106 protein-coding genes and 6 pseudogenes are annotated in these 112,217 nt (G+C 70.7%); 61 read left to right on the plus strand and 51 right to left on the minus strand.

What is annotated here, in order from left to right:
- The 3 genes and pseudogenes from ACIHCM_RS16585 to ACIHCM_RS16595 form a co-directional block, all read left to right on the plus strand.
- The coding region (locus ACIHCM_RS16585; protein ID WP_399895590.1) for an IS3 family transposase at window positions 1-635 on the plus strand (635 nt) is incomplete at its 5' end.
- A gap of 444 nt (window positions 636-1,079) precedes the next feature.
- On the plus strand, window positions 1,080-1,379 hold the full coding sequence (locus ACIHCM_RS16590; protein WP_399895593.1) for a hypothetical protein: 300 nt from the start codon (window positions 1,080-1,082) through the stop codon (window positions 1,377-1,379).
- A gap of 114 nt (window positions 1,380-1,493) precedes the next feature.
- A pseudogene (locus ACIHCM_RS16595) lies at window positions 1,494-1,702 on the plus strand (IS256 family transposase); the annotation flags it as partial.
- 122 nt (window positions 1,703-1,824) lie between these two features.
- Here the strand turns inward: ACIHCM_RS16595 and ACIHCM_RS16600 are convergent.
- Complete coding sequence (locus tag ACIHCM_RS16600) at window positions 1,825-2,694, minus strand: alpha/beta fold hydrolase (RefSeq protein WP_399895596.1); 870 nt, start codon at window positions 2,692-2,694, stop codon at window positions 1,825-1,827.
- A gap of 144 nt (window positions 2,695-2,838) precedes the next feature.
- Here ACIHCM_RS16600 and ACIHCM_RS16605 point away from each other — a divergent pair, with 144 nt between their 5' ends.
- Window positions 2,839-3,351 carry a CGNR zinc finger domain-containing protein gene (locus tag ACIHCM_RS16605; protein ID WP_399895599.1) on the plus strand — a complete coding sequence of 171 codons (513 nt, stop codon included), beginning with the start codon at window positions 2,839-2,841 and terminating at the stop codon, window positions 3,349-3,351.
- Window positions 3,352-3,439: 88 nt separating this feature from the next.
- On the opposite strand, the gene ACIHCM_RS16610 is transcribed toward ACIHCM_RS16605, so the two are convergent.
- Window positions 3,440-3,991: a YciI family protein gene (locus ACIHCM_RS16610; protein ID WP_399895602.1), complete on the minus strand. Its 552-nt coding sequence runs from the start codon at window positions 3,989-3,991 to the stop codon at window positions 3,440-3,442.
- 117 nt (window positions 3,992-4,108) lie between these two features.
- Window positions 4,109-4,582 carry a lamin tail domain-containing protein gene (locus ACIHCM_RS16615; RefSeq protein ID WP_399895605.1) on the minus strand — a complete coding sequence of 158 codons (474 nt, stop codon included), beginning with the start codon at window positions 4,580-4,582 and terminating at the stop codon, window positions 4,109-4,111.
- A gap of 441 nt (window positions 4,583-5,023) precedes the next feature.
- Here ACIHCM_RS16615 and ACIHCM_RS16620 point away from each other — a divergent pair, with 441 nt between their 5' ends.
- On the plus strand, window positions 5,024-6,361 hold the full coding sequence (locus tag ACIHCM_RS16620) for an APC family permease (protein WP_399895608.1): 1,338 nt from the start codon (window positions 5,024-5,026) through the stop codon (window positions 6,359-6,361).
- A gap of 130 nt (window positions 6,362-6,491) precedes the next feature.
- Here ACIHCM_RS16620 and ACIHCM_RS16625 read toward each other — a convergent pair whose 3' ends face one another.
- The 6 genes from ACIHCM_RS16625 to ACIHCM_RS16650 all read right to left on the minus strand — a co-directional run bounded on the left by ACIHCM_RS16625 (window position 6,492) and on the right by ACIHCM_RS16650 (window position 10,672).
- Window positions 6,492-7,268: a DUF427 domain-containing protein gene (locus tag ACIHCM_RS16625; RefSeq protein ID WP_399895611.1), complete on the minus strand. Its 777-nt coding sequence runs from the start codon at window positions 7,266-7,268 to the stop codon at window positions 6,492-6,494.
- A 173-nt stretch (window positions 7,269-7,441) separates the two neighbouring features.
- Window positions 7,442-7,711 (minus strand): WhiB family transcriptional regulator, encoded by a 270-nt coding sequence (locus tag ACIHCM_RS16630; protein WP_399895614.1) that lies wholly within the window; start codon window positions 7,709-7,711, stop codon window positions 7,442-7,444.
- A gap of 333 nt (window positions 7,712-8,044) precedes the next feature.
- A complete protein-coding gene (locus ACIHCM_RS16635) occupies window positions 8,045-8,911 on the minus strand; it encodes an ABC transporter permease (RefSeq protein ID WP_399895618.1) in 867 nt (288 codons plus the stop codon).
- Window positions 8,908-9,819, minus strand: coding sequence for an ABC transporter ATP-binding protein (locus ACIHCM_RS16640; protein WP_399895621.1), 912 nt, complete (start codon window positions 9,817-9,819; stop codon window positions 8,908-8,910). Before ACIHCM_RS16640 ends, ACIHCM_RS16635 begins: the two co-directional genes overlap by 4 nt.
- Window positions 9,816-10,169 carry a transcriptional regulator gene (locus ACIHCM_RS16645; RefSeq protein ID WP_399895624.1) on the minus strand — a complete coding sequence of 118 codons (354 nt, stop codon included), beginning with the start codon at window positions 10,167-10,169 and terminating at the stop codon, window positions 9,816-9,818. The genes ACIHCM_RS16640 and ACIHCM_RS16645 overlap by 4 nt, the downstream gene beginning before the upstream one ends.
- On the minus strand, window positions 10,166-10,672 hold the full coding sequence (locus tag ACIHCM_RS16650; protein WP_399895627.1) for a hypothetical protein: 507 nt from the start codon (window positions 10,670-10,672) through the stop codon (window positions 10,166-10,168). The genes ACIHCM_RS16645 and ACIHCM_RS16650 overlap by 4 nt, the downstream gene beginning before the upstream one ends.
- A 225-nt stretch (window positions 10,673-10,897) precedes the next feature.
- Between ACIHCM_RS16650 and ACIHCM_RS16655 the strand changes: the two genes are divergently transcribed.
- The 7 genes and pseudogenes from ACIHCM_RS16655 to ACIHCM_RS16685 all read left to right on the plus strand — a co-directional run.
- Window positions 10,898-11,245 (plus strand): helix-turn-helix domain-containing protein, encoded by a 348-nt coding sequence (locus tag ACIHCM_RS16655; RefSeq protein WP_399895630.1) that lies wholly within the window; start codon window positions 10,898-10,900, stop codon window positions 11,243-11,245.
- A gap of 257 nt (window positions 11,246-11,502) precedes the next feature.
- Window positions 11,503-11,760, plus strand: coding sequence for a hypothetical protein (locus tag ACIHCM_RS16660; RefSeq protein WP_399895633.1), 258 nt, complete (start codon window positions 11,503-11,505; stop codon window positions 11,758-11,760).
- Window position 11,761: 1 nt separating this feature from the next.
- Window positions 11,762-13,492: a non-ribosomal peptide synthetase gene (locus tag ACIHCM_RS16665; protein ID WP_399895636.1), complete on the plus strand. Its 1,731-nt coding sequence runs from the start codon at window positions 11,762-11,764 to the stop codon at window positions 13,490-13,492.
- Window positions 13,493-13,502: 10 nt separating this feature from the next.
- On the plus strand, window positions 13,503-14,273 hold the full coding sequence (locus ACIHCM_RS16670) for a thioesterase II family protein (RefSeq protein WP_399895639.1): 771 nt from the start codon (window positions 13,503-13,505) through the stop codon (window positions 14,271-14,273).
- A gap of 35 nt (window positions 14,274-14,308) precedes the next feature.
- Window positions 14,309-15,544, plus strand: coding sequence for an MFS transporter (locus ACIHCM_RS16675; protein WP_399895642.1), 1,236 nt, complete (start codon window positions 14,309-14,311; stop codon window positions 15,542-15,544).
- Window positions 15,545-15,605: 61 nt separating this feature from the next.
- Entirely contained in the window at window positions 15,606-16,775 is a 1,170-nt protein-coding gene (gene alr / locus ACIHCM_RS16680; RefSeq protein ID WP_399895645.1) for an alanine racemase, read from the plus strand.
- Between the two features lie 366 nt (window positions 16,776-17,141).
- Window positions 17,142-17,369, plus strand: a pseudogene (locus tag ACIHCM_RS16685) (phosphotransferase); the annotation flags it as partial.
- 20 nt (window positions 17,370-17,389) lie between these two features.
- On the opposite strand, the gene ACIHCM_RS16690 reads toward ACIHCM_RS16685, so the two are convergent.
- Window positions 17,390-18,202, minus strand: coding sequence for a hypothetical protein (locus ACIHCM_RS16690; protein WP_399895648.1), 813 nt, complete (start codon window positions 18,200-18,202; stop codon window positions 17,390-17,392).
- On the opposite strand from ACIHCM_RS16690, the pseudogene ACIHCM_RS16695 reads away from it, so the two are divergent.
- Window positions 18,192-18,728 (plus strand): annotated as a pseudogene (locus ACIHCM_RS16695) (sensor histidine kinase); the annotation flags it as partial. The gene ACIHCM_RS16690 and the pseudogene ACIHCM_RS16695 overlap by 11 nt on opposite strands.
- 65 nt (window positions 18,729-18,793) lie before the next feature.
- Here ACIHCM_RS16695 and ACIHCM_RS16700 read toward each other — a convergent pair.
- Window positions 18,794-19,399 (minus strand): TetR/AcrR family transcriptional regulator, encoded by a 606-nt coding sequence (locus tag ACIHCM_RS16700; RefSeq protein WP_399895651.1) that lies wholly within the window; start codon window positions 19,397-19,399, stop codon window positions 18,794-18,796.
- 97 nt (window positions 19,400-19,496) lie between these two features.
- Between ACIHCM_RS16700 and ACIHCM_RS16705 the strand changes: the two genes are divergently transcribed.
- The 4 genes from ACIHCM_RS16705 (at window position 19,497) to ACIHCM_RS16720 (ending at window position 23,812) form a co-directional block, all read left to right on the plus strand.
- Window positions 19,497-20,360, plus strand: coding sequence for an oxidoreductase (locus tag ACIHCM_RS16705; protein ID WP_399895654.1), 864 nt, complete (start codon window positions 19,497-19,499; stop codon window positions 20,358-20,360).
- 331 nt (window positions 20,361-20,691) lie between these two features.
- Window positions 20,692-22,311, plus strand: coding sequence for a PP2C family protein-serine/threonine phosphatase (locus ACIHCM_RS16710; protein ID WP_399895657.1), 1,620 nt, complete (start codon window positions 20,692-20,694; stop codon window positions 22,309-22,311).
- A complete protein-coding gene (locus ACIHCM_RS16715) occupies window positions 22,308-23,417 on the plus strand; it encodes a B12-binding domain-containing protein (RefSeq protein WP_399895660.1) in 1,110 nt (369 codons plus the stop codon). Before ACIHCM_RS16710 ends, ACIHCM_RS16715 begins: the two co-directional genes overlap by 4 nt.
- A gap of 23 nt (window positions 23,418-23,440) precedes the next feature.
- A complete protein-coding gene (locus ACIHCM_RS16720; RefSeq protein WP_399895664.1) occupies window positions 23,441-23,812 on the plus strand; it encodes an STAS domain-containing protein in 372 nt (123 codons plus the stop codon).
- A 29-nt stretch (window positions 23,813-23,841) separates the two neighbouring features.
- Here the strand turns inward: ACIHCM_RS16720 and ACIHCM_RS16725 are convergent, their stop codons facing one another.
- Window positions 23,842-24,861, minus strand: a complete 1,020-nt coding sequence (locus ACIHCM_RS16725; RefSeq protein ID WP_399895666.1) for a helix-turn-helix transcriptional regulator — start codon at window positions 24,859-24,861, stop codon at window positions 23,842-23,844.
- Window positions 24,862-24,991: 130 nt separating this feature from the next.
- On the opposite strand from ACIHCM_RS16725, the gene ACIHCM_RS16730 reads away from it, so the two are divergent.
- Window positions 24,992-25,732 (plus strand): NIPSNAP family protein, encoded by a 741-nt coding sequence (locus ACIHCM_RS16730; protein WP_399895669.1) that lies wholly within the window; start codon window positions 24,992-24,994, stop codon window positions 25,730-25,732.
- Between the two features lie 190 nt (window positions 25,733-25,922).
- Here the strand turns inward: ACIHCM_RS16730 and ACIHCM_RS16735 are convergent.
- A pseudogene (locus tag ACIHCM_RS16735) lies at window positions 25,923-26,027 on the minus strand (SAM-dependent methyltransferase); the annotation flags it as partial.
- A 111-nt stretch (window positions 26,028-26,138) separates the two neighbouring features.
- Here ACIHCM_RS16735 and ACIHCM_RS16740 point away from each other — a divergent pair.
- Together ACIHCM_RS16740 and ACIHCM_RS16745 are read left to right on the plus strand one after the other, a co-directional pair.
- Window positions 26,139-28,259: a DUF4139 domain-containing protein gene (locus tag ACIHCM_RS16740; RefSeq protein WP_399895673.1), complete on the plus strand. Its 2,121-nt coding sequence runs from the start codon at window positions 26,139-26,141 to the stop codon at window positions 28,257-28,259.
- A 7-nt stretch (window positions 28,260-28,266) separates the two neighbouring features.
- The gene (locus ACIHCM_RS16745; RefSeq protein WP_399895676.1) at window positions 28,267-29,826 is read left to right on the plus strand and encodes a mucoidy inhibitor MuiA family protein; all 1,560 of its coding nucleotides are present in this window, start codon (window positions 28,267-28,269) and stop codon (window positions 29,824-29,826) included.
- A 93-nt stretch (window positions 29,827-29,919) separates the two neighbouring features.
- On the opposite strand, the gene ACIHCM_RS16750 is transcribed toward ACIHCM_RS16745, so the two are convergent.
- From ACIHCM_RS16750 to ACIHCM_RS16770, 5 genes are all read right to left on the minus strand, one after another.
- The gene (locus ACIHCM_RS16750; RefSeq protein ID WP_399895679.1) at window positions 29,920-30,714 is read right to left on the minus strand and encodes an SDR family NAD(P)-dependent oxidoreductase; all 795 of its coding nucleotides are present in this window, start codon (window positions 30,712-30,714) and stop codon (window positions 29,920-29,922) included.
- Window positions 30,715-31,418: 704 nt separating this feature from the next.
- Entirely contained in the window at window positions 31,419-32,009 is a 591-nt protein-coding gene (locus tag ACIHCM_RS16755; RefSeq protein WP_399895682.1) for a hypothetical protein, read from the minus strand.
- Window positions 32,010-32,149: 140 nt separating this feature from the next.
- Window positions 32,150-33,754, minus strand: a complete 1,605-nt coding sequence (locus ACIHCM_RS16760) for a hypothetical protein (protein WP_399895685.1) — start codon at window positions 33,752-33,754, stop codon at window positions 32,150-32,152.
- A 534-nt stretch (window positions 33,755-34,288) separates the two neighbouring features.
- Window positions 34,289-34,726 (minus strand): OsmC family protein, encoded by a 438-nt coding sequence (locus ACIHCM_RS16765; protein ID WP_399895688.1) that lies wholly within the window; start codon window positions 34,724-34,726, stop codon window positions 34,289-34,291.
- Between the two features lie 630 nt (window positions 34,727-35,356).
- On the minus strand, window positions 35,357-36,070 hold the full coding sequence (locus ACIHCM_RS16770) for a bleomycin resistance protein (RefSeq protein ID WP_399895691.1): 714 nt from the start codon (window positions 36,068-36,070) through the stop codon (window positions 35,357-35,359).
- Window positions 36,071-36,308: 238 nt separating this feature from the next.
- Here ACIHCM_RS16770 and ACIHCM_RS16775 point away from each other — a divergent pair, with 238 nt between their 5' ends.
- Window positions 36,309-38,387 carry a SpoIIE family protein phosphatase gene (locus tag ACIHCM_RS16775; RefSeq protein WP_399895695.1) on the plus strand — a complete coding sequence of 693 codons (2,079 nt, stop codon included), beginning with the start codon at window positions 36,309-36,311 and terminating at the stop codon, window positions 38,385-38,387.
- 153 nt (window positions 38,388-38,540) lie between these two features.
- Complete coding sequence (locus tag ACIHCM_RS16780; protein WP_399895698.1) at window positions 38,541-39,077, plus strand: isochorismatase family cysteine hydrolase; 537 nt, start codon at window positions 38,541-38,543, stop codon at window positions 39,075-39,077.
- Window positions 39,078-39,190: 113 nt separating this feature from the next.
- Here the strand turns inward: ACIHCM_RS16780 and ACIHCM_RS16785 are convergent, their stop codons facing one another.
- Window positions 39,191-39,463 carry a DUF3253 domain-containing protein gene (locus tag ACIHCM_RS16785; RefSeq protein ID WP_399895701.1) on the minus strand — a complete coding sequence of 91 codons (273 nt, stop codon included), beginning with the start codon at window positions 39,461-39,463 and terminating at the stop codon, window positions 39,191-39,193.
- Window positions 39,464-39,869: 406 nt separating this feature from the next.
- Between ACIHCM_RS16785 and ACIHCM_RS16790 the strand changes: the two genes are divergently transcribed.
- Complete coding sequence (locus ACIHCM_RS16790; RefSeq protein WP_399895705.1) at window positions 39,870-40,406, plus strand: hypothetical protein; 537 nt, start codon at window positions 39,870-39,872, stop codon at window positions 40,404-40,406.
- A gap of 75 nt (window positions 40,407-40,481) precedes the next feature.
- On the opposite strand, the gene ACIHCM_RS16795 is transcribed toward ACIHCM_RS16790, so the two are convergent.
- From ACIHCM_RS16795 to ACIHCM_RS16820, 6 genes are all read right to left on the minus strand, one after another.
- On the minus strand, window positions 40,482-41,384 hold the full coding sequence (locus ACIHCM_RS16795) for an aminoglycoside phosphotransferase family protein (RefSeq protein WP_399895708.1): 903 nt from the start codon (window positions 41,382-41,384) through the stop codon (window positions 40,482-40,484).
- Window positions 41,385-41,491: 107 nt separating this feature from the next.
- The gene (locus ACIHCM_RS16800; RefSeq protein WP_399895711.1) at window positions 41,492-41,797 is read right to left on the minus strand and encodes a hypothetical protein; all 306 of its coding nucleotides are present in this window, start codon (window positions 41,795-41,797) and stop codon (window positions 41,492-41,494) included.
- 402 nt (window positions 41,798-42,199) lie between these two features.
- Window positions 42,200-42,412, minus strand: a complete 213-nt coding sequence (locus ACIHCM_RS16805; RefSeq protein ID WP_399895713.1) for a hypothetical protein — start codon at window positions 42,410-42,412, stop codon at window positions 42,200-42,202.
- Window positions 42,413-42,706: 294 nt separating this feature from the next.
- The gene (locus tag ACIHCM_RS16810) at window positions 42,707-43,942 is read right to left on the minus strand and encodes a BtrH N-terminal domain-containing protein (protein ID WP_399895716.1); all 1,236 of its coding nucleotides are present in this window, start codon (window positions 43,940-43,942) and stop codon (window positions 42,707-42,709) included.
- A gap of 329 nt (window positions 43,943-44,271) precedes the next feature.
- Window positions 44,272-45,960 carry a DEAD/DEAH box helicase gene (locus ACIHCM_RS16815; protein WP_399895719.1) on the minus strand — a complete coding sequence of 563 codons (1,689 nt, stop codon included), beginning with the start codon at window positions 45,958-45,960 and terminating at the stop codon, window positions 44,272-44,274.
- Between the two features lie 89 nt (window positions 45,961-46,049).
- Window positions 46,050-46,253 (minus strand): cold-shock protein, encoded by a 204-nt coding sequence (locus tag ACIHCM_RS16820; protein ID WP_007502648.1) that lies wholly within the window; start codon window positions 46,251-46,253, stop codon window positions 46,050-46,052.
- A gap of 274 nt (window positions 46,254-46,527) precedes the next feature.
- On the opposite strand from ACIHCM_RS16820, the gene ACIHCM_RS16825 reads away from it, so the two are divergent.
- Entirely contained in the window at window positions 46,528-47,271 is a 744-nt protein-coding gene (locus ACIHCM_RS16825; RefSeq protein WP_399895723.1) for a class I SAM-dependent methyltransferase, read from the plus strand.
- Between the two features lie 37 nt (window positions 47,272-47,308).
- Here the strand turns inward: ACIHCM_RS16825 and ACIHCM_RS16830 are convergent, their stop codons facing one another.
- Window positions 47,309-47,650, minus strand: a complete 342-nt coding sequence (locus tag ACIHCM_RS16830; RefSeq protein ID WP_399895726.1) for a VOC family protein — start codon at window positions 47,648-47,650, stop codon at window positions 47,309-47,311.
- Window positions 47,651-48,323: 673 nt separating this feature from the next.
- Between ACIHCM_RS16830 and ACIHCM_RS16835 the strand changes: the two are divergent.
- Window positions 48,324-49,008, plus strand: a pseudogene (locus ACIHCM_RS16835) (MFS transporter); the annotation flags it as partial.
- An 88-nt stretch (window positions 49,009-49,096) separates the two neighbouring features.
- Here ACIHCM_RS16835 and ACIHCM_RS16840 read toward each other — a convergent pair.
- The 5 genes and pseudogenes from ACIHCM_RS16840 to ACIHCM_RS16860 form a co-directional block, all read right to left on the minus strand.
- A pseudogene (locus ACIHCM_RS16840) lies at window positions 49,097-49,966 on the minus strand (GNAT family N-acetyltransferase).
- Window positions 49,967-50,131: 165 nt separating this feature from the next.
- Window positions 50,132-51,259 (minus strand): PP2C family protein-serine/threonine phosphatase, encoded by a 1,128-nt coding sequence (locus tag ACIHCM_RS16845; RefSeq protein WP_399895729.1) that lies wholly within the window; start codon window positions 51,257-51,259, stop codon window positions 50,132-50,134.
- A gap of 94 nt (window positions 51,260-51,353) precedes the next feature.
- Entirely contained in the window at window positions 51,354-52,319 is a 966-nt protein-coding gene (locus ACIHCM_RS16850; RefSeq protein ID WP_399896395.1) for a TerC family protein, read from the minus strand.
- A 115-nt stretch (window positions 52,320-52,434) separates the two neighbouring features.
- Window positions 52,435-54,183: a caspase domain-containing protein gene (locus ACIHCM_RS16855; RefSeq protein WP_399895732.1), complete on the minus strand. Its 1,749-nt coding sequence runs from the start codon at window positions 54,181-54,183 to the stop codon at window positions 52,435-52,437.
- Window positions 54,180-54,572, minus strand: a complete 393-nt coding sequence (locus ACIHCM_RS16860; RefSeq protein WP_399895735.1) for a hypothetical protein — start codon at window positions 54,570-54,572, stop codon at window positions 54,180-54,182. The genes ACIHCM_RS16855 and ACIHCM_RS16860 overlap by 4 nt, the downstream gene beginning before the upstream one ends.
- Window positions 54,573-54,961: 389 nt before the next feature.
- On the opposite strand from ACIHCM_RS16860, the gene rpmG reads away from it, so the two are divergent.
- Window positions 54,962-55,126 (plus strand): 50S ribosomal protein L33, encoded by a 165-nt coding sequence (gene rpmG, locus ACIHCM_RS16865; RefSeq protein WP_399895739.1) that lies wholly within the window; start codon window positions 54,962-54,964, stop codon window positions 55,124-55,126.
- 108 nt (window positions 55,127-55,234) lie between these two features.
- Window positions 55,235-55,357, plus strand: a complete 123-nt coding sequence (gene ykgO / locus ACIHCM_RS16870) for a type B 50S ribosomal protein L36 (RefSeq protein ID WP_399895743.1) — start codon at window positions 55,235-55,237, stop codon at window positions 55,355-55,357.
- 55 nt (window positions 55,358-55,412) lie between these two features.
- On the opposite strand, the gene ACIHCM_RS16875 is transcribed toward ykgO, so the two are convergent.
- From ACIHCM_RS16875 to ACIHCM_RS16890, 4 genes are all read right to left on the minus strand, one after another.
- A complete protein-coding gene (locus ACIHCM_RS16875; protein ID WP_399895746.1) occupies window positions 55,413-56,012 on the minus strand; it encodes a TetR/AcrR family transcriptional regulator in 600 nt (199 codons plus the stop codon).
- A 128-nt stretch (window positions 56,013-56,140) separates the two neighbouring features.
- Window positions 56,141-56,524, minus strand: coding sequence for a VOC family protein (locus ACIHCM_RS16880; protein WP_399895748.1), 384 nt, complete (start codon window positions 56,522-56,524; stop codon window positions 56,141-56,143).
- 267 nt (window positions 56,525-56,791) lie between these two features.
- Window positions 56,792-57,112: a transcriptional regulator gene (locus tag ACIHCM_RS16885; RefSeq protein WP_399895751.1), complete on the minus strand. Its 321-nt coding sequence runs from the start codon at window positions 57,110-57,112 to the stop codon at window positions 56,792-56,794.
- Window positions 57,109-57,309: a hypothetical protein gene (locus ACIHCM_RS16890; protein WP_399895754.1), complete on the minus strand. Its 201-nt coding sequence runs from the start codon at window positions 57,307-57,309 to the stop codon at window positions 57,109-57,111. Before ACIHCM_RS16890 ends, ACIHCM_RS16885 begins: the two co-directional genes overlap by 4 nt.
- A gap of 228 nt (window positions 57,310-57,537) precedes the next feature.
- Here ACIHCM_RS16890 and ACIHCM_RS16895 point away from each other — a divergent pair.
- Window positions 57,538-58,376, plus strand: a protein-coding gene (locus ACIHCM_RS16895; protein WP_399896398.1) for an IS5 family transposase whose coding sequence is annotated in 2 segments (ribosomal slippage) — window positions 57,538-57,873 and window positions 57,876-58,376 — 837 coding nt in all. Because the reading frame shifts where the segments join, the coding sequence is not laid out codon by codon here.
- On the opposite strand, the gene ACIHCM_RS16900 is transcribed toward ACIHCM_RS16895, so the two are convergent.
- Entirely contained in the window at window positions 58,355-58,939 is a 585-nt protein-coding gene (locus tag ACIHCM_RS16900) for a hypothetical protein (protein WP_399895757.1), read from the minus strand. The two genes, ACIHCM_RS16895 and ACIHCM_RS16900, sit on opposite strands and share 22 nt — an antisense overlap.
- A gap of 274 nt (window positions 58,940-59,213) precedes the next feature.
- Between ACIHCM_RS16900 and ACIHCM_RS16905 the strand changes: the two genes are divergently transcribed.
- From ACIHCM_RS16905 to ACIHCM_RS16930, 6 genes are all read left to right on the plus strand, one after another.
- On the plus strand, window positions 59,214-59,804 hold the full coding sequence (locus ACIHCM_RS16905; protein WP_399895760.1) for a flavodoxin family protein: 591 nt from the start codon (window positions 59,214-59,216) through the stop codon (window positions 59,802-59,804).
- Between the two features lie 478 nt (window positions 59,805-60,282).
- On the plus strand, window positions 60,283-61,212 hold the full coding sequence (locus tag ACIHCM_RS16910; RefSeq protein ID WP_399895763.1) for a patatin-like phospholipase family protein: 930 nt from the start codon (window positions 60,283-60,285) through the stop codon (window positions 61,210-61,212).
- Window positions 61,209-62,438 (plus strand): macrolide family glycosyltransferase, encoded by a 1,230-nt coding sequence (locus tag ACIHCM_RS16915; RefSeq protein WP_399895766.1) that lies wholly within the window; start codon window positions 61,209-61,211, stop codon window positions 62,436-62,438. The genes ACIHCM_RS16910 and ACIHCM_RS16915 overlap by 4 nt, the downstream gene beginning before the upstream one ends.
- A 3-nt stretch (window positions 62,439-62,441) precedes the next feature.
- Window positions 62,442-62,930 carry a hypothetical protein gene (locus tag ACIHCM_RS16920; RefSeq protein ID WP_399895769.1) on the plus strand — a complete coding sequence of 163 codons (489 nt, stop codon included), beginning with the start codon at window positions 62,442-62,444 and terminating at the stop codon, window positions 62,928-62,930.
- Window positions 62,927-63,895 carry a hypothetical protein gene (locus ACIHCM_RS16925; RefSeq protein ID WP_399895772.1) on the plus strand — a complete coding sequence of 323 codons (969 nt, stop codon included), beginning with the start codon at window positions 62,927-62,929 and terminating at the stop codon, window positions 63,893-63,895. Before ACIHCM_RS16920 ends, ACIHCM_RS16925 begins: the two co-directional genes overlap by 4 nt.
- Before the next feature lie 113 nt (window positions 63,896-64,008).
- Entirely contained in the window at window positions 64,009-64,278 is a 270-nt protein-coding gene (locus tag ACIHCM_RS16930) for a hypothetical protein (RefSeq protein WP_399895776.1), read from the plus strand.
- A 64-nt stretch (window positions 64,279-64,342) separates the two neighbouring features.
- On the opposite strand, the gene ACIHCM_RS16935 is transcribed toward ACIHCM_RS16930, so the two are convergent.
- From ACIHCM_RS16935 to ACIHCM_RS16950, 4 genes are all read right to left on the minus strand, one after another.
- A complete protein-coding gene (locus ACIHCM_RS16935) occupies window positions 64,343-67,807 on the minus strand; it encodes a phosphodiester glycosidase family protein (RefSeq protein ID WP_399895779.1) in 3,465 nt (1,154 codons plus the stop codon).
- Between the two features lie 287 nt (window positions 67,808-68,094).
- Window positions 68,095-68,964 (minus strand): hypothetical protein, encoded by an 870-nt coding sequence (locus tag ACIHCM_RS16940; protein ID WP_399895782.1) that lies wholly within the window; start codon window positions 68,962-68,964, stop codon window positions 68,095-68,097.
- A 72-nt stretch (window positions 68,965-69,036) separates the two neighbouring features.
- A complete protein-coding gene (locus ACIHCM_RS16945) occupies window positions 69,037-69,768 on the minus strand; it encodes a ferritin-like domain-containing protein (protein WP_399895785.1) in 732 nt (243 codons plus the stop codon).
- A gap of 134 nt (window positions 69,769-69,902) precedes the next feature.
- Complete coding sequence (locus tag ACIHCM_RS16950; RefSeq protein ID WP_399896401.1) at window positions 69,903-71,027, minus strand: serine/threonine-protein kinase; 1,125 nt, start codon at window positions 71,025-71,027, stop codon at window positions 69,903-69,905.
- 206 nt (window positions 71,028-71,233) lie between these two features.
- Between ACIHCM_RS16950 and ACIHCM_RS16955 the strand changes: the two genes are divergently transcribed.
- The 4 genes from ACIHCM_RS16955 to ACIHCM_RS16970 all read left to right on the plus strand — a co-directional run bounded on the left by ACIHCM_RS16955 (window position 71,234) and on the right by ACIHCM_RS16970 (window position 74,650).
- Window positions 71,234-71,902, plus strand: a complete 669-nt coding sequence (locus ACIHCM_RS16955; RefSeq protein WP_399895788.1) for a HEAT repeat domain-containing protein — start codon at window positions 71,234-71,236, stop codon at window positions 71,900-71,902.
- A 6-nt stretch (window positions 71,903-71,908) separates the two neighbouring features.
- The gene (locus tag ACIHCM_RS16960; protein ID WP_399895791.1) at window positions 71,909-72,913 is read left to right on the plus strand and encodes a HEAT repeat domain-containing protein; all 1,005 of its coding nucleotides are present in this window, start codon (window positions 71,909-71,911) and stop codon (window positions 72,911-72,913) included.
- 89 nt (window positions 72,914-73,002) lie between these two features.
- Entirely contained in the window at window positions 73,003-73,992 is a 990-nt protein-coding gene (locus ACIHCM_RS16965) for an NAD-dependent protein deacetylase (protein ID WP_399895794.1), read from the plus strand.
- 232 nt (window positions 73,993-74,224) lie between these two features.
- Window positions 74,225-74,650, plus strand: coding sequence for a DUF6003 family protein (locus ACIHCM_RS16970; RefSeq protein ID WP_399895796.1), 426 nt, complete (start codon window positions 74,225-74,227; stop codon window positions 74,648-74,650).
- Window positions 74,651-75,074: 424 nt separating this feature from the next.
- Here the strand turns inward: ACIHCM_RS16970 and ACIHCM_RS16975 are convergent, their stop codons facing one another.
- Window positions 75,075-76,040: a YihY/virulence factor BrkB family protein gene (locus tag ACIHCM_RS16975; RefSeq protein ID WP_399895799.1), complete on the minus strand. Its 966-nt coding sequence runs from the start codon at window positions 76,038-76,040 to the stop codon at window positions 75,075-75,077.
- Between the two features lie 275 nt (window positions 76,041-76,315).
- On the opposite strand from ACIHCM_RS16975, the gene ACIHCM_RS16980 reads away from it, so the two are divergent.
- From ACIHCM_RS16980 to ACIHCM_RS17020, 9 genes are all read left to right on the plus strand, one after another.
- Window positions 76,316-77,017: a hypothetical protein gene (locus ACIHCM_RS16980; RefSeq protein ID WP_399895802.1), complete on the plus strand. Its 702-nt coding sequence runs from the start codon at window positions 76,316-76,318 to the stop codon at window positions 77,015-77,017.
- Between the two features lie 7 nt (window positions 77,018-77,024).
- Window positions 77,025-77,660: a MauE/DoxX family redox-associated membrane protein gene (locus tag ACIHCM_RS16985; protein ID WP_399895805.1), complete on the plus strand. Its 636-nt coding sequence runs from the start codon at window positions 77,025-77,027 to the stop codon at window positions 77,658-77,660.
- The gene (locus tag ACIHCM_RS16990; RefSeq protein ID WP_399895808.1) at window positions 77,636-78,169 is read left to right on the plus strand and encodes a hypothetical protein; all 534 of its coding nucleotides are present in this window, start codon (window positions 77,636-77,638) and stop codon (window positions 78,167-78,169) included. Before ACIHCM_RS16985 ends, ACIHCM_RS16990 begins: the two co-directional genes overlap by 25 nt.
- Window positions 78,166-79,080 (plus strand): peptidoglycan-binding protein, encoded by a 915-nt coding sequence (locus ACIHCM_RS16995; protein ID WP_399895811.1) that lies wholly within the window; start codon window positions 78,166-78,168, stop codon window positions 79,078-79,080. The genes ACIHCM_RS16990 and ACIHCM_RS16995 overlap by 4 nt, the downstream gene beginning before the upstream one ends.
- On the plus strand, window positions 79,081-79,269 hold the full coding sequence (locus tag ACIHCM_RS17000; protein ID WP_399895814.1) for a hypothetical protein: 189 nt from the start codon (window positions 79,081-79,083) through the stop codon (window positions 79,267-79,269).
- Window positions 79,270-79,341: 72 nt separating this feature from the next.
- Window positions 79,342-79,845 carry a hypothetical protein gene (locus ACIHCM_RS17005; RefSeq protein ID WP_399895817.1) on the plus strand — a complete coding sequence of 168 codons (504 nt, stop codon included), beginning with the start codon at window positions 79,342-79,344 and terminating at the stop codon, window positions 79,843-79,845.
- A gap of 216 nt (window positions 79,846-80,061) precedes the next feature.
- A complete protein-coding gene (locus ACIHCM_RS17010) occupies window positions 80,062-80,796 on the plus strand; it encodes a D-Ala-D-Ala carboxypeptidase family metallohydrolase (protein WP_399896404.1) in 735 nt (244 codons plus the stop codon).
- A 140-nt stretch (window positions 80,797-80,936) separates the two neighbouring features.
- Window positions 80,937-82,685: a glycoside hydrolase domain-containing protein gene (locus ACIHCM_RS17015; RefSeq protein ID WP_399895820.1), complete on the plus strand. Its 1,749-nt coding sequence runs from the start codon at window positions 80,937-80,939 to the stop codon at window positions 82,683-82,685.
- Window positions 82,686-82,691: 6 nt separating this feature from the next.
- Window positions 82,692-83,630, plus strand: a complete 939-nt coding sequence (locus ACIHCM_RS17020; protein ID WP_399895823.1) for a penicillin-insensitive murein endopeptidase — start codon at window positions 82,692-82,694, stop codon at window positions 83,628-83,630.
- A 113-nt stretch (window positions 83,631-83,743) separates the two neighbouring features.
- On the opposite strand, the gene ACIHCM_RS17025 is transcribed toward ACIHCM_RS17020, so the two are convergent.
- A complete protein-coding gene (locus ACIHCM_RS17025) occupies window positions 83,744-85,030 on the minus strand; it encodes a peptidase (protein ID WP_399895826.1) in 1,287 nt (428 codons plus the stop codon).
- 780 nt (window positions 85,031-85,810) lie between these two features.
- Between ACIHCM_RS17025 and ACIHCM_RS17030 the strand changes: the two genes are divergently transcribed.
- From ACIHCM_RS17030 to ACIHCM_RS17065, 8 genes are all read left to right on the plus strand, one after another.
- On the plus strand, window positions 85,811-86,944 hold the full coding sequence (locus ACIHCM_RS17030) for an ATP-binding protein (protein WP_399895829.1): 1,134 nt from the start codon (window positions 85,811-85,813) through the stop codon (window positions 86,942-86,944).
- Window positions 86,945-86,964: 20 nt separating this feature from the next.
- The gene (locus ACIHCM_RS17035) at window positions 86,965-87,792 is read left to right on the plus strand and encodes a roadblock/LC7 domain-containing protein (RefSeq protein ID WP_399896407.1); all 828 of its coding nucleotides are present in this window, start codon (window positions 86,965-86,967) and stop codon (window positions 87,790-87,792) included.
- Complete coding sequence (locus tag ACIHCM_RS17040; RefSeq protein ID WP_399895832.1) at window positions 87,785-88,168, plus strand: DUF742 domain-containing protein; 384 nt, start codon at window positions 87,785-87,787, stop codon at window positions 88,166-88,168. Before ACIHCM_RS17035 ends, ACIHCM_RS17040 begins: the two co-directional genes overlap by 8 nt.
- Window positions 88,169-88,171: 3 nt before the next feature.
- Entirely contained in the window at window positions 88,172-88,732 is a 561-nt protein-coding gene (locus ACIHCM_RS17045) for a GTP-binding protein (RefSeq protein WP_399895835.1), read from the plus strand.
- Window positions 88,733-88,742: 10 nt separating this feature from the next.
- Window positions 88,743-90,119: a cytochrome P450 gene (locus tag ACIHCM_RS17050; protein WP_399895838.1), complete on the plus strand. Its 1,377-nt coding sequence runs from the start codon at window positions 88,743-88,745 to the stop codon at window positions 90,117-90,119.
- Between the two features lie 60 nt (window positions 90,120-90,179).
- A complete protein-coding gene (locus ACIHCM_RS17055) occupies window positions 90,180-91,460 on the plus strand; it encodes a cytochrome P450 (RefSeq protein ID WP_399895841.1) in 1,281 nt (426 codons plus the stop codon).
- Window positions 91,457-92,254, plus strand: coding sequence for an enoyl-CoA hydratase/isomerase family protein (locus tag ACIHCM_RS17060; protein WP_399895844.1), 798 nt, complete (start codon window positions 91,457-91,459; stop codon window positions 92,252-92,254). The genes ACIHCM_RS17055 and ACIHCM_RS17060 overlap by 4 nt, the downstream gene beginning before the upstream one ends.
- A 165-nt stretch (window positions 92,255-92,419) precedes the next feature.
- Window positions 92,420-92,833: a cytidine deaminase family protein gene (locus ACIHCM_RS17065; RefSeq protein WP_399895847.1), complete on the plus strand. Its 414-nt coding sequence runs from the start codon at window positions 92,420-92,422 to the stop codon at window positions 92,831-92,833.
- Between the two features lie 58 nt (window positions 92,834-92,891).
- Here the strand turns inward: ACIHCM_RS17065 and ACIHCM_RS17070 are convergent, their stop codons facing one another.
- Entirely contained in the window at window positions 92,892-94,031 is a 1,140-nt protein-coding gene (locus tag ACIHCM_RS17070; protein ID WP_399895850.1) for an AI-2E family transporter, read from the minus strand.
- Between the two features lie 100 nt (window positions 94,032-94,131).
- On the minus strand, window positions 94,132-95,133 hold the full coding sequence (locus ACIHCM_RS17075) for a LacI family DNA-binding transcriptional regulator (RefSeq protein ID WP_399895853.1): 1,002 nt from the start codon (window positions 95,131-95,133) through the stop codon (window positions 94,132-94,134).
- 313 nt (window positions 95,134-95,446) lie between these two features.
- On the opposite strand from ACIHCM_RS17075, the gene ACIHCM_RS17080 reads away from it, so the two are divergent.
- The 5 genes from ACIHCM_RS17080 (at window position 95,447) to ACIHCM_RS17100 (ending at window position 104,450) form a co-directional block, all read left to right on the plus strand.
- Window positions 95,447-96,781, plus strand: coding sequence for an ABC transporter substrate-binding protein (locus ACIHCM_RS17080; RefSeq protein WP_399895856.1), 1,335 nt, complete (start codon window positions 95,447-95,449; stop codon window positions 96,779-96,781).
- 7 nt (window positions 96,782-96,788) lie between these two features.
- On the plus strand, window positions 96,789-97,739 hold the full coding sequence (locus tag ACIHCM_RS17085) for a carbohydrate ABC transporter permease (protein ID WP_399895859.1): 951 nt from the start codon (window positions 96,789-96,791) through the stop codon (window positions 97,737-97,739).
- Window positions 97,740-97,786: 47 nt separating this feature from the next.
- A complete protein-coding gene (locus ACIHCM_RS17090; protein WP_399896411.1) occupies window positions 97,787-98,593 on the plus strand; it encodes a carbohydrate ABC transporter permease in 807 nt (268 codons plus the stop codon).
- A 59-nt stretch (window positions 98,594-98,652) separates the two neighbouring features.
- Window positions 98,653-101,382 (plus strand): glycosyl hydrolase-related protein, encoded by a 2,730-nt coding sequence (locus ACIHCM_RS17095; RefSeq protein ID WP_399895862.1) that lies wholly within the window; start codon window positions 98,653-98,655, stop codon window positions 101,380-101,382.
- Window positions 101,383-101,465: 83 nt separating this feature from the next.
- The gene (locus ACIHCM_RS17100) at window positions 101,466-104,450 is read left to right on the plus strand and encodes a glycoside hydrolase family 2 TIM barrel-domain containing protein (protein WP_399895865.1); all 2,985 of its coding nucleotides are present in this window, start codon (window positions 101,466-101,468) and stop codon (window positions 104,448-104,450) included.
- Window positions 104,451-104,521: 71 nt separating this feature from the next.
- On the opposite strand, the gene ACIHCM_RS17105 is transcribed toward ACIHCM_RS17100, so the two are convergent.
- The 3 genes from ACIHCM_RS17105 to ACIHCM_RS17115 all read right to left on the minus strand — a co-directional run bounded on the left by ACIHCM_RS17105 (window position 104,522) and on the right by ACIHCM_RS17115 (window position 106,517).
- Entirely contained in the window at window positions 104,522-105,589 is a 1,068-nt protein-coding gene (locus tag ACIHCM_RS17105; protein ID WP_399895868.1) for a glycoside hydrolase family 5 protein, read from the minus strand.
- A 215-nt stretch (window positions 105,590-105,804) separates the two neighbouring features.
- Window positions 105,805-105,939: a hypothetical protein gene (locus ACIHCM_RS17110; RefSeq protein ID WP_399895871.1), complete on the minus strand. Its 135-nt coding sequence runs from the start codon at window positions 105,937-105,939 to the stop codon at window positions 105,805-105,807.
- A gap of 242 nt (window positions 105,940-106,181) precedes the next feature.
- Window positions 106,182-106,517 (minus strand): hypothetical protein, encoded by a 336-nt coding sequence (locus tag ACIHCM_RS17115; RefSeq protein WP_399895874.1) that lies wholly within the window; start codon window positions 106,515-106,517, stop codon window positions 106,182-106,184.
- A 452-nt stretch (window positions 106,518-106,969) separates the two neighbouring features.
- On the opposite strand from ACIHCM_RS17115, the gene mgrA reads away from it, so the two are divergent.
- Window positions 106,970-108,019, plus strand: coding sequence for an L-glyceraldehyde 3-phosphate reductase (gene mgrA / locus ACIHCM_RS17120; protein ID WP_399895877.1), 1,050 nt, complete (start codon window positions 106,970-106,972; stop codon window positions 108,017-108,019).
- A 96-nt stretch (window positions 108,020-108,115) separates the two neighbouring features.
- Here the strand turns inward: mgrA and ACIHCM_RS17125 are convergent, their stop codons facing one another.
- The 4 genes from ACIHCM_RS17125 to ACIHCM_RS17140 all read right to left on the minus strand — a co-directional run bounded on the left by ACIHCM_RS17125 (window position 108,116) and on the right by ACIHCM_RS17140 (window position 111,863).
- Complete coding sequence (locus tag ACIHCM_RS17125; protein WP_399895880.1) at window positions 108,116-108,820, minus strand: FAD binding domain-containing protein; 705 nt, start codon at window positions 108,818-108,820, stop codon at window positions 108,116-108,118.
- 243 nt (window positions 108,821-109,063) lie between these two features.
- The gene (locus tag ACIHCM_RS17130) at window positions 109,064-109,510 is read right to left on the minus strand and encodes a DoxX family protein (protein WP_399895883.1); all 447 of its coding nucleotides are present in this window, start codon (window positions 109,508-109,510) and stop codon (window positions 109,064-109,066) included.
- Between the two features lie 115 nt (window positions 109,511-109,625).
- On the minus strand, window positions 109,626-110,618 hold the full coding sequence (ppk2, locus tag ACIHCM_RS17135; RefSeq protein ID WP_399895886.1) for a polyphosphate kinase 2: 993 nt from the start codon (window positions 110,616-110,618) through the stop codon (window positions 109,626-109,628).
- 399 nt (window positions 110,619-111,017) lie between these two features.
- Window positions 111,018-111,863, minus strand: coding sequence for a GntR family transcriptional regulator (locus ACIHCM_RS17140; RefSeq protein ID WP_399895889.1), 846 nt, complete (start codon window positions 111,861-111,863; stop codon window positions 111,018-111,020).
- Between the last annotated feature and the right edge of the window lie 354 nt (window positions 111,864-112,217).

The following is a 112,217-nucleotide window of genomic DNA, read 5'->3' on the forward strand; positions in this document are numbered from 1 at the left end:
AGGGGGTGGTCCGCGGCAAGCGTGTGATCACCACGCTTCCCGGCGGGCAGGTCGAGCGAGCTCCCGACCGTCTCGACCGCGACTTCGTCGCCGCCGCCCCCAACCGCTGCTGGGTGGCTGACTTCACCCACGTGAAAACCTGGTCGGCGACCGTCTACGTCGCGTTCGTCGTGGACACTTTCTCCCGCCGGATCGTCGGCTGGTCGGCGGCCACCGTCAAGGAGACCGTCTTCGTCCTGGACGCCCTGGAGATGGCGATCTGGCAACGCGACCGCGAGCAACAACCCATCCGGCCAGGCGAGTTGATCCATCACTCGGACGCCGGGTCGCAGTACACGTCGTTCAGGCTCGCCGAGCATCTCGACGCCGCCGGCATAGCCGCGTCCATCGGCTCGGTCGGCGACGCCTACGACAACGCCCTGATGGAATCGGCGATCGGCCTGTACAAAACCGAGTTGATCAAACCCCAGCGGCCATGGAAGACGCTTTCCCAGGTCGAGCTGGCCACCGCCGAATGGGTCGACTGGTACAACCACCGCCGACTCCACGGTGAGATAGGCCATATCCCGCCCGTCGAGTACGAAGCCAACTACTACACGGAACTTACGAAACCCCAGGTCACAACCACAATCTGAGATCTCTACCGAACCCGGGGCGGTTCAAAGTCACTTCGTGCCCGCGCTGGAGCAGTTCCTCGGAAGCTCGGCCTGGCTGTCCCCTGCCCCGGTCAGCCGACCGACCCAGCAATGGCAGGCCGGCTACGCCGCCTTCATGCACCGCGGCCTCGCCGAGGTCGACTATGTCTATGTGTGGGCTGTCCTCACCTCGCCTGCCCGACCCGTCTTCCCAAACCCAGAGAAAGCGGCCCCGGACGGCCACCCGGCACCAAGAACAGACACCGGGCACCGCGCTACAACGTCGACATAACCGTCAAACGCCCGACATTCTCAAGGCCATCGGCAAACTTGGCAGGTCCTGGTAGGTAAAGAACAAGCTCAGAGCTTGTTTCTGAACCTCGGATGCATGACGATCGTCAGCCCTGGGATTCGTGGCAGTCAATGCGCCTGAAGGGTTGAGGAATGGCGACTCGTCGATGGCTCAAGGTCCTTGCCTGTGTTCTGTTCATTGTCGGCCCGGTCATGTTCTTCATCAACGCCGAGGCGGTCTTGAACGGCAACGCCGTCGAGTGCGACGGCAGCCCGATGAGACCAGGTCAGTGGTGCGCAAGCTTCAGCGGCGGCGGAAGCGTCAGCTACGACGAGGAGAAGAAGAACGAAGCCCGGGGCGAACTCGTCGGTTACGTCGGCGTGGGCCTCGGCACCCTTGGGATCGTTCTCCTCGTCAGCGACGGGATCACCACGCGACGAAGAAGCCGGTGACGCATCTTGTGTCAGCCGTTCGCGCATCGGTTACGGTGACCGCTTCGCGAACGACCCACCTTCGGTCCAATGGGCTGAAGTACGCTCCGATCCAGCGAACGAGGTTCGAAACGGGCACATTTGGATGGATTTCGTAAATCGGTCCAGTCCTGAGCGGATTTGCTGCGCGACTGCACCAGTCGGGGACTGCGTGCCCCCGTCCCGGCGGGGCGGCGATGGGGCTCTCGGCTCCTGGACGGCCTTGTCCGAGGTCTTCCCCCCGGCATCACAGGTGCTGGGTTCCCGAAACGGCCAACGTGCTCAACGCTCTGCCGAAGTCGGCCCCATTCCCGGCGCCCGCAAGGCGCTTCAGTCTTGCCCAGGCAGGCGTTCGCCTCACGGTATCGGCGATCGGCGGCACCGCCCTCGCTCAGCGGCGCACGCCGCTCCCACCGCCCACAGCGGGTCAGGCGGGACAGCGGCCGAGGAAGTCGCGGATGTGCCCGGCGATGGTGTGAAGGTGGCTTTCCAGGGCGAAGTGCCCGGATTCCAGCAGGTGGATCTCGGCGTCGGGTAGATCTTGCCGAAACGCCCGCGCGCCCTCGGGGCCGAAGATCTCGTCGTTGGCGCCCCAGACCGCCAGAAGCGGGACCCGCGAGTCGCGGAAGTACTGATGTACCTGTGGGTAGAGGTCCACGTTCGTGGGGTAGTCGCGGAAGAGTTTGAGCTGGATCTCGTCGTTGCCGGGGCGGTCGAGCAGCGCTTGGTCATGGACCCAGTTGTCGGGGCTGATCAGGCTGGGGTCGGATACTCCGTTCACGTACTGCCACCGGGTGGCCTCAAGGGAGAGAGCGTCTCGCATGGGGCCCTCGGTGTCCGGGCCCGGGTTCTTGGCGTAGGCGAAGGCGGCGTCCCAGAAGGGCCTGACGAACCCTTCTTCGTATGCGTTGCCGTTCTGGGTGATGATCGCGGTGACGCGGTCGGGGTCCTGGAGGGCGAGACGCCATCCGATGGGGGCACCGTAATCCTGCACGTACATCGCGAACCGGTCGACGCCCAGCCGCTGGAGCAGGCCGGCGGTGACCTCGGCCAGGGCGTCGAAGGTGTAGGGGAAGTCCTCCATGGGGGGCATCGCGCTCTGGCCGAACCCGATGTGGTCGGGGGCGATCACGTGGTAGCGGTCGGCCAGTGCCGGGATCAGGTGACGGAACATGTGCGAGCTGGTCGGGAAGCCGTGCAGCAGGACGACGACGGGTGCTGCGGGGTCGCCCGCCTCCCGGTAGAAGACGTCAAGGCCGTCGATGCGGGCGGTGCGGTGGTGGACTGCGGGACTCATCCTTCTAACCCTTCTTATTGCCGTCGCTGGTTATACATTCAGTCGACCACGTCGAGGCTAACCAGTCAAGTGGCGTTTAGTGGTTAGGTTGCGATCCCTTCATGTAACCTGTCAAGTGCAACAAAAGGGTTAGGAGACAGCGCGGTGGCCGATCGGGAACAGCAGGACGCCCTGCTGGAACTCCTCAACAGCACGCCGGTGATCAACGGCGTCGTGCACGATGAGCTGGAAGATCCGGAAGCGGCCCGGTCCTGGCAGCGCAGTCACGGCGGGAGCGGCACCGCCGCCGAGCGGAAGCAGTTGATGGAGGTTCGCGAGGCGTTGCAACAGGTGGTCCGTGGGGACCGGCCGGCCACCTCACTGTCCCCACTGCTCAAGGGCGTCACCTCTCATCCGCGCATCACCGCGGAAGGCGTGTCCTGGGAGCCGAATCCCCCCGCAGACCGCCGTATGGCGGTGCAAGCGGTGCTGACGTGGGGCGCGCTGCAGCAAGGCATGCCTGGCAGGCTGCGCCCCTGCGCCAATCCGGAGTGCCGGCTGTTCCTCTTGGACCGCAGCAAGACGAACAAGGCCCGCTGGTGCTCGATGGCACTGTGCGGCAACCGCATGAAGGCCAGGCGCCATTACCAGCGCAGCCGCAAAGGAGCCACTGACTAGCTGGAGGCACTGCAGAGGGGCGAGCGCTCCGCCGGTGGACCACGAACACCTGCCCGGCACCCGGCACTTCGGCCCGGAACTTCGTGGGTCACGAACGCCGTCCGCCGGGCTCCCAGGCGTGCACCTCGATGTCCGCGTACCGATCACGGCTCAGAACGGCTCGTGCCACGTCCGGGGACGGGGCCCGCAGCAGTACCGCGGCACCCAGCAACCTGGCGCCGTCGTCGGACAGCAGTGGCCCGTACGCGATCAGCTCATCCGGGTCGGGCGGCAAGGCCAGGTCGGGGGTCCGTGCCGAGCCTAGGCCGAGGACCAGGTACCGACTGCCGCCGCTCCGGCCACCCGGGAAGTCCCCCATGGAACGCCCCAGCATGTTGCGCCACCGGCGCAGCAGCACGTCCCGGTAGACGCCGGCCTGGTAGTTGGGCTCGTCGAAGGCGAAGGCACGTGCAGTGGCGGGATCAGGCACGTCGACGATGTGCACGCTGCCGGTGGGCGTCTCTCCGTCGTCGGCGAACGTCGGACCGCGGGCGATCATCTTCTCGGCGTACCGGTCCATGTAGGACCAGTGCTCCTCCAGAAGCTCGTCCCGTAACGGAAGCGAGCCGGGCCGATCGCGGTGGTAGCAGAAGAACTCCATACCCGAGACCCTCCCCTACCAGAGGGTCGGGTCTCAACCGACCATGGCGAGGTGGCCTGCCACGGCACCGTGGCAGGCCACCCGGCCACTCAGACTCTCACGGGGTGAGGTTGCCGGTCAGCGGCGGTGATACCCACGGCCCCACGATGCGCTGTCGACCTCGCGGCCGCGGTGGTTGGACAGGGTCGCCTCGCCGCGGTGGTTGTCCCATACGTGGTGACGGCGGTCCTGGAAGAGGTCGGTGCGGGTGTCGCGGCCGCTGCCGGTGTGCACGCGGACGGTGGAGCGGCCGTCCAGACGGAAGCGGTCGAAGGTGTACGTGTGGCCGTCCCGGCCGGACAGCGTCCAGCCGTCCAGGTTCACGCTGCGCCGACCGGTGTTGGTGACGTCGATCCACTCCCTGTTCAGGGAGCGGTTGGACCGGTCGTCACGTCCCGGCGCGTCGTACTGCACGTCACTGATGACGACGTCGTGACGGTCGTTGCGGCGCTCACCGTGGTCCGCGGAAGCCGGCAGCGCCGTCACCGCCGTGAGTGCACAGGCGGTGAGCGTGGCGGAGAGCAGACGACGGGCGGTGATGGAAGCAGACACGAGATCCCTCTCGGTTCAGGACCCCGTAGCCGTCTCCTCTGAAACCGGAGAGGCCGGGGTGCGGGCGTCCCGGCCGGTGTCGGCCGAGGACCCACACGTTGCCCCCCGCCACACACTCCAGCGGTGAACCACCGACCCATGTTTCCAAATACGGACATTTTGGTAACAGTCGGTTGTTTATCGCATGGACCTGTGCGAATACGGCGTGCATATCTGTGGCCCCTGCATCCAGCCTTGGGGTGCAGGGGCCACACCCCGCAGCCCAGTGCGCCGCACCGGCAAGCCACCGGCCCCCGCCAACAGCACTCACCCGAAAGTGAGCAACAGGCGACATACGACTCCAGGCCCCACAACTGGAGTTCGGGGCGGTACCCGTGGACCGTGCTCCGCCCACCGCGCGTCGTTCCGAGTGCTGCCGGGCCGCAAGGGTAGTCAGGTGCGGTGACTACCCCCTTCGCACCCACGCCTGGCGGCTCGCCCGAGGCCGGGGCTCCGGCGCTCAAGAAGGCGCTGACGACACCTCTGCTCTATTTCTTCATCCTGGGCGACGTGCTGGGCGCCGGCCTCTACGTCCTCGTGGGCCAGGTCGCCGCGGAGTCGGGCGGCGCCGTGTGGGTACCGCTCGTCCTCGCCCTGCTGCTGTCGCTCCTGACGGCGGCGTCGTACGCCGAACTCGCGACGAAGTACCCGAAGGCCGGCGGCGCCTCCCACTATGCGACCCTCGCCTACGGCCCGCTCACCGGGTTCCTGGCCGGATTCTGCATGCTCGCCGCGGGCATCGTGTCGGTCGCCGCACTGGCACGTGGTTTCGCCGGCGACTACCTGACCACCTTCGTCAGCCTTCCCGTCGTCCTGGTCGCGGCGATCTTCCTGTGCGCACTGGCGCTGCTCAATGCCCGGGGCATCAGGGAATCCACCGGCGCCAACGTGGCCGCGACACTCGTGGAGGTGAGCGGTCTCCTCCTCGTCGTCGGTCTCGGCGTCCGGGTGCTCGTGCGCGGCGATGGCGACGCGGGCAGGCTGGTGAACCTGGGCACCGCCGGCACAGGTGCAGCCGCGGGCGTCCTGAGCGCTACGGTGCTCGCGTACTACTCCTTCGTCGGCTTCGAGACCTCCGTCAACGTCGCCGAGGAGACCCGCGATCCGCGTCGCTCGTATCCGCTCGCCCTCTTCGGCGCACTGGGGACGGCCGGCGCCGTCTACGCCCTGGTCGGGATCGTCGCCTCGGCCGCCGTCCCCACCGAAACGCTGGCCCGCTCCAGCGGTCCCCTGCTCGAAGTGGTGAAGGAGGCGGGCGGAGTTCCGCCGAAGCTGTTCAGTGCCATCGCCCTCGTCGCCGTCGCCAACGGCGCGCTGCTCACCGGCATCATGAGTTCCCGTCTGGCCTACGGGATGGCCCGGGACGGTCTCCTCCCCCGCTTCCTGACCGCGCTGCTTCCCCGGCGCCGTACCCCGTGGGCCGCCATCGCGGCCACGACCTCGCTGTCCTTGCTGCTGGCGCTGACGGGCGACGTGGCGACCCTCGCTTCCACGCTCGTGCTGCTCCTCCTCGTGGTGTTCTTCATCGTCAACACCGCCGTCCTCGTCCAGCGGCGTGACCGCCCGGCCGCGCCGCATTTCCACGCGTACACGGCCGTGCCCGTCCTCGGCGCGCTCTCCTGCGTGGCGCTCGCGACGCAGATCGACAGCGAAGTCTGGATCCGCGGACTGATCGTCATCGCGATCGGCGTCGCCCTCGGCGCCGTCACCGCCCTGCGCCGCCGCAAGGCGTCCTCGTGACCGGCACTGCCCGGTCTGTCACCGGCTCCGACCCGACGCACGCTCAGGCCCTGCACCTCTCCGGCTGAGGGCTCAAGCACTCAGGCGCGCCAAAGCCTGCGTGGTGTTCCTCCCGGCCGCTACTTCGAGGTCATGCTCGTACGCCGCTGGGCCTCGGCAGCAGGGCTTCGTCGACGTACAGATCGACGTGCTCGTTGTAGAACGCGGTCATGCCCGCGATGCCGTGGGCAGGGACGGTCGGAAAGTCGTACACCCAGGCGATGTCCTCGTAGGAAGTGGTGCCGCTGTCGAACGACCAGTAGCTGCTCGTCGTCCCTTTGTACGGGCACTGCGTCACCGTGTCCGAGCGCCGCAGCTGTGTCCAGTCGATGTGCGTGCGGTCGAGGTAGTAGCGAGTCGGCAGACCGGTTTCGAACAGCTTCACGCAGTAGGGGGCATCCGCCAGCACGGTCCCGTCCAACTCCACTCGGACGCTGCTGGACGAGCGCAGAGCGTCGACACGGGAGTACGGGCTCCTGGGGTGCACGAAGACGGGCTCGTCCTCCTCGAACCAGGACTCGAGCGCCTCCCATGCGAAGCGCACCGTGCCGTGCAGGGGCCGCGGGGCACCCTCACCCCACACCCAGGCCGCGCCTTCACGGATCTCGGGGCCGACCTGCAGGGTGTGCCGGTGCGCCGGGCCCGGACCGAGTTGCTCGGTGCGGTCGTCGTCGACGAGCACGCCGTCGACCAAGTCCTTGATCGGGATGCAGAACTGAGGGTAGGCCTGCCGCTCCCAGACGTACAGGGCACGGCGTGTGTCGAACACGACGCGGCCGTCGATCATGCCCCGGACGCGCCGCGGCACAGGCTCGACGTGGCCGATCGGGACGATCAGGCTCGGATGGAGAACACTTTCCGCTGCCATGGGACACCTGCGTTCGAATCGCCGACTGTGCACTCGCTGAGCCCGGTGCCTGCGGGGCCCCGGATGACCACGCACCCTTCGGGCCCGATGCCCTCACCTGCCCCCGATGCTAGTCACTGTGCGGAACCGTGGCCCGCAGCCCGGTGTGCGCGGGCGCTCATGCGCCTGCCCGGTCAGGCTGCTCTCCCACCCGCCTTGCGGAGCTGGTGTACCAGGGGCTGCCGCATGGCTCGGCGTTCGTCCGCTGTTGTGCCGCCCCATACGCCGTCCAGCGGATCGGCTGCCAGCGCCCAGTCCAGGCACTCCCGTATGACCGGACAGCGATGACAGACGGACTTCGCCAGAGCTGTCTGTGCCTCGGTCGGACGGCTGCTCGTGTCGCCTATGGGGAAGAACAGGTCAGGATCGGCGCCCCCGCAGAGCGCCTGTTCACGCCAGTCCACGGCGCACCTCCTCGTGGCGGATTCATCAGGGCCGAAGTCCTTGAGGTCTCGAATCGAGAGCTCTCTGGCAGATATGACCGAATAGTCGGCGCTGCTGTGACAGGTCCTGAAGCCGCCGGCACTGGTCGACGTGGGCCGGCAAGAAAGATGCACTGCGCCTGCGGCAGCCGCGGGTGTTCCTGGCGATGCTTGTCGCATCGGGCCGTGCGCGTCACGGACGGACCACGCTGCCGGCCTGCCGGCGGTCAAGGTGGGCGCGGCGTGGCAGCCGGCCTCGGCGTCGCCGCACGGGGGCCGCGACGGGCCCCCGACAGCCTTGCGCTCACGGGCTCCCTACACGGGCGCCGCTCCGCTCTGTGCCGCCTTGCGGTGCCGTGCGGAGAGGCGGGAGCCGGACTCGCGGCGCGCGGCGCGGCGCAGGAGGGGCACTGCCAGGAGGAAGCCCAGGACCGCCCAGGCGGCCAACACCAGGGCGACCATGGGAAGTTCCCACGAGCCGGCCGCCTCTGCGGCCCGCGCCCCGTCCGGGAGCAGCGCCGAACGCAGGCCCTGCGCCATCCACTTGAGCGGGAAGACCGCCGCCACCTGCTGGACCGGCACGGGCAGCGAGGTGATCGGGAACACCGTCCCGGAGATGATCAGCAACCCCATCGTCGGCAGCATGATCAACGCCAGCGCCTCGCGGGGGTTGGGCAGGACCGCGCCGATGGCCGCACCCATCGGTACGACGGCCAGCAGCCCCAGCGTGGTGACCCACAGCAGCGTCAGCCAGTCGCCCGGCCCGTGCGGCAGTGGCCCGTCCACCAGCAGCGCCGCGGCCCCCAGGAGCAGGGCCAGGGTGCCGACCGCCACCACGACCACCAGCAGGCACTTGGCGACGAGATAGGCCGGTATCCCGCCGGGGGTGGCACGCAGCCGCAGCAGGGCGCCCTCCTCCCGCTCGGTCACGAGGATCTGCGGGAGGTTGACCATTCCGATCTGGAACAGCAGGTAAGCGGCGAATCCTGCCAGCACCAGATGGGCCATGGGAGTGCCGGTGCCGGGCACGTCGTCGCTGATGTAGCCGGCGACGAGCAGCGCGACGATCACGTTGGTCAGGTGGCCGAACATCTCCTTGCCGTTACGCAGGAGGTGCCGCAACTCGATGACGCCGCGCTGGAGGCCCGCACGCCAACTGTTCGTCAGAAGGGTCACGTTCATGCGGCCTGTGCCTCCTCGTCCGCGGTCCCGTCCGTGCCGTCGGCCCCCCGGTGCACCATGTGCAGGTAGGTGTCCTCCAGCGTCGGGCGGCGGACCTCCAGGTCGGCGATGGGGCCCGCCGCGCTCCGGTGGAGTTCCCAAACGAGGTGTGAGGGGTCCTCGGTGCGTTCACGGCGGGGCGTCCCGTCGTCGGCGGTCCAGCGGACCTCAGCCTGGGCGGCGGCCCGCCGGGCCAGTTCCGCGGGCGTGCCGCAGGCCCGGATCCGGCCGCCGACCAGCATGGCGATGCGGTCGGCGAGGCGTTCGGCCTCCGCCAGGTCGTGGGTGGTGAGCAGGACGGTGACGCCCTCGTCGCGAGCGAGCCGTTCGACCAGGGCGTGGAACTCGTACCGCGCCTCCGGGTCGAAGCCGGTGGTCGGCTCGTCCAGGAAGAGGAGTTCGGGGCGGCCGACGATACCGAGCGCGACGTCCAGCCGCCTTCGCTGGCCGCCGGACAGCCGGTCCACCTGTCGGCCGGCCTGGTCCGTGAGGCCGACCAGGGCCAGCAGCTCGGCCGGGTCGCGCGGGTCGGGGTAGTACGTGGCGAAGTGCTTCAGCAACTCCGCCACCCGCCAGCGGCGGTGGTCGCGCCAGGACTGCAGGACCAGTCCGATCCGCCCGCGCCAGGCGTCGTCCCCCCGCTCCGGGTCCGTACCGAGGACACTCACCTCCCCGGAAGAGCGGCGCCGGAAGCCTTCCAGGATCTCGACGGTGGTGGTCTTCCCGGCGCCGTTGGGTCCGAGCAGCGCGAAGACCTCGCCGCGGTGGATGTCCAGGTCCACGCCGTGGAGGACGTCGATGTCGCCGTACGTCATCGTCACCTCGCGCGCGTGAACGACGGGCCGGCCAGGTGTGTGCTTCGGCGTCATCGTGCCGCCCCCGAGTTGTGTCGCTGTCGTGGTGATGCTTCGGTGTCCGCCGCGGTGCCGGCGGCATCGACGATCGCCCGCAGAGCCGCGACGTGTCCCTCGAAGGCGGTGCGGCCGCGGTCCGTCAGGCGAACCCTGGTGCGCCGCTTGCGACCGCCGCCCTCCTTGTGGAGCTCCAGGTATCCGGCCTCTTCGAGGGTGTGCAGCTGTTTGGAGAGCGCCGAGTCACTGAGCGAGAGGCTGTCGCGGACGAAGGCGAAGTCCGCCCACTCGGTGGTGGCCAGCAGTGCGACCACCGTCAGCCGGGTCGCGGGATGGATCAGTTCGTCGAAGCCGGCGGGAATGCTCATCCGTCCCTCCCCGCACGGGCTTCCCGCACGCCCCGGCCACGCAGCGAGCCGGCCGCCCATCGGTTCGCCGGCCCGGCGAACATCACGAACACGGCCGCCGACGCGGTGGCCTGGATCAGGCTGCCGGACAGCGGCTCCAGCGGCTCGACCAGACGGCCGGACAGCAGAGCCGTCCCCCCTGTCACCACCGCCGCCGAGGCGAACGTGGCCGGGAACCGCCAGTCGTAGCGCGAGTGGTGCAGACGCAGCCGGCTTCTGCGGTGGTGCACCACGGCCAGCCCGACCAGCAGCGAGACATACGCCGCGGCGGCCAGCCCGACGCCCCACCGGGGCAGGTCCAGGCCCAGCACGGCCAGGAAGATCCACATGATCACGGCGGTGGAGTACGTCGCGGCGGGACCGCCGGACGCGGAACGCTCGACCTCGTCGTACACCCGCTCCTGCGGCACCCGAATGCGCTGCAGGTCTTGCCAGGCCTGTTCGGCGTCCACCGGCGCGCTCACGGCCGCCACCTCCCTCCGGATCCGACTTTCCCACTGGGAAAGCTACCCGCGACTTTCCCGGTAGGCAAGTCGTGCTCGGGCCCTGTGCTTCGACGGTCTCGGTCGGGGGAGGTGTATTCGGCGTCGGTACCGCGGATCGCATCTCGGCCTCCGAAGGGAAGTGTCAGTAGACCGCCGACGGAGCGCCCCCGCAGGCCCGCGCGACGGCACCCGGACGGGCTGTGGATGCCTGCGGTTGCGCGAGGGGTGCGTGCTGCGCGGGTGGCCCAGGGGTGGTCCCTGGAGACTCTGGCCGCTCGCTCCGGGGTCAGTAGGGGCATGCTCGTGCACATCGAGCAGGGCCGTACGAACCCGAGTACCGGCACGCTGTGCAGGCTGACGGATGCCCTGGGGACGACCCTGTCCCGGCTGGTCGAGACCTCGGAGCTGCCGTTGGCCCGTGTGGTCCGGGCCGGGGAGGGGGCGTGTCTGTGGCGTAGTGAGCACAGTCCCGGGCGGGCTGGCTGTGACCCGCCGGAGCGCCGGAGCCCCCCGAACCGCCCGGGAACGCCGGAACGCCGCCGGCCACCGTGATCGACGGCGGCCGGCGGCGTTCCGAAGGCCTTGGGTCAGGCCTGGTCGGTGAGCGTGGCGTTCACCAGCGGACCGATGACCGCGAGGGCTTCGGGCGTCATCAGGTGCAGGTGCTCGAAGTCGACCACCTGGTAGCGGGGTTGCCGGGCGAGGTACGGCGCCCAGTCCTCCGCGCCGACCGTAGCGACGACACCTACACGCCGAGCGACTCCAGCCGAACGGCCGTGGCGGCCCGCGTTCGCTGATGTTCCCGCTGGATGGAGACGCAGATCGGTCCAGTTCTGCTCGATATATTCGAGGCACCCCTCTCGCGCTCCCGGCCGGTACGGAGTGCGCTGCGGGACGAGGAGATCGCGGACGGCGCCGAAGGCGACGTGATGGTGGTCGACAACATCCTCACCGCCCACGGCCGGGAGCCGTTCCGGGGCGAGCGCCGCATCGTCGTCGCCATGGGCGACCCGGTCAACGTCCGGGACTGCCTGCCCACCGTCGACGCCGAGGCGAGGTTCGTCTGAGATGGCCGACCGTCAGCACGCCGCCGGCCACGACCCGCTGACCCGGTTCCTGCGGGCCGCCGCCGCCACGCCGGACCGCCTCGCCGTCCGCTCCCGCGGCACCGGCCTCACCTTCGCCCAGCTCGCCGACCGCGTCGCCGCCCTGGCCGGCGCCCTGCGCGAGCGCGGCGTACGCCGTGGCGACCACGTCGGCGTCTGCCTGGAGCGCGGCGTCGACCTCGTCACCGCACTGCTCGCCGCCTGGAGCACGGGCGCAGCCTACGTGCCGCTCGACCCGCGCTATCCCGACGAGCGGATCGCCTTCATGATCCGCGACTGCGGCCCACGGCTGGTCGTCGCGGCCGACGAACGCCCGACCCGGCTCGCCGACGTCGAGGTGATCGTCCCCGCCGCCGCCGGCCCCGCCACCGCGTCGGTGCCTGTGACCCCCGCCGACGCCGCCTACGTCATCTACACCTCCGGCTCCACCGGCGTGCCCAAGGGCGTCGTCGCGACCCGGGGCGGCGTGGCCTCCCTGCTGCACCGGCTCGAAGCCGTCGGCGCCTACCCCGACGAGCACCGCGTGGTCGGCTGGAATGCCAGCGCGTCCTTCGACGCCTCCGTCCAGCAGTGGGCACGGATCTGCCGCGGCGACACCATCGTCGTCCTCGACGAGGAGGAGCGGCGCGACCCCGCCCGCTTCGGCGCCGCACTGGCCGAGTACGGGATCACCGACGTCGACGCCACCCCGTCCCACTGGGAGGCCGTGGAGCCCGGAATCACCAGCCTGTCGCTGCGCCTGTTCCTCGGCGGCGAGCCGGTCTCCCCCGCGCTGTGGCGGCGACTGGCCGAGGCCGGGCGGCAGGGCCGCGTCGAGGCGTACAACCTGTACGGGCCGACCGAGTGCACCGTCGACTCCACCACCGCCCCGATCGAGGGCGACGAGCCGCACATAGGCCCGCCGCTGCCCGACGTCGAGGCCCACGTGCTGGACGACCGCCTGGCGAAGGTCCCGGTGGGCGTCACCGGCGAGCTCTACCTCGCCGGCCCCGCCGTCGCCCGCGGCTACGTCAACCGCCCTGGCCTGACCGCCGAACGCTTCGTCGCCGACCCGTTCGCCAGCGGCGGAGGCCGGATGTACCGCACCGGCGACGAAGTCCGGTGGCGGGCCGACGGCGCACTGGAGTTCGTCGGCCGGGCCGACCGCCAGGTCAAGGTGCGCGGCTTCCGGATCGAACCCGGCGAGATCGAGGCCGCCGTCGCCGCCTACCGCGAAGGCTGCGCCGCCGTCGTGGTCGCCCGCGCCGACGACCTGGTCGCGTACTGCGTCGGCGACGTCGACCTCGACGCGCTGCGCGCGCACCTGGCCGCACAGCTGCCGGCCCACCTGGTCCCCGCACACCTCGTCCCGATCGCTGCGTTCCCGCTGACCGTCAACGGCAAGATCGACCTCGCCGGGCTCCCCGACCCCGACGCCGACCGGATCGACGGGCGGCAGCCGGAAGGCAAGTACGAGGAGCTGGTCGCCGACGTGTGGGCGGATGTCCTCGGCCGGGACCGGGTCTTCGCCGACGACGACTTCTTCGCCCTCGGCGCCCACTCGCTGATGGCGATCCGCGTCGTGGCCCGGGTCAAGAAGGAGCTCGGCACGGCCCTGTCCATCCGCGACGTCTACCGGCGGCCGCTGCTACGGGACTTCGCGGAGTTCGTCCGGGCCACCCACGTCGGCGCGGCCGCGACGGCCGAGCGCTAGAGGAGAACACATGACCAACCGCCTGGGGGCGGCCCGGCAGAACACCGCCGTGATCCGCCCGAAACAGCTCGACGACGCCGCCACCACCCTGGTCTGCCTGGGCTTCTGCGGCGGCGGCACCGGGGCCTACCACCCGTGGGCCGAGGTCGTCGCACCAGACGTGGACCTCGCGCTGGTCTGCTACCCCGGCCGGGACGGCCGCTTCATGGAGGACTTCGCCACTACCTGGGACGAGCTCGCCGAGGACGCCACCCGCGCCGTCGTCTCCGCCGTCGGCGACCGCCCCTACGTCCTGTTCGGCCACAGCATGGGCGGTTGGATGGCCTTCGACGTCGCCACCCGGCTGGAGGCCCGGGGCAGCTCCGTCCCCGACGCCCTGGCGGTGTCCTCGTGCAACGCCCCGGCCCGCGGCCTCACCCCGCGCGACATGTTCCCGGCCCGCCAGGACACCGACGAGGACCTGATGACCTGGATGCGCACCCACGGGCTGGTCGCCGAACACGTGCTCGGCGACCCGGACCTGCTGGAGATGGCGGTGGAGATCATGCGCGCCGACATCGCCGTGCGCGACACCTTCCACCACAACGGCGCCCTGGGCGTCACCATGCCGGTGCAGTTCCTCGCTGGCGCCGACGACGTGGTGATCGAGGCCGACGCGCCCGCCCAGTGGAAGGAGTTGGCCCTCGGCTCCTACCGGCACGACCAGCTGCCCGGCGGGCACTTCTACACCCCCGAGGTATGGCGGACCCTGCCCACCCAGATCAGCGCGATCAACCCGTAGAAACGATCCAGGAAGGCTCCGGGAGTACCCAGCCCATGACCGATCAGTTCACCGTGAAGGCCACCTACGGCCAGGTCTTCGCGGTCGCGCAGTTCCGTGCCGTCTTCGCCGGCCGGCTGCTCGGCGTCATGTCCGACACCCTGCGGGCCGTGGCACTCGCGGTGCTGGTGTACGACCGGACCGGCTCGCCGCTGCTCACCGCGGTGACGATGACCATCAACTTCCTGCCGCAGGCCGCCGGCGGCCTGTTCCTCGCCGCGATGGCGGACCGGTTCACCCCGCGCACCCTCATCAGCACCGGCTACGCCCTCCAGTGCGCGGTCGGGCTGCTGCTCGCGATGGGGCACCTCCCGGTCGCCGCCAGCCTGGTCCTAGTCGCTGGCGTGGCCTGCCTGACCCCGGTCACCACCGGGGCCACGGCCAGGGTCCTTGCGGAAGCCCTCACCGGCGACACCTACGTCCTCGGGCGCTCGCTGTCCTACATCGTCGCCGTCTCCGCGCAGATGGTGGGCATGGCCGCCGGCGGGACGCTGGTGGTCTGGCTGGGCGTGGAGCGCACGATGCTGGTCACCGCCGGGGCGCACCTGGTCGCCGCGGCGATCAGCCGGCTGTTCCTGTCGCCCGCCCGGGCGCCCCGCGCGAGCGCGCCGGCGACGGGCGGCGGGTCGATCATGCGCCGGACCCTGCGGGGCAACGCGGCGCTGGTCGCCAGCCCCGGCGTGCTCAAGCTGATCATGGTGCAGTGCCTGCCCGCCGCCTACCTGGCCGCGGCGGGCAGTCTGCTCATCCCGTACAGCGCGCACCGCGGGTTCAGCCCCCAGCAGACCGGCGTCCTGCTGGCCGCCACCTCGGTCGGCATGCTGATCGGCGACATCGTCATCGGCCGGGCGTTCGCGCCCGCCACCCGGGAACGGCTGGTCCTGCCGCTGCTGCTGGTGATGGGCACCCCCTCGCTCACGCTCGCCCTGGACCTGCCCTATCCGGCGGTCGCCGCCGCCTACGTCGTCACCGGCACCGGCTCCGCTTACCTGCTCGGCCTGCAGCGGCGCTTCCTGGAAGCCGTTCCCGCTGAACTCCAGGGTCAGGGCTTCGCGTTGCTGAATACCACCACCATGAGCATCCAGGGCGTCGGCCCCCTGGTGTTCGGCGTGGTCGCCGAGTTCGTGCCGGTCGGCGTCGCGATCGCGCTGACCGGAGTGGGCAGCGTGGCCACCACCCTGCTGCTGCGCGAAGCGGCCCGACCGAGGGTGATTTCGGCCGAGGCCGCCTGAGCACCCGCGACGCGGCGAAGGGAGAACAGCAGTCCGCCGACCCCTACGAATGGATTTGACTATGGAGGCTCGGTCGATTGTTCCACGTCGCTACCTCAACGTGCTGGTGGACCTGTCGGCCGTCGCGCACAACACGCGCGTCGTCCGACAGGCCGTCAGCCGGCCCGCCACCGCTGTGATGGCCGTCGTCAAGGCCGATGCCTACGGGCACGGCGCGATCGATGTCGCCCGCGCGGCGCTCGACGCCGGGGCGACCTGGCTCGGCGTGTGCACCACGGCCGAAGCACTCGAACTGCGCCGGGCTGGCCTCGACGCCCCGATCCTCGCCTGGCTGCACAACTCGGTGGAGAGCATATGCCTGGCCACGGCGGCCGGCGTGGACGTCTCGGTGCAGTCCGCCCGCACCCTGGCCTTCGCGGTCGACGCCGGACGAAGCGCCGGAAGCCCGGCCAGGGTCCACCTGGAGGTCGACACCGGGCTCGCCCGCGGCGGGGCGGCGCTCCAGCACTCGGCGGCCCTGCTGGACGCCGCCAAGGCCGCCCAGAGCCAAGGCCTGATCGAGGTGGTCTCGGTGTGGTCGCACCTCTCGCACGGCGAAGTCCCGGGCCACCACACGCTGGATGAACAGGCGAGGCTACTCGACGACGCCTGGCGGCGGGCCGTCGACACCGGCCTCGACGTCCGACGCCACCTCGCCGGATCCCTGTCGGCGCTCACCAGGCCCGACCTCCACCTCGACATGATCCGAACCGGCTCGGCCCTCTACGGCCTGCTGCCGTACACGGAGCGCCACAGTTTCGACCTCCGGCCCGCCATGCGGGTCACCAGCCACGTCGCGCTGACCAAGTGGGTCGAAGCCGGTCAAGGCGTCTCCTACGAACACGACTGGGTCGCGCCGAGCGCGCTCAACCTGGCCCTGATCCCGGTCGGCTACGCCGACGGAATCCCGCGCTCCCTCAGCGGACGCCTCGCGGTCTCCATCCGCGGCCGGCGCTACCCCGTCGTCGGACGCATCTGCATGGACCAGATGATCGTCAACTGCGGTGACGAGAAAGTGGAGGAGGGGGAGGAGGTGGTCCTCATCGGCAGCGAGTCGGACGGCGACCCCACCATCCACGAATGGGCGCTCGCCATGAACACCACCCCGTGCGAGGTCGCCACCTACTTCGATCGCCCGCACGTCAACCGGCAGACCGTGCCGGCGGTCGGCACCCGTCCCTGGGCGGGCTGAACCCGTCTACGAGGTGCTGCGGCCGTAATCCCCCCGAGACGCGCCTCCATCGACCTCGCGCATGACGCTACAAGCGCGAAACGAACGATACGTTGCTTACTGCCCTCTCAGTGGAGCGGCAAGGCGATCCAACCCCTGTCGTCGACCGGGTGGCTGTGAACGACTTCTCCGGCCCCGGCGAACGGGCGTTTTGGCCCCACTTGGCGATCTACCGAGGGCCGCGTCGACCGGAACTTCTGGCCCCACCGCAAGGCCTTTTGAGCAGCCTGCCGGGTGGGGCCACTTCTCCGGGACATCGACTTCCGGATCAAGGGGCTGGGCCCGCCGGAGTCGTTCCGCTGGGGCCAGAGGATCCGTTCCTGGCCAACCGGGACGGTCCATGCCATCTTCCGCATCGGGAACGACCTCTCTGCACGTTTCCCACTGCGTCTGGCCGAGGCTTCCGAGACGCTGGCGGTTCTGGAACAGGAAGCCCAGGCGAGCGCGGAGCTGGCACAGGTGTCTCGGTTCCCCGCCCCGGAACCGGTCGCCTTGGGAAAGCCTGGAGCGGGTCACCCCATGCCGTGGTCGGTCCAGACATGGCTGCCGGGAACTGGGCGAGGGAGCAGCCATGGTCATCGAGGGAGCTTCGAGGTGCGTTCGGGGTGGGCCGCGGTGATGTACCGCATGGCGGTGTGAGAGGAGATGCCGAACAGGCGCATCAGGTGAAGCGGGTCGTCGACCTCGAAGGCCTCGTCGCGGATGCGGTCTTGCCGTAGCGTCGGCATCGTGAGTCCGGTGGGCCGGAAGATGGCGGTGAACGTGGTACCGATGGGCGAGCGAGTGGTGTCTACCGCGGTCCATCGGTTGATCAGCAGATGCGGGTTGGTCGTCACCGGCCAGCGGCGGTGACGTTCACGAAGCCACGCGGAGGCGCAGCGGTAGGTGAGTTCGTCGAGGTAGATGGTGTGCCGTTTGCCGGGACGCCGGACGATGAGCCGCTCACGGGACAGGTCGAGGTCGGTGAGCAGCAGGTGGCGAATGTCGGTGCCGCTGAGCGCATGGACGCAGACCAGCACCATCACGAGGCGCTGGAAGTCGTTCTGCGCATGGCTGAGGACGCCGGCCAGCCGGTCCGAGGGCACGGAGGGCGGGGTCTTGTTGATCCCGGCGAAGACGAGGCCGCGTGTGGGGTCGCGGAAGATCACGCCCTCTTGCCGAAGGGCCCGGAAGACATTCCGCAGGACGATGTGGATCGAGCGGGCCGGCGTCCCCTTGCGGGTGGCGATGGCCCGCTTGACGTCGTCGCGGGTGATCTCACGCAGGCTTTCGATGCCGTCCGCGAGCCACCCCTTGAGGATCGGGTCCAGGACATGCCAGTAGCGGACGATGCTCCGGTAGGTGCGGCCGGTGTGCTCCCACTTGCCCTCGCCGCGCACGGTCAACACGCGCGCGATCGACCTCACAGAGGCCCTCCTGCTGCTGAGCCGCAGCGACCGCGGGAACTTCACCCGCGAGAGCGTCGACATCTCCCTCGTCGCCGAAGAGGCCGCCGAGACTCTGCTCCCCCACGCCGAACGGCGCGGAATCACGCTCGACGTCACCGGCGGACCGGCACGGGCCAACGGCTCCGCGGAGCTCCTGCTGCGGATGGTGACGAACCTCGTCCAGAACGCCCTCGTCCACAACCTCCCCGTCGGCGGCACCGTGACGGTCCACACCGAAGCGCGGGCTGACGCGAGCGTGCTGCGGGTCGAGAACACGGGTGATCCGCTCCCGCCGGATCTGGTGCCGACCCTCACCGAGCCCTTCCAGCGCGGAACGGAACGCGTACGCACCGACGAGCACGCGGGCGTGGGCCTCGGACTTGCCCTCGTGCACAGCATCGTCCGCGCCCACAGCGGCACTCTGGAACTCGTCGCCCGCCCCGCAGGCGGTCTGCTCGTCACGGTACGGCTCCCCGGCATGCCGTAGGCATCGAAGGGTGCAGCGGACACCCGCGGCCGCATCCGCTCGCACGTCGCACCGCCGTGGCTTCGCTACGAGTGCGGGCGGGCTCCACGCAGGAACTGTTCGACCGCCGTCTCCACAAGCCCGTCCAGCAGATCCGCGTGCACGAAACCGCTGTTGATGAGCGAGGCGATGCCCTGGAGGGTCGCGAACAGGACGATCCCGATCCGCTCGGGGTCACCGTCCTCAAGCGCACTCTGCGCCTGCCCTTGACGGATCAGGTCGTTCATCAGCCCGAACGGGGCTTCGGCCGCCTTGGCGATGCGCGTCGCACCCGGCCGGTGCTTACTGGTGTACATCAGTTCCAGGAGCGCGGCGTTCTCGGTGGCGAAGCGGGTGTAGGCCGTCATGATGACCCTTACACGCGAGGGGAAGTCATCGTCCGCGCCCGCCCATGCGGTGCGCAGCGCCGTGTCCAGCCGGCCGAACCCGGCCTCGGCGAGCGCATCCAGGAGTCCTTGGCGGTCCGAGAAGTGCCGGCGCGGCGCCGCGTGGCTGACCCCCACCTCCCTGGCCAGATCGCGCAGCGACAACTGGTCCGCGCCGTGCTCCCGCAGGCCGCGCTCGGCCGCGTCGAGGAGCGCGGCCCGGAGGTTTCCGTGATGGTAGGGCCGCTCTTCGGTCGCGTCGGGCATGGCGTCCAGCCTACCAACGGAGTTTCCATTGACTACTTTGTTTCCAGCGTCTACTTTGTAGATCGTGGCACCATTCACTGTGGCGAGCCTCCCTTCCATGGCGGGTCGCACCGTCGTCATCACCGGCGCGAACAGCGGGATCGGCCGCGCCGCTGCCCGCGCCCTCGCCGGCCGGGACGCGCGCGTCGTGATGGCCGTGCGCAGTCTCGAAAAGGGCCGCCAGGCCGCTGCCACCATGTCCGGACACATCGAGGTCCGGCGGCTCGACCTCGCGGACCTCTCTTCGGTCCGCGCGTTCGCCGCGGGCTTCACCGAGCCCGTCGACGTGCTGATCAACAATGCGGGTGTCATGATCCCGCCGTTGTCCCGCACAGCCGACGGCTTCGAGTTGCAGTTCGGCACCAACCATCTGGGGCACTTCGCGCTCACGAACCTGCTCCTGCCTCAGATCCGGCAGCGGGTCGTCACCGTCGCGTCGAACGCCCACAAGGCGGGCTCGATCGACTTCGGCGACCCCAACTGGGAGCGCAAGCCCTACCGGGCGATGACCGCGTACGCCCAGTCGAAACTCGCCAACCTGCTCTTCACGTCGGAACTCCAGCGGCTTCTCGGCGACGTCGGATCGCCGGTGATCGCGACCGCCGCGCACCCCGGCCTGGCGGCCACGAACCTGCTGAAGCCCGACGGCCGGCGACGTGCACGCCACCTGATGAAAAGGGTCGCCGATCTCGTCGCACAGAGCGACGAGGCCGGAGCCCTGCCGACCCTGTACGCGGCAGTGGCCGACGTTCCCGGCGACAGTTACGCGGGACCGAGCGGCTTCCTGGAGGGGCGCGGGGCGCCGAAGCCGGTCGGCCGCTCGGCGAGGGCGCGGGACGCCGAGGTGGCGCACCGCCTGTGGGAAGTCTCCGAGGAGCTCACGGGAGTCGTCTTCCCCCGGCACTCCCTCCACACCGCCTGAGGCTTCCTTCCCGTCGCGCCAGGCCGACCGCACCGACGACGCGCTGCGGCCGGCAGCTCGCCGCAGAGCAGCGAGGGGAGGCGCTGCCCGGCTCCCGCTCACCCCCTGCGCGTATGTGGATGAAGTGTGAATCTTGGCACGGTCTCACGACAGCGCCAGGGGCCAACGCCCCTTGTTTCCCAGGGCAGTCGCAGCTCGTCGCGAGTCGCTGACCCGTCCGGGCGAGGTGTGGTGGTTGCGTGGCGACACCGGCCTGCGGGACTGTTGACGTCCGGCAACTTTTCCTTCTTCGCTGAGTGAGGTGAGGGTCCACGCGTAGGGGCCCCGTCGTATGACTTCTTCCCCGGCCCGCCCCCGCACCGGTGCTGTCAGCACCGTGAGCGCCGAGACCGCCCCGTACCCGGTGGTGGTCATAGGCGCGGACGGGCACGTCGTGGAACTCAACGGCGCGGCCAGCGCTCTCCTCCCTGCCGCCCGCCCCGGACGGGCGCTGCCGTCACCCTCCTGGCTCGCCACCGCCGGAAGCGCCGATCTCCCCGGCATCGCCTCCGGGGCGGTCGACGGTCGCTTCTTCTCGGCACATCCGTCCGCCCTGGCGGACGGCGGTACGGCGTGGTGGCTGGTGGAGGAGACCGACTATCAGCTGGCCGTGCGGGAACTCGAAGCCGAACGCGGGCGCACGAGGTTCCTCACCGAGGCTTCCACCGCACTGCTGGCATCGTTGAACCTGGATCGCTGCATGGAGGTCACCGCGCGCCTGGCCACCGAGCACCTGGCCGATGCCGCGCTGGTGATCGCCCCCACCGCCGCCAAGAAGCTGCCGGTGATCGTCTGCGACCATCGCGGCGAGGTGTCTCGTGACACGGTCGCCGTCACGCCGGACGCCATGCCGGGCCTGGCCGAGGCCTTGCGGGGGTTCCCGCCCGTGCCGTCCCGTTGGATAGACCCCGCCTCGGCTCCCGGCTGGGTGGTCCCTGAGGGGTTCGGTGAGGTCGGTTCGCTGGTGATCACGCCGCTTCCGGGGCACGGCGTACCGGCGGGCGCGCTGATCCTGCTGCGCCGGGTGCAGCAGGCCGCCTTCACCGACGCGGAGGAGGCGCTGGCCGGGCTGTTCGCCGCCCGGTCCGGCGCGGCGATGTCGGCCGCACGGCTGTACGCGGAGCAGAACACGATCTCCGACATCCTGATGCGTGAACTCCTGCCGCCCACCTTGCAGCAGGTGGAGGGAGTCGACTTCGCGGGCGGCTACCGGCCCAGCAGGGACACCGAACGCGTCGGCGGAGACTTCTACGACGTGCATCCGCCCGGCGACGACTTCCCCGAGACCCTCGCCGTCCTCGGGGACGTGGCCGGCAAGGGACTGGAAGCCGCGGTCCTCACCGGCAAGATCCGCAACACGCTGCACGCCCTGCTGCCCATGGCCGGTGACCACGCCCATATGCTCCGCCTGCTCAACAACGCCATGCGCACCAGCCATCACACCCGCTTCGCGACCCTCGTCGTGGCCTCGGTGCGCCGTGAGGAGGGCGGCGTGGCCCTCCGGCTGACCGCGGCCGGGCATCCCGCGCCGTTGATCGTGCGCCGCGACGGAACCGTCGAGGAGGCCGACACCGGGGGAACGCTGATCGGTGTCGTGCCCGCGATCACCTCCCGCACCGCCCACGTCCGGCTCGCCCCCGGGGAGACCTGCGTGCTGTTCACCGACGGCGTCACCGAAGCCAAGGGTGGTCCGCTGGGCGACACGTTCTTCGGGGAGCGGCGCCTCAAGCGCGCGGCGGCGGAGTGTGCCGGCATGCCGGCCGAGGCCGTCGTCGAGCGGATCCAGATGCTCATCTCCCAGTGGATCGGCGACGGACGGCACGACGACATCGCCGTCATGGCCATCACGGCACCCCGCGGTGCCCACCTCAGTGCGGTGGACGGGACGACCCGGGGCAGGTACACCGCATGAGCACCCACATCACCGGCACGACAGCCGAGGGGCCGGGCCGGCACGGCGTCGGCGCCCGCCCCGTCTCGCCGTACGGCGACCAGCGGGCCGTGCCCTGGGCGGACAAACTGTGGGTCGCCGTACGGGCCGCGGACGAGTACTCGGCCGTCGACGTCGTCGCCGACGCCCTGGCGGCGGGGGTGGATGCCGAAGCCGTACTGCTGGACGTCATCGGCGCCGTCCAGCACAGGGTCGGCATCGAGTGGGCCGCCAACCGTATGAGCGTGGCCGACGAGCACGCCGCCACCGCGATCAACGACCGTGTCATCGCCACGCTCCCCACCCGCAGACCCGCCACACCGCGGGGCCGGATCACGGTCGCCTGCGTCGACCAGGAGTGGCACGCCCTGCCCGCGCGCCTGCTGTCCGAGACGCTGCGGCTGCGCGGCTGGCACGTAGACTACCTCGGGGCGCAGGTCCCGACCGCCCACCTGATCGGCCACATCCACCGCACCGGGCCGGACGCCGTGTGCCTGTCCAGTTCCCTGCCCACCCGCCTGCCGCCGGCTCACCACGCCATCACCGCCGTCCAGGCCACCGCGACACCTGTCATGGCCGGTGGCCTGGCCTTCGGCGCCGACGGCCGTTACGCCCGGCTGCTGGGTGCCGACGCCTGGGCGCCCGAGGCCCGAGCCGCCGCCGACCGGCTCGCCGACGGTCCTCTGCCCCAGCCAGGCATCACGCATCAGGCGGTCGACGACCTGCCGCATCTGGCCGACCAGGAGTACACCTTGGTCGCCCGGTCCTCCACCCGCCTGGTACGTGACACCTTCCAGCGCCTGGAGCAACGCTTCCCCGCCATGAAGGACTACGACGACGAGCAGCACGAGCGCACGGCCGAGGACCTCGCCCACATCGTCGACTTCCTGACGGCGGCCCTGTACGTCGACGCCCCCGAGATCTTCAGCGGCTTCCTGGCATGGACGGCCGGCGTCCTCACCGCCCGGGGAGTGCCCGCTCACTCGCTCCTGCCGGGCCTGGACCTGCTGGAGGAGCAACTGCGCGACTTCCCGCGTGCCCGCAGCATCACCGACGCCGGGCGCGCCGCGCTCGCCGCCTGCCCCTGACCCCGAGACGCTGGACGACCACCGTGACCACCTCCCCGGACGCAGACCCCGTCGCCACCCCGTCGCCCGCCGGCCCCCACACCGTGAGCCTGGCCCTCAGCGGCGACCTGGACTACGACACCAGCGCCGAGCTGCTCCACCAGGTCCGCCTCGCACTGGACGGCAACGAAGACGTCAGGGACCTGCGCCTGGACTGCCGGGAACTCGAAGTGGTCGACTCCATGGGCCTGTCGACACTGCTCCAGCTCCACCGCTCCGCCGGCCAGGACAACATCGGCTTCCACCTGGACGACATCGGCCCGACCCTGCGACGCCTGCTGGAACTCACGGGCACCTACGAGTACCTCACCACCCCCCGGCAAGCCGACCCAGCAGACGGGAACCACCCCACCTGACAGCCGGGTGGCACTTCTGCGGGGCTGTCTCACGTGACGTCGCCGGGGCGCGAGCCGTCGCCGGTCGTCACGACGGCGGAGCCATAGGCACGGGCGAGTACGCCCACGGTGTCGGCCATGGCTCGGCGCAGTTCGGAGGGGGCGACGACCTCGACGTCGACACCGAGCCGCAGCAGTTCGCCGCAGGCGTGCTCGATGCTCTCGGTCGGGATGACCGCCTCGACCCATCCGTCGTCGCCGACGGCGGCCGCGGTGGCGTCGACGGCCCGCACCACCTCGGGCGGGACATTGTCGGGCAGGCGCCGACGTCCGCGCGGCGACAGGCGGATGGTGGCTGTGCCGGTGTGGCGGCGGGCCTGGAAGTCGTCGAGACAGGAGGTCCAGTACGCGCCCAGGTCGAAGTCCGCGGGCCGCTCGAAGCGCTCGTCACACGGGGCCGCGTCGAGGACCTGGGTCACCCGGTAGGTCGCGATCCGGGTCGTACCGGCCGCCACGAGATACCAGACACCGGACTTGAGTACCAGGCCGTACGGCCGAAGGCGGCGATGCACCTCTTGCGGCGCGCGCCACCGGCGGTAACGCACGTCCACCGCACGCCGGGTGAGCACCGCGTCGACGAACAGCGCCAGATGCGGCGTCCGTTCCCGCTCCCGGTACCAGCCCGGGGCGTCCAGGTGGAAGACCGCCGCGGTCCGTGCCGCCTCCTCGCGCAGTCCCGTCGGCAGCGCGGCCAGCAGCTTCAGCCGCGCTGCCGTCACCTCCGCCGCGAGTCCCAACTCGGCGGCGGGGCCGGGCAGTCCGGCGAAGAACAGCGCCCGCGCCTCCCCCTCACTCATCCCGGTCAGGCGGGTTCGGTAGCCGTCCAGCAGCTGATAGCCGCCGCCTCGTCCCGGCTCCGCCCACACCGGGACGCCCGCCTCCTGCAAACGCGTCAGGTCACGGTAGGCGGTCCGCACCGACACCCCCAGTTCGTCGGCGATCACTCGCGCGGACATGCGGCCCCGGGTTTGCAGCAGCAGCAACACCGACAACAGTCGACCGGCAGACATGGACGCATTCTCCCCGGAAACCCTGACAGCACCTGGCACACGGCTCCCCTACCGTCGGTTCGCACCCGGCGAGCGACCGGACGAGCGTGGCATCCGCGCCCGGAGAAGAGAACTGAACAGGAGTCCCACCGTGCCCCCTGCCGGCCACGCCCACCGCCCCGCCGTGATCGAGCTTCGGCAGTACACACTTCGCTCCGGGCGGCGCGACGAGCTCATCGAGCTGTTCGACCGGGAGTTCGTCGAGTCCCAGGAGGAGACCGGGATGGTGGTGCTCGGCCAGTTCCGGGACCTCGACGACCCGGATCGCTTCGTATGGCTGCGCGGGTTCCCGGACATGGCGGTACGGCACCGCGCGCTGACGGCCTTCTACGGCGGCCCCGTCTGGGCCCGGCACGGCCCCCAGGCCAACTCCACCATGGTGGACTCCGACGACGTTCTGCTGCTGCGTCCCCTGGCGGACATGAGTGGCTTCGCCGTCGCCCCGTCCGTGCGGCCCCGAACGGGTCTTCCGGCACCGGCGCGCTTCGTGTCCGTCACCGTGTGGTCCTTCCCTCCCGGACGGCACGACGGCATCGCGCTGATCCGGGACGGCCTCCTCCCCGTGCTCCGTGCGACGGGACCCGCGCCGCTCGCCGCGCTGACCACCGAGACGGCGCCCAACACCTTCGTCAGGCTGCCGGTCCGCACCGGGGAGAACGTCGCAGCGGTTGTCACCTCGTACCCCGATGAGCGTGCCCACCGGCGGCACGTCGTCCGGGTCGAGGCCCATCCCCTCGTACGGAACGAGATACTGCCGGGCATCGAGCGAGAACAGACAGCCGCGCCGCGGACATTGCGGCTGGCACCCACCGGCCGCTCATTGCTCTCCTGACCCGTAGACGGACCGGTCGACGTGTCTTGGGCCGTCAACCCGCCCGGACGAGGAACCGCTGATCCGCGGCGCCGGAGCAGCGTTCCTCGATCGCCTCGGCACCCGCTGTCGTGTCGTTGTCGACAATGCCGATGCACCCGCTGCTGGTGGCCGGATGCAGCCGGAAGGTCCCGGCGACGGGTTCCAGGCGGAACTCCTCCGCCATCCCGAGGTAGGCAGCGAGATCACTGCGGTCGGTGTCGAGCGGATCGTAGATCGAGGCGAGCCTGGGATGCGCGCAGCATTCGTCAGCCATGGTGAAGAACGTAAGCGAAACCGGACTTGGACGGACAGTCGGTTCGCCGGGCCGCCACCGGTCGTTGCCCGGCATAGAGTTGACCCGGCACTGACACGGCATGGGGGGCACATGAGGGCGGAGACGGTCCCGAGCTGGGCATCGACACTCGACTCGGTGGTGGTGTACGCACAGGGCGCCCTCTGCCGTCGGCTCGCCCGCGGCCGGATGCCGGTGGACGGGCGGGTGCGAGTGACCGGCCTGCCTCGGTCGATGGATCCGGGTTCCCTACGGGTACGGGTCGTCGGCGTGTCCGGCGTTCGTGCCACCGAGGCCAGGACGGAGGTCGACGCCGAACCGCTCGGCACCCGCCCGCTCGGCGAGCTGCGGCGTGAAGTCGAGCGGCTCCGTGACGCCGCAGAGGCCGCCCAGGCCCGCCGGAACCGGCAACAGAAGCTGATCGATGAAGTGGCGGCCCTGCGCCCGGTGCCACCGCCCCGGAAGAAGGAGGACCCCCACCGCCGTACACCGGTCGACGCATGGCTGGAGCTCGCTGATTTCGTCGACGCCCGGCTGACTGTGCTGCACGCCCGACTGCGCGAGGCGGACGATGAGTTGACGGGTGTCGAGCACGAGTTGGACATCGCCTCCGACAAGCTCGCCCGCGCATCGACCGATACCGCCGCAGCGCACGTGGAGACCGCGATCTGCGCCGTCGTGACCCTCACCGGCGCCCAGGACACGGACTCCGAGGTGGAGTTGGAGGTGGAGTACGGCGTCCCCGGCGCTGTCTGGGCACCGGCGTATCGCCTGACGTACCGCCAGGGCGAGAGCGACGGACGGCTGTTGCTGCGGGCGGCGGTGGCCCAGCGCACCGGCGAGGACTGGACCGGCGTACATGTCTCGCTGGCCACGGCGGACCTTCGGCGCCATACCGACGCGCCCCGGCTCCGTTCCCTCCGCATCGGTCGCAGCCAGCCTGCTCCCGCGCCTTCGGGCTGGCGCGAGCCCCCGCGGGGGCTGACCGATCTCTTCGCCGGATACGACGCGGCAGGACCACGCCCGGCGAGCGGCCGTCTTGCGGTGCCCGACGCGGCCGTCAGGACGCCCGAGGCCGGTGCTTCGCCCCGCCTCCTTCCTTCCCCACCCCCGCCGCCGCCGGCAAGCTACGGCGCGCCTTCCGCCGTTCCACCGGCGCCCAGCGGCGCGGCGCCGGGCCCCGGGCCCGTGGCACCGTCCGCACCAGCTGCCGGCGGCCACGCGCCACCCGCGTTCGGCCGTGACAGCACTTCCCGAACCCGCGCTCTGCCCACCGCGGCCCCCGCCATGGCTCCGGCAGCCGTCGGCCGGGCCGTACCGCCACCGGCGCCTGCTCCTCAGCCGCCATCAGCTCCGCCGACGCCCCTCGTGCCCGGCCCCCCGCAACCGAGCGCCGCCGAACTCGACTACACCGCACTGGTCCTGTGCGGTCCGGAGGTGCAAGGGGACCGCCGGGGACGGCTGTACCCCGGGTCGAACTCCGATCCCCTGACCTACGAGTACCGCCGCCGCGCCGAGGCGGTCGCCGCGCTGCCCCTCCCGGGGAACGCCCGGCGTCCCCGCGAGTCGGCCGGCTCCTTCGACCACCGCTACGACGCCGTCGCCCGCGCCGACGTACCGTCGGACGGTACGTGGCACACCGTGACCGTCGGCGAGGTGCAGGTCGGTCTGCGCACCGAGTACCTGTGCGTCCCGTCGGTGGAACAGGCCGTCTACACGACGCTGGTGCTGTCCAACGCCACCGATCAGGCACTGCTGGCCGGTCCGCTGGAGATCGCGTGCGACGGGGACTTCCTGCTGACCACCTCACTGCCCACGCTCGCTCCCGGCGGTGTGTGCCGGGTGGGACTGGGCCCGAACGAGGCCATCGGGGTCACGCGCCGTACGAGCATGCGTGAGTCGACCTCGGGGCTGCGCAACAACGTCACGGTTCTCGACCACCGCGTCCACGTGGAACTGGCCAACCGGCTGACCTTTCCCGTCACCGTGGAGGTGCGCGAGCGGGTACCGGTCACCTCCGAAGCGGACGTGAAGATGGAGGAGAAGGCCGACTGGAAGGCGCCGGCGGACGGCACGGACGCCGAGGAGCACGCGGCGGGCACCCGACTCTGGCGGATCGAGCTGCCGGCCCGCACCACCGCCTCACTCGACGGTGGCTACGTCATCCGTATCCCGGCCAGTGCGGCCCTGACCGGCGGCAACCGCAGGAGCTGACCCCCTCATGTCGACGAACCCCGAACCGATCGCCCTCCCCGTCACCGCCGTCACCTGCCTGGAGGACCGGGCCCACGTCGAGCGGACCGCCGTGCTCGACCTGGAAGCCGGCACCCAGCGGCTGCGCCTCGGGCCGGTCAGCGCCCTGGCGGTCGATCGCAGCCTGCACGCCGAGCTGTCCGCCGATCACCCGGTGACCGTGCTGGACGCGAGGGTCGTCCGTGCGTGGACGCCGCGGAGGCCGGGTCCCGCCGAGGACGACTCCGCGCTGCGCCACCGGTTGACCGCCCTGGAAGAGGAACAGCACTCGCTGGGACAGCAGCGCGACCGACTGCACACCCGCGTCGACCTCCTTGGCCGTCTCGCCGCCGATCTGCTACGGGAGATCGGCGAAGGCGCCGGCCTCGGGGAGGCCGAGAAAGATCGCTGGAGCCGCGAACTGGACCGAGTCGACGACGAGAGGGACACCTTCGGCGAACGACTACGTGTGGTGGACGCCCGGCTGACCGCGCTCGCCGCCGAGCTCTCGGCCGCCCAGCGGGCCCTGGAGCTCGCCGGGACGGAACCCGCCGAGCTGGCGGGCCACGTCGAGCTCACCGTGCGGGCGGACGCCGCCGGTCCGGCCCGGCTGCGCCTCACCCACGTCACCCCGTGCGCACTGTGGCGGCCCGCCTACCGGGCCGTACTCGACGGGGACTCGCTCACGCTGGACACGGACGCGATGGTCTGGCAACGCACCGGCGAGGACTGGTCCGGCGTACGGCTGACCCTGTCCACGGCCCGCTCCGCCCGTGCCACCGAACCGCCCCGGCTCGGTGAGGACCGGCTGACGCTCCAGGACCGCTCCACGGCGGAACGCCGCACCGTCCACGTCGAGCTGCGTGAGGAGGAGGTCGCGGATCTCGGCCCAGCCCCCGTACAGGGCCTGCCCGGAGTGGACGACGGCGGCGAGGTCCGTGTCCTGCGGTGCGACGCCGCGGTCTCCGTCCCGTCGGACGGACGGGCCCACCGCGTGCCGCTGTCGTCCTTCACCACCACCGCGAGCCGGGAGTACGCCTGCGCGCCCGAACTGTCTCCGCTGGTCAGCCAGGTGGTGCGGTTCGAGAACCGCTCCGGCCACGCGCTGCTCGCCGGGCCCGTGGACCTCGTCAGCGGCGGTGGCTTCATCGGTCGCGGCACGCTGGATTTCACCGCTCCCGGCGCTCCCGCCGACCTCGCCTTCGGCAGCCGTGACGACCACCGGGTCCTGCGGCACGCCGAGGAGACCCGGGACACGGTCGGCCTCAGCCAGCGGACCGTTCTCACCCGCACCGTCCGGCTGCACCTCTCCCGCTTCTCGGCCCCCGCCGAGCGCGACGAGCACATGGTCGTCGTCCGGGAACGCATCCCGGTCTCGGAGACGTCGGCGGTCGAGGTGGGCCTGCGCACGGACATCTGTTCGCCCGTCCCCGACGAGGTCGACGCGGACGGCATCGTCCGCTGGAACGTCTCCCTGCCCCCGGGAGGCCGGCGCACCGTAACCCTGGTCTACGAGGTCGCGGCGAACGCCAAGGTGAAAGGCCTGTGAACCGCGGGTGAGTCGGGGGACCTCGGCGGGCGCGGCGCGGGGTGGCGCTGAACCAGGCCACCGCGTGGCCTCGCGGCGGCGGGTCCGGCCGGCTCAGGTGGTCTTGATCTGGCCGCCGTCGATGGTGAACTCAGCACCGGTGATGTTGCCCGCGAGCGGTGAGGCCAGGAACAGGGCCAGGTCGGCGACTTCCTCGGGCTCGGTGACCCGGCCGGTCGAGATGCCCATGCTCCGGGGGACCACCACGTCGATGGCCTCCTGAGCGGTGGTGCCGGCAGCCGCCGCCGTGACATCGGCCAAGCCTCCCGGAGCGGTCCAGAAAGGCGTGCGGACGGGTCCCGGGGCGATCGCGTTGACACGCACGCCGCGTGGTGAGAACTCCTCGGACAGTGACTTGGTCAGGTTGGTCAGCGCAGCCTTGGCAGCGGAGTAGTCCACGACCGTGGGGAAGGGCAGGCGGGCGTTGATGGAGCTGATGTTGACGATGGCGGCGTGCGGTGCCTCGAGCAGGTGGGGCAGGGCAGCGCGGCTGGCCCGTACGGCGCTGAAGAAGGTGAGGTCGAAGACGCGCTGCCACTCGCCGTCGTCCACGTCGAGGAAGCTGGTCCGGGCGTCCGTGGCTCCCAGGTTGTTGACGAGGATGCCGAGCCGGCCCCGTTCGTCGACGGCGCGCCGGACGAGCGTGTCCGCTCCGTCCCGCGTCGACAGGTCGACGAGCACGACGGATACGCCGTATTTGATGCGCAGGGCCTCGAGTTCGGCCGTCCTGCTCCTGCTGCCGGCGATGACGTGGACGCCCTCGCGGGCCAGTGCCTCGGTGATCGCCAGGCCGATGCCCTTGCCGGCCCCGGTGACGACGGCGACCTCGTCCTTGAGGTGGAGGTCCATGGCTGCCTTTTCTGCATTCGTCCGTACAAGGAACGTAAGCAAGGACGAGTACCTCCGCCACTGGGACGGGAGCGCACCGGTGGCCGGCCCGGCGAACGACCGTGGCCGGCGGCAGCCACCGCGGTCGATGCGGACTCAGGCGTCGTCGGCAGTGAGGCCGCGGGGGTGGGCACGGGCGCCCGTGCGGGCGGGAGCGGGGCGGCGTAGCCGGCAGGGGCCCGGCATCCGGTGCGCGGCCGGCGTCCCGTCGGCAAGGTCACTGCTCCCGGCGCGGAGGCCGGGCTGTCGCGCGCCGTCACTTCCATGCCTCGGGAAGGGGAGACCCTGCCGTGGCGTGCGCGCACCACACCGCCGTCTCCGGTGGGAGGACACGGGCGGCGGCCTCTGCCGGAAACTCGCAAGCAGGGGCCGACTGCCCTCAGGCCCGGCCACCCCGTCGGCGGAGACGTTGACGACGCAGCGCAGCGGGCCGACCGTGAAATCCATAAGGCGTGGGTCGGCCTGGTCGTTCCACACGAGTCGGCTGTCCGCCGGGACGGCGCGGCGCAGGCGCGTGGCCCTGCGGTAGAGGTTGAGAGTGCTGTCCGGGTCCCTGCTCTGCGCCTCGGCGGACAGTGCGGCGAAGGAGGCGGGCTGGGGCAGCCAGGGTGCCCGGGGCCGAAGCCGTACGACGGGCCTTCGCTGGTCCAGGGCAGCGGTACCCGTCAACCGTCGCGGTCCTTACGGGCCCCCGCGGAGCGGTGGCGAACCGGGTCCTGGAGCACTCCGACGGGCAGATCCGCCACCTCGGGCAGTCCCAACTCCTCGCCTTGGTGGAGGTATACGGCGCCGGGCAGGGCCAGCATCAGCAGTGCGGCGCTGCGGGCACGGCGTCGGACCGCGTCCAGCTCGAGAGGCGGTGCGGTACCCGCGGAGAGCAGCCAGGCGTCCGGGGTGGTGCCGGGCGGCAGCAGCAGCCGGGACGCGTGCCGGACCACGTCGTGGTGGGACAGGACCCAGGTGGGAGCAGCGCCGGTTGCCCGGAGCGCGGCGAGCGACCGGTCGATGGTGGCCCGGAGTCCGGCCGGGTTCCAGCCAGTCTGGAGGAAGTCGAAATTGAAGGCCTGGTGGAGTTCGCCGGGCCGGGTGTACGGCGCCCGCCGGCCCAGCGCGGCCCACGATTCGGCGACGGTGGCACGCGGCGGGGTGACTTCGGCGAAGGGACCGACGGAGGAGCGGGTGCCGTCCGCGCCGGTCGCCGGGCCTCGATCACGTGCGAAGCGAGGCGGCGTGCCAGGAGCGGCATGAGTCGTCAATGGGGTCGGCCCGGGCGGAACAGGCCTGCGTACGCTGCCATTTCGGGGCGCGACGACTTCGCCGCAGCACGGGCGCAACCCGCGATGGCCCGTCGCCCGCCCTGCGGCGTGCGGCGGGCCACGCAGGCGGCCGGCGAGGCTCAGGCCGCGGACCTGCGGCGTATGGCGACGACGATCACCGCACCCAGCCCCAGGGCGAGGACCGCGCCACCACCGACGAGCAAGGCGCCTCCGGCGCCAGTGGTCGCGAGCCCGCCGCCGGAGGTACCGCCGGAGGAAGGCGAGCCGCCACCAACACTGGTGCTGGTGGAGCCGGTCACGCCGCCGCTGCCGGGGGCACTGGGGCTCGGGTCGGCCGAGGGGCCGCCGGAGGACCCCTGGATGGTCCCACCGTCGTCGGTGGCGTTCAGAACGATCCAGGCCGAGTTGTTCTCCTGGTTCGGCTCGCTCGGGTAGTCGAAGGGATGCATCTGGATCCTGCCCTTGGCGTTCTTCACGACCTTGTCGATACGCAGCTCGAACGGGAAGGTCAGATTCGCGTCTTCCAGGACCGGTACGTGGGACCAGCATCCATAGCGGTCGTCGGCGTGCGGGTCGGGCCAGCAGTCCTCGGGAATCCTGGTCGCCGTCGCACCCGGCGGGATGCTGACATAGGTGAGCATCGGATCGTCGTCCGGCGGCTCGAGTCCTCTGATCCAGGCGGGGCCGAGGTTGCGGAAACCGACGTTCACCGTCACCGTGTCGCCCGCCGCGCCGCGAGCCGAGTCCCCGGTGATCAGGGTGTCGTAGGGATTGCCTTGCGGCAGCCACTCCATGCCCCTGCTCAGGTAGTCGCCGGGGCGAGCCCCCGGCAGCTCCTTGAGGGTGACCGGCGCGCCGGTTCCGGGTGAGTAGCCGTCACTCTTCAGCAGTGCCTGGGCCTCCTGCTCGTCCGCCGGGGAGAAGGTGTAGGTGAAGAGGTCGTTCGACGCGAAGGGTGCCGTCTTCACCTTCAGTGGTCCGGACAGCGTGTAGGCCGTGCGGGCCTCGAACACGCCGGAGAAGGCACAGATGGCTTCGGTGCCCTGCCCCTGCAGGGGGCCGTCGGTGGTGTACCGGTAAGCACAATTGCCGTAGCTGTCGGGGAAGTTCAGCCCCCGTGTGCCCCGGAAACGCAGCACGACGCCGTCGGCGGACGCGCCGCCGGCGTTGCGGAGGCCGACCGGCGCCTCCCAGGTGTCACCTGCGGAGACCCCGGGCGCGGACACCATGCGGCTCACTATGTGCGAGTCGCTGACCAGGACCATGATGTGGAGCGGGGCGAACTCGACACCCTCCCCTTCACCGGTGACGGTGATGCTGCCGAATTCTCTCGCCTGACTTTGCTCGTTGACGTCGAGGCGGATGCCGCCGATCAGGTTGGACTGCTCTCCTGCGCGGATTTGATCCCCCTCGCAGACGGCCGTCCAACCACTCGCGGCGCACGGCAGTTTCACCGCCCCGATGCCGCCCATGCTCTCGGCGTCGATCTTGATCTTGAAGTTCCCCTGGTGTACGACGGGCACCTCCCCGTCATCGCCGGGTTCGCCGTCGCCGGGGGCCGCGAGCCGAAGCGTCACCTGAGGTTCTGACGGATCACTGTTGTCACCTTGGAGCGACAGATCGACTCGGCTCTCGCCGGTGATCCTCACCGGCAGCGGGTCGTCGGGGGCGGCGAGCGCGGGCACAGCGGCACCCGATCCGGCGGCCAAGGCAGCAGCTGCCACGAGTCCGAGTACGGCCCGGAAGAGGGATCTGCGTACGGGACGTCTCACCAACGCCTCCCAGTCGCACGTAAGACGAGCTGAAGGAGCACCCTTACCGAGCACTCACCCGTACGACATCTGGCAGACACCTTTCGTTGCCCACAGACGCATCACAGAGCCGTCACGGATACCGTCCGGGGTCCTTGGACCCAACTGACGCAGGATCACAGCTGCTCCGCCCACTGCCAGGAGCCGCCCCGGCCCGACCGTCCGCCGGCGCGTTCGAAGCCACCGCTCCCGCTTGCCCGACACTGTCAGGCGGAGCGTGGACCACATCCCGCGCAGCGCCCGTCAGATCGCCCTCGGCGCCGCAGCCGGGAGGCGGTGGCCGAGCTCGGAGGCATGTGCGCGGACCTGCGTGATCACCTGCGGGTGCCAGGAACGAAGGAGCTTGTCGGACGCTCGGTGACGCGCGACCGCGAGCAACACTCGATGGCATGACAGGGCCGGCCGCGTCACCTCGTCGGTGACGCGGCCGGCGGAATCTCCCGGACCTCAGGCGTCCCTGATCGTCACGCTCACGGGCGTACCGATCTCGACGGTTCGGCTCACCGTGCACAGACGGTCGTGGGACGTCTTGACCGCGCGAGGCAGGATCGTGCGAGCGCGATCCGCGCCCTCGCCGTCCGCGAAGGCGACGGTGAAGGTGACCTTGAGGTTCGTCATGCGATTGCCCAGGTCGTCGCTGACCTTGTCGCCGGTCACGGCCACGGAGAACTCGGTGGGCTCGGCGTGGCGACCGGTGGCGACGTCGACGTCCGCGGCCGTGCAGCCCCCGATCGCGGCCAGGAACAGCTCCACCGGCGTGAACCCGGTGCCCTGACCGTCCGGGACCGTGCCGAAACTGATGGACCCGCCGCGGGCGTTGGTCGCTACGAACTGGCCGCTGCTGGTGCGCTCGACGACGACGGAACGCTCGGTACTTTCGCTCATGTCGTCGACACTAGTCGCGCCGGCGCGACTGGGCCTCGGCGGCCGACTTGGAGGACGCCCGGTGTTCAGCCCGGGACAGGCAAGGCGCCGGTGTACGACGTCGGGCACCGCGGAATCGCCGCCACCCGCGCGTCGGCGCCGGGGCCACGCCGTGGCATTCGGCCAAAGGGCCGCCGTAGACAGCTGCTCGATCACTTCAGCCCGGCAGCGGACGACCACCGCTCCGCCCCCCCCACGAGACGCCGGCGCGCCTGGGGCGTCGGTGTCCGTCCCTCGCGACGCACCCCACGATCCGGCACCACGACACGGGCGGGCGAGCTCCCCAGGCAGGCCGGCAGAAGTCGCAGACGAGACCCCAGGACCCGTCCCCCGGGGCCCCCTATGCGACCCATCCCATGGGCCCGGCCCCATGGACCCCGCCCCATGCGCCACCTCCCGTGGGCCCCGCCCCATGGACCCCGCCCCATGCGCCACCTCCCATGGGCCCGCCCCACGGAGCCCCGCCCCGTGGGCCCTGTCCCAGCGACCGCCCCTGGCCGTTTCCTTCGTCCCGCCACGGCGCGCGTGAAGGCGTAGGGGTCATCGAGGGGGCCAAGGGCGGCCCTCGACGACGGACCGTGACCGGCGCCTTCAGACTGCGTCCTGACTCCGCAGTTCGTCCACGCGCGCGAGGTCGTCCTCAACAGCCTCCCATTCCTCAGTGGTGAGGGGAATCGCCGCAACCTTCGAGAGCGCGGAGTTCACGGTCTCCTCGTCACCGAGGCGCCTCGCGACATCGGCGCGCAGCACCAAAAGGCGCAGCAGCTGGACATGTGTGGGCCTCTTGTCCTCAAGGCCCAGGGCCTGGTCGAGAACCTTCGCGGCCGCCACCGGGTCCTCCTTCGAGTCCGCGAACAGCGACGCGTAGTGCAGTGCCCGGGCGAAGGTCTCCTTGGGTGCGGGCCGATGGTGCAGGTTCTCGCTGATCGGCTGGCCTATGCGGATGCAGTTGCCGCCCGGGTCGGTCATGAGGAACTGCCGCATGCCGTGCGAGGCGTCCCGCAGCGCGCCGATCCGAGGCAGTCCGCGGGTCGGAATCCTCCCGTACCTGGCCTTGAGACCGGTCCGGAAGGCCTCGTGGAGCCCGTCGACGTCATCGGTCCGGACGTAGCATGTGCTGAACGATTCGGTCGGCTCGTAGTGCTTCATCCCGAAGAAGTGCAGCTGGATGCCGCCGCGTTCGACAACCCCGTAGGGGTTGGGGCTCATCTGCTGGAACGTCACCTCGAACCCGAGGGCGCTGTAGAACTCGAGAACGGGCCGAACTTCTCGGCAGGGCAATATCGGAATCGTCATCTCACTCACGCGAAGAACTCTAGTCAAACTTGACTAACCCAGCCAGGGGTTTGCCGTCGACCCGGCGATCGCGGCCCCGCCCGCCCGGGCATCACCGCCGGCGAGAAGCGCCGTTCACCCGGCCGAGAGGATGCGACCTGGGCAGTAGAGGTCCGGTTTGCCCACAATGAGGGGAAGAGGCTCGCGCCTCGTCCACCGATCCCACGGCGGCCAGCCACCCGCACGCCTCGAGCGGAAGGATCATCCTGTGCGAGCTGTTCGATCGGAGACCGAGGGGGATCCGGGTGCACTCCGGTCGGAGCCCGGCTCCTTGCTCGAACATGTGTCCGTAGCGGTCTTCGGTATGGACGACCAGGACCGGATCTGCTTCTGGGGACCCGGCGCACAGGACCTCTTCGGGCACGACCCCTCGGCAATCCTCTCCCGGCCCGCGGCCGTCCTCTTTCCCGGCCCGCCCCGCGGAGGCCCGGACACGGCCGAGAGGCTCGCGCAGCACGCCCGGTCCCTCGGGTACTGGCGCGAACGACTGCCGACGCTGCATCGTGACGGCACGGTCCTCGACTGCGGGTTCCGCGTCTTCCCCGTCACCGGCGCCATGGGGCGCTCGGTGGTCATGGGTCTGGCTGCCAGCGGCAACGAGCTCGACCGGGTGAAAACCAATCTCGCGTTCCTCGACGCCCTCTTCGAGACGTGCCCCATCGGCCTGGTGATGCTCGACGAGAACCTCCGCTACGTCCACCTCAACCAGGCGATGGCCGAGATGGACGGCCTGACCATCGAGGACCATCTCGGGCGGCCCATGGACGACGTCATGATCACGTCCGACGGCGGGGAGTTCCGGCGCATGCTGCGTTCCGTCGTCGCCAACGGCCCGCCGGTCGTCGGCACGCTGGTGGGACTGCGCACCCCGGGTTACCCGGATCGCGACCAGGTGAGATCGGTGAGCCTGTTCCCGCTGAGCCGGGCGGTCGGCACCCGGCCCGGGCTGGGCGGCCTGATGATCGATGTGACCGACCGGGAACAGGCGATCCTCGAAGCCACCACTGCCCGTCAGAGGCTCGCGCTGCTCGACCGGGCCGCGGCCACGATCGGCACGTCCCTCGACGTCCGCGTCACGGCCCAGGAACTCGTCGATGCCGCGGTCCCGGACTTCTCCGACGCGTCCCTCGTGGAGCTCGTGGGCCGGATGGACGTTCCTGAGGTGTTCGATGCGAACCGGCCGCTGGTCACCCACCGGATCGCCTCCGGCACCATCCTGCCGCCCCCCGCCATCGAACTCGTCAGCGGCGTGGAGACCGTGACGTACCCGCCGGGTTCCAGAATCCACCAGGCACTGCGGACCGGCCGCCCGATCACCTTCACCATCGACGAACACTTCGCGGCGACGACCGTCCTGCAGAAGGACCGCGCGCAACTCCTCCTCAACAGCGGTCTGACCTGCATCACCATCGTCCCCCTCATCGCCCGGGGCACGGTCCAGGGTCTCACCATGTTCGGGCGCTCGGCCGCCCGCCCGGCCTTCAGCGAGGACGATCTGAGCCTGGCTTCCGAGCTGTCGTCCCGCGCGGCCCTCTGCCTGGACAACGCGCGCCTCTACAGCCAGGTCCAGGACATCGCGCTGACGCTCCAGCGCGCACTGCTCCCCTCCGCCCTGGCCACGAGTCCCCACGTGGAGGTCGCCCACCGCTACGTTCCCGGCAGCCATGTCACGGAGGTCGGCGGCGACTGGTACGACGTGATCAACCTGTCCGACGACCGGGTCGCGCTCATCGTCGGCGACGTCATGGGGCACGGCGTCCAGGCCGCTGCCACCATGGGCCGGATGCGCATCACCGCCAAGGCGCTCACCAGGCACCAGGAGGATCCCGCCGACCTGCTCGCGGAACTGGACGCGTGCGCCGAGGAAGCGGGCATCGAGCTGGCCACCTGCCTCTACATCCAGTACGACCCCAGGAACGGCCGCGCCCGCATCGCCAATGCCGGTCATCCCCCACCGCTGGTACTCCACAGCGACGGCACTGTGGAGACGATCGGTGAAGCGCTCGGCGTGCCCTTGGGAGTCGGTGGCCAGACCTTCGGGACGACCGAGGTCGACCTCCCCGACGGCGCGACCCTCGCCCTCTACACCGACGGCCTGATCGAGACCCGCGGCCAGGACATCGACGAGGGCACGCGGCGCCTGCGCACCGAGCTGGGTCGCGCTGCGGGCCCGCTGGAGGAGGTGGCCGACCGCATCCTGGCACGCCTGCTGCCCAACCGGCCGGACGACGACACGGTGCTCGTCCTGGCCCACGTCCGGCGAGCGCCCCTGCAGCCGGTGCCGTGAGCCGTGCCGCAGCTCGGCCCCGGCCCCTCCGGGCAGCTCCGACGGCTCCGGCAGCTCCGGCAGCTCCGACGGCTCCGACGGCTCCGACGGCTCCGACGGCTCCGACGGCTCCGACGGCGACATCTCACGTCACTCAGTGGCACCCTGGGTCACATGGGCAAGACCGCGCTGATCGTCATCGACATGATCAACACCTACGATCACGAGGACGCCGAGTCGCTGATCCCCACCGTGGAATCCGTACTGCCGCAACTGATCGGACTGCTGGAACGGGCCCGGCAGCACGGCGTACCCGTGATCTACGTGAACGACAACTTCGGCGAGTGGCGCTCGCACCACGGCGAGATCCTGGACAAGGCCCTGTCGGGACACCACTCCCACCTGGTGGAGCCGCTGCGGCCCGACGAGTCCTCCCTCTTCGTGGTCAAGGCCCGTCACTCGATCTTCTACGAGACACCGCTGAGCTATCTGCTCCACCAGCAAGGCATCGACCAGGTGGTGCTGTGCGGCCAGGTGACGGAGCAGTGTGTGCTCTATTCCGCCCTCGACGCCCACATCCGCCACCTCCAGGTCGTGGTCCCCCGGGACGCGGTCGCGCACATCCATGCCGACCTCGCGGACGCGGCGCTGCGCATGATGCAGCGCAACATGGGAGCCCGGGTGTGCGACAGCGAGGAGTTGTGGGCGTGAGGCGATCCGACCCTGGACGGGGGCCGGGCGACGCCACCGCGTCAGCCCTGAGGGCACGCCCACTGTCTCCCGGTCGCGCTCTGCCCCCACTCGTGTGCCCCCTGTGAACCGGGTCAGCGGCAACGGCGGATACGGATCGGCCCGCGGGCCTCTGTCGATTCGACGGGACGGCCGCCCTGGGTGATCTCGACCTCGCCGGCCGTCGCAAGCCTCCGGGCCGCCCGGCGGGCCGGTTCCATCAGTGCCCGCCAGCCGTCGTCGTCTCCTTCGTGCACCGCCCTGGCGGCGTCGGAGGGACAGATCGACGCCTCGGGACCGCGTCGCTCCAGCAGGTCCAGGATGGCCCGCTCCAGACGGCGCTCCGTCCGGCCTTCCCTGTCCGTCACCCCGCCAGTGTCGCACCGAGGGTGACATCGACGCGGCGAGGCATGGGGGGCCTGGCGCTCGGCACGTGGGACTCGTGTCGGCAGTGCGTAGAGGAGGGCAGCTCCGGGAGGTCATCCGCCATTGGCTCACCGGGCCCGCGCCCAGGACCACGGGAGGGGCGACCGGCCGGATGCCTCCTGGTGCAGGGGGCACTCGCCACCGGTGACGCGCCACGCGAAGCCGCTCAGGCCTGCGCGACCACCGCAAGGCCGCCCAGATGGTCCTCTCCTCGTGCTGAGAGGTCCCGTCGGGCGGCTGGACGTAGCCCGGACGGGCCCTCCATCGGGATTCGCCCGACCGCCGGCCCATCGGCGGACTACCGTACGGGAACGCCGTGTTGCCCATGGCCAGCCCAGGAGGAACCCTGTGTCATCGCCCTGCGACCCCCAGAACGCACCGGCCGGCGATGTGGATGCGGCGCTGATGATGATCGACTCCCGGCTCAAAGCCATCTACGACGGCAAGGCAGAAACCGATCCCGAACAGCAGCAGTTGATCGACCAGTTCACCGCGTCACTGGGGCCCGAGGAAGCCAACGACATGGTGGAGGGCACGTGCACCCTCGTCTACATGTTCATGCAGTGGCTGCGGAGGGCCTGCGAGGAACGCGACAGGGACGTCATCGCGTACGTGGTGCCGGGCTTCGTGACCTCGATGCGTCTGATGACCAGGAGCGTCCGCCCCGAGGTCATCCCCACCATGGCCGGCCTGGTCGTGGCGGCGGGCACCGGCCTGAGCCCCAACCTGTGGCGCAGGCAGTACGGCGACTGGACCGGGGACGAGATGAATTCCCTGGAGGCCACGGCCCTGCTGCTCGCGGAACACATCAACCGGGTCACCGGTGACCGGGACTTCGCCACCCGGATGATCACCGAAGCTCTGTCCAGCTCGGCCCAGGACTGACACGCCGCAGCCTCGTGCGAGTCAGCGCGGCACGCACCGTCAGGCGCAGGGCGGGTGAGGCCGACGATGCCGTCGTCATTGCGTCGCCAGGGTCATCAGGAAGCGGGTTTCTGCGTCATCTCGCCCGGCGCAAAGCCGGGGAACAGCGTTGAGGGCGGCTTGGGCGCGACACCAACCCCACACGCGTTCGGGCGACTGGCCGGGGACCATCGACGCCAGCCATCCGATCCTCCGCCTCAGCACGGTGAGGTCCGAGACTCCGCCGAGTACCCAGTCCACCGCGTCGAAGTCAGGGTCGCCCCATGTGGGCCTCGGGTCGATCGCCACGAGGCGGTCACCGGGACCGGACAGCACGTTGGCCGGGTGGAGATCGCCATGGACCAGTGCCACGGACCCACTGCGGCAGAGGTCCATGGACTCCGACCAGGCACGTTCGAGCACCGCCGCGTCGACCCACCGGCTTGCATCGGCCGCCGCCAGCCTGCGCTCCGCCAAGGTGAAGAGGAACTCGATCCGCTCCGACAGAGGGCGCAGAGCCGAAGTCTGCCTCGGAGACGGAGAGCACTCCCGCAGCTCCCGAAGCAGGACAGCCACCTGGGGCAATCGCCAGTCGAGTTGCTCGAGAGGCTGACCAGGTGTCACGTCTTCCAGCAGCAGGGCTCCGGCTGTGAGGTCCTGAGCCAGCAGATTCACCACGGAGGCGGTCCCCGACCAGAGGGACAGTGCTTCCGCCTCCTCCTCCGCGATCACCGGATCCGGCGTGACCTTCAACCACACGGTCCTGCCCGCGCCACCCAGCAGGCAACGGAAGACCCGCGACGTGCCTCCACCCAGGGATTCCACCGGAGTGAGCTCCCAGCGAGCGGCGAGCTCGCTGACGAGAGTCGGCAACGCGTCGCACCAACCGACCACTTCGGGCCCGAAGCGGACGGCGAACCGATCCCGGACCAGCTGCGTCACGAAGGCCAGCTCGCTCACACGTCCCCCAGTTACACGACACTTCGCCACATACTCCAGCGGCGCCGCTGCCGTCGGCTTCGCGGCCACGGGTCCGCCCGGCGCATCTCCCGGGCGGACCCTGTCCGTCATCCTTCGGCGGCCTCGCGGATCAGCGGTTCGAACTCACGCCGCACGTAGGCGTCGAACGGCTCCGTCAGCGCACCGTCGATCACCCGCCGCACCTGGCACCTCGTCGCCAGCTCCTTGATCTCCGCGCGGGAGTCCGGACCCACACCCCCACCAATGATCAGCACCCCGAATTCCCCCGTCTCCAACAGCTTACGGGCCTCCTCATCGGTGCTCACCCCCTCCACGTCGAAACCGTCCGCGCGCAAGGTGGTGAGCACCGCCGCCACCCTGGCGGGCGTCCTTCCCAGCACCAGTGTCCTCATAGCCGTTCCCCTCCAGCACATCGACAACAGCGCACCCGACCCTAGAGCCTCAAGCGGACCCTGCTCCGCTGTCATGCGGTCGGGCATCCGCCCGCGGACGCACGTCCAGCGCCGACGCAGGTGGCGCCGGCGCTTCCGCCCCCGAGAGGGCACTGCTCATATGCGTGAGTATTACGTTCCCCATGGCCCTGTACGCCGCACCGCGCGACGAGATGGGCGGGCCCGGACGCGTTCGGTGCAGCACCGACGCGACCGGGACCCTTCGCCAGGGAGTCACTCGGCTCACCGCTGAACAGTCCGAGCCGGTACGCGACAACGCGTCGCGGATCCGGGACGCACAGCCGGCTTCCGAGGTGGGCAGACGCTCGAGTTCGAACCGAAAGGCTGAATCCCGGTACGTCCTTACTCGCCTTCGCCCTCGTGGTGCTCGCCGTGCTCCTTCTCGGGCTCGACGACGAAGTCGCCCCCGACAGCCGTGGCATTGGCCGTCGAGTAGGCCTCGGCGACGACCGGCGGAACCGATTCGCCCTCGTTGGCGACGCTCACGCCGGCACCGAAGGCGGACAGGCCCGCAACCGCCACGGCCACGACTGCGGCACGCTGAAACTTGAACATGGATGACCCTTTCTTATCCAGGCATGACGCCCGGCTTGACTACTCACTGTGATGATATGCACATACTTCGTCAAAGCCGGGGATCTGCATGGCAGGTGTCGTGTCGCCCCGTGCCGCTCCGGCTTCGGCCGCGCCGGCCAGTGCATCGGCCCGCACACCGCACGAACAGGCAGCGTGGCGCGCGGACATGGCGGACCGCTGGTCGGCACGCACACGACGTCGGCGTGGCCGGCGGTGTCGGTTCTTACCGCATCCCGGCCCCGAGCCCGGGCCATCGGCCGGGTGCCACCCGGATCACAACAGCTCTACGGCTCGCCGTTCGAGCGCTGCGCTGCTCTCGACGATTCCGGCGAGACCGTCGAACAGTTCCCTGCGCTGTTCGGCGTCGGGCGCTCCACTTTCCTCGGCGAGCGCATCGGCCCGCTCCCCCAGGGCCCGAATCTCTTCCCTGGCTTCCTCGCCGCCGGACATCATCAGCCGCGTCTGCTGCTCGCACACCTTCGTATACGCACCCAGGCCGGACACCGACTCCCGCGCGAGGGAAGCGACTCGCTCCCACCCACGGGCCGACTCGCGGAACAGGGCCGCCGCATCGGGTCGGCCTGCCAGGTCCAGGAAGTCGGCGTACAGCGGCCGGGTCGCCCCCGGTGCCGTGTACTCCACCTCAAGGCACTCGTGCAGCCTGCGCAACCCGTGGAAGAAGGGCACCGGCTTCCCGAAGCGCCGCTCCCACCCCGTCTTCGTCCTGGTGTCCCGCAGTTGCGCCGTGAGCCTCTCCATCCCGGAGAACCCGAAGTTGACATCGAAGTTGTTGCCGAGGACCGGCCCTGTGAGGTGCCCTGCGGTCGCGGCGATCGCACCGTCGATGTCGGGACCGCCGTGGGCCGGCCCGGTCGGCACGACCATCTGGTGGCGCCCCTTCTTGTAGGCGGACCAGGCGGCGCCGAACTCTTCGGTGCTGATGGCGTGCGGAACCGCCGACTCGTCGTCGACATGAAGGATGTCCCCGTCGTAGCCGGCGACCACGACCGTATAGGGGTCCGCCCCGAATCCCGGCTCCATTCCGTGCCAAGGGAGCCGGGACTTGTCCACGGTGCAGAACACCGGATGACCCGCGTCCAGGGCCTTGCGCAGTTGGGCCCACTGGGGCTTGCCGCTGTGCCAGATGTCGTACGGCACCCGCAGCCGGTCGAGGGCCGTTCGCACCCAGGGCTCAGGATGGTGCTGGGCGACGATGGTCAGCAGTGGGGGCAGGCCCTGGTACTCGAAGACGAAGTACATGAAGCCGATGCCCCCGGCCAGCCCCGCAATCAGCGCCTCGTCGTGCACGCTGCCTAGCGCGTGCCGGATCAGGGACGCCTCGTGATGCTGATCGGTACCGAACTCCGCATACACCAGGCCAGCGGGGACAGCGGACATCGGCGCCCCGGCCGTCTTGGCCAGTACATGGCGGCGAGCCGTGGTGTACGACTCCCCGGTGCGTGACATCCGCTCACGCACCAGCTTCTTGAATGCTCGCTGCTCCGTCACTGTCGGTCCCCTCAGGGCGGTCGGCACGAGCCCTCACGCGGACCGTCACCGTCACCCGGAAGGAAGGACAACGAAGGGAGTCACACCTACGACGACAGAGAAGGTCACCTTTGCCCCTGCGGGGCCGGGTGGCGTGAGCACCCGGTCTGGGGGTCGGGCGCGTAGGAAGCGCCGCCATCAGGCTATCCCGCCACTGCGGAGGCGACAAACAACCCCCAGGACTACGCCGCACGGTCACCGGGCCACCCCCACCAAGTCGGCGGAGGTGGCAGAGGTGCGATGCCGGTTCAGCGGTCGGAATCGCGGCCACGGGTCCCCACGGCGGCGCCCTACCGGTCGGAGCTGCGGCCGCCGCTCCCGGCGGCGCCGCCCTTGGCTCCGCCGCCCGGTGCCCGGCGGCCTGATGTGCGGCCGGCCTTGCCGGAGGCGGCGCCGTTCGCCGTGCGGCCCCCGGACTGGCGGTCCGGCCTGCGGCCGCCGGTTCCGAGGGCACCCCCCGTTGCCCCGCCGGAGCCGGTCCGGCGAGCCGAGTCGCGACCGCCGGTCGCCGAGGTGCCGCCGGACGCTGTCGCCCCGGCCGCGGCCCGGCGGTCGGACCCCCGGCTGCCCGTACCGGTCGCAGCGCCTGTCGCCGCCTTGGCCGCACCGGCGCTTCGGTGTCTGCGGCCCCCGGGCCGGCTGCCGTTCCTGCGGTCCGGGCGGGACGCGGTCGGTGCCGCCGGCTGAGGGACCTCGATGGTCACGGCCACGCCGGACGGCTCGCGTGCGCCGGTGATGGTGGCCAGTTCCGCATCGCTCGCCCCGGCCGTCCGGGGGCGGATGCCCGCGTCCGACATGAGCCGCGCGACGTCCCGCTTCTGGGTGGGCAGGACCAGCGTGACCACACTGCCGGAGCCCCCGGCACGGGCGGTGCGGCCGCCCCGGTGGAGGTAGTCCTTGTGGTCGGCGGGAGGATCGACGTTCACGACCAGGTCGAGGTCGTCGATGTGTATGCCCCTGGCCGCGACATTCGTGGCCACCAAGGCGGTGACCTGACCGTTCTTGAACTGCTCCAGGGTGCGATTCCGCTGCGGCTGGGATCGGCCGCCGTGCAGGGCCGCCGCCCGGACACCGACGGCAAGGAGCCGCTTGGTGAGCCGGTCCGCGGACCTCTTGGTGTCGAGGAAGAGGATGACCCTGCCGTCACGGGCCGCGATGCGTGTGGTGACGGTCTTCTTGACGGTCTCGTCCTGGATGTGGAGCACGTGGTGCTCCATGGTCGTCACCGCTCCCGCCGACGGGTCCACGGAATGGACCACCGGGTCGGTCAGGAACCGCTGCACCAGGCGATCGATGTTGCGGTCCAGGGTGGCCGAGAAGAGCATGCGCTGTCCGTCGGGCCGTACTTGCTGGATCAGCTTCGTGATCTGCGGCAGGAAGCCCATGTCGGTCATCTGGTCGGCCTCGTCCAGCACCGTGATGCGTACGTCGCCGAGTACGCAGTCCCCGCGCTCCACAAGGTCGTTGAGCCTGCCGGGACTGGCGACGACCACCTCGGCGCCGCGCCGGAGCGCACTCGCCTGCTTGGTGATGGACAGCCCACCGACCACCGTGGCCAGCCGGAGGTTCACCGCCGTCGCGTAGGGAGTCAGCGCGTCGGTCACCTGCTGGGCGAGTTCACGGGTGGGCACCAGCACCAGGGCGAGGGGCGCCTTGGGCTGCGCGCGCAGCCCGGCCGTACGGGCCAGCACCGCCAAGCCGAACGCAAGGGTCTTGCCCGAGCCGGTACGTCCCCGTCCCAGCAGGTCGCGACCGGCGAGTGAGTTGGGCAGCGTGGCTGCCTGAATGGGGAAGGGCGTGGTCACGCCCTGCGCGGTGAGGGTTTTCAGCAGCCCTGCCGGCATGTCCAGACCGGCGAAGTCCTCGACGGCGGGAAGTGCGGGCGTCGTGCTTTCCGGCAGCCGGAACTCACTCGGCGACGACGTGGACTGCCGGGGCGACGTGGCGCGCCGGTTCGGCTTCTGGGGCCTGCGGGACATGCAGTGTTCTGCCTTCCTGGAAACAGCACAAACCGGGGTCCGCACCATGTCGGTGCAAACCCCGGTGAGCGGATACGCGCGTCCGGCGATCAGGCCGGGACGATGTTCTCCGCCTGCGGGCCCTTCTGGCCCTGCGTGACGTCGAAGGAGACCCGCTGGCCCTCCTGGAGCTCACGGAAGCCCTGCGTCGCGATGTTCGAGTAGTGGGCGAAGACGTCGGGGCCGCCGCCGTCCTGCTCGATGAAGCCGAAACCCTTTTCAGAGTTGAACCACTTGACGGTTCCCTGTGCCATGCGCTGCTCCTTCTGTAGGCAGAGGCCCCATCCGGAGACGCCGGAAAACAACTAATGCGCCTGCAGGAGAAACATTCCCGTCAGGCGCACATAGCTTCATGGGTACCACAACTGCAACAGCGGCAGCCTAGCACGACTCGGCGGCTCGTGACGACTGCCCCCGCGAGCCAGGCATCCACCACCGGACCGAGGCGCCCCGCGCATGCCGGCGCAGCGCGTCGTGGTGGAGGAAATTCACTGGACATCGTCCGGGCCGACGGCAAGCGTTGACGGTATGCAGCAGGAGCAGATCTGGGACGCCGGTGCCGCGCAGCGCTACGACACGCCTGGCTCCGGCATGTTCGCGCCCGAAGTCCTGGGGCCCACCGTCGACCGTCTCGTCCGCCTCGCGCAGGGCGGAGCGGCGCTCGAGTTCGCCATCGGGACCGGCCGGGTGGCCGTCCCGCTCGCCGAACGCGGTGTTGGCGTCACCGGCATCGAGCTGTCCGTGCCGATGGTGGAGCGACTGCGGACCAAGGCCGACGAAGCGTCGATTCCAGTGATCATCGGCGACATGGCGACCACCGTCGCCCCCGGGGAGTACGCGCTCGTCTATCTCGTCTTCAACACGATCTCCAACCTGCTCACGCAGGAAGAGCAGGTCGAGTGCTTCCGCAACGCCGCCCGCCATCTCTCGCCCGGGGGACGGTTCGTGATCGAGCTCTGGGTACCCGAGTTGCGCAAACTCCCGCCGGGCCGCGCGGCCACCGTCTGGCAGTCCGAGCCCGGTTACATCGGTTTGGACACCTACGACGTGCTGCACCAGCACGTGGTGTCGCACCACTTCCATTTCGACGAGTCCGAACAGGCGCGCCTGTACCGCAGCCCGCACCGCTACATCTGGCCGGCCGAACTCGACCTCATGGCTCAGCTGGCCGGCTTCGAACTGGAGACACGGCACGCGGACTGGGCCGGCACCCCGTTCACCGCCGAGTCCCGCTCACACGTCTCCGTGTACCGGATCCCAGTGACCCAGTGACCCAGTGACGGCAGCTCACCTCGCCGGACCGTCGCGGTCAGAGTGGGGCGCCGCCGAAGCCGATCTCGTTTCCGTCGGGATCCCGGTACGTGACCTTGCGCACGCCGTTGGAGTAGGTCTCGCGACTCGTGGGCTCCACTCCCCGACCAGTGATCCCGGCGATACGCGCGTCGAGATCGTCCACGAACACGGTGTGCAGGGCATGACCGGCCCGCCCGGGCCGAAGCTCGATGTACAGGTACCGGTGTTCCGCGAGCTCCCAGACGGCCTCCTTGTCGTTCGGGACGAACGCCGGTGGGGAGCCGAGCAGCCGCTCGTACCAGTCCAGCGCCGCCGGGTAGTCGTTGACCGGGATGCCTGCGAAGAGGTCGACAGCCATGATGCACATGGTAGGGAGTGACCGAGGGGACAGCTCTGCGGCCATTCCACGGTGCTGACGAATCCGGTCCCGATGCACCGGCGCGCCGGACTGGCCAACCATCCCGTGGCCGCCTGAATGACGAGGTCGCACTGCTTCCGCGCTCTCGCCCTGCTGGCCGGTGCCTTGCGCGTCATCGTCAGTGCCGACACGCAGCGCCTGATCCCTCTACGCCATCGGCGTCTTCGTCGGCTTCACCATCAGCCAGATCGGCCTCGTCCGGCACTGGCTCACCCGACGCCCCCACGCGTGGCTCCCCAGAGCGCTGACCAACGGCATCGGAGCGGCGCTGACAGCCGTCGCCGGGATCGTTCTCCTTACGACCAAGTTGCTCGAGGGTGCCTGGATCGTCGTCCTCCTCGTCCCCCCGCTGATGCTGCTGTTCTCCCGGATCGAGCGGTACTACACCGTGGTCGAGAAGATGCTCGCACTGGACCGCATACCGCCGCCTCCGACCCGCACCCCCAGTCTCGTCGTCGTGCCCCGGGTCGACGCGGTCGCCGTCTCCGCCCTCGACGCCGCGCACACGCTGGGCGAGGAGGTCGTCGTGGTCGCCGCATTCGACGACGAGGCTCCGGGTAGAGGTCGGTACGGTCGATCCAGGTGGGGGGCGACGAAGACGTTGTCGCCGGCCATCCGTGCGACGGGCGGGCACGAGCCCCCGCCCGGGCGCCGGAAGGCCGCACGCGTGCGGGCCGGGGATCTGCTCGACGGCTGGCGGTACCTCCTCGCCGACGCGGCACTTCGTCCGCTGTTCTTCAACACCGCCCTTTTCAACGGCCTGGTGACGGCCGTCCAGCCGCTGCTTGCCGTCCTCATGCTCGGCCGGCTCGGCTTCGCCCCGTGGCAGTACGGCCTCGCCTTCGCGGCGCCCGCGATCGGCGGGCTGCTCGGTTCGCGACTGGCCCCGGCGCTCGTCACCCGGTTCGGGCAGTACGACGTCCTGGTCGCGGTCGGGGCACTGCGCGCGCTCTGGCCCATCGGCCTGGCTTTCCTGGGGCCGGGCACCGGCGGGCTGCTGCTGGTGATGGGGCGAACTCGGGCTCATCTTCTGCTGCGGGATCTTCAACCCCGTCTCCACCACCTGCCGCCTCCGGCGCACCCCGACCGACCGGGTCGCCCGCACGCTGACGGCCTGGGTGGTGACGACCCGGCTTTCGACCGCGCTCCTGACGGCCGCCTGGGGCGTGCTGGGCAGCCTGCTCGGCCCCCGTACGGCCATCGGCCTGGCCGGCGTGCTCCTGCTGGCGACCCCGCTGCTGCTGCCACGCCGCGCGGCAGCGCACCTCTCCGAGCCGGAACCGGCCCCGAAGGCCTGACGGTCGGCCACGGGCGTCGTCGCCGCGCCTTCCGCGGCCGGCGTTCCGAGAGCGGTGCGCGCAGGCAGGACGATCGGAGTACAACCGCCTAGGCGTCCCGGCGTCGGTCCCGGACCTCGGGGAGTTGCTGAAAGCCTGCCGCCTTGTCGGTGGCGACGGCGCCGATGCTGGAGCTCGGGGTGCAGACGAGCGCACTCGACGATCCCAGTTCCCGGAGGGAAGCCGCAGCGGCGACGGTGATCGCCTTGCCGTAGCCGTGACCGCGATGTTCCCGGTGCACGCCCATCGGCTCCAGCAGACCAGGCCTTCCTGGACCGGCCGACCACACGGTCACCGCCGCCACGGCGTCGCCCTGATCGTCGTACGCGACCAGGCACCGGGCGTCGGCACACGGCAATCCGGCCGCCATCGTGTGCCAGTGCCCGTCCGTGAAAGCCGACCTGCCGAAGGCGGCTCGCTGTACGGCGGTCCGCGCGTGCGCCTGCTCCGGCCCGACCACCTTGATCCGCACGCCAGGGGCCTTCACCGGCTCCGTGAGGTCGAGGCGCAGCGGCGTCCACGGCTCGTCGGTGTTCCAGCCGTCCTCGTCCAGCAGATGCTGGACGAGTGCGCCCGTGGGTGCCTCGACGCAGACCGTTCCCTCCGGCAGTACGCCGCGCTCCGGCTCGGTTCACGTCCGAAACCAGCTGCCGCGCCAGCTCCTCGTCCCGCCTGACGTCCGGCGCGGTCGTCAGCCGCAGCAGTTCGGGACCGTCCAGCAGCCCGACGGCGAGAATGCGTCCGTCCCGGCTCCAGGTGCGGACCGCCGCGGCCGTCGCCGCTGCGCCGTATCGCCAGCACGAGCGCCCAGATCTCCTGGATGCAGCTGCATCGGGGCCGCGTCGTACTGCCATTTCCGCAGCACGCCCACGACCTCGCTCAATCCGCCGAGCCCCGGCCTGCCCATCACAATCGCCATGGCCCCGATCACACCTCGGCGCGACGGCAGTGCGCACCCGGTTTCCGGACTCGTGCCCGTCCTGTCTCCGCCCGGTCCCCCGCACGTCCGGCGCCCCTGGGTGTCTGGATCCTCGCATGCCGGAAGTCCTGGCCCCTCGGGATCCGCGCGCTCGCCGTCTTCCGTTCACCCCGGCAGTCGCTGGATCGCCACCAGGGCGGCGTCGTCCCCCAGGTGTCCGCCCGCGTGCCGGAGCAGGTCCTCGCGCAGGAGGGAGAGCAGGGCCTCAGGACCAGCGAGTCGCGTGCTGATCAGGTGTTCCACCCGCTCCATGAGCGGGTAGAAGGTGCCGTCGCCGTCGCGGGCCTCGATGACACCGTCCGTGTAGAGCAGGACGATGTCGTCGGCCTCGAAGGCGAATCGCTGAGGGGCGAGGTCGGTGTCCAGGAACTCGGTGAGTCCGAGGGGTGGCGCGGGCCGGCTCACCTCCAGGAGGCGGACCCCGCCACCGCCCAGCAGCAGGGGCGGCGGGTGCCCGCAGTTGACCAGGTGCAGGGCCGCCTCTTCGTTCAGCACGTCGAGCACGGCCGCGGTGACGAATGCCTCGCCGAAGTCAGCGGGCTTGTCCTCGGGGGCGGCCGGGTCGTCCAGATCGGAGGAGACGGTGCCCTCGAGGAAGGACACGAGTTCGGCCAGGTCCGCCTGGCGGTGGGCGGCGCCGCGGAAGGCGCCGAGCAGCAGGGCCGCGTCGCCGACCGCCTCCAGTCCCTTTCCCCGGACGTCGCCGATGACGATGCGGGTGCCCAGTGCCGTACGGGCGGCGGCGTAGAGGTCGCCGCCGAGTTGCGCCTCACGCTCGGCGGACAGGTAGACGGAGGCGATGCGCAGCGGGCCGATCTGATGCGGCAGCGGTCTGAGTACGACGCTCTGCGCGGCCTTCGCCACGGAGCGGAGCCGGGTCATCTCCTCCTCGCGGCGTTCCCGCCAGTAGGCGAAGAGGGTCACGATCGCCGAGATGAGGATCAGCGCGATGAGCTGAATGATGTGGTTCAGGTCGATCAGAGTGGTTCGCACCATCGCCACCACTGCCTGTGCCAGAACGGCGAGTACGCCGACGCAGCCGGTGATGCGGGGCCCGGCGAACGACGCCGTCACCGCGGGCGCGGCGACGAGGAAGGGGCCGAGGTGGACGCTGGGCGGGGCGAGGATGTCGACCGTCGTGACGACCGCGATCAGCACGAGCGGGGCGACCAGCAGAAGGCGGCGGGGTTCCTCGGGCAGGCGGTGATCTGCACGAAGGCGCCGGGGAACCATATGTCCTGGATACACCCCCGCGGGCGCCGCCGCCCGGGGAGCGTCGAGCAGCCGAGGGGTGCCCGTTCTCGCCCTTGTCCGCCCCTCTCCGGAGCTAGTGCCGATCGCTGTCGCCGGCCTGCTGCTTTCTCGTGGCCCGCAGACTGGTGAAGGTCGTGACGGCCAGGACAAGCACGATGAAACCCAGCGAGAACGGAATGCTGATCTCCGGGACGTGGACCCCGGACTCGTGCAGGGCGTGCAGCACCAGCTTGACGCCGATGAAGCCCAGGATGATCGACAGGCCGTACGACAGGTGGACCAGCTTCTCCAGCAGGCCACCGATCAGGAAGTACAGCTGTCTGAGGCCCATCAGCGCGAAGGCGTTGGCGGTGAACACGATGTAGGGGTCCTGGGTCAGGCCGTAGATGGCGGGGATGGAGTCCAGCGCGAACAGCACGTCGGTGGAACCGATGGCGAGCATCACGACCAGCATCGGGGTCATCACCCGCTTGCCGTCCTGTTTGATCCACAACTTGGTGCCGTGGTAGCGGTCGGCCACCCCGAAGCGCCGCTCGGCGGCCTTGAGCAGCTTGTTCTCCTGGTACTCCTCCTCGTGCTCCTCCTTTCGCGCGTCCTGGATCAGCTTCCACGCGGTCCAGATCAGAAAGGCCCCGAAGATGTAGAACACCCACGAGAACGCCGAGATGATCGCCGCGCCTGCCGCGATGAAGCCGGCCCGCAGCACCAGCGCCACCAGGACACCGACCATCAGCACCCGCTGCTGGTACTGCGCCGGCACCGCGAACTTCGCCATGATCAGCACGAAGACGAACAGGTTGTCGACGCTCAACGACTTCTCGGTGATGTACCCGGCGAAGAACTCCCCCGCCGGCCCGCCCCCGCCGTAGAAGCCCAGGAACACCCCGAACGCGCAGGCCAGCACGATCCACACGATCGTCCAGATACCGGCTTCCCTGATCGACACCTCGTGGGGCTTACGGCCGATGAAGAAGTCGATGGCGACGAGAACGCAGAGGACGGCGACGGTCAGCAGCCAGACGGTCGGGGAGACGTTCATCGGTCTACTCCAGGTGCTGGTGACACCGGCAGCGTTGCCGGGCTGCTTGTCGAGTTCCACGCGCAACAGGCGAACAGGACGTCCGGGCAATTCAAGGGGGTGACTCGGGAACGGGCTACTCGAAGAAGCGGAGCCCGACCAGATAGGCGATACCCATCAGCGCGGCCAGGATCGTCGCGGGTATCGCGAGAAGCCTGGTCAGCCAGGTCAGGGCACTCGTGGCGCTTCTCGCCGGCGCCCCGTAGCGATCACGGCGTGCGGCCAGGTCGTGGCGGGCGACGGCACAGAGCAGGAGCGCCACTACTCCGGCGATCAGGGCCATGACGAGGGGCGTCACCAAGCCGGTCGACTGGGCGTGCCCCCCGAGGCTGCCGGTGCCTCCGGGGGTGCGGAGCAGGTCCACCGTGTCCGCCGCCTTCTTCGCACTGTCGACGGCCGTGACCGCCGACGTGACGGCGGCAGCCAGCCCGGCCCCCGCCAGCACCGGCGCGAGCCAGGCGTGGGGGCGCGGAGGCGGAGGCGGAGGCCGGTGCGGGGGCGGAGGGGGGACCACGGCGGTCGTCCCGTGCGTCCGGCCCCCGAAGGTGTCACCGGCCGGCACCACCTCGGCGTCTACATGCACCACCGTCTCTCCGACGGCTCCCTTCAGCACGATGTCGCCGCTCCTCCGGCCCGGCGCGGCGGTCTCGACGCCGACTTCCAGCCCCACGGCGGACTTCGTCACCCGCAGCCAGTCCGCCTTGGGGTGCGGCACACAGCTGCGCGCCAGGGGTGGCCCGAGCAGGCGTACGGTCCGGTGTGGCGGAGCCGAGCCTTGCGGTACGGCGCCGAAGTCCAGTCGCACCGGGTCCGCGCGGATGCCGGCCTCGCTCCGGGCCCGGCCGGCCTCGTCCGCGACGTCCCGGACGTCCTTGTGCGCCATCTCCTCCAGCGCCTCGCACGCCCCGAGGGCGACCCCTGGGTCCGTGCCCTCCAACAGGGACCGCAGTGCCGCGACGGCGCCCAGACGGGTGTAGCGGTCCGGGCTGCCCATGGCGTCCCGCACGTCCGCAGGGACGGGGACGGGAACGATGCCGCGTCGATGACTGCGCGCCAGGTACATGTCGCCCTGCATGTCGACGGAGCGGCTCGGGGTCTGGTGCGGGTTCTGCAGTCGTACCTGGTCGAAGACGTAGTCGTACAGCTCGTCGAGCGAGATCCGGCCGTCCTCGTCGAGGTCCGCCTTGCCGGAGGCCAGGCCGTCCACCACCGCCCGGGTGAACACCGACGGCCGGGCGACCTCGGAGTCCTCGGCGGCGTACTCCATGGCGGTGGACGCCGTGATGACCGCCCAGCCCCGGCCGCCGCCCAACTTGCCCCCGGCGAAGGCGTCGAGCGGGTTCGCGTCCGAGGAGGAGCGTACGGAGTATCCGCGCGAGAAGGCACCGCTGTAGCAGCAGTCGAGGAAGACGGCGATGGTGCGGGCGCGGGTGGCCGACATGCACTGGCGGACGAATCCGGCGGAGACCGCTGTGGAGGCCAGGCGGTGCGGGAGGGTGTTGCTGGCGGCGAAGTACAGCTCGCCGGACTCGTTCTTCAGGCCGTGGCAGGAGAAGTGCAGCAGGACCGTGTCGCCGGAAACCCGCTCGGTGAAGAGTTCCTCGATACGCGCGGAGATTTCGTGCGCCGGTTCGTTGCGCACGACCGCGACGTCGAAACCACCGATCTCGGGATCGCCCAGGACCTCGGCGAGGGCCTCGGCGTCCTGCGCCGGTGCCTTCAGCTCCTTCAGCCCTTGGTCCTGATATCTGTCGTTGGCGACGATCAGCGCGAGACGGGACCTGGGCCTGGGCATCCTCTCGGGCTCGGACCCGGGCTCGGTCATGGCTGGGTCCCCACCGTGGAGTGGCGGCGGAGGAACACGTCGAACGCCTGCGCCACCTGCTGGTCCGTCGCCGCGGAGAGCTCCAGCACGTCGTCGTCGAGGGTCAGGCGCAGGGAAGGACGCCTGCCATGGCAGCGGCCCCACCAGTCGCGGACGACGTTCAGCACCTGGCTCAGGCCGGTGGCAGTCGCACCCAGGTTCACCAGCAGGGCGCCGATCAAGGCGACCTCGCCCGCTCTCGCGCCGGGCGGGACCGGTGGACCCGGGACGGAAGTCACACCGTCCACATCGAGCTCGAGCAATTCCTCACGGAGATATCCGGTGAGCTTGGCGATGTGCTCGGCTTCCGCCCCCTCCTCGGACAGGAGAATCTGCAGCTGAGTGTCCACCGGGAGCCCCTTCGTTGGTGCTCGTCGGGGCGGCGCGGGTGCCGGACATCGGTGGGCCCGCGCCCTGTACATCCAGTCTCTGCCGTCAGGTCTTCGGTGGCAAACTAGCCTACGCGCCAATGTAATTGACGGTTCAACCGGAACCGATCGGGCGAGTTCCACGCATCGAGCGACCCTCTCGACGCCGAGGTGCGCAGCTCACTCCTCAAGGACGGCGAGGCGTGATGGCGCGCGGGCTGCGACGTGCCGACCGCGGACGGTCACGGACGCCGAGCTCCGGGGAGCGCCTCGGCGACCGGGTCGGGAATGCGGCGGCGGGGCCCGCTGTTGCTGGAGACACGGGAATGGCATGCACTCGCCAGTCCCCCTGCAAGGCGAAAGGAAGGCTCATGGCACGCAACGCCACTCGCCCCGTCGTGACGCTGAAGTCGACGGCCGGGACCGGCGCCACCTATGTGACACGCAAGAACCGTGGGAACGACCCCGACCGGCTCGTGCTGCGCAAGTACGACCCGGTGGCCGGGGAGCATGTCCTCTTCCGTGAGGAACGCTGAGCTGAGCGGTACCCACCGGGCGGACGGTCGTGAGGAAGAGCAGTCCGTGAGGACGGGCGTCGCCCTCGGCCGGCCGTGGGCCCGGATACGTGCAGGAGGTACAGAGTCATGAAGGTGCGCAAGTCCCTGCGCTCACTGAAGTCCAAGCCGGGGGCGCAGGTAGTACGCCGCCGGGGCGTCACGTTTGTGATCAACAAGAAGAACCCGCGCTTCAAGGCGCGCCAGGGCTGACGGGGCCCTTCCCGCCCAGCCTGTCCCGCCACCAGGCCGCTCCCCCGGGGTGGTGTCACCCGTGGCGCGGAGTCGTCTGCTCCGCCGCCACGATGCGCTCCACCGCGGCCGTCACCAGTCGTTCACGCTCCGCCTCCGTGAAGACGTCCGGCAGGGTGAGCTGCTCGACGATCAGCCAATTGAGCGTCAGCATCAGCAGCTTGACGGCCATCGCGTCGCCAGGGAGGCCGGAACTCTCGTGGTAGGCGACATTGGCGTCGACGTCGGCCCGGACTCGCTCGGTGAGGACCTTGCGCAGTCCGGGCCGGCGGGTGGCCTCGAGGCGAAGTTCCAGCAGGGCGAGGTAACCGGTGCGGAACGAGGCGACGCGGCCTACGAGCTCACGCATCAGCGCGGCGTAGGTCTCCCGGTCGCGGTCGGCCGCCCGATGGCGGGCGAGGGTGGCCTCGTCGGGCTGGAGTCGCTCGTAGACCCGGGCGCCGGCCTGGGTGAACAGGTCGTCGCGGCTGGCGAAGTAGTTGGACGCCGTGCCGACGGGAACGGCCGCCTCGGCATCGACCGCCCGGAAGGTCAGGCCGCGTGCGCCTTCCCGGGCCAGTACCTCGATCGCCGCATCGACGAGGGCAGCGCGTCGCTGGTCGTTCCGTCTCACCATTGACACCACTCCTGGTGCAGTACTACGTGCAAACCACTCCAGGCAGAGTAGTGCATCTGGGCGATCGCAGTGCGAGGGGAGCACGGCGCACCACGTCTGCGTCTCACGCTTGTGCGACGCGCACGCGATCAGAGGGGCTGAAGCCGGGACTGCAAGAGGCAGAACTCATTGCCCTCCGGGTCCGCCAGGACATGCCAGCTCTCGCTGCCGGTCTGGCCGACATCGACGGGCCTGGCACCGAGGGCGAGCAGTCGCTCCAGCTCGGCGTCCTGGTCGCGATCGGTGGCATTGACGTCGATGTGCAGTCGGAGCTTGCCGGGTCGCGGGTCGGCGCTGGGACTGAGTACGAGGGTGGGCTGCGGGCCGCCGAAGCCGACGCCGGACGGCCCGATCTCGATGCTTCCGTCGTCCTCCCGGCCGAGTTCGACGTAGCCGAGGACCTCGCTCCAGAACACGGCGAGGCGTTCGGGGTCGGCGGCGTCGATGACCAACTCACTGATGCGGCATGCCATGCCCGTGAGTGTAGGCAGCCGGCCCGAGAAGGCGCATCGTCCGCAAGGGCTGCCATTCCGCCGGTCGCCGTGCCCTGGCACTCCGGCGGGCCCACGACGCGTACGTGCCCCCTCCTCCGGCCCCTGGCGCTTGCCCGCCGCCCTGATCGTCCACCCGGGTGAGCGCCTCCTCGCCACGAGCGGTGAGCGTGTGCAGCGGCGAGCCGCCGTGGTCCGTATCGGTCGCGCGGGCAGCAGCAGGGGGCCGGGTCGCGCGGACCACGCGAGTCAGACAGGCGGATCCGTCGGCCCCACGATCGCCCGCAGCGCCGCGAGGTGCCCCTGGTAGGCCACCCGGCCTCGCCGGGTCAGGCGGAGCCACACTCGCTGGCGGGTGTCGCGAACGGCCTTGCGCTGCTCGACGTAGCCCGCGTCCATGAGCACGGTGACGTGCTTGCTCAGCGCGGAGGCGGAGAGGGCGAGTTGCTGTTGGACCAGGCCGAACTCCGCTTCACCGGCGGTGTCCAGCAGGGCGCAGATGCGCAGCCGGTTCGGGGCGTGGACGACGGTGTCGAAGCCCGCCAACGGGTCGTGGTTCTCGGCGCTCACGCGGTCTTCCGGTGCAGGCGGACGAAGGCGAGGTGGAAGCCGACGGACACTGCGGCACCGATCAACGAGGCCGCGATCAGCCACACCGGCCGCCCCGTGACGCGGAACGCGAACGCCGCCCCCACCAGCAGTGCGGGCAGGCCGACCATGAGCGGGACGGTCGCCCGCTTCGGCAGCACGTCGAACCGCAGTGCCATCCCCGGTCCTGTTGCGCCACGCCTTGGCCGCGACGGCGAAGAGCGCCCCGTACACCGCGGTGGTCGCCAGCATGATGCCCGTCCAGGCGGGGCGCGGCAGCAACCACGCCGACGCCGCCATGACGCCTCCGTAGGTGATCGGGAGCGCCGCGACGTACAGCGTCAGCGTGACGAAGAACCACTTAGGGGTCATCTCATTTGGCCGAGTAGGCTGCTGCCGTGGCGGGGATCGTTGAGCGGCTGGTGCCGGATGAGCTGTGGGAGTTGTTCCAGCGGGTGGTGCCGGAGGCGCCCTCAAGGCCGCAGGGTGGTGGCCGGCGTCGTCACGGCGACCGTGAGGTCCTGGCCGCGATCGTGTTCGTGGCGACCTCGGGCTGTACGTGGCAGCAGTTGCCCGCAGCGTCGTTCGGGCCGTCTGGTGCAACGGCCCACCGCCGGTTCGCCGAATGGACGAAGGCCCGGGTGTGGGCCAAGCTGCACCGCCTGGTCCTGGACGAACTCGGCTCACGCGGCGACCTGGACTGGTCCCGCTGTGCGATCGACTCGGTGAACATGCGGGCCCTGAAAAGGGGGACCTGACAGGTCCGAATCCTGTCGACCGGGGCAAGTACGGCTCGAAGATCCATCTGATCACCGAGCGGACCGGTCCGCCCCTGTCCGTCGGCATCTCCGGCGCCAACGTCCACGACAGCCAGGCCCTCATCCCGCTGGTGAAGGGCATACCCCCGATCCGGTCCCGCCGAGGACCCCGTCGTCGCAAGCCCGGCAAACTCCACGCCGACAAGGGCTACGACTACCGCCACCTTCGGCAATGGCTGGCAGAGCGCGGCATCCAGCACCGCATCGCCCGCAAGGGCGTCGAGACCTCACAACGACTTGGGCGGCACCGCTGGACGATCGAACGGACCATGGCCTGGCTTGCCGGCTGCCGCCGACTCCACCGTCGCTACGAACGCAAGGCCGATCACTTTCTCGCCTTCGCGAGCATCGCCTGCACCATCATCTGCTTCCGCAGGCTCACGCCTGGGAGAAGCCGCTCGAGCGCTCAGATGTTGGCAGCTCCGTAGTGGAGGGTGCCACCGATGGGCAGCAGGTATCCAACGCCCCGCTCCTGCGGCATCTGCCCCGCCAACGCTCCGGCGTCCGCGCAGCCGGAGACCTCGAACCCGACGACCCCCAAATCGAAGACGGCTCTGGTGAACGTCTCCCTGGCAATGGCGGCCAGCCAGTCGTCCATCACGTCGGATCTGAAGAAAGGCCGGCCGTCCCAGTAGGCGAGGCCGGCGTTGTCCAGCGCGCCCACCGGAACGTAGAAGTCCAGCCAGTCGCTGCTGTCATCGCCGCCACGGATGGCCACACAACCACACACGACCAGCTGGTTCGTCGGCAGACGAACCTGACCGCGAAGGTGGCCGTACTCGGTCAGAGAGCCGACTGTGCACGGCACCGGGTCCTGCTCCGCAGGCTCCAGGTCACTCCGCCCGAAGCACCCCTGGACGCCTGCAGCAGCCCACAGGGCAGTCAGTATGTCCTGCAAGCGTGCATCATCGGTCGCCCCGACCTCGATCGCCAGCTCATAGAAGCCGTCGGACCAGTTGGTCGGGTCACGGAAAGAAGCAGGAGACGTCATGACGTGATCATGCGTCCATGCTCACTCCAGAGCCACCAGATTGGGGCTACGGTCCAGCCAAATGAGATGACTTCTTAGAGACGGGTTTCCGCGACGGAAAGTGAACCCTCCCCCCTCCCTGCGGATGCGGGCAGCTTCCCCTGCCGGTGTCACGGAAACGGTGGCTGTCCGGTCGTAGTGGGCACAGGACGACGTTCCAGCGGCACGCCGAATGATCGTCGCCCTCCCGGCTCTTCCTGGAAGCCGGTTGTCCCACCCTCAGGAGAAGACACTTATGAGCACCCCCGTCGTCGCGATCGCTTACCACTCCGGCTACGGCCACACCACCGTCCTCGCCGAGGCCGTGCGTGACGGCGCCGTGGAGGCCGGAGCCATCGCCCACCTGATCAAGGTCGACGAAATCACCGACGAGCAGTGGGAGTTGCTCGACGCCTCCGACGCGATCGTCTTCGGCTCGCCGACCTACATGGGAACCGCCTCCGGCGCCTTCCACCAGTTCGCCGAGACCACGTCCAAGCGCTGGTTCGTCCACTCGTGGAAGGACAAGCTCGCCGCCGGATTCAGCAACTCCGGCGCCAAGAGCGGCGACAAGCTCCACACGCTCCAGTACTTCACCGTCCTGGCCGCCCAGCACGGCATGACCTGGGTCAACCTGGGCCTGCATCCCGGCTGGAACAGCACCACCGCCTCCGAGGACGACCTCAACCGCCTCGGCTTCTACCTGGGTGCGGGCGCACAGACCCACACCGACCACGGCCCCGAGGAAGTCCACAAGGCCGACATAGCCACCGCCGAGCACCTCGGCCGCCGCGTCACCGAACAGGCACGCATCTACACCGCCGGACGCGCGGCCGTCGGCGCCTGAGCCGACGGCCACCCCCGCCCACCCAGCAGCGAGCCCGAAGCGGCGCGCAGGGGACCCTGGGGCCGTCGTCGGTACGGCACCCAGGCCAAGAACCGCCCGCGCCCGGCGCAACCACGAGTGCGCCGGCCGCGGGCGTTCCAGACCGGCCCAGGCGGCGATCCACCCTACGAGGACGGCCCCCGGGCGAGCGCCCTCGCGATCGCGAGGAATATCCTCTTTGTACGGCTAACAGGTGACGCATTCCACCCCACGAAGCCCGCCCTCCGAGGGGTGGGATGCGCGTCCGGCGATCGGGGCGCCGGCGTTCTCGAGCGGTGCACCGAACCAGCAGCTGCGTGGAGTGGACATGAGGGTTCCGCGGAACCGGAGTCCAGCGCCATGGGCACGTCACACCCCTGGCCCCGGGAACCGTGCCGGCGCGGACAGCGCCCAGCAGCAAGCTCCTGCCGCGAACCGCCGCGCCGAAGCTGAGCGCGCGATGACGGGCCTGGACGCGCTGCCGCGGCCCGTGGCGGCGGTGGTGGGCGCCGGTGGGGTGCTGGGAGCGGCGCATGTGGGGGTCGGGTACGCGCTGGAGCAGCGCGGCTTCGCTCCCGACATGATCGTGGGCACCTCGGTGGGCGCGCTGAACGGAGCCATCGCTGCCGCGCATCCCGACGAAGCCGCTCCGTGGCTCGACAACGTGTGGACCCAGTTGCGTCGCCGTGACGTGTATCAGCTCGGCTACCTGTCCTCACGGGCGAGCCTCTTCACCGACCGGGGCCTGCGCCGGCTGATCGCGGGGTCCGGGCTGCCGTCCCGGATCGAGGAACTGGTGGTCCCCTTCACCGCGGTGGCCATGGACCTGGCCACCGGAGCTCCCGCGTTGCTCGACCACGGGGACCTTCCGTCCGCCCTGCTGGCCAGTGCGGCCATCCCGGGGATGCTGCCCCCGGTGGAGCGGGCGGGACGGACCCTCGTCGACGGCGGGGTGATCGCCTACGTTCCCGTTCACGCGGCCCTGCAGGCCGGGGCGGCCAGCGTGGTGGTGCTGTCGACCGGACCGGAAAGCGCGCCTTTGAGCCCGGACATCCCACGCCGGCGTGCGAGCGCCATCGCGGCCCGGGCCGGGCTGCTGCTGTTGCACCACCAGATCCAGCGCGACCTGCGAGAGGTGTCCCGGCACATCCCGACAGTGGTGCTGCCGACCGGTATCGAGGCCTGGCCCTCGCCCTGGGACTTCAGCCACTCCAAGCGGCTGATCAGCACCGCGGCACTCGCTGCCGGGGACTTCCTGGACAACCTGCGCATCGACGGGCCGGGCCTGTACCAGTGGGTTGACCTCACCACGGCGCCGACCGGTCCGGACGCGGGCCCGCACGGTACCGGCGGGCCGCCGGCCTCCTCCGTCCAGGGAGGCGGCCCGTGAGCACCATCGCCTTCCTCAACATCGCCATGCGGGGACACATCAACCCGACGCTGCCGATCGTGGCCGAACTCGTCCGGCGCGGCCACCGCGTCACGTACCACACCTCGCCCGCGTTCCACGACGAGATCCAGGCCACCGGCGCGCAGGTGCTCGTCCACCCCGGGGGCGACCAGCCGATCGCCGACCCGCCGATGCCGGTCACCCTGATGGAGGGGCTCGCCCGCACCGCCGTCCGCCTGCTGCCCGGCGTCCTGTCCGACCTGCGAGACATCCGGCCCGACCTGATCGTCCACGACAACGCCTGCCCGTGGGGGGCGATCGCCGCCAGCGAGCTCGGGGTGCCGGTGGCGTCGTCGTTCACCACGTTCGCGTACCACCGCAGGGTGCCCAGCCCCACCAGCGGCTCCTGGGCACTGCTGGCCTCGGCCGCGGCGCACACCCGCAACGTGCGGGGCTATCTGCGGGCCCGCCTGGAGCTGCGCCGCCGTTATGACACCGGGGGGCTGCCCCCGCTCGACCTGGGGAACATTCGCCAGGCCCTCAACCTGGTGTACACCTCGCGGGCGTTCCAGCCGGGCGGCGAGGGCATCGACTCCTCGTACCGGTTCGTCGGGCCCAGCATCGGTGCCCGTCCGGCCGACCCCTCGTTCCCCGTCCAGGACCTGCGCGACCCGGTGCTGTACGCGTCGCTCGGCACGCTGTTCGGTGCCGACCCGGGGTTGCTGCGCTCCTTCGCCACGGCGCTCGCCCCGCTGGGCGGCACCGTGATCGTCTCCACCGGGCGCACCGATCCCGAGGCGATCGGCCCGGTGCCGACCCAGGTGATCGCCCGCCGCTCCGTGCCCCAGCCCCAAGTCCTGGAACGTGCCGCCCTGTTCGTCACCCACGGCGGGATGAACAGCGTCAACGAGGCCCTGTACACCGGAGTGCCGATGCTGGTGATCCCGCAGGGCGCCGACCAGCCGCTGGTGGCCCGTCGCGTGGTCGAACTCGGCGCCGGTCTGTCGATCCGCAACCGCGACGTCACCGAGAGCTCCGTCCGCGTCCTCGCCCGGCGTCTGCTCGACGAACCCCGGTTCCGGGCGGCCGCGGCAACCCTGCGGGCCGCACAGCACGAGGCCGGCGGCTACGAGCGCGCCGCCGACGAACTCGAGCGGTATCTGCGGGAGTCCGGCCCGGTCGGGCGTCCGGCTCCGGCTCCCCTCGATCCGTCACAGCGAGGCTGAGTGATGTCACCCGTCGTCGTCATCCTGCTGCTGCTCGCCGGAGTCTCGGAGGCCGCCGGGCGCGTCGTGCCCCTGGCGGTGCGCCGCCCCGGCGTGTCGCGAACCCATTTGATCAGCCTGCTGGTGACGGGCGGAGTCGTCGAGGCGGTCGTGTTCGGGTTCTGGCCGCTGACCGCGTGGGCCCTGGCCGGCCTCGTGCTTCCCTCCCCGCCTCCGGGCGACGGTCTGTTGTGGACGCCGGGCCTGGTCGCTCCGCTGCTGTTCACCGCCGTCCTCGCGTTCCCGCTGCTCGGCCCGTTCCTCCACCTGCTGCTCCTCGTAGGGGTGGGCGTGACGCTGGCCGGGCCCTTCGCCGAGGCGACCGGGCTCGGCTGGTGGCCGGCCGCCGCGGGCCTGGCCGTCGCGGGAGTCGGCCTCGGTCTCGCGGTGGAGGCCGTCCGACGGCTGGTCGCGTGGGTGAGCGTGCCCCGAAGGCCGGAGCCGGTCGCATGAACGAACTGCTCCTGTGGGTCTGCGGTGGACTGGGTACCGCCTTGATCGCCGAGGCGCTGCTCGCCCGCTACGAGGTGCTGGTGTACGGCGCCGGGTGGCGGGCGCCGACCACCGAACTCCCCGCCGGTACTCCTTACGCCCGGGGTGCGGCCCCCGATGCCCCGCCAGGCGCTTACCTGGTCTTCCTCGACGGCATCGGCAAACGCCGCGTACGCGACAGCCGGGACGGTGGCGAACTGGTCAGGGCCCTGATCGCCAGGGCGCCGGAACTGCGGGTCCTCGGCCAGGTGCAGCCGTACTCGCCGCTGGCCGACCCGCTCGCCGACCGGCGGGTGTGGGCGTGGCTGCGCCGCCACGCCGGCCTGCTGCTGTTCCTGCACAACGTGATGCAGATCTTCGTCGCCGCGGACCGCCGCTACCGGCCGCTGTACAACCGGGCCGTCGGCAGTCAGACAGCCGCACAACTCCGGCTCGCCGGCTACCGGGCCGACAGCGGCATCCCCGTGGTGCTGCTCAGTTACAGCGGCGGTGCCCAGGTCGCCACCGGCGCCGTGGAGGAACTGCACACCCAACTGCGCGCCCCACTGCTGCTGGTCACGCTCGGCGGGTTCCACAACGGCGCCAACGAACTCACCCATGCCGAGCGTCTGCACCGGCTCACCAGCGCGAACGACCGCATCGAGCGGGTCGGCACCTGGATCTTCCCGCAGCGCTGGCGGCTGTACCGGCGCAGCGGATGGAACCGGGCCGTCCGCGCCGGGAAGGTCATCGCACACCGGCTCGACCCGGCAACCCACGTGGGCCCACTCAGCTACATCAGCCCGAAGGCGCTACTGCCCGACGGCCGCAGCCATGTGGACCGCACGGCCGACACGGTGATCGAGATCGTCCGGGCCCGCGAAGGGGTGAATCCGCCCCCGGCGTCGGCAGGCGGCGGCGCGTCCTCGAGCGACGGGGCGGTGTGATGAGCCGCCCCCACGACCGGGGCCGACAAGTCGGGTGACCGGAGCGTCGTCGGCGGCTACGTTATGGAACGCGACAACCGGCCGGCCGGAGAAGCGAACGATGGGGGAGAGAGATGAATCGGCTGACCAGGCTCGGCACGGCGGTGGCCGCCGGCGCGGCGGCGTTGCTGCTCGCCGGCTGCGGCACCCCGACCGACTACAGCGAGATCGTCACGTTCACCGACGAGCACGGCCGCGTCTGCACCGGGGCCGTAGTCGTCGACCAGGAACAGAACCAGGGCGACGACTACGAGATCGCCGGCCTCGACTGCGACTACCCTCCGGAGGGCCGGACTCCAGGGCCCACCCGCTACTCCCCCCTGCCGCCACGGGACGCCGAGTGAGGTAGGGCGCGGGGAGAAGCCCCTCCCGGCAGGCGGCCCGCGGCCGCCTGCCGGGTGCGCACGGTCAGCGGCGGCGCACGGTGATCTTCTGCTCGGCGGTGACACCGTTCACGGTCACGCGCAGCACCGCGGTGCCCGGACGGCGCGCGGTGAGAGTGCCGGTGGCGGGATCGTACGAGACGACGTGCCTGCCGCCGTGGTGGCCGTGGTCACGGTCGTGGTCCACCACGGCGACATGGGTTCCGGTCCACTCGGCGCTGACCGGCCAGGCCACCGGGACGGTCCGGGTGCCGTCCTGCGTGATCGTCGCCGACACCCCGGCGTGCCCGCCGACTTCGAGCGCTTCGGGCGCGTCGAGTGACACCGACTCGGTACGGGCATGCACTTCGGCCCGCAGCCACATCTCGGAGTCGTCGGACGGGACGTCGAACAGGTCGGCGATCCTCCCCTCCCTGGGGTTGATGCCGAGCATCGTCCAGCCGGTGAAGCCGCCGCCGTCGGGTGTGCCCGCCGGGCTCTTGCCCGAGTTGCCGTTCACCAGGTAGGGAATGCCGTCGACCGAGGCGGCGGAGAAGACGCCCGCGTGCGAGCCGACGAACGCGGCGGACTTGTGGCTCTCGGCGCGGAAGCCGGCGAGCCACTGCTCCACCAGAGCCGCCTCCTTGCGGTCGCCGAGCTGGCTGGCCTTGTTCGGCAGCGGGTCCTGGGTGGGGTGGTGCTCGAACACCACGACACCGCTGACGGACCTGTCGTCGGCAGCCGCCGCGAGCTGGTCGTGCAGCATCTGCAGCTGGGTGAAGCCGCCGCCGCGCAGGGTGCCGCTGGAGGAGTCGAGCGTGAGGAAGCGGGTGCCCTTGACGTCGAACACCGAGGTGGTGTCGCCGAACTCGGCCTCGAAGTTGTCGGTGGATCCCGGGCCCATGATCTCGTGGTTGCCGGGCACGTAGCGCCAGGGGACGGTGTTGTGGGTGCGGGCGTCGAACTCGTCGAGCAGCTTGCGGGCGAGCGCGAAGTCGGCCGGGGAGCCCTCGTCGACGAGGTCGCCGTTGATGACCAGCAGGTCCGGCTCGGCCTCCGCGATCTCGGCCAGAGTGCGGCGGGCCGCCTCGACCAGCGGGCTGTCGGGGTCACGGGCCACGAACTGGGCGTCGGACATGACGGCGACGCGCAAGGGACGGTCGTCGACCGTGCCGTCGGTGACCACCACCGGGTCGGCGATCCTCGGCCGGGCGGGAAGTTCCACGTCGGGGGCGACCTTGACCCGCAGGTCGCTGACCGTGACCTCACCGCGGTAGGAGCGGGCGGCACTGGTCTCCAGCAGCCGTACCCGCTGGAACGTCAGCGGATAGGCGGTGCCCGCGGGGACGGGGAACTCGACCTTGCGCCAGCCGGTCCAGGTGATCAGGGGACCGTCGAGGTTGGCGGTCACGCCCGAGCCCGTGCGGTACTGCAACCGGGGCCACGCGCCGTTGCCGTCGCCGTTGATCCACATGGTGACGGCCTGCGGCTGGCCGGGCAGCGGGATCTGCTGGGGCGGAACGGCGTACTGACCGCGGGTGGCGGTCGACCCGGTGAAGTCGTAGGTCAGCGTGAGACCGGGCGCGCCGTCGTGGCCGGGGGCCGGGGCGACCGAGCCGCCCGGGGCGCGGTCGTGCGCCGACGTCCAGGACGAGGCGTCGGAGAGGTCGGCGAAGGACGTCTCGGCCAGGCCGACGGTGACGGCGACGTCGGTGGTCATCTTCCCCACCGTCAGGTGCAAGGTGGTGGAGGCGCCGTCCACCAGGCCGCGCACGGTGAACGTGGCGTCGTCCGCGGCCTGCACCGACACGACCCCCTCACCACCGCTGACCTTGACGTCGGAGGCCTCGACGGGGGCCGAATCGCCCAGGGCGTCGTAGCCCGTCACCGTCAGGCGCGCGTCCTTGCCGGCACCGTCGAGCGCCACCAGGCTCCGGCTCGCAGCGATGCGCACGGCGGGCGCGAGCACGGTCAACTGCTTCCGTCCCTGGGCACGGTGTCCGGAGGACGCCACCACGTCGGCGGTGCCGGAGCGGCGGCCGGTGACGACAGCGGTGCCGTCGTCGCGGGAGTCGACCGACATCCGGCCGCCCTCGGTGCGCCACTGCACCCGTCCGGTGGGCAGCGGCGCGTAGGTCTCGTCGTGGGCGAGCGCCCGGACGGTACGGCGCAGACCGGGGAAGACCTTGTCGGAGCCGGCGACCGGCAGAGCGGGCAGCACCCGGAAGCCGCGTGTCGTGCCGGACCCCGCGGCCGCGAACAGGCCCAGTCCGTTGGCGACCTGCCGTTCCGAACCGTCGGAAGGGCTGCTGACGAGGCCGGTCGTGCTCTCACCCGGCAGGCGGGCAGCCATGGTGGTCGAACCGCCGCCGTCCATGTTCAGGGCGTCGGCGGCGCCCAGGCCCTTCATGAAGGCGCCGAGCTCGTTGAGGTCCATACCGCGGCTGTCGGTCTGCTTGCCGTCGATCGCGACCAGGTACATGGTGCGCCCGTCGGCCGAGAAGCCCACGCTGGTCCGCGAGGTGGCGGTGACGGTGTCACCGTCGGTGAACCGCTGCACCACACCCTCCCTGACCAGCACCTGCCCGCCGCCGACGGCGACCGCCACCTCGCCGAAGTCGGCGCGCGGACGGTAGGTGACGTCGACGGCGTCGCCCGGCGCGAGGGCGGCCAGCGCGTCGGCGCCCGTTTCCCGTCCGAGCAGGACGCTGCTGCCGGCGGGTATCGGCGCGGCGCTGACGGAGGTGCGTACGTCGGTGACCTTGCCCTCGCGCAGCCACACCTCGGTGACCCGGTCGGCGCCGCCCACAGGTTTGGTGCGTGGCGAGGGACCCCACTGGTCGGTGAACAGACCGATGCCGCCGGCCGCCAGCACCGGTGAGTTGACGCCGGCCAGCCTCAGGTTCTGGGTGTCGTCGACCGTGACCTGCCCTTCCAGGAACACCTGGGCGAGCCGGCCGATACCGTCCGCCCCGATGGCGACGGACTGGCTACGGCCCTCCGTGGGCGAGTTGACGAGACCGTCCTTGCGCGACACCGCGGCGCCGACGGGGGCCTCGGTGTCGTTCATGTCGAAGTAGTCGCCGTTGATCGCGGCGACGGCGCCGGTCCGCCTGGCCTGTTCGGTCACCCGGGACTTGCCCGTGACCGTGCCGGAGGAGATGTGGTCGACACTCAGCCGCTCGTCGGCCAGGTCCGCGACGAGCACCTGTCCGCGCACCCAGCCGTCCTTCCCGAACCGGTCGAAGCGGGTCAGGCTCAGTCCCGGCGCGATCGGTGTCCGGTTCTCACTGGTGACGAGGGACTGGCCGGGGGTGCTCGGGATCAGGGAGGAGGTGCCCGGACCCGGCGTGCCGTGGGGAGCCGATGCCAGGCTGCCCGGTGGGAGAGCCTGGGCGGTGGTCACCATTCCCGCGCCGACGCTGAGCGCTGTGGCCAGGGCGAGGACAACGGCGCCGCGCCGCGCCGCGGCACGGGCGCGCGGGTCGGCGAGGTCAAAAGGGAACAGCACTGGGGGACTTCCTTCGTCTTCGTGCTGAGAGTCGTGGTCGGCGCTCAGTGCACGCCCCATGGGTGTTGAGGCACGGTGAAGTGTGTGACCTTCAGCGATGCGCAGGGTGAACACTGCGGCGCGCGCCCGCCGTGAGCTGTGCCGACGGTGTACGCCGCTGGGCATGTGCTGCCGATGCCGGTTCCGTGAGCGCAGGGCAGGCGCGGGCGCCGTGCCAGGACGCGGCTGCGGGCCGGGGGCCGGTCCCGCGGTCACGAGCCCCGGATCGGATCCCGGGTGATGCCGCCTCAGGCGCGGTGGCGCAGGGCGAGCGTCCAGGTGTCCACGGTGTAGCGGCTGGGCTCATCCGTGTGCTGCTCGGCGACGACCACGGAGACCCGGTCACCGTCCCACCGCAGCGCCCGCGTCGTCCGCGCCCCGGCGTCCGCCGAAACGCCGGCGAGTTCGGCGAGGACGGCGCTGTCGAGCCCGCGGCCCACCGCGCGGACCGCTCCGCCGTCGAGAACCAGGATCGTACCGTCGGGGAGGACCAGCGGCTCGGGCGGCTGCGGGTCGCTCAGGCGCGGGCCGCGCTCCACGACACCGCCGGGCAGGAGCCGGACGACCCGCCCGCTGGTCGGCACGTTGCGGTCGGCCTCGACGACGCGCAGCCCGGTGCCGACGACGTAGTGGCCGTAGGAGCGCCAGTTGTCGGTCTCGGTGCCGTCCCGGTCGTACTCCCAGGTGTCGAAGACGTCGTAGCCCTCCAGCCCGAGCACGAAGCGGCCGCCTCCCAGGGCGGCGGCGCGCTCCCCGCGCAACTCGGCGACGAGCCGCCCGTCCGCCATGTCGAGGAGCAGCGCGGGACCGAGGTTGCCCCAGGGCGTGTACTCCAGGGAGTCCGTGGTGACGAGCACCCGGTCGCCCGACAGATGGGCGGCATTGGGCCGCCCACCGCAGCGGTGCGTCCAGCGGGTAGCGCCGGTGGAGTCGACGCAGGTGACCGACCCGACGGTCCCGAAGACGCGCGTTCCGTCCCGGCGCGCCAGCGGCTCCCGCGGGGACGGGGGCCGCTGGTACGGCGGCTCCCCCACCGCGCGCCGGTGGTCCACCACCTCCGCGCCCCACGCGGCGGCCCTCCCGCCCCGTGCTCCCCCACCCGTGTCCCACCTCGACATGCCGGGGATGGTAACGGAACGCGAACTACGGGTCTCCCGGTCCGTACCGAAGTCGGTAGGGATCGTCCGTCCTCAGCCCGCGCTGGTCCAGGCATCCGGGCGGGGTGTCAGCACCGCCGAGACGACAGCGCCGGACGAGGCCACGACGTCCGTCACGAATCGCAGGCGTCCGACGCCGAGTTGTCGCAGCCCCCGGCCGTGGTCGGCGGCGACGACGAGGCAGACCGCGACCAGAAGGAGGCGCCACAGGGCCATCACCGGACGGCGCGTGGCGCGGGGCAGCTCGGCGAGCGAGTCGTGCAGTCGCTCGCAGTGGAAGGGGACATGGCGCTGCTCGTCGGCCAGGATCCGCCCGGCGATGTCCGTGACGAGCGGGTCGCCGGTGCCCTCGCGCAGAGCCCGGTAGTAACGCAGCGCGACCACTTCCGCGATCATCAGCACCAGCAGTTCCATGCGCAGTCCCAGCAGACGCCGCAGCCTGACGAAGACCGTGTCGCTCCAGTGGCCCGTCAGCGTCGGTGCACCGCCCGCGGTCAGCAGCCCGGCGAGGAGCCGGGCGTGGTTCTGCTCCTCGGCGACGAAGAGCCGGACGGCCTGGGCGTAGTCGTCGTCGCCGGCCTCGTCCGCCTTGGCGACGAGGTTGGCGCCGTCACCGTCCTCGCCGACCTGGAAGCGCTGAATGCCGGCCCACACCGCGGGATGCAGGGTCGCGCGGTGCCGCCAGTCCGGGTCGCCCTGAGCAACCCTGCGCGCGCGTTCGTCCTCGAACTGCCTTGTCCACTTGGCGAAGTCGCTCGTCCGCACCCGGTCTCCCCTCTCCTGGGCACGGCCGGCGCGCCCTGGAGAGGGACGACGCGTGCGGGCATCGAACAGTTCCACGGCCGCCCGGTGCCCAGGGCCCAACCCCCGCCCACCGCCGAAGCCCACGCGCGCCGGCGTCAGGGACCGGGGAGAAAGTGTTCGCGCACGAGGATGACCTGGTCGATCCACTCGTCCAGTTCCTCCTCGTCACGGGTGGTGACCCGGCACGAGTGGGAGTCGCCGTCCGCGAGGTGCACGGTCACGGTGAGGCCGAGTCCCCGGCCCTTCTCGTCGTAGGTGACCGCGCGGACGGCACTCCAGGCCAGATGGGTGGTGCGTCCGTCGTTGCCGAGTGAGATGCCGTCCGTGTCGGCCACCACGGCGTTCTTGCGGTCCATGGCGAGGAACTGCGGTTCCTCGGTGCCCGCCTCCGCTGTGGGTGGCAGGTTCGGGGGCGCCGGAGGGTAAGCAGGCATCGGCGGCGGTGACGCGGAGGGGGCCACCACGGTGGGCCGGTAGCCGGCGGAGTGCTGCTGCTCTTCGGGGCGCGCGAGCGTGTTCAGCAGTTGCTCGGGGGTGGGCCGCTGCTCGGGCGACTTGGCCATGCAGGCGGCGACGACGCCGCGCAACGCGGAGGGCACGGCGGTCAGGTCGGGCTCGTGGTGCACCGACCGGTACATCATCGCCGCCGGGGTGCCCTCTCCGAAGGCGCTGCCACCGGCGGCGGCGACCAGGACCGCGCCCAGCGCGAAGACGTCCGCCGCCGGCGAGACCGGGTGTCCCTCGGCCTGCTCGGGGGCCAGGAATCCGGGAGTGCCCACGGCGATACCGGTGACCGTCAGGCGTGAGCCCTCGACTGCCCGCGCGATACCGAAGTCCACGACGCGCGGGCCGTCGTGGGCCATGATGATGTTGCCGGGCTTCAGGTCACGGTGGACGAGCCCGCAGTCGTGGACGGCCTGCAGGGCCTCGGCCAGGGCAAGCCCGAGCTGCCGCAAGGCAGTGTCTCCCATCGGCCCTTGGGTGGCGAGGAGTTGGGCGAGCGTCGGGCCGGGAACGTAGGCGGTCGCCAGCCAGGGCGCCGAGGCGTCGGGATCGGCGTCCACGACCGGCGCCGTGTGGAAGCCCCCCACGGCACGCGCCGCGGTGATCTCCGCGCGGAACCGTTCGCGGAACCCCGGATCCTGTGCCAGCTCCGGTTTGGCGACCTTCACGGCCACCGGGCGTCCGCCTCGCGAGCGGGCGAGATACACGGTGCCCATCCCGCCCTCACCGAGCACCCGCTCGATCACGTACGTACCGATCCGCTGCACCCCGGGCCCCCTCCCCCGGCACCAGCCTAGAGCAGCCGATGCCCCTGGAGCGGTGGCCTTGTCTCTGCCGTGCCGGCCAGGTCCGGCCGGCGCCGAGCGATCGGCTTGACCTTGACACGGTGGCAAGGCCTTCACTGCGGGCAAGGAGGTGGCCGATGATCGCGCCGCAGGAGGACACGAACACGATGCGAGCTCTGCAGAGACTGGACGACACCGATCCGTCGGTGCGGCTGCGGGCGGCGCTGGCGGTCGGTACGGCACCGGACATCCGGTCCGTCGGCACGCTCGTCGAAAGAAGCGCGATCGAACCTGAGTTCTCCGTGCGTGACATGCTGACCTGGGCACTCACCCGCCACTCACCATCGATCACGGTCCCCGTGCTCATCGCGGAGCTCCGCTCGGAGCGGGCGCAGGCACGCAGTCAGGCTCTGCACACCCTGTCCAAGGTCGGCGACCGGCAGGCGTGGCCGGCGATCACACGGGACCTGCTGACCGACGCCGACAACGAGGTCGCGAGGAGCGCCTGGCGGGCAGCGGTCGCACTGGTGCCTCAGGGTGCGGAAGCCGGACTGGCTGACGTACTGGCGACGCAACTCGGGCGCGGCGAGCGGGAGACGCAGCTGAGTCTCAGCCGGGCTCTGACCGCGCTCGGTGAGGTGGTCATGCCGGTCCTGCGCGCCGCGATGACGGACGCGGTCCCTCGTGTGCGAGAGCACGCGATCGCCACGGAACGGCTGGTGCGCGACCCGGATGCCGGATTCGGTTTCGCGATCGAGGAGGCGAAGCGCATCGTAGCCCTGGGCAGGAGCGGTCACGAGGGGTGATGGACGGTGTTGATCGGTGATGTGGCACAGCGGTCCGGGGTCAGCGCCCGCATGCTCCGACATTACGAGTCGCTCGGCCTGTTGCGGCCGGCGGGCCGTACCGATGCCGGATACCGGGAGTACTCCGGCGAGGACATCCGGCGAATCTTCCATATCGAGAGCTTGCGGTCGCTCGGTCTGTCGCTGCGCGAGGTCGGGCGCGCGTTGGACGATCCCGGCTTCGAGCCCACGGAGCTCGTCGAGGATCTGATCCGCCGGACGCGAGAACGCATCGCGAGTGAGACGGAGCTGCTCACGCGGCTCGGCCGGATCGGTGCAGCGGAACCCGCCGGCTGGGATGACGTGCTCCAGATCGTCGCGCTCCTCCAGGCCCTGGACTCGGAGAGTGCCGGCAAGCGCCAGCGTGCGGCCCTCTCCTCGGTCGAAGGGGCTTCGGTGCCCGTGGAGGCCGTGGTGGAGGCGGCACTGAGCGAGTCCGACCCGATCGTCGCCGGCGCCCTCCGATGGGCGCTGGCGCAGTCGGGCGACGGAGCACTGGCACTCCTGGCGGAGGGGCTGCGCTCACCGACGGCGGAGGTCCGCAAGCGCGCCGTGCAGTCCATCGCCGACATTCCGACCGGCGAGGCGACCGCGCTGCTGCGGAGTGCCCTGACGGACACCGACGTCACGGTCCGCAGGTGTGCGGCTCTTGAGCTCGGGGCACGCGGGGTGGCCGAGGCGGTCCCGACGCTCCTGGACATGATCGTCGATGAGGCGAACGACGTGGACGCGGCTGACGCGCTGAGCGGGCTGGCGAGTGATCCGGCGATGGCGGATCAGATCTCCGCCCGGCTCGTCGAGCGTCTCGGCCGGGCCACCATGGAGGCGTCCGCACGTCGACGGCTGGCACAGGCGCTCGCGGAGATCCCGGGAGACGGGGCGTCTCGTGCCCTGGCCGACCTTGCGCGTGACGAGGATCGGGCTGTTGCGCTCACCGCTACGTACATTCTCGGGCTGCGCAGTGCGCGATAAGGGGTGTTCTCACTTCTGGCTCCTTGACGGCCGTCGGCATCGGGAGACGGTGACGACCTGCGGTGCGCCCCGTTCCGTACCCTGGCGGCATGCGCATGCGCCCCACCCTGAGCTGGATCCCTTCCGAGGACCTGCCTCCGGGCACCACAGACCTGGAACCGATCGCCGACGCGCTGAGCACCGGCCGTGTCCTGGTGCTCAGTGGGGCCGGCATCTCCACGGAGTCGGGCATCCCCGACTACCGCGGCGAGGGCGGGAGCCTGAGCCGGCACACCCCGATGACCTACCAGGACTTCACGGCCGACGCCCAGGCCCGGCGCCGGTACTGGGCGCGCAGCCACCTCGGCTGGCGTACCTTCGGCCGCGCCCGCCCCAACGCGGGGCACCGGGCCGTCGCCGCATTCGGGCGGCGCGGCCTGCTCACAGGCGTGATCACCCAGAACGTCGACGGACTGCACCAGGCCGCGGGCAGCGAGGGCATAGTCGAACTCCACGGGAGCCTGGCCCGGGTCGTCTGCCTGTCCTGCGGCGCCTTCAGCCCACGCCACGAACTCGCCCGGCGCCTGGAGGAGGCCAACGTCGGCTTCGAGCCGGTCGCCGCCGGAATCAACCCGGACGGCGACGCCGACCTCACCGACGCACAGGTCGGGGACTTCCGCGTGGTGCCCTGCACGCGCTGCGGCGGCGTTCTCAAACCGGACGTGGTGTTCTTCGGGGAGAACGTTCCGCCGCAGCGGGTCGAGCACTGCCGCGAACTGGTCGGTGAGGCGGCGTCGCTGCTTGTCCTGGGGTCTTCACTGACAGTGATGTCCGGGCTCCGGTTCGTCCGCCAGGCGGCGCAGGCCGGAAAGCCGGTACTGATCATCAACCGGGATCCGACCCGGGGTGACCGGCATGCCCTCACCCGGGCCGCACTCCCCCTGGGCACGGCCCTCGCCTCCGTGGCCGCGCGGCTGGACATCCCCGTCGACGGCCAGGCGGCTCCCCCGGATCGTGCGGGGCACATGAGCGGGGCCGATTCCGGGGCGCCCGTCCGGGGCGGCGAAATCCTGGAGGTCCGCCCCGGCCCGCGCGGCTGACGATCTCTCAGTCGAGTACGACGGCTGCTCGCCCCTCCGCTCGGGCAGCTGTGCTCTCGCGGTTCGCCCAGCGACGCGGTCGAACGGGTCCGTCGATCGCCACAGAGCAGACCCCGTCCTCCGGATGCCACGCGGCAGACGCCCGAGTACGGCACGACAGGGTGAGCCTGCGGTATTCCGGGCGCGGCGGGGTAAGGGGATGTCGATCAGCCCCGCGGAGAAGGAGCCGAGGATGACCGACGACGCCTACCTGTTCCTGCTCGACGACGCGTCCGCGCCCCTCGGCGTGGCTCCCGCCGCCGTTGGGGATCTCGCCTCCCTGGAGACTCCCGCGGTCCGCGCCTGGCTGGACGCCCAGGGCAGCACCCTCACCTCCCCGCACCTGCGCCTGCTGCCGCCCGAGGAGGCGGCGGCCGTTCCCGAGGGAGCGGAACGGCTGCCCCTGCGGTTGAGCGACGAGGAACTGAGCCGGGTCCGCCACCGGATGGCGCCGGAGCCGCTCGCCCGTGTCGAGGAGGATCTGCTTGCCTATCGCGATTGCGCGGACGGCCGCGACACCCTGATCGGACGCGCGCTGGCCGCGGGCGTGGCACCGCACCGTGTCGTCGAACTGACCGGGGTGGATCCGGCGACGGTGACGGCCGCGGCGGGCCGCTGACGGGGCGACGGCCCCAGCCGTCGCCCGGTCTCACGCCTCCGGTCCAGGAACCGGCGGACAGGCGACCCCATACGGGCGGGGCCCCAACTGGACCGCGGACCCCCCAATGGACCGCGACACGACGGCGCGACGACCCCAGCCTCGTCTTTCACGCACCCATCCAGGATCCGGGCGAACAGGCGACCCGCTACCGGCGCGGGCCGCCTCGGCGAACACGCGATGCGCTCCGGCGCGGGCCACCCACCGGCTGAGCAGCGAAAGCAATGCCGAGGAAGAGCGCGACGACCCCAGCCGTCATCCCGTCTCACGCAACCCGGTCCAGGATCCCGCCGGACAGTGACACGTGTCCGCACGGACCGGCCCCCACCTGGTCCACGAGGCGACGCCTCTGACGGCCCGACGACCCCAACCGTCGAGTCATCTCTCACGCACCCGGTCCAGGATCCGGCCCGACAGGTGACGCGATGCCGGCGCGGGCCGCCTCCAGTTGGGCGGCGAAAGCAATGCCGAGGAAGAGCGCGACGGCCGTGAGGTTGGCCCACAGCAGCAGGGCGACGAAGGCCGTGAGGGGGCCGTAGACCGCGCCGAAGGCACCGCTCTCCTCGACGTACAGCGCGAGCAGCCAGGTGGCCGACACCCACAGCAGGAGGTGCACGGCCGAGCCGAAGGCCAGCCAGGTGTAGCCGGGCTGGACGCGCCGGGGCGACCAGCGGAAGATCACTGCGGAGGCCACCCAGGCCAGCGCGAGCCCCACGGGGATGTCGAGCACGCCCCACCATTGCGGCCCACCGCCCTCGTGGCCCGCGGAGTCCGCCACCGCGTCGCCGACGGCCTCGCCGGCGACGAGGACGACGAACCCCAGCCCCAGGGGAAGACCGGCGGCGAACGCGAGCACGATCGCCCGTCCGTACTTGCGGGGGAAGGGACGGTCGCGCTCGATGCCGTAGATGCGGTTGGCGCCACGCTCGATCTGGCCCATGGCCGAGGAGAGGTTCAGCAGGGCGAAGCCCAGACCGAGCCACAGGGCGAGCGTGCTCCAGACGTCGCCGTGGGCGGTGCGCCGCGTCCCTTCGAAGGCGTCCTTGACGATCTGCGCACTGGCGCCCGGCACGATGCGGCCGAGCGTGAGCTCGATGATCCGGCCCACGCCCTCCGTGTGCACGGACGTGGCCAGGCCGACGAGCGCCACGGTGCACGGAACGAGGCCCAGCACCACCTGGAAGGCGAGGGCCCGCGCGTTGGTGAAGCCGTCCGCGTAACGGAACCGCGCGAAGGAGTCGGTCAGCAGCCGCAGCCCTCCGTAGTGGCGCAGGGCGGCGAACGCCTCGTCTCCGGAGAGTTCCTCCCCGATCATGTCCCGGGTCTGCGGGACGTGGACGGCGGTACCCATCGTATGGACGCTCCTTGTCGTTGGGCTGCTCTCGCAGGGCCGCACTCGCAGGGCTGCTCCCCCTCTCCTGTTGCCCCGTGAACGTTCCCGTCCGACCTGGTACTTCCGACACGCCCGGCCGCGTCGCGGATTCACCCGCACGGGAGCCGCGTCACTCGCCGGCGATCAACGGTCGGCACTTCACCGCACCCGCATAATTGACAGGTCCATGCCTGTTGCCTAGTTTCCTCTGCGGTCGCGGCGTCGCTCAGACCCGTAACCCCGGGAGGATGAACATGGCTGCCCCGTTCGTCGCTCACCGCGCCCTCGACGGCGCGACGTATCGCCTGGAGGGCGACCTCGACCTCCGGGCACCGTGCACCTCTGCCGTCGAAGTGGTGGCCGGTGGAAGGCTGGTCGAGTTCACCTCGGGGCCCGTCACCCTGGGAGACGACGTCGCCGCCTCCCTCGGGATCGCGGCACCCGAATCCGAACTCACCTTCCAGAAGGGCACGCTGCGCATCTTCCGGTCCGTCGAGCGTGAAGCGCGCTCGGGGCTCGTGGAGCGGCCGTCGCTCGTCGTGTGGCAAGGGCGCAGCCACGCGCTCGTGACCCGCCTCTACGGCCTCGGCGCCGCCGAAGTGCTGGAGCTGCTCCGGTCGGTGCGCCTCACCGAGAGCGAGGACGGACTCGCCCTCCGGCCCGGTCCGCCGGCGTCGAGCGCCTTCGCCCGCCCCGCGACGGTGATCAAGGAAGTGCCCGGACTCGGGCTGCTGGAGCTGTCCCGGCGGACGAAGGAGCACACCGCGCAGCTTCCGCCCTGGAAGGGGGTCGCGGTCCCGTCCGGCGAACTGTTCCGCGACACACTCTCCGACGGCAGTCCCTTCTTCGTGCTCTCCTCCGAGGAGCTCTGGGCCACCCTGGTGCCGTTGGCGTCGACCTCCGTCGAGCGCGTGCCCGAACTCGTCGGGCGTCTCGCGCTGCGCCGTACCGGGTGAGCCGGGGATGAGCGGCTTCTACGGCGGGCTGACCGCCTCGATCGTGACGCTGACCCTGCTCGTGGGTGCGGCCGCCCACGCCGCCCGGCCCGCCGCCCTGGGCGAGGCGCTGCGGGCTCACGGGGTGCTGGGCCCGCGGTCACGTCGGTTCGCGGCCGTCGTCCTGCCCTTCGCCGAAGGGGCCCTGGGCGTGGCGGGCGCCGCCGCGCTGCCGGCGGGTCACCAGCGAGCGTTGCAGGCGGTACTCGCCGCGGCAGCCGGTCTGTTCGGGCTCTACGCCGGGTACACGCGGCATGTCCTCGCCCTCGGCCGGGGCGGGCCGTGCGGCTGTTCGCGCCGGGACGTTCCTCTCAGCCGGTGGGTGACCCGCCGGGCAGCGGCCCTCGCCGGCCTCGCCCTGGCCGGCGCGGTCCTCGCCGAGGCCGGAGCTTCACGGCTCACCGCGGCCGAACTGGTCACGCTCCTGCTCGCGGCTTTCGCATGCACCGTGCTGCTGTGGATCCTGCCCGCCGCCATGAACGAGCCCGCCGGGGCCGGCGCTCACCGGCCTGCCACCGCCGTCGTCCGCCCTAGGGCCGAAGCCACCGTGCACCGATCTGCCGAAGGAGTGTCGACGCGATGGACTTCACCACCAGCGCGGTGATCGTGTCGTGGGCGGCGATCGCGCTGCTCGCGCTGGTCGTCTCGGGACTGGTCAGACAGGTGCACCAGCTGTCGCGCGCACAGCCGCACGGCACCGGACGCGTGGGGCTCGCGCCGGGTGCCTCGGCGCCCGGGCTCGACACCCCCGCACTGGACGGGCTCCTGTCGCCGGACCGCCCCACGCTGCTGCTGTTCCTCGACGCCGACTGCGGCACCTGTGGCCAGGTGCTCGCCGAGGCAGGCGCCTGGACGGCCCGCCGGGCCGGCGCCGGCGCGCCACAGGTGGTCGGGCTCTACGCAGGCACCGCACCGCGTCCCGGCGAAGGCCCCGTCCCGGTCCTGGGTGACCGCCCGGAACTGTTCACTGCCTACGACATCCCGGCCACCCCCTACGCGGTCGCCGTGGACCCGGCGGGCCGGATCGCGCGGTCGGAGCCGCTCGGCTCGCCCACCGCACTGCTGCGGTTGCTCGACGACATCCACCCCGCGACGCCCAGGAGCCTGCCATGACGTCACTGGAGGACGTGCCCGCGCTGCGCCGGTCGGGGACCGGCGGCCGCGCCCGGGCCGGACGCGGATCCCTGGAGTCGTTCACGCCACGCCGGCGCACCGTGCTGCAGGCGGCCACCGCCGTCGGCTTCGCCGCGCTGGGGGTGTTCCCCGCGGCCCGCCAGGCGTACGCCGACGGCTACGACATCTGGACGGGCGCGTGCCCGAGTTACGCCTCCGGCCACAACTGCTCACCGGGCTGCGGGCCCAGCACCGTCTACGCCGACGCCTGTGTGACGTCGGGGACGAACACCGGATTCCACCGGTCGGACGGGGTCACCTGGACGCTGCGACCCAACCAGTGCTACGCCGGTACCTACGACGGCTGGCTGTGGGCGTACAGCGCGGCCTGCGGCAACTGCGGCTGCGGTATCGAGCGGCGCTGTCACGACGGGTACCGCAACACCGGCTCGGGCTGGGTGAAGTCCATCTGCCGCTGGACCACCGACTGCGGCTGCCCCGGCTCCGTCACCTGGCCGGCCACCGGCCGCGGGGCGACCGGGCCCGACGTCCACACCGTCCAGCACCTGCTCGCCTTCCATGGCCACCCGACCGACGTGGACGGCGTCTTCGGGCCGGACACCGAGGCGCGGGTGGAGGATTTCCAGACGGCGAAGGGACTGAGCCCCACGGGCAGTGTCGGCCCCGCCACCTGGCCGGTCCTGGTCGTCACCGTGCGCCAAGGAGATGTCGGCGACGCCGTCCGCGGCGCCCAGCGTCAGCTCAACAAGCACGGCCACGCCCTGAACGTGGACGGCAACTTCGGCACGCTCACCCGGCAGGCCGCCGTCGCTTTCCAGTCCCTGCACGGTCTGACCGCCGACGGTGTGGTCGGTCAGAACACCTGGCGCACACTGACCGGGACGGTCTAGGTGAACGGGTCCGGTCCGCGCGCGGCCCCGGCGCGTGGTGTCCGTACCGTCCGGGCGCGGCTGACCGATCCGGCCGTGCCCGTGGCGGCCCTGGCGGTCGCGGCGGTGGCCGCCGTCTTCCATGCCCCTGTGCTGACCTGGGCGATCACGGGTGGTCTGGCCGGATACTCGCTCTCCGGGTCCGTTTGAACGCGTAACAGCGCGTTCGCGCTGGCCTCGCCAGGTTGGCGGGCGACGTACCGGCAGGCAGTCGTCCTGGGCGTGTTCTCCGGCGGCCTGCTGGCCGGCGGGACGCTCACGGCCGGGGTGCTGTGGCTTCTGTCCGGTCTCTTCACCCCCGCGCCGGCTGCCGGGCGGCAAGCGCTGATCGTGGTGGTCGCGCTGGTGGCGGCGCTGCGCGACGCGGGCAGGCTGCCGCTGCGCCTGCCGCAGAACGCCCGGCAGATCCCGCAGGACGTGCTGCGCCGCCATCTGGTGCGCGGGGCGGCGCAGTTCGGCTTCGAACTCGGCACGGGCGTGCGTACCTACCTCTCGGCGAGTGCGCCGTACGCGCTGGCGGTCGCGGTGCTGCTGTCGGGCGGGTCCTACGTCCCCGCCCTGGCCGCAGGACTCGGCTTCGGCGCGGGCCGGGCCCTCACCCCGGCTCTGCGCAGGCTCTCCGGCAACGGGGAACACTGGGACGACCTGCTCGCGCGGCGGCTGAACGGCGTCACCCTCCTGTGCTCCGCGCTGACCGCCACCGCCGCCTGCGCCGTGCCCGCCTAGCCTCGTGGCGGCGAACAGCACACGGCGGGCAGGTGCCGGGAACCCCAAGTGAAACGACCGCGCCGCACCGCTCCGCACAACTGCCCGTACCAAGGCGTGAGTTATGCCGGTGGTCTGGTCCTGTGGCAGATGGTGACAGTGTGGACACGCCATGGCTCCCGGCGCCAGACTCGGCTCAGCCCCTTGCGGCTACTCATGAATCGGGACGGAGGCATGATGCCGAGACGTACGATCCGACTTCTCCTTTCGTTTGTCATGTTCATGGCCGCCACTTTGGGTGGCGTGCTGGCCACGGCCGGCCCGGCCCAGGCCGACGAGTGCTACACCTGGAACCGCACCCTGTCGCAGGGCATGACGGGCGCCGACGTGACCCAGCTGCAGATCCGGGTGGCCGGGCATGTCGACTACGGCGAGATCCTGTCCGTCGACGGCAACTTCGGCCCGCGCACCAAGGCCGCGGTCGCCAAGTTCCAGCAGGCGTACGGGCTGTCGGCGGACGGGGCCGCAGGGCCCCAGACGTTCAGCAAGATCTACGCGCTCCAGGACCCGGACTGCACACCGATCCACTTCACCTACGCCGAGCTGAACAAGTGCAACTCCGACTGGTCCGGCGGAGCGGTCAGCGCGGCGACGGCCAAGTCCAACGCCCTGCGCACGATGTGGAAGCTGGAGGCCATGCGGCGCGCGATGGGCGACGTCCCGATCGTCGTGACCAGCGGCTTCCGCTCCCACGCCTGCAACAACGCGGTGGGCGGCGCCTCGAACAGCCGGCACCTGTACGGCGACGCGGCCGACGTGGTCGGCAACCCGTCGTTCTGCCAGCTCGCGCAGCGGGGCCGCTACCACGGCTTCGGCGGGATCTTCGGCCCCGGTTACCCCGGCCACGACGACCACACCCACCTGGACGGACGCACCAGCCGCTCCTGGTCCGCGCCCAGTTGCGGCATCTGACCGGCGCATCCCCCGAGCACCGCTCGGCCCCGGCACGGGGCCGGCCTGCCGTGCCGGGACGCCCTTCACTCGTCCCGGCACGGCGCAGACCTCCCCTGCCGTAACTCCCCACTCTCCCCGCACCGAGTTGGAGTGCCCTGATGTCGTCCCGCAACCTGTGGCGCGTCCGCGCCACAACGGCCGTACTGGCGCTGCTCGCCGGTATCGGAGCGTTCTCGGTCCCCGCACCCGCCCTCGCGGACTCCCCGCCCGGGACCCGGCAGACCGTCACCTATCACGGATACCGCATCGAGGTGCCCACCGACTGGCGGGTGGTCGATCTGACCGAGAACCCGCGTGCCTGCCTCCGCTTCGACAGCCCCGCCGTCTACGTGGGCGAGCCCGCCGAGCAGAACGACTGCCCCGCCCGAGTCGTCGGCCGTACGGCGGGCATCGTCGTCGAGCCCCTCACCGCCCGCTCCGCCGACCGGTCGACGGCTGCGACCGCGCGGACGCCACGAGGCAAGGCCACCGCCCCGACCGCCACCTCCAGCAACGGGACCATCCAGGTCGCGGTCGAGGACGCAGGAGTCCTCGTCACCGCGGCGCACACCCCTGGGACCGAGAGCCTGGTGCGCGGCGTCCTCGGCTCGGCCGAACTCACCGCGGGCGCCCGGCGCACCGAGCTGCCCCGCACGGGACAGCACTCCGGCGCCGCTCCCCTGGCGGCGGCCGGGCCGCAGCCCGGCAGTTACCTGGGCAAGGGCTTCGACGCCTGCACCGCGCCCTCCCAGGCCGCCATGAACGCCTGGCAGGCCGGCTCGCCGTACAGCGCGGTCGGCGTCTACATCAGTGGCTCCTTCCGCGGCTGCGCCCAGCCGAACCTGACCGCGAGCTGGGTGACCAACCAGACCGGCAACGGGTGGCGTCTGATCCCCATCGACGTCGGGCGCCAGGCGCCGTGCACCAACTACTCGCTGAAGATGTCCAGCGACCCGGCCACGGCCAGGTCCCAGGGCGTCACCGCGGCCGCCGGCGCCGTGACCGCCGCGTCGAACCTCGGCATCCCGGCGGGCAGCGCCCTCTACAGCGACATCGAGGCATACACCTCCACGGCCTCCTGCAAGGCGGCCGTACTGTCGTACCTGTCCGGGTGGACCGAGCGGCTGCACAGCAGCGGCTACCTCTCGGGCTTCTACTCCAGCGCCGCCTCGGGCATCAGGGACGCGGCCAGTGAGTACGGCAACGGTGCCTACACGCGCGTCGACCACATCTTCTACGCCTGGTGGAACGGCGCCGCCGACACCGACACCGGTTCCTACGTGCCGTCCACCCACTGGTCCGACCACCAGCGCATCCACCAGTACGCGGGTGAGGTCACCGAGTCCTACGGCGGCTACTCGATCAACATCGACCGCGACTACCTCGACGTCGGCACCGGCACCCCGCCGCAGCCGGGCTGCACCGGAGCCGGCCTCGACTTCACCGCGTACCCCACCGTGCGCAGCGGCTCCACCGGCGACCTGGTCAAGGCGGCCCAGTGCCTGCTGAAGGCCGCCGGTCACGACCCCGGCGCACCGGACGGGATCTTCGGCCCCGGCACCACCACCGCCACCCGGAACTTCCAGGCCGGCAAGGGACTCACGGCGGACGGCGTGGTCGGCCCCAGGACCTGGACCGCGTTGCTGTCCGGCGGGGCCACCCCGACCGTCCGGAACGGTTCGACCGGAGAGGCCGTCTCCCGTCTGCAGCGCGCCCTGACCGCCGCGCTCGGCCGGACGGTGGGCATCGACGGGATCTTCGGCTCGGGCACCACCCAGGCCGTACGCGACTACCAGTCCTCTCGTGGGCTGGGCGTCGACGGCATCGTCGGCCCCGGCACCTGGGGCGCCCTCCAGTCAGGTAGGTGAGAAGTCATGAGACAACTCGTGCGCGTCTTCGCGCTGTTCGCCGCGATGTCCGGTCTGCTCCTCGCGGCGGGCGTCCCCGCGCAAGCCTTCCCCCAGGCCGCGTTCCCGCTGACGAGCAACGGCAACCGGGGCACCGACGTCGTCGCGCTCCAGCATCTGCTGACCGCGCACGGCCGCACGGTCACCGCCGACGGCGTCTTCGGCTCCGGCACGCGCAGTGCCGTGGTGGGCTTCCAGCAGTCCAAGGGCCTGACCGCGGACGGCATCGTGGGGCCCGCCACCTGGGGCGCGCTCGCGATCACCGTACGGCAGGGCGACGACGGCCCGGCGGTGCGCGCGGTCCAGTCGCTGCTCAACGCGAAGCGGGGCGCGGGCCTCTCGGTGGACGGAGCCTTCGGGCCCGCCACTCACACGGCGGTGCGCACCTTCCAGTCGCACGCCGGGATCGGTGTGGACGGCGTCGTGGGGCCGGCCACATGGAAGAACCTGCTGTGGCACTACGAGAACATCGACTTCGGTGCGGGAACGATGTGCGCGCAGAGTCCCGACGGCAACGCGGGCGCCCACTGGGCGACAGCCGGGGCCGTGGGCCAGCTCGAAGCGGCCGCCGCCACCTTCACGGCCACCGGCAACGGCCGGCTGCCGGTCGGCGACGCGGGATTCGAGCACGGTGGGGACATACCCGGCCACGCGAGCCACGAGGTCGGGATGGACATCGACGTGTGGCCGATCCGCACCGATTCGGCACAGTGCACGGCAGGACGCATCACCTGGCAGTCGTCGACGTACGACCGGACGGCCACCCGCCGGCTGGTGCAGGAGATCCGGGCGAAGGCACCCGGCCACGTCGAGCTGATCTTCTTCAACGACCCGCAGCTGATCGCCGAGGGGCTGACCACGAGCTACCCGAACCACGACAACCACCTGCACGTGCGCTACCGGTAGCGGGGCCGCGGCCCGGCGTCGGCGCCGCACGGCCGTGGACCTCGTGGAACCGGGGAAGCAGGATCGGGCCCGCCCCCTCCAGGGGCGGGCCCGATCCCGTCTCACCGTGCCGGTCAGGCGTCGGCGTCCGCCTTGCGGCGACGGGCGGCGACCACCGCGCCGGCGCCGAGCACCAGCGCCGCGCCGGCCACGAGGGCGACCTTCGGCAGCGCCTCGCTCGAACCGGTCTCGGCGAGCGGGCCGTTGCCACTGCCGCCGGATTCGTTCACGGCGGTGGTGGAGGTGCCACCCTGCTCGGTGGTGTTGCCGGTATTGCCGGGCTTGCCCTCGGCGTCCTCGACCTTGCCCGGGTCGCTGCCCTTGGCCAGGATCTGGAACTCGTGGTCGTTCAGGTCCGGGTAGCCGCCACAGGAGTCGTCCTTGTTGACGTAGTCGGCCGAGGCGAAGGCGGCGCCCTGGCCGGCCGGGATGCCTGCGTCGACCTTCAGGCGCAGCTTCACGTCGGCCGAGGACTTGGCCGCGAGGGGGCCGACGGACAGGCCGCCCATCAGGTCGGTGTCGCGCCACTGCGGGTTCGCCGCGGTGGACCACTCCAGGTCGAGGTAGGAGTCGAGCGCCTCGAGGCCCTTGGAGTCGAAGGCATGGACGGCGGCGTACGGGAACACCTCGTCCATCGTCTTGTCGGTGCCGTTGGTGACGCGCAGGGTGAAGTTCGCCGTGGTGCCGCCGACGACCTTGTTCGGCAGCCCGCTGACGACGGCGGTGAGCCTGGGCTCGGGGACGCACTCGCCGCCCGGCTCCTCGCCCTCCTCGGCCTCGGCGTCCGCCAGTGCCTTCTTCGCGTCGTCCAGCTTCGTCCTGGCTTCGTCCCGCGCCTTCTGAAGGAGGCCGATCTTCCGGACCTGGGCGACCCGGGCGTCGCCGTGGGCGGTGTTCGCCTCGGCCACCTCGGCGTCGGCGGCGGTCTTGGCCTCGGCGGCCTCCTGGGCGGCCTTCTCGGCCTCGGCGAGCGCCTTCTGCGCCGCGGCCTTGTCCTCGTCGGTGGTGGCGGCGTCCAGCACGGCCTGCGCGTCCACGACCGCCTGGTCTGCCTCGGCCTTCACCTCGGCGGCTGCAGCGGCGGCCTTCTTGGCCTCGGCGAGCGCGACATTGGTCGGGTAGGTGTCCGCCGCCATGTCCTCCTCGAAGAACTTGACGGCGTCGTTCACCGCGATGACAGCGGCGTCGTACTCCTTCTGCGCGAGGGCGACAGCCTTCTTCAACTCGTCGATCGTCGAGTTCGTCTTCACCGCCCGCGCGGCCGGCTTCTCGTCGGCGAAGGCGGGCGCGGCCGCGAGGAGGACGACCGGGGCGGTCACGGAGGCGGCGACGGCGGTCGCGAGAACGGAGCGGAACTTCAAGGTGAACCCCTGGTCGGGTGGAGGAGAAGATTGTGGGTGGTCGCGCCGCGGAGTGCTCACGCGGCGTGACGCCCCGGTGATCGTATGTCCCGGACGATCAGGACCACAGCCGGCTTTTCGCGCCCCCGACGGAACAGGCGCCACATCGCACGAACAAAGGGCACCAACCGCGACAGTTGCCCACGGAGGCGGCGCCTTTTCTGTGAGCCATGTCATCGCACCGCGCGGGGCCCGGCGCCGGCTGGCCGCACCGGCACCACCGGTCCTGACGTCTTGGCGCCATGTCGCAGAGACGCCAGGACGCCGCACCGCCCGGGCCACGGACCGGCACGAGGGGCGTGCCATATGTGCCCGATCGCGCCCAGGCGTGGCGGGCGCCACGTGGCCGGGCCACCGGCATTCCCGTCGGACGCCCGGGTCAGGGCGCCCGGAAGCATGCCGCCGAAGCCCGGCCCGGCCGACGCGGCAGTGGTTCTCGGCCAGCTTGTCGATTTCCGTCAACGCCCTCTGCGAGCACCCTTGTTGATCCTGTGGAGACGCCATACGGGGGCGACGGCGCGCCGAGTTGACGGTGATAGCATTCCGCCGTCTGCGACCTTGATCCACTTTGTTCGGGTGCTGACCCGAGGTGTTCCTCGCACCAGCAGCAATGCAGTCCTCGTGTGACGGGTTGCGGGCCCCTTGCGAGGTCCGTCGACGCCTGCATGCCATGCGCCGAGAAAGGTTTCCATGACTCAAGACGTGCTTCTTTGGTGCCTGGTTGCGATAGCGGTGACAGCCATGGCCGCGGTCGCAGCGCTCGTACTTCGCAACAGAGCCCTGGGGGTGAGGAAGAGGGAGTCGGAAGCCGCACTCGGCCAGCGGCTCAACTACGCCGAGGCCGAACTCACCCGCGTGCAGCACGAGCTGGCCAAGGTCCGCAGCGAGCAGGACGGTGTGATCCGGGAGGCCGAGCAGGCCGCGGAGGAGAGCACCAAGGCGGTCCTCAAGGGCGCCGCCCGCTTCCTGCAGAGCCTCGCGGTCGAGCAGACGGTGCTGCTGGACGAGATCCAGCGCAAGTACGGCGGGCACGCCGTCCTCACCGACCTGATGGAGGTCACCCACGCCAACGCGCAGATGGCCCGGAAGGCTCAGGGCATCGCTGTCATGTGCGGCGCGCCTCTCGGCCGGCGCAACCAGCCTGCAAGTGTCTACGACGTCGTCCGCAGCGCCCAGAGCCAGATCCGGAACTTCCACCGGGTCGAGATCATGCAGCCGAGCGGCATCGCCCTGAAGTCGTCCGCCGTCGCGCCGGTCGCCCTGGCGGTGGCCGAGCTGCTGGACAACGCTGCCAGCTTCTCGCAGGCGGACGCACCGATCGAGGTGACGTTCCAGCGCGTACAGAAGAACCTGTGCATCGTCATCGACGACGCCGGCGTCAGCATGAGCGACGAGGACCGGCAGCAGGCGACCGCTCTGCTGTCCGGCGACGCCGTCCCCCGGCTGTCGCAACTGGGCACCCAGCCGAAGTTCGGCTTCCCCGTCATCGGTCTGATCGCTCGTCAGTACGGCTTCAAGGTGGACGTCACCGGAGTCTCCCGGTACGGCGGCGTCCGTGCCGTCGTCCTGCTGCCCGAGGAGTTGTGGACCATGGAGGAGACCACCCCGCCGGCCACCGAGGCGCAGGTGAGCAGCATCCGACGCGGTGAAGGCCGTGAGCAGTCCAGCTCACGCACGGTGCACGGGCTGCCGAAGCGTGGAGCGCGCAAGTCGCCCATCACCAGCGTCCCCACCGACGGGGGCGTCCCCGGCGGTGAGCAGACGCCCAGGAGGGCCTCCCGGGGCTCCGGCGGCGGGTTGGGGGCATTTCAGCGCGGCACGCTGTCGGGCCGTGACCTCGAAGCCCCGACTCCTGAAGGGTCCGAAGAGGCATGACAACTACAGACATGTCGTGGATGGTCCAGGACATCGTGGACAACGTACCCCGGGCACGGCACGCCGTGGTGCTGTCCGCGGACGGCCTCCCTCGCGGGTCCACCGACGGCCTGAACCAGAAGGACGTCCGGACGATCTCCGCCGCCATGGCCGGCATGCAGTCGCTCAGCCGGGCCACCGCCCACTTCGCCGGACCGTCGCAGGAGCGGCTGTGGAACCAGACGATCGTCGAGTTCTCGCACGGCTGGGTGTTCCTGATCGGGGCCGGCCAGGGTGCCTTCCTGGCCGCTGCCGCGGAGCCCGACGTCGACATGCAGCAGATCTCCTTCCGGATGAACCGGCTGGTCGCCCGGCTCGGCAACAACCTCACCTCCCCGCCCCGGGTGACTGCCGGTGACCCGGGCTCGGCCGGGGGCGGTGCCTCGGTGCGGCGCGAGGAAGCGGGCGGAACGGGGTTCGTCCTGCCCGAACTGGACAAGGTGATCGCCTCCGTGCCGGGTGCCCGGCACGCTCTGCTGCTCGGCGCGGACGGTCTGCCCCGGGGGGCGAGTACCGGGATCGGCCGGGACCTCGCCGACACGATCTCCGCGGCCATGACGGGGATCCACGCCTACAGCCGTGCCACAGCGCCGTTCGCGGGCGGACTGCGCGACGACGAGTGGCGCCAGACGGTCATCGAGTTCCAGCACGGCTGGATCTTCCTGATCGCGGCAGGCGCCGGCGCCTTCCTGGCGGCCGCCGCCGAACACGACTGTGACATCGAGGAGTTCACCACGCGCCTGAGTGACGTGATACCTGCGCTCGTCGCGCGGCAGGTGTCCCAGGGAGGGAGGGCCGGCGATGCATGAGGAAGCGGACGGCGAGCTGGAGCTGACGTCGGCGTTAGTCCCTCTGTTCGTCATCGCGAAGGGACGCGCCTTGCCCGCGGAGCACGAGTACGAGCACACCACACTCGTCACCGCCCAGGAAGGGGGCTCGGCCGCGGCCCGCACGCTGTCCCCGGAGGCCCGCGCGGTCATGGACCTGATCGCCGACGGTTTCCTGTCCGTGGCCGAGGTCTCCGGCTACACGCGGCTGCCCCTGGGCATCGTGCGCATCCTGCTGGCGCAGATGGCGGAGGACGGCCTGATCTTCGTGAGGAATCCGGCGCCGCGTGCCGAACGTGTCGACCGTGAACTGCTCACCGCCGTGCTCGACGGCCTGAAGACACGATTCGGAGCGTAAGCCGTGTATCTGGATCCAGCCGTCTCCCGTTCCGTGAAGATCCTCGTCATGGGCCACTTCGGGGTCGGGAAGACCACTTTCATCGGAAGCATCTCCGAGATCGAACCCCTCCAGACCGAGGAGGAGATCACCGAGGCCAGCGAGGGCCTCGACGATCTGTCGGGCACCCCGGACAAGACGACCACCACCGTGGCGATGGACTTCGGTCGTCTGACCCTCAGCGACACCCTCGTCCTCTACCTGTTCGGAACGCCGGGTCAGGAGCGCTTCAAGGAGATGTGGGAGGGCCTGTCCCGGGGCGCGCTGGGCGCACTGGTGCTGGTGGACCCCGAGCGACTGCACGAGAGCTTCCCCATCCTCGACCTGGTCGAGCAGTTCGGCCTGGGCTACGCCATCGGCGTCAACCGCTTCGACGGAACCCCCGACTACCCGCTCGACGAGGTACGCGAGGCGCTCAACCTCTCCGATGAGACCCCCATCAACTACTGCGACGTCCGCAACCAGGATTCCGCGGCGCAGTCCCTCATCACCCTCGTGAAGCACCTCATGTCCATACTTGGCTAGGAGCCACGGCATGCACCAGCAATCCGACCCGGCCGGCATACCGGCCGGCTGCCCCGCTCACGGCAACGTCCCGCTGTACGGACCGGAGTTCGGCTCCGACCCGGAGCGTCAGTACGCCCACCTGCGCTCGCTGGGGCACAGCGCCCCCGTCGACATCGCGCCAGGCGTTCAGGTCGAGCTCGTGACCAGCTACGACGCGAGCCTGTACATCTTGCAGAACCCGGCCCTGTTCGTGCGGGACTCGCGCCGCTGGAACGCATGGAACGAAGGGCGCGTGCCCGCCGACAGCCCGGCCCTGCCCATGATGGGCTACCGCCCCAACGCCCTGTTCAGCGACGGCGCCGCACACGCCCGGCTGCGGCAGGCGGTGACGGACAGCCTCGCCACGGTCGACCAGGTCCGGCTCGTACGTCTGGTCCAGCAGTCGGCCGACTACCTGATCAGCCGGTTCAGCTCCGACCGCGCCGGCGAGGCCGAGCTCATGACCGCCTACGCCCAGCCGCTGCCGCTCCTGGTGTTCGGCGATCTGTTCGGCTGCCCGCCGGAGCTGGGCGACCGCGTCATCACCGGGATCACCGGCATCTTCCAGGGCACCGCCGGCGCCGACGAGGTGCTGGGCGGCGCGCTCGCCGAACTGATCGCCCTCAAGCGCAGCCAGCCGGGCGAGGACCTCACCACCCGTCTGATGGTGCACTCCGCCCGGCTCACCGACGAGGAGGTGCTGCACCAGCTCGTCACCCTGCTCTCCGGCGGAACCGCGCCCCTGGCCGCCGCGATCGGCACCAGCAGCGCCCTGTACCTCAGCGACGAGTGGCCGGCCGGACTGCCGATCGAGGACGCGGTCGTGAAGACACTGTGGAACTACGCGCCGATCGCCAACTACGCCGCCCACTACCCCACTCAGGACGTCGAGCTGGGTGGCAGGACGCTGCGGGCCAACGACCCGGTGCTGATCTCCTTCGCGTCGGCCAACACCGACCCCAAGCTGACGGAGCACCGCGAGCAGCTCAGCGCCAAGGCCCACCTCGCCTTCGGTGCCGGCCCGCACGCGTGCCCGGCCAAGGACCCGGCGTTCATGATCGCGGCCACGGCGGTCGAGTCCCTGCTCAACAGGCTCCCTGACATGGAGGTGGGCGTCCCGTTCAAGGAACTCGCCTGGGTGCCGGCCCCGTGGAGCCGCTCCTTGACGGCCGTTCCCGTGCGGTTCACGCCCCGCCCCGTCCCGCCGGCCGCCCCCTCGACGCCGCTCGCCTCGCGCGCGGCCCAGCCGGCGCAGCCGTCCGCTGCCGCGTCCCAGGTGTCCCCGCACTCTCGGCCGGCCCAGGACGCGCCGCAGCACAAGGGTGGCCTGTTCAGCCGCTTCCGCGCCTGGGTGAGGGGCGAGTGATGTAAGTAACCCTAAGAAACGACAGTGTTATTGGATGCTTCAAATACCTCACGGGTACGTATGGCGGCTGGTCACCAGAAAGGAGCCGTCATCGTGGGGACTGCCACGGCTAGCTCGGCCGACCGTCGGGCCACCGTCTCCCTGTTCTCCCGCCTCCGTACGGCTGAAGGACAGGCCGATCCCTTCCCTCTCTACGCGGAACTCCAAGCGCGGGGCGGAGTCAGCCCCGCCCCTTGGGGCGGTTTCCTCGTCACCACCTTCCGCACGTGCGACCAGGTGCTGCGCAGCGGCGCCTGGCTCGAACCCGACACGAAGTGGAGGGAGCAGCAAGGCGAACGCACCCGCTGGAGCGCTCCCTCCAGCCGCGAGATCAGCCGCACCCTGCCCGCGCTCAACCCCCCGGAGCACTCCCGCGTGCGCCGGTCGGCGGGCAACTTCGACCGGCAGACCATCGACCGCATCGGCCGTCGGGTGAGCGGGTTCGTCGACCGTTTCCTCGACACCGTGCACGAGCGTCTGCGCGCCGGGGAGGCGGACTTCGCGGCCCTGGTGTGTGAGGAACTCCCCGTCGCCACCGTCGGGGACTGGCTCGCGCTGCCGAGCGCGGACTGGCCGCTCCTGCGGGAACTCACGCACGACCAGGTCTTCACCCAGGAGCTGCTGCCCTCCGCAAGCCAGTTGACCCGATCCGACATCGCCATGGCCGAACTGCGCACCTACTTCCTCGACCTGGTGCGCGAACGGCGCGCGCGCCCCGGCGAGGACCCCGTGTCGCGCTGGATACGGACCTGGGACTCCATGGAGCCGGACCAGGACAAGGCCGATGAAGCGGTCTACTTCCTCGCCCTGTTCGTCCTGCTGGCGGCCCTGGAAACGACCTCGACCCTCCTGTCGACCATGACGCTCCACCTCGTCGAACAGCCCGACCGCTGGCGCCTGCTCGCCGAACAGCCCGACCTCGTCCCGGCGTTCGTGGAGGAGGCACTGCGTTACGACCCTCCGACCCACGTGATCAGCCGTATCGCCGCCTCCGACTGTCTCCTGGAGGGCGTCGAGGTCCGCGCGGGCGAGATGGCACACCTCATGGTGGGCGCCGCCCATCGGGACCCCGCCCGCTTCGTCCTTCCCGATCTGTTCGACCCCCACCGCAAGCCCGCCCACCTCGCCTTCAGCGCGGGCATCCACTACTGCCTCGGAGCGCCCCTGGCCAGGCTCGAGGCCCAGACCCTGCTACGCCGGACCCTCACACGCCTGCCCCGGCTCACCCTGGTCCGCCGGCCCGCCCGTGCCCCCCGGGTGGCGTTCAGGCGCCTGCTGAACTTGGATGTCGCCCTCGCATGAACATCTCGACCGCCCCCGCCCCCACCGCGCCCACTCCCCCCTCCGCGCACGGATCCCTGGGCCTCACGCAGACCGGCCCTGTGCTGCGCATCCAGCTCAACGCCGCCTTCCAGGACGACACGCTGAGCGCCGCCGTCCTGGACGAACTCATCGCCGTCCTCGACGGCCTCCACGACCGGCCGGACATCCGCGTCCTGGTCCTCGCCTCCCAGGGAGACGACTTCTGTCTGGGAGCCGACCGCCGGGAGTTCCAGGAGGCCCTGGCGACGGACCCGAGCATCGGGTCGCTGCGCCGCATCGCGGACAAGGCCCACCGGCTGTGTCAGGCCCTGGAGAACACCCACGCCGTCACCATCGCCCGGCTCCACGGCAAGGTCATCGGCGCCGGACTCGCCCTCGCGGCCCACTGCGACCTCCGCGCGGGCTCGGACACCGCCCAGTTCCGCATGCCCGAGGTCGGCATCGGTCTCGCACCCGCGTGGGGCGGCGCCATGGGCCGCCTCATCTGGGAGGCCGGCGCCGCGAGGATCCGCGAACTCATGCTGACCTGCGACGCCTTCGACGCGACCACCGCCCACCAGCTCGGGCTCCTGCACAAAGTGGCGCCCCTGGACCAGCTGGACGACGTCATCACCGCCTGGACGAAACCCCTCGCCCGGCGTTCCCCCGAGGCACTCGTCCTGACCAAACGCATGCTCACCGCATACGCCCAAGCCGCCCGTACGGGCGACCTCGCCCTGCTCGACTCACACCTGCTGACCACACAGCTCACCCGAAGCCGGGCTCGTGACTGACGCGTCAGTGGCGTAGTCCGGGCGTCCGCCCGGGAAGCACCGGGCACAGCCGCTCAATCCGAGGCAAGGGCCCCGCCGACGTCGGCGGGGCCCTTGCCTCGGGACTTCACCCTCTTCACCCCGGCGCCGCGTCCCCGGGGGTGACAGCTGACGGAGGCAGAGAAGATGACCACCCCCACCCACCCCGTCGACCAGGAACTCGTGGAGGCCGCGGCCCACGTCGCGCGCACCCGCTGCCGGGGCGACAACCACACCGTGGCGGCCGCCGCCCGCGCCCGGGACGGCCGCATCGTCACGGCGGTGAACGCCTATCACTTCACGGGAGGCCCCTGCGCCGAACTGGTCCTCATCGGCGCAGCGGCCGCCCAAGGCGCTGACGAGCTGGACACGATCGTCGCGGTGGGCGACCGTGACCGCGGTGTCGTGCCCCCGTGCGGCCGGTGCCGCCAGGTGCTGCTCGACTACTTCCCCGCCCTCGAGGTCATCGTCGGCGCGGACGGCCGCCTGCGCACCGTCCTCATCACCGACCTGCTGCCCGAAAGTTATGTCTGGGCCGACCATCAACTCGACGCCGGGTGACGAACGCGCCGCGGGATGCGCCGGACCGCCCTCCCGCCGGGCGGGAGGACGAGGGCCGTCAGGAGGGGAGCGGTGCCGTCGCGGGTTCCGGGTCGGTCCCGCGGCCGGGCGCCGGAACGGACTCCGGGTCGTGCGGCGGCTCGGACAGCTGGTCGCGCACGTAGTTCCAGACCACCGCGATCAGCGCCGCGGCCGGTACGGCGAGCAGGCTGCCCACGATGCCCGCCAGGCTGCCGCCCAGGGTCACCGCCAGCAGGACGACCGCCGCGTGCAGGCCGAGCCCCCGGCTCTGGATCATGGGCTGGAAGACGTTGCCCTCCAGCTGCTGTACCACGACGATGATCGCCAGCACGATCAGGGCGTCCGTCAGCCCGTTGGACACGAGGGCGATGAGCACCGCCACGAAGCCGGCGAACAGCGCACCGATGATCGGCACGAACGCGCACACGAAGGTGAGCACGGCGAGCGGGAGCACCAGCGGGACGTCCAGGGCCCAGAGTCCGATGCCGATGAGAACGGCGTCCAGCAGACCGACCGCCGCCTGGGAGCGCACGAAGGCCCCGAGGGTGTCCCAGCCGCGCTCGGCCACGGCGGGGATGTCGGTCGCGAGGCGCCCGGGCAGCTGGCGGGCGAGCCAGGGCAGGAACCGCGGCCCGTCCTTGAGGAAGAAGAACATCAGGAAGAGGGCGAGAACGGCCGTCACGACGCCGTTGACGACCGTGCCCACGCCGGTGGCGAGCGTGGTGAGCATGCTGCCGACGCCGCTCTGGAGACGTTCGGTCGCGGTGTCCAGGGCGGCGGTGATCTGTTCGTCGCCGATGTTCAGCGGCGGGCCCGCGGCCCACTCCCGTACCCGCGCGATGCCCTCGACCACTCCGTCGGTCAACTCCCCGGACTGCGAGGCGACCGGTACGGCGATGAGTGCCACGGCGCCGGCGGCGACCGCGAGGAAGAGCACGGTCACCACCGACGCGGCGAGGGCGGGCGGCCATCCGTGACGGCGCAGGAACCGGGCGACCGGCCAGGTCAGGGTGGTGAGGAGCAGCCCGATGACGAGGGGCCAGACGATCGACCACATCCGGCCGAGAAGCCAGAGCACCACCGCGGTCCCGGCGAGGACCAGCAGCAGCTCCACCGATATGCGCGCCGAGGCACGGAGTGCGGCACGGGTTCTCGCAGGGCTCAAAGAGGCAGACATGCGATCACCCTATGCGCCGCCGCCCCGCCTCCGTCCGAGCGGCCCGGCAATCGTCCGCGCCGGTTACGTCTCCCGTCCCGGCGGAGCATCCCGGCCCCGCCTACGCGGATTCGCGCCGCCGCAGTTCGGCTCTCACCACCAGTTCGTCGTGGCTGAGCGGACCGCTTCCGGTCAGCAGCCGGGCCGCCTGTTCCACCGCGAGCGCGCCGAGTTGACGCGTGTCCAGGGCCACGGTCGACAGGGGCGGCTCGACCAGCTCTCCCAGCTGGAGGCCGTCGAAGCCGATCACGGCGAGGTCGTGCGGAACCGTTCGCCCGAGCCGGCGAGCGGCACGCAGGGCTCCGATGGCGATGATGTCGTTGAAGGTGAACACGGCGGTCACGTCGGGATGAGCGTCGAGGAGGTCCTCCAGCGCGTTCTCCCCGCCTTCGACGCTCTGGTCCGCCCGGCTCACCGAGCCGGCGTCCAGTCCGCAGGCAGCCATCGCGCTCGCGAACCAGGCGTGCCGGATGCTCGGCTCGGACCGGCCCGCGTGATCGAGCATGCCGATGCGCCGGTGGCCCGACCCGGCCAGGTACTCGATCGCGGCGTGCACGCCTTCCTCGCCGTCGATGCGGATGGCACCGAACCTCCCCCCGTGGTGCTGACGGTCGATGAGCACCACGGGGAGCCCCCGGGTCAGCTTGTCGATCTGGTCCTCCGGCTGGCTCAGATAGCCCACGACGGCGTCCACCTGCGAGGCGATCACCTCGAGCGTGCCCCGCTCCTCCTCGACGCGGTCACCGGTGTCGTACACGACGACGTGCCAGCCACGCGCCCGTGCCGCGTCGAGGGCGGCGGCGGCGACTTCGGTGAAGAACGGATTGAGCAGATCGGGGATGACGAGTCCCACGCTGATCGTGTCCTGCCGGACGAGTCCCCTGGCGAACCGGCTGGGCCGGTAACCCAGTTCGAGGGCGGCGTCGAGGACGCGCTGCTTGGTGGAGTCCCCGATCTCGTTCTTGTCGTTGAGCGCCCGTGACACGGTCTGCCGGGACACCCCGGCGCTCCGGGCGACATCGTCGATCGTCACCCTGCGGGGGCCGGTCCCTGACGACGTCATCACTCACCTCCGCGTAGTAGCCGACGCGTGCGCGTCGCAGGGGTACCCCGGTATGCCCGGGCCGAAGTCATGATCCTTTCGGGAAGCCGGGGGGATCGTCCACCGCGCATCAGAGGGCCGCGACAATTCCTTGACACCCGGCCGCGCCGAAGCGCACACTCCCAATCACTTCTCAACAGCACCCCCGTTACCGCTCCCGTGAGCGCTCACGTTACCGCTCACGGGCCCTGATTCCAACCAGAAGGCATTCGCCTCAGGTGTCAACGTCGACCCGCCTAGCGCTCACCGCTAGCCGCTCTCTGGAACGGAAGACATGAGCAGGAAAGCCACGCACACCCGCCTCGCCGTCGCCGCCGCGGCAACGGGCATCGCCGTACTCGCCGGTTGCTCCTCGCCCGCTTCGTCGGACAACGCGTCCGGGGGATCCTGCGAGCCCGCCGAGGGCAAGGTCACCCTCCAGTACTGGAACACCGTTCCGGGCATGGACAAGGTTGTCGACCTGTGGAACAAGAAGAATCCGGACATCCAGGTCGAGACGAAGAACATCTCCAACGACCAGTACGGCGCGATCGGCAACGCGCTCAAGGCGGGCAAGGCTCCGGACCTCGCACAGGTCGGCTACGACCAGCTCCCCAACCTGCGCACCCAGGACGCGTTCGTGGACGCCTCGGCCTGCGCGGAAGCCACCGCGGCCAAGTCGAAGTTCGTTCCCTGGACATGGTCACAGTCCAGCTTCGGCGACACCGGCGTGTTCGCCCTTCCGCAGGACACCGGCCCGATGGCTCTCTACGTCCGCAGCGACATATTCGAGAAGCACGACATCGCGATCCCCACCACCTGGGACGAGTACGCGGCGGCCGCGGCGAAGCTGCACAGGGCGGACTCCGACCTCACCATCACCTACTTCGACCCGAACAACGCCGAGTGGTTCAACGGCCTGCTCTGGCAGAACAACGCCACCATGTACGGCTACTCCGGCGGCAAGTGGCACGTCACCGTCGAGTCGGACCGGAGCAAGCAGGTCGCGGACTACTGGCAGAAGCTGATCTCGGACGACGTCGTGCGCACCGACCTCGCCCACGGTTCCACCCAGATGTACGCCGCGTACCAGAAGGACGAGATCGCCAGCTACGTCGGCGCCGCCTGGGGTTACAGCATGTTCCGCGACAACCTGCCCAAGCAGTCCGGCAAGTGGGCGATCGTCCCGATGCCGACCTGGGGCGCCAACGGAACGTCCGGCAACTGGGGCGGATCGACCGTCGCGTTCATGAAGGGCGGCAAGCATCTCCACGAGGCGGTCAAGTTCAACACATGGCTGAACACCGATCCGGAGGCGCTGGCGCTCGAGAACGAGCTGGGCGGGCTCTACCCGGCGGCCGAGGCGGGGTTGCGGCTTCCCGCGCTCTCCAAGGGCGTCCCGTACTACGGCAACCAGAAGATCTTCGACGTCTTCGCCGAGTCGTCCAAGAAGGTGGACACCAGCTTCACCTGGGGTCCCACGCAGAAGACGGTGAACCTGGCGCTGCAGGACGCGATGGCCAAGGCGGCCGCCGGTGAGGGCAAGCTGTCCGACGCCCTCGCGGCGGCCCAGGAGGCGGCGCTGACGTCGATGAAGGACCAGGCGATTCCGGCCGCGGCGGGCAAGTGAACGCGGCATGACCGACATCGCAGCCCGCGCGACCCGCGTGGCGGAGCCGCCCGTGAGCCGTCGCCGTCGTCTCGACGGCGGCGGCCCGCGGCCGGGCACCGTGGTCGCGTTCGTGATCCCGTTCTTCCTCCCGTTCGTGCTGTTCTACCTGCTGCCGGTGGGGTACGCGCTCTGGCAGAGCGTCCGCGTCGTACGCCGTACCGGCGGCCAGTACGGGACGTCGTACACGACCTTCGGCGGCTTCGAGCAGTACGTGGGGGTGTTCCAGAACGGCGAGTTCTGGGCCGGCATCGGCCGCATCGGGCTGTTCGGTGTCGTGCAGGTGCCGGTCATGCTCTTCGTCGCGCTGATCATGGCGCTGCTGCTCGACACCCCCCTGCTGAGGCTCAAGTCCTTCTTCCGGATCACGGCGTTCATGCCGTACGCCGTGCCCGGGGTCATCGCCGCGATCATGTGGTCGTATCTCTACTCGCCGCAGCTCAGCCCCGTGGTCGACGCGTTGAAGGGCATCGGTCTGGAGCCCGACTTCCTCGGTCCGGGTGCCGTGTTGTGGTCGGCGGCGAACGTCTCCACGTGGCTGTGGACCGGCTACAACATGCTGATCATGTACTCGGCGCTGCAGTCGATACCTCAGGAGCTCTACGAGGCGGCCAGGATCGACGGCGCGAGCAACTGGGCCATCGCGTGGCGGATCAAGGTTCCGATCATCGCCCCGTCGATCGTCCTGACCACGGTGTTCTCGATCATCGGCACCCTGCAGCTCTACGCCGAGCCGGCCGTGCTCCGCCAGATCTCCTCGAACATCTCCAGCACGTTCACACCCAACATGCTCGCCTACGCGGTGGCTTCCGGGAACAACTACCAGCAGGCGGCGGCGATATCCGTGGTCATCGCCGTCATCACCTTCGTCCTGAGCTTCGGGTTCATGCGACTGACCTCGAGGAAGGCGGGGCTGTGAGCAACCATCCCGTGATCCGCGAGAGCCGCGCCGGCCGGACGGCCGTCATGGCTCTGATGTTCCTGCTGACCGTCTACTTCCTGCTGCCGGTCTACTTCCTGATCGTCGCGGCCACAAAGCCCCAAGGTGACCTCGCCTCCACCAACGGCCTGATGTTCTCGGACTTCAACCTGTTCGAGAATCTGCGGGTCCTGTTCACCCGCAGCGACGGCATCTTCGGGCGGTGGGCCCTGAACACCGTCGTCTACGCGGTGCTGGGCGCGGCCGTAGGCACCCTGATCAGCGCGCTGTGTGGCTACGCACTCGCCACATTCCACTTCAAGGGACGGGAGTTCCTCTTCTCGGTCATCCTCGGCGGTGTTCTCGTTCCCACCACCGCGCTCGCGCTGCCGCTGTTCCTGCTGTTCTCGGCGACCGGCCTGGTCAACACCTACCTCGCGGTGTTCCTGCCCAGCATCGTCAGCCCGTTCGGCGTCTATCTCGCGCGCATCTTCGCAGGCGCCGCGGTCCCTCAAGAGCTCATCGAGTCGGCACGCCTGGACGGCGCGGGAGAGTTCCGGACGTTCTTCTCGGTGGCGTTCAGGCTGATGACGCCGGCGCTGGTGACCATCTTCCTGTTCCAGTTCGTCGCCATCTGGAACAACTTCTTCCTTCCGATGGTGATGCTCCAGAAGGAGTCACTCTTCCCGATCACTCTCGGTCTGTACCAGTGGAACGGTCAGACCGCCCGCGCCCCGCTCCTGCAGCAGTCCGTGATCACCGGCTCGCTGGTGTCGATCGTGCCTGTGATCATCGTGTTCATCCTCCTCCAGCGGTTCTGGCGCACCGGGCTCGCCGCCGGATCGCTCAAGTGACGCCGCCCGGTCCCCGCGTTCTCCCATCCTCCCGCCAGCACGGAAGGTCCCCGCTCGCCATGCAGAACTCCGCCGTCTTCCTGCCCCATTTCCACTGGGACCGGGAGTGGTACGAGCCGTTCCAGGTGTTCCGGCACCGGCTCGTCGCCGCCCTGGACACCGTGCTGGAGACGGCCGAGGCCGACCCGGACTTCCGGTTCACCGTCGACGGGCAGATGGCCGCGATCGAGGACTACCTGGAGATGCGGCCGGAGAACCGCGACCGCGTCGCCGCCCTGGTCCGCGAGGGCAGGCTCGCCATCGGGCCGTGGCTGATCCTGCTCGACGAGTTCCTCTGCTCCGGAGAGACCATCGTGCGCAACCTCCAGATGGGCTGGGCGGCGGCACGGTCTCTCGGTGGTGCGATGCCGATCGGCTATCTGCCGGACATGTTCGGCCACATCGCGCAGATGCCGCAGATCCTGGCCCGCGCCGGAATCGAGCACGCGGCGCTGTGGCGTGGCGTGCCCGGCTCCGTCGAGGGTCACGCCTTCCGCTGGCGCGCTCCGGACGGCTCCGAGGTGCGCACCGAGTTCCTCTTCGACGGCTACGACAACGGCCTCGACGTCCTGCTGGTGCCCGACCAGATCGGCCGCGCGCTCGGCGAGTACGCGGAGATGACCGCCGGACGGTGGGGTGGCGATCCGGTGCTGGCCATGGCCGGCACCGACCACCACGCGCCCGACCCGAAACTGGCGGGCCGGCTGCGGCAGGCCGCCGACGGGGGACGCCGCATCAGCATCGCGACGCTCGACGAGTACATCCGGGTGCACGTGCGTGACGAGGTGAGCGCCGTCGTCACCGGGGAACTGCGCAGCCATGTGCGCGGCAACATCCTTCCGGGCGTGCTGTCCGTGCGGCTCGGGCTCAAGCAACGGATGGCCGTCGCCGAGCGCACGATCGACCATGCGGAGCGGGTCAACGCCCTGTGTTCCCAGCGGGACGACTCGCCGTTCCTCACGCTGGCATGGCACAAGATCATCGAGTCGACGGCGCACGATTCGGTGGTCGGTTCGGGCACCGACGAGACCTGCGACCAGGTCGAGGCCCGGCTCGCCGAAGCCGCGCAGGCGGCACGGGCCGTCCGGGACGCGGCGCTGGCCGAGCCCGCCTCCCTCGTGCCGAGCGACGGCTACCTGGTCGCCAACCCGCTGCCCTCTCCGCGTGCCGCCCTGGTCGAGGTGGATGTCGTCGCCCCGCCGGAGGGAACGTCGCTGGTCGCGACCGCCCACGACGGCTCGGCGCAGCCCGTGCAGCTGGTCTCCCAGGCCCCGACCGTGCTCAGCGACGAGCGCATGGACGCGTCGCAGCTCGAGCGGGTGCTGCGCCGTATCCACCGCCGGGAGCTGTTCGGGCTGCTCATCGACCACTACGAACTCACCCCCGGCTCACTGGTCTTCCACCTCGCCGAGGTGCCGTCGGGCGGCCCCTTCGATCTGCTGGTGCTGCGCCGCGAGGTCGCCGCCGCGGCCGCCGCGCATCCGGGCCCATGGCGGGTACGGACGCTGGCCGAGGCCCGGGCCACCGCGCTGGTGCCCGTGCACGTCCCGGCCACGGGGCTGACGAGTTTCCGGGTCCAGGCGAGCCAGCGGCAAGCCGCCCCGGCTCCGCGGCACACACCGGCGACAGCGACGGCACGCGCCCTGTCGAACGGCCTGGTCGAGGTCGCGGTCGCCGCCGACGGGACCCTCGACGTGACGGGCACGGACGGCACCACCCTGCGCGGTGTCGGCCGTCTCGTCGACGGCGGTGACCGCGGCGACAGCTACAACTACGCTCCCCCGGCCCAGGACGTGCTCGTATCGGAACCGGCCCAGGTCACCGTCGATCTCCTGGAGAGCGGCCCGCTGCGCTCCCGGCTGCGCGTCACCCGCGTCTACGAGTGGCCCGCCGCCCTCGGCGACGACCGTGACCTGCGCAGCGGCAGGACCGTGCGGACGCCGGTGGACATGCTGGTGGAAGTACGGGCCTCAGAGCCGTTCGTGCGGATCTCCACGTCGTTCCTCAACCAGTGCGCCGATCACCGGCTGCGCTTCCACGTGCCGCTGCCCGAGCCCGTCGCCGGGTCCGCGTCCGCGGGACAGTTCGCCGTCACCGAGCGCGGGCTCACCGCCGAGGGCGGCTGGGGCGAGTACCCGCTCCCGACCTTCCCCGCGAGTACGTTCGTGTCGGCCGGGGACGCCCACGTCCTGCTCGACCACTCCAGCGAGTACGAACTCGTCGACGAGGGCTCCGCGCTCGCCCTCACCATGCTGCGGGCGATCGGTTCGATCAGCGTCAACATCCACCCGCTGCGTGACGAGCCCGCGGCCGGCGAGATTCCCGCCCCCGGGGCACAGGATCTCGGCATGCGGATCGAGAACCGGTTCGCCGTCGTGCCGGCGGCGGGCGGCTGGCAGGGGAGCAACGCGGTCGCGCTTGCGGAGGAGTTCCGCAACGACGTACTCGTAGCCCGCGGGACGGCGCCCGCAGCGGGCCGGCTGCCGTCCGACGCGAGTGGGCTGCGGGTGGACGGCGACGACGTCCTCGTCTCCTGCGTCCGCCGCGTCGCCGACGAGGAGCACGGCGCCGGCATCGAGGTGCGTATGGTCGCGATGCGCGATACCACCTCGACCGTCCGTCTGACCGGCCCGTTCACCGAGGCCACCACCGTCGACCTGCTCGGCCGGCCGCTGTCCCCGACGGCCGTGCGGGACGGGCTCGACCTCGTCCTCGGTCCGTGGGAGATCCGGACCGTCGTGCTCCGCTGAGCCCTTGGCGCACGGACAGAACGGCCTTCCCTGCTCACGACCACGAAAGTGGTGACTCCTTGTCATCCGAGCTTTCCGCACACGTGCCTTCCACCACCGCGTACCTTTCGGACGCCGCACCGGGGCGTGGTGCGCTGCGTCCGGCACGCTCATGGCTGCACTCCGACGCCCCCGCACGCTCGCTGAACGGACCGTGGCGTTTCCGTCACTCGCCCACGGCCCTGCCTGCCGAGGACTTCGCGGCGGAGGACTTCGACGACGGCGACTGGGACAGCATTCCGGTGCCCTCGCACTGGGTGCTCCAGGGCGACGGAGCCTACGGCCGGCCGATCTACACGAACATCCGGTTCCCGTTCCCGATCGACCCGCCTCACGTCCCGGACGAGAACCCCACCGGCGACTACCGCCGCCATGTCGAGATCCCCGCCGGCTGGTCGGGCTTCGAGCGCATCGTGCTGCGGTTCGACGGTGTCGAATCCCTCTTCAGGCTGTGGGTCAACGGTATCGAGATCGGCAGCGCCAGTGGCAGCCGGCTGCCTCACGAGTTCGACGTCACGGCCGCGGTACGCACCGGCGACAACGTCGTCGCCGTACGGGTGCACCAGTGGTCGGCGGCCAGTTACGTCGAGGACCAGGACCAGTGGTGGCTGCCGGGCATCTTCCGCGACGTCACCCTGCTCGCCCGGCCCACCGGGGGTGTCGAGGACGTCTGGCTGCGGACCGGTTTCGACGACGGCCGCGGACGCATCGTCCCGGAGGTCACCGCCGGCGCCGCGGCGTTCCCGCTCACGCTGCGCGTCCCCGAACTCGGCGTCGAGCAGGTCTGGGCGACGGCGAACGACGTCGCCCCCGTGGACGTCGGCGAGGTGGAGCCGTGGTCCGCCGAGCGGCCTCGCCTGTACGACGCCACCGTGTCGTCGGCGGCGGAGAGCATCGCGCTGCGCGTGGGCTTCCGCACGGTCGAGATCCGCGGCGACCGTTTCCTGGTGAACGGCCGCCGCGTCGTGTTCCACGGGGTCAACCGGCACGAGACCCACCCCCGGCGCGGGCGGGTCTTCGACGAGGAACACGCCCGCGAGGACCTCGCCCGTATGAAGCGGTTCAATGTCAACGCGATCCGCACCAGCCACTACCCACCGCATCCACGGCTGCTCGACCTCGCGGACGAACTCGGATTCTGGGTCATCCTCGAATGTGACCTCGAAACGCACGGCTTCGAGAAGGTCGGCTGGGTCGGCAACCCGAGCGACGACCCGGCGTGGCGCGCCGCGTATCTGGACCGCATGCAGCGCACCGTCGAACGCGACAAGAACCATCCCAGCATCGTGATCTGGTCACTCGGCAACGAAGCGGGAACCGGCGGCAACCTCGCCGCCATGTCGGCATGGGTCCACGCCCGCGACGCCGAGCGCCCCGTGCACTACGAGGGCGACCACACCGGCGAGTACACCGACATCTATTCACGCATGTACGCCTCGGTGCCCGAGACCCAGCAGATCGGCACCGACGGCGGTGGTTCCACGCTGCTCGACTGCACTCCGGCACAGAGCGCCCGGCAGCGCTCCAAGCCGTTCCTGCTCTGCGAGTACGCCCACGCGATGGGCAACGGCCCAGGAGCGCTGGACCAGTACGAAGCCCTGGTCCACGCACATCCACGGCTGCACGGCGGATTCGTCTGGGAATGGCGCGACCACGGCATCCTGGCCACGGCCCCGGACGGCACGCCGTACTACGCCTATGGCGGCGACTTCGGAGAGGTCGTGCACGACGGCAACTTCGTGATGGACGGCATGCTGCTGAGCAACGACGTCCCGACGCCCAGCCTCCATGAGTTCAAGGCCGTCGTACAGCCCGTCCGTTTCGACTTCGGCACCGGCAGCGTCACGCTCACCAACCTGCGGCACTCGGCCGACACCTCCGACCTGCGCTTCCGCTGGCGCGTGGAACATGACGGAACACCGGTGGCCGCCGGGGAATGGGACGTGCCCGTCCTCACGGCGGGCGACTCGACCAGGGTGCCGCTTCCGCGGATCGCGGTGGCCCCTGACGCCGAGACCTGGCTCACCGTCGACGCCGTGCTGGCATCCGCCACCGGCTGGGCGCCCGAAGGGCATGTGGTCGCCACCGCACAGCAGGACTGCTCAACGCGTCGTGCGGTGCCCGCGGTCCGGTCCCGCAGCGACTGGCGGCCGGGCGCCGGGCCGCTGACGCTGGGCATCGCCGAGTTCGTCGACGGATCCCTGACACGTCTGGCCGGCCGCTCCGTGACGGGCCCCCGGCTGCAACTGTTCCGCGCGCCGACCGACAACGACGCCGGCCCGTCCGACGGAGCGGAGAACGGCGGCACCGGCGTCGCCGGGATGTCCGACGCCGACCTGTGGCGTCGCGACGGCCTCGACCGGCTGATCACCAGGCGCCTTTCGGTGGAGGGGGCCGCCGGCGCCCTGCGCACCGTCGACCGGGTCTCGGCGGCCGACTCCGCCTTGTCGGTGACGGTCGAGTCCGTCTGGTCGCTGGAAGACGGCGACGAACTGGAGCTGCGCGTGGAGATCGAGCCTTCCAGCGGCTGGCGGACGGTATGGCCCCGGATCGGCATCCACTTCGAACTGCCCGATGGCACGGCTCCCGTCGACGGCGCCGAGTGGTTCGGTCTGGGCCCACTGGAGTCCTACCCGGACAGCCTGCGCGCGGCTCGCACCGGCCGATTCTCGTCCAGCATCGGCGGACTGTCGGTCGACTACGCGCGTCCTCAGGAGACGGGGCACCGCTCCCGCCTGCGGTGGCTGACGCTGACGGCCGGCGCCACCGAAGTACTGCACGTCGCCACCATCCCGGACATTCAGGGCCGCCGCCCCGGTTTCACCCTCAGCCGCCACACGCCGCAGCAACTCGCCCAGGCGGAACATCCCTTCGAGCTGCCCGGCACCGCGGCAAGTCACCTGATCATCGACGCGGCCCAGCACGGCCTCGGCTCACGGGCCTGCGGCCCGGATGTGTCGCCCGAGTTCGCGCTGCGCCCCGAAGCACGCACCATCAGGCTTCGTCTGGCGGCGGGGCGAGCGGGCTGAGAAGGCGCTCTCGGTGGCGTCCGGCTCGGGCGTCACCCTGCCCCGTGGCAGGAATGACGCCCGAGCGGGAGTCAGCCGACCGGGAAGGCGTCGGGAGTCCTGATGCGCTCACGGACCCACACGCCGGCGGGCTTCAGAGGTGCGGTGCCGGCCCACGAGCCAGGGTTGTTGCAGGTACCGGTCTTGAATACCGCTCCGGTGCGGTGGTCGTCGGAGAAGTTCCAGTTCGCCCAGCTGATCTTCTTGTTCGCCATCAGGTCGAGGTAACGCTGCGACATGGCAAAGTCGTTGTTGCCCTCTCCGGCGTAGTTCTGGGTGCCGAACTCGGTGACGAAGACGGGGAGCGCGTCGGCGGCGCGGGAGAGGGTCGCCAGGTACGCGTCGCGGTGCGAGTCGGCGTAGAAGTGGAAGGTGTACATGATGTTGGACGCCCGGACCGGATTGCCGACCACTTCGGACTCGTTGGCGCCTTCGGAGACGCCGAACGAGGACCAGGCGCGGGTCCCGACCAGCACCGGGGCATCGGAGTCGATGGCGCGGATGGTCGGGATGATCTGTTCCGCGTAGCTCTTGATCCGGGACCAGCTCACGCCGCTCGGTTCGTTGGCGATCTCGTAGAGGATGTTGTTCTTGCCCTTGTTGCGGTTGGCGATGTCGGTGAAGAACTTCCGCGCCTTGCTGAGGTTGGCGTGGGGGTCACCGGGGGTGAGCATGTGCCAGTCGACGATCACGTACATCCCGCGGTCGGTCGCCTGCTGGATCAGGGAGTCGGCGAGGTCGGTGAAGTGCGTGGGATTCGTCTCGTAGCCTCCCTCCTGCACATAGGTCGAGACGCGCAGGACGTCGGCCTTCCAGTCCTGGGCCAGGGCGTCGAGCGAACCGCGGGTCAGACAGTGCGGGTACCACTGGGTGCCGTGGGTGCTCATGCCGCGGAGCTGGATGGGGTTCCCATGACTGTTGCAGAGCTTGGTGCCGCACACCGTGAGCTGTCCGTTGACGGAGACCGGCGTGTCCGCCGCGGGCCGGTTCGCCGTCGCGCGGGCAGGTGCGGTGGGGAGCACGGCCGTGGTCAGAAGCAGGGCGCCGCCGAGGGCGGCCGCCACCGCAGCCGGCGGTAACAGCTTGAGCTTCAGTTTCACGTGAACTCCGTTCACTGGCGTGACCGATAGGAAACTTTCCTAACTTGATGGAAGCAGGTGGCTTCCGGATGCGGCAAGGGTGCTGTCGCGGGCGGCCATCCACAGCGGTTCACGCCGGTGGACAAACAGGTCACATGGGAGCGCGTGTGCGATCTACTCGCGTGACAAGCCCCAGCCCCCGCACGAGGCTCGTACGGGGGCTGGGGCCGGGTCGTTCAGGGGGCCACCGGTTGATCCGGTGGTGCCTCCTCGGCCGGGGGTGTCTTCGGCGGCGGGAACACCAGGTCCTCGAACGCTTCCATGGCAAGGAGGAGCAGCAGTAGTAGGGCCGGGACAAGCAACGCGATCAAGACCACGGCACCTCCCAGGGGGAGAGTGGGCGGGCTTTCTCAGGGCGGCTACGTCGGGTCAAGTCTGCATCCGAATGGAGTAGCGCGCATGTCGATCACAGGTTCGGGCCCGGCCGCCCGCGCGGGCCCGCCGGCCGCCGCGACTCACGGTGAACAACGCGACGAGGGCGCCGTCGCCGGAGGCACACACCGGGTCGAACGCGGGCGCCCCGCCGAACTCCCGCAGCGGGCGGGCCGTTGCGTCAGGCCTGGTGCCAGCCGGAGAGCCGATGGTCCTCGCCGACCTCCGCCGTCAGCCGCATGCCGGGCAGGTCACTGGCCGGCACTCCGACCGCCGCCGCGATGTCGGCGGCCGGGTAACGCTCCGGCTCGGCGCGCTCCTCCGCCGGCACATCGGCGACGATTTCCGCCTGGTCGCCGAACAGCAGCAGGACACGGACAGCAACGCGTTCGGCACTCACGTTCGCGTCCTGACGCGAGTGCTTGCGGGCGTCACGCGCGACCATGACGGCCACGGCGCCGGCGGACAGCAAGAACAGCAGGGGGAAGACGAGGCCCACCCAGCGACCGCCGCTCACCGCTGCGGCCCCTCGCTCGGGCACGGGGCAGCGAGATCACCGCCGACACACCGGCCGGGGGCGAGGAGGCCCGGAACGGTCGCCCTCACTTTTCCGGTGCAGGCCTCGACGGCTTCCAGGAGGCGGACGCTGGCTGCTTCGGGACAGGGGTGGTGGTTCATCCGTGAACGCCTCCGGACCGATGACGGGCTTGACCGCAGTGAGGCAAGCGCTGCGCAGGGAGTCGTCCCCTGACGGACAGGGTTCCCCCTCTTCACCACAGACAACGCGAGACAGACGAGTTGGGGCACGTTGCCGGCCAAGGTACTCAGCGCCCCGGGAGGCATTGAGAAACGGCGGTGCACAGTGTGATGAGTGAGACGTGTTGGACTTCGCATTCGGCGTGCCGCAAGGTAGTAAGCATCCCCTGATCAGGGCGTTCGCCCCTCCGGCTCACCTTGGAGACGCTCCTCATGTCGACCTATGTCGCGGACTCCAGCCGCTACGACGGTGCCATGCTGTACCGGCGCACCGGTCGCTCCGGACTCGACCTGCCGGTCCTGTCGCTCGGCTACTGGCACAACTTCGGTGACGACAAGCCCTTCGAGGCCCAGCGTCAGATCGCGCTGCGCGCCTTCGACCTCGGGATCACCCACCACGACCTCGCCAACAACTACGGCCCGCCCTATGGTGCGGCCGAGCTGAACTTCGGCAAGCTCCTGCGGCAGGACCTGCGGCCCTACCGCGACGAGCTGATCGTCTCCACCAAGGCCGGCTGGGACATGTGGCCCGGCCCCTACGGCCAGGGCGGCGGATCACGCAAGTACGTCCTCGCCTCGCTCGACCAGTCGCTGACGCGGATGGGGCTGGAGTACGTGGACATCTTCTACTCGCACCGGCTGGACGCCTCGACGCCGCTGGAGGAGACGATGACCGCACTCGACACCGCGGTACGGCAGGGCAAGGCCCTCTACGTCGGCATCTCCTCCTACGACGCCGAGCGCACCCGGCAGGCCGCCGCCATCCTGCGCGAACTGGGCACCCCGCTGCTGATCCACCAGCCCTCCTACAACATGCTCAACCGGTGGATCGAGACCGACGGCCTGCTCGATGCCGCCGCCGAGGAAGGGTTCGGCGTCATCGGGTTCACCGCCCTCGCGCAGGGCCTGCTGACCGGCCGCTATCTCGACGGCATCCCCGACGACTCCCGGGCCGGCCAGGACAAGTCCTTCGACACCGGCTGGCTCACCGACGACACGCTCGGGCGGCTCCGCGCCCTGAACGACCTCGCCGCCCGCCGCGGCCAGAGTCTGGCCCAGATGGCGCTGGCCTGGGCATTGCGTGACGAGCGGGTCACCTCTCTCGTCATGGGCGCCTCCCGCGTCGAGCAACTGGAGCAGAACGTCGCCGCCCTGGACAACCTCTCCTTCACCGACGACGAACTCCGGGAGATCGACGAACACGCCCTCATCGCGGGCAGTGTGGACCTCTGGCAGCAGGCCCGCACCGGCACCCTGAGCTGAGCGCCCCGCGCCCCGGAAGGGGCCGGCCGGCGGCGCCGGAGCGCGCCCGGCTGCCCCTGCGCGGTCTCGGGCCGGCTCGGCCCCCGCGCCTCACGATCAGGCCAGCGAAGCGGCTACGTGTGAATGGACGATGTCCCACGCCGCCGGCGAGAGGTCGCCGAGAGCAGTCACCCGCAGCGCTTGCAGTGTCTCCTCGGTGTCGCCGGTGCACGTGGTGCTGCCGTCGAGCACGTCGTAGCCGTCCCGGACGGCGACGCACAGGCGACTGCCGCCGTCCTCGGCGTGCACCGCCGAGGCGATCACCAGGGGCGGTTCCGCGCCCGCCGCACCGGCCAGTTTGAAGAAAGCGCTGGTGACGGGCTCACGCCAGCGCAGGCTGAGCAGGACGGGACGCTTGGCGACCACCTCGGCCAGGTCCGTCTCCCGGACACCGTCCGGTTCCAGCACCGTCGCCCGCGCGTCCAGCACGAGCGCCGCGGGCAGCAGGCAGCGCAGCGTGCTGCCGACGATGTTGCCGCCGACCGTCGCGCTGCGCCGGACGGCCCCGGTACCCACGCGGGCGGCGGCCAGCCGCAGCGCGTCCGGCACCCGGTCGTCGATCCGCTGCAGCACCACGGCCCCGCCCACCGAGGTGGGCTCCAGCACATTGGCCTCGGGCACGTCACGCAGCGACATCGCCAGCGCGGGGAAGCCGTCCCGCTGCCAGGTGGCCCACACGAGTGTCGCCCCGCCGATCAGCACGGCTCCCTCGGCCAGACACTCCCTCGCCTCGGACACGGACGCCGGCAAACGCAACAACACCAGTGACCACCCGCCTTCCACGCAGACCGGATCGGAGCGGTGCGTGGCGTGAAGTAGCCACCTGCCCCGCGGTAAGACAATCCCTTCGACGGGGGGCGCGTCCAGGGCTCACACAAGCACGCCGTCCGCTCCCTTTCGCGCCGCCGGCAACGCCGGCAACAGCGGACCGTGGTGCAATGCCGCTCCGGGGCCGACCATCGCTGCCATCGACCCCGGGTGCAGCCCGCGCGTCCCGGGCCCGCGTCAGGCGGCCGGGCCGGTCAGCCGGGCGTTCTCCGCAGCCGGGCGGCTCCGGCGGACCGGCCCCGCCACGGACAGGGCGCCGGGCCCGAAGAAGACCAGGAGCAAAAAGCCCCAGCAGAACAGCGCGGGGGACAGGCCGCCGTTCTGCAGAGGGAAGAGACCGTCCTTCTGATGCTCGGTGAAGTAGGCGAACGCCATGATTCCCGAGCTGATGAACGCCGCACTGCGCGTTGCCACCCCGAGCAGGACAAGAACGCCGCACACCAACTCGATCACTCCGGCGTACCAGAACGGCCAGTCACCCGCAGGGCTCGCCTCCCGGCCGAGGACACCGAAGAGGGTGGCGACACCCTCGCTGGTGAACAGGATGCCCAGGACGATGCGGAACGCGCCGAGGACAAGAGGCTGGTACCCGGCCAGCCGGTCGTTCAGTGGTGCGGTGCTCATCGGTCGTACTCCTCGAATCAATACGCGCGCCGCCGAGCGGCGCGGGCGAGGCGGGACCAGCCTCTCCCGTACTGATTACGTTCGGGCCAACCACTTGGCTCATCCGGACACCGGCTCAGCCGGGATGGATCCCCGGGCCGTCGTGGTGACCGACCAGTGGGGTGGGGCTCAGGTCGGCAGGTCGCTCACCGGCCTCCAGCAGGGTGTCCGCGGCACCCACGATCAGGGGGTCGGGCTTGCCGACGGCAGCGTGGTCCTTCGCCGGGTAGTCGCAGCGGTCGAGCAGGCTGCGCATGGCTTCCAGGCGGCCGCGTCGCTTGTCGTTGTTCTTCACCACCGTCCACGGGGCGTGGGGGGTGTCCGTGGCACGGAACATCTCCACCTTGGCCGTCGTGTAGTCGTCCCAGCGGTCGAGCGAGGCGAGGTCCGTCGGCGAGAGTTTCCAGCGGCGTACGGGGTCCACCTGCCGGATCGCGAACCGGGTGCGTTGCTCGGCCTGGGAGACGGAGAACCAGAACTTCACCAGCATGATGCCGTCGTCCGTCAAGAGCTTCTCGAACAGCGGTGCCTGGTCGAGGAACTGGTGGTACTCGTCATCCGAGCAAAAGCCCATCACCCGCTCGACGCCGGCCCGGTTGTACCAGGACCGGTCGAAGAAGACGATCTCCCCGCGGGCGGGCAGATGCGCCACGTAGCGCTGGAAGTACCATTGGCCGGCCTCCCTTTCGGTCGGCTTCTCCAACGCAATCACACGGGCGCCGCGAGGATTCAGCCGCTCGGTGAATCGCTGAATGGTGCCGCCCTTGCCGGCCGCGTCCCGGCCTTCGCAGACCACGACGATCCGCTGCCCGGTGTCCTTCACCCAGCGCTGCATCTTGAGCAGTTCTATCTGCAGGATGCGTTTCTGCCGCTCGTAATCGGCTCTGCGAACCTTGTGATCGTAAGGATGGTTGTCCCGCCAGGTATCCACGGGGCTGCCGTCCTCGTTCAGCAGAATTGGCCGCTCGGGGCGCTGCTCATCCACTCGGAGGCCGTCGAGGAGTTCCTGCTCGGGCGTATCTGAGCCGGTGCCGTTCGTCGACGGCGCTTCGTTCCGCTCGGAGTCCATGAAATCCCTCACCCCTGCACAATGACCCGATTCATCGGAAACTCCTGCCCGCTCACTGCGCGATCACGCAGGCGCCGGCGCTGCGCGTCAACGGGTGCGCGGGGCGGAACCGGCGCACATGCGCCCCCGCGCTGCCGCCGGTCCGCAGCAGCGGGACGCGGATCCTGTCAGAGCCCTGGATGCTCTGCGACCAGGCTATGTGGAGTGCCATCCCGGTGCACGCACGAGCAGTCCGCCGGCGAGGTGGGTGGGCGTGGGCCGAACCTGGTTGCAGTGAGTAATCGACGGCTACACCCTGATACAAGAGATGTCGCCGCCCACACCGCGCTCATGCAGCCACCTCGGGCCCGACCCCCATACCTCCGGTACTTCCCGACGGCGGCGACCGGCGCCGGCGCCTCAAAGGACCTGCTGAACGACACCCCGGGTGGAGAACGTGACCGGGTCGCCGCCCGTGAAGTCGCCCGGTGGGATGCCGGGAGGGTGGCCCTCGCGCGGGACGGGAGCCTCGACTCGGGGGCCGAGGGCGAGGCGGGAAACGATGCGGTAGCGGTCACCCCGGTAGAGCGAGTGCACGTACTCGACCGGCCGGTCACGGGTGTCCGTGGTGAGCCGCTCGAAGAGCAGCGCCGGTGACAGTTCGGGTACGTCGAGAAGGTCGGCCTCGGCCCGGCTGACCACGGTCGGCTCGATCGACTGCACCGCTTCGCTGACCTGGACGCCGTGCTGGTCGCGCAAGTGCTCGTAGAGGTCGCCCTGCTCCAGTTCGTCACTGGTCAGGGCGGGCACCAGGTCCGCCCGCACGTGCAGATGCTCGTTGGCCATGGGCGCGCCGTCGACCAGCCGGAGCCGCGCCACGTACCGGATCTCCGCCGCCGGCGAGGTCCGCAGTTTGCGGCCGGCCCGGGCGCCCGCGGGCAGCGTGCGGAACTCCAGCAGTCTGCTGGTCCACACCCCTCCCGCCCGGGGAAGGCCGAAGGCGTTCCGGTCGGAGATCAGCTCCTGAGTGATCTTCTCCGCGGCCACGAACATGCCCCGCCCGTGCTCGCGGACCAGTAGTCCGGCGACGACGAGTTCGTCGACCGCGGCGCGCAACGTGGGCCGGGACACGCCGAGTTCGGCGCACAGCACGCGCTCGGAGGGAATGGCGTCGCCGGGGCGCCGCGCCTCGATCAGTTCGAGGATCGCGTCCCGGACCCGTTCGCGCTTGAGCGTCGCACCGGAGGCGGTGGCGTCGACCTCCATAGGGATCCTCGTTCGTCGCCGGGACGCTCACTGGTCATCGTAGCGGTCTGCTGGTCAAGTCGATCCAGACCGTCCGGCTCCTGTGATCCATACGGGGACAGGCCGCCCTGTGGCTGAAATTCCCATGCGGCGGGGAGACTTGACGCCTTCAATGGTCCATGCCACCTTCATCCCCGCACCGGCTGGGAAAGCCATTGCGGCTTACTGGTCCTCACCGGAGGCGATCCGCGCGCGGAGGCGGAAGAGGCGTCCCGGACCATCATCGACACCCTCAACGCCGGCTCCTGGGACCCCGCCACGCCGATCGTCGCCACGAGTGCCTCACGGGCGCCCCGTCCCCCGCACGCCGGACGA

The organism is Streptomyces sp. NPDC052023, assembly GCF_044548465.1.
In the GTDB taxonomy this organism is placed as follows: Bacteria; Actinomycetota; Actinomycetes; order Streptomycetales; family Streptomycetaceae; genus Streptomyces.

Excerpts from the sequence above, each read along its gene's own strand:
- ACIHCM_RS16590 (WP_399895593.1), top strand. The coding sequence starts at position 1,080 with ATGGCGACTCGTCGATGGCTCAAGGTCCTTGCCTGTGTTCTGTTCATT.
- ACIHCM_RS16600 (WP_399895596.1), bottom strand. The coding sequence starts at position 2,694 with ATGAGTCCCGCAGTCCACCACCGCACCGCCCGCATCGACGGCCTTGAC.
- ACIHCM_RS16610 (WP_399895602.1), bottom strand. The coding sequence starts at position 3,991 with ATGGAGTTCTTCTGCTACCACCGCGATCGGCCCGGCTCGCTTCCGTTA.
- ACIHCM_RS16625 (WP_399895611.1), bottom strand. The coding sequence starts at position 7,268 with ATGGCAGCGGAAAGTGTTCTCCATCCGAGCCTGATCGTCCCGATCGGC.
- ACIHCM_RS16635 (WP_399895618.1), bottom strand. The coding sequence starts at position 8,911 with ATGAACGTGACCCTTCTGACGAACAGTTGGCGTGCGGGCCTCCAGCGC.
- ACIHCM_RS16640 (WP_399895621.1), bottom strand. The coding sequence starts at position 9,819 with ATGACGCCGAAGCACACACCTGGCCGGCCCGTCGTTCACGCGCGCGAG.
- ACIHCM_RS16645 (WP_399895624.1), bottom strand. The coding sequence starts at position 10,169 with ATGAGCATTCCCGCCGGCTTCGACGAACTGATCCATCCCGCGACCCGG.
- ACIHCM_RS16655 (WP_399895630.1), top strand. The coding sequence starts at position 10,898 with ATGCCTGCGGTTGCGCGAGGGGTGCGTGCTGCGCGGGTGGCCCAGGGG.
- ACIHCM_RS16660 (WP_399895633.1), top strand. The coding sequence starts at position 11,503 with ATGGAGACGCAGATCGGTCCAGTTCTGCTCGATATATTCGAGGCACCC.
- ACIHCM_RS16665 (WP_399895636.1), top strand. The coding sequence starts at position 11,762 with ATGGCCGACCGTCAGCACGCCGCCGGCCACGACCCGCTGACCCGGTTC.
- ACIHCM_RS16670 (WP_399895639.1), top strand. The coding sequence starts at position 13,503 with ATGACCAACCGCCTGGGGGCGGCCCGGCAGAACACCGCCGTGATCCGC.
- ACIHCM_RS16675 (WP_399895642.1), top strand. The coding sequence starts at position 14,309 with ATGACCGATCAGTTCACCGTGAAGGCCACCTACGGCCAGGTCTTCGCG.
- alr (WP_399895645.1), top strand. The coding sequence starts at position 15,606 with ATGGAGGCTCGGTCGATTGTTCCACGTCGCTACCTCAACGTGCTGGTG.
- ACIHCM_RS16700 (WP_399895651.1), bottom strand. The coding sequence starts at position 19,399 with ATGCCCGACGCGACCGAAGAGCGGCCCTACCATCACGGAAACCTCCGG.
- ACIHCM_RS16705 (WP_399895654.1), top strand. The coding sequence starts at position 19,497 with ATGGCGGGTCGCACCGTCGTCATCACCGGCGCGAACAGCGGGATCGGC.
- ACIHCM_RS16710 (WP_399895657.1), top strand. The coding sequence starts at position 20,692 with ATGACTTCTTCCCCGGCCCGCCCCCGCACCGGTGCTGTCAGCACCGTG.
- ACIHCM_RS16715 (WP_399895660.1), top strand. The coding sequence starts at position 22,308 with ATGAGCACCCACATCACCGGCACGACAGCCGAGGGGCCGGGCCGGCAC.
- ACIHCM_RS16725 (WP_399895666.1), bottom strand. The coding sequence starts at position 24,861 with ATGTCTGCCGGTCGACTGTTGTCGGTGTTGCTGCTGCTGCAAACCCGG.
- ACIHCM_RS16740 (WP_399895673.1), top strand. The coding sequence starts at position 26,139 with ATGAGGGCGGAGACGGTCCCGAGCTGGGCATCGACACTCGACTCGGTG.
- ACIHCM_RS16745 (WP_399895676.1), top strand. The coding sequence starts at position 28,267 with ATGTCGACGAACCCCGAACCGATCGCCCTCCCCGTCACCGCCGTCACC.
- ACIHCM_RS16750 (WP_399895679.1), bottom strand. The coding sequence starts at position 30,714 with ATGGACCTCCACCTCAAGGACGAGGTCGCCGTCGTCACCGGGGCCGGC.
- ACIHCM_RS16765 (WP_399895688.1), bottom strand. The coding sequence starts at position 34,726 with ATGAGCGAAAGTACCGAGCGTTCCGTCGTCGTCGAGCGCACCAGCAGC.
- ACIHCM_RS16780 (WP_399895698.1), top strand. The coding sequence starts at position 38,541 with ATGGGCAAGACCGCGCTGATCGTCATCGACATGATCAACACCTACGAT.
- ACIHCM_RS16800 (WP_399895711.1), bottom strand. The coding sequence starts at position 41,797 with ATGAGGACACTGGTGCTGGGAAGGACGCCCGCCAGGGTGGCGGCGGTG.
- ACIHCM_RS16805 (WP_399895713.1), bottom strand. The coding sequence starts at position 42,412 with ATGTTCAAGTTTCAGCGTGCCGCAGTCGTGGCCGTGGCGGTTGCGGGC.
- ACIHCM_RS16815 (WP_399895719.1), bottom strand. The coding sequence starts at position 45,960 with ATGTCCCGCAGGCCCCAGAAGCCGAACCGGCGCGCCACGTCGCCCCGG.
- ACIHCM_RS16820 (WP_007502648.1), bottom strand. The coding sequence starts at position 46,253 with ATGGCACAGGGAACCGTCAAGTGGTTCAACTCTGAAAAGGGTTTCGGC.
- ACIHCM_RS16825 (WP_399895723.1), top strand. The coding sequence starts at position 46,528 with ATGCAGCAGGAGCAGATCTGGGACGCCGGTGCCGCGCAGCGCTACGAC.
- ACIHCM_RS16830 (WP_399895726.1), bottom strand. The coding sequence starts at position 47,650 with ATGGCTGTCGACCTCTTCGCAGGCATCCCGGTCAACGACTACCCGGCG.
- ACIHCM_RS16845 (WP_399895729.1), bottom strand. The coding sequence starts at position 51,259 with ATGGTTCCCCGGCGCCTTCGTGCAGATCACCGCCTGCCCGAGGAACCC.
- ACIHCM_RS16850 (WP_399896395.1), bottom strand. The coding sequence starts at position 52,319 with ATGAACGTCTCCCCGACCGTCTGGCTGCTGACCGTCGCCGTCCTCTGC.
- ACIHCM_RS16855 (WP_399895732.1), bottom strand. The coding sequence starts at position 54,183 with ATGACCGAGCCCGGGTCCGAGCCCGAGAGGATGCCCAGGCCCAGGTCC.
- rpmG (WP_399895739.1), top strand. The coding sequence starts at position 54,962 with ATGGCACGCAACGCCACTCGCCCCGTCGTGACGCTGAAGTCGACGGCC.
- ykgO (WP_399895743.1), top strand. The coding sequence starts at position 55,235 with ATGAAGGTGCGCAAGTCCCTGCGCTCACTGAAGTCCAAGCCGGGGGCG.
- ACIHCM_RS16875 (WP_399895746.1), bottom strand. The coding sequence starts at position 56,012 with ATGGTGAGACGGAACGACCAGCGACGCGCTGCCCTCGTCGATGCGGCG.
- ACIHCM_RS16880 (WP_399895748.1), bottom strand. The coding sequence starts at position 56,524 with ATGGCATGCCGCATCAGTGAGTTGGTCATCGACGCCGCCGACCCCGAA.
- ACIHCM_RS16890 (WP_399895754.1), bottom strand. The coding sequence starts at position 57,309 with ATGGCACTGCGGTTCGACGTGCTGCCGAAGCGGGCGACCGTCCCGCTC.
- ACIHCM_RS16900 (WP_399895757.1), bottom strand. The coding sequence starts at position 58,939 with ATGACGTCTCCTGCTTCTTTCCGTGACCCGACCAACTGGTCCGACGGC.
- ACIHCM_RS16905 (WP_399895760.1), top strand. The coding sequence starts at position 59,214 with ATGAGCACCCCCGTCGTCGCGATCGCTTACCACTCCGGCTACGGCCAC.
- ACIHCM_RS16910 (WP_399895763.1), top strand. The coding sequence starts at position 60,283 with ATGACGGGCCTGGACGCGCTGCCGCGGCCCGTGGCGGCGGTGGTGGGC.
- ACIHCM_RS16920 (WP_399895769.1), top strand. The coding sequence starts at position 62,442 with ATGTCACCCGTCGTCGTCATCCTGCTGCTGCTCGCCGGAGTCTCGGAG.
- ACIHCM_RS16925 (WP_399895772.1), top strand. The coding sequence starts at position 62,927 with ATGAACGAACTGCTCCTGTGGGTCTGCGGTGGACTGGGTACCGCCTTG.
- ACIHCM_RS16930 (WP_399895776.1), top strand. The coding sequence starts at position 64,009 with ATGAATCGGCTGACCAGGCTCGGCACGGCGGTGGCCGCCGGCGCGGCG.
- ACIHCM_RS16940 (WP_399895782.1), bottom strand. The coding sequence starts at position 68,964 with ATGTCGAGGTGGGACACGGGTGGGGGAGCACGGGGCGGGAGGGCCGCC.
- ACIHCM_RS16950 (WP_399896401.1), bottom strand. The coding sequence starts at position 71,027 with ATGGGCACCGTGTATCTCGCCCGCTCGCGAGGCGGACGCCCGGTGGCC.
- ACIHCM_RS16955 (WP_399895788.1), top strand. The coding sequence starts at position 71,234 with ATGATCGCGCCGCAGGAGGACACGAACACGATGCGAGCTCTGCAGAGA.
- ACIHCM_RS16965 (WP_399895794.1), top strand. The coding sequence starts at position 73,003 with ATGCGCATGCGCCCCACCCTGAGCTGGATCCCTTCCGAGGACCTGCCT.
- ACIHCM_RS16970 (WP_399895796.1), top strand. The coding sequence starts at position 74,225 with ATGACCGACGACGCCTACCTGTTCCTGCTCGACGACGCGTCCGCGCCC.
- ACIHCM_RS16975 (WP_399895799.1), bottom strand. The coding sequence starts at position 76,040 with ATGGGTACCGCCGTCCACGTCCCGCAGACCCGGGACATGATCGGGGAG.
- ACIHCM_RS16980 (WP_399895802.1), top strand. The coding sequence starts at position 76,316 with ATGGCTGCCCCGTTCGTCGCTCACCGCGCCCTCGACGGCGCGACGTAT.
- ACIHCM_RS16985 (WP_399895805.1), top strand. The coding sequence starts at position 77,025 with ATGAGCGGCTTCTACGGCGGGCTGACCGCCTCGATCGTGACGCTGACC.
- ACIHCM_RS16990 (WP_399895808.1), top strand. The coding sequence starts at position 77,636 with ATGGACTTCACCACCAGCGCGGTGATCGTGTCGTGGGCGGCGATCGCG.
- ACIHCM_RS16995 (WP_399895811.1), top strand. The coding sequence starts at position 78,166 with ATGACGTCACTGGAGGACGTGCCCGCGCTGCGCCGGTCGGGGACCGGC.
- ACIHCM_RS17010 (WP_399896404.1), top strand. The coding sequence starts at position 80,062 with ATGCCGAGACGTACGATCCGACTTCTCCTTTCGTTTGTCATGTTCATG.
- ACIHCM_RS17015 (WP_399895820.1), top strand. The coding sequence starts at position 80,937 with ATGTCGTCCCGCAACCTGTGGCGCGTCCGCGCCACAACGGCCGTACTG.
- ACIHCM_RS17020 (WP_399895823.1), top strand. The coding sequence starts at position 82,692 with ATGAGACAACTCGTGCGCGTCTTCGCGCTGTTCGCCGCGATGTCCGGT.
- ACIHCM_RS17030 (WP_399895829.1), top strand. The coding sequence starts at position 85,811 with ATGGCCGCGGTCGCAGCGCTCGTACTTCGCAACAGAGCCCTGGGGGTG.
- ACIHCM_RS17035 (WP_399896407.1), top strand. The coding sequence starts at position 86,965 with ATGGTCCAGGACATCGTGGACAACGTACCCCGGGCACGGCACGCCGTG.
- ACIHCM_RS17040 (WP_399895832.1), top strand. The coding sequence starts at position 87,785 with ATGCATGAGGAAGCGGACGGCGAGCTGGAGCTGACGTCGGCGTTAGTC.
- ACIHCM_RS17050 (WP_399895838.1), top strand. The coding sequence starts at position 88,743 with ATGCACCAGCAATCCGACCCGGCCGGCATACCGGCCGGCTGCCCCGCT.
- ACIHCM_RS17055 (WP_399895841.1), top strand. The coding sequence starts at position 90,180 with ATGGCGGCTGGTCACCAGAAAGGAGCCGTCATCGTGGGGACTGCCACG.
- ACIHCM_RS17060 (WP_399895844.1), top strand. The coding sequence starts at position 91,457 with ATGAACATCTCGACCGCCCCCGCCCCCACCGCGCCCACTCCCCCCTCC.
- ACIHCM_RS17065 (WP_399895847.1), top strand. The coding sequence starts at position 92,420 with ATGACCACCCCCACCCACCCCGTCGACCAGGAACTCGTGGAGGCCGCG.
- ACIHCM_RS17070 (WP_399895850.1), bottom strand. The coding sequence starts at position 94,031 with ATGTCTGCCTCTTTGAGCCCTGCGAGAACCCGTGCCGCACTCCGTGCC.
- ACIHCM_RS17075 (WP_399895853.1), bottom strand. The coding sequence starts at position 95,133 with ATGACGTCGTCAGGGACCGGCCCCCGCAGGGTGACGATCGACGATGTC.
- ACIHCM_RS17080 (WP_399895856.1), top strand. The coding sequence starts at position 95,447 with ATGAGCAGGAAAGCCACGCACACCCGCCTCGCCGTCGCCGCCGCGGCA.
- ACIHCM_RS17085 (WP_399895859.1), top strand. The coding sequence starts at position 96,789 with ATGACCGACATCGCAGCCCGCGCGACCCGCGTGGCGGAGCCGCCCGTG.
- ACIHCM_RS17090 (WP_399896411.1), top strand. The coding sequence starts at position 97,787 with ATGGCTCTGATGTTCCTGCTGACCGTCTACTTCCTGCTGCCGGTCTAC.
- ACIHCM_RS17095 (WP_399895862.1), top strand. The coding sequence starts at position 98,653 with ATGCAGAACTCCGCCGTCTTCCTGCCCCATTTCCACTGGGACCGGGAG.
- mgrA (WP_399895877.1), top strand. The coding sequence starts at position 106,970 with ATGTCGACCTATGTCGCGGACTCCAGCCGCTACGACGGTGCCATGCTG.
- ACIHCM_RS17130 (WP_399895883.1), bottom strand. The coding sequence starts at position 109,510 with ATGAGCACCGCACCACTGAACGACCGGCTGGCCGGGTACCAGCCTCTT.
- ppk2 (WP_399895886.1), bottom strand. The coding sequence starts at position 110,618 with ATGGACTCCGAGCGGAACGAAGCGCCGTCGACGAACGGCACCGGCTCA.
- ACIHCM_RS17140 (WP_399895889.1), bottom strand. The coding sequence starts at position 111,863 with ATGGAGGTCGACGCCACCGCCTCCGGTGCGACGCTCAAGCGCGAACGG.